We start from the raw sequence: 115,343 nt of genomic DNA on the forward strand, positions 1-115,343 counted from the left end.
CGCCCACGCTTATCGGCTGTATATTTTTAATGAACCCGGCAAAAACTCATTCGTTTTCTGCCTGACTCGCTGCGATCAGCGAAGCCTTGAATTATCGCACAGATTTTAAAGACCTGTCAAACTTGAGGGTTTCTACTGATTTTGCGCCGCTTCGAATTACTTCAAAACCACCCAACCCCAATCTAAACCCACCGCAATCAGATTAATCTCTTAACCCTTCTTGCTAACCCCGCTAAGAACTTATTAGTTATCAGCGAAGCCCTCGATTATGGCACAGATTTTGAAGTTCTGTCAAACTTTTCTGATTTATTTGCAGCCCGCTCCGAAGAACTAAAACCACCCCTAAATCACCAGCAATCAGATCAACTAATCAATCTGCCTGCCACCCCGCTGAATTGCCTATCAGTTATCAGCGAAGCCTTCGATTATTGCATGAGATTTATTAACCTTGCAACTATCGGGGTCTTTGCGCCGGCCAGCTAATCATTCGATCAACCCACCAGCCTCTCAACCCACCGCAACCCTCACCTTCCGGCTCCGCTTGCTTCGCCCCGCTTCAAACTGCGTGCAGTTATCAGCGAAGGAGCGAGACTATAACATTGTTTTTTGGGCGGTGGCAAATTGGCCGCGGAAATTATTTGTTGCGCCGACCTGTCAGACTCGGCACATCTTTTTTGCTTTCCTTAAGTCTCTATACAGATGGCCCTGCTTACCCTGCTCGACGCCCAACTTGCCTTTGGCCATGTACCGCTGCTTGACCATGCAGACTTCGCTCTGGAAGAGAACGAGCGTGTAGGCCTGATTGGCCGCAATGGCGCGGGCAAGTCTTCCTTATTGCGCATTCTGGCGGGCATGGAGCGCCCGGACGACGGCGCTTTGCAAAAGCGGCTGGATCTGCGCGTGGCTTTCGTCGCCCAGGAACCCACTCTGGATGCTGAAGCCACTGTATTTGATACCGTTGCTTCCAGCCTGGCTAATGTGCGTGCGCTCATTGATGCCTACAGCACAGGTGCCGGGGACCTGGACACCATGCAGGCGGAGATCGAGTCTCAGGACGGCTGGACGTGGGAACAACGCGTGGAAGAAACCCTGGACCGGCTGAATCTTCCCCCTGAAGGTGTGATCGGCAAGCTTTCTGGTGGAACCAAGAAGCGCGTAGCCCTGGCGCAGGCGCTGGTCAAGCGGCCAGACGTTCTTCTGCTCGATGAACCAACGAACCACCTGGACCTGGACGCCATTCAGTGGTTGGAGGAGTTGCTCAAGGACTTCAAGGGCAGCCTCGTCACTATTACGCACGACCGTGCATTCCTGGATAGTGTGGCCACACGCATCGTAGAGCTTGACCGCGGCCAACTGCGCTCCTACCCCGGCAACTTCGCCGCCTATCAAATCAGCAAGGAAGAGCAGTTGGCTCAGGAAGCGACCATCAACGCGCGGGCTGACAAGCTTCTGGCTCAGGAAGAGGTCTGGATTCGAAAGGGCGTGGAAGCACGCCGTACACGCGCGCAGGGTCGTATCAACCGGCTGCATGAGCTGCGGGCCCAGCGCTCGGCCCGTCGCGACGCTGTGGGTCGGGTGCGCATGGATGTAGATTCTGCAGGCGTGGGCGGCTACCAGGGCAAACTCGTGGCGGATCTCAGCGATGTGTGCCTGTCTTTTGGTAGCAAACAAATCGTGCGCGATCTCACCACCACGGTACTGCGCGGAGACAAGGTGGGTCTGATTGGCCCCAACGGTGCAGGCAAGACGACACTGCTCAAGCTGATCCTTGGCCAGCTGGTACCGGACAGTGGAGAAATCAAGCTCGGCGCCAACCTGCAGGTGGCCTACTTTGATCAAATGCGTGACGCTCTGGACTTGAACGCCACGCTGGCCGACTTCATCAGCCCGGGCAGCGAATGGATTGAGATCGGCGCCCGCCGGCAGCACGTGAAGAGTTACCTGTCGGATTTCCTTTTCAGCCCGGCGCGTGCAGCTTCACCTGTACGCAGCCTCTCAGGCGGAGAACGCAACCGGTTATTGCTGGCCCGCTTGTTCGCGCGTCCGGCCAACGTCCTGGTGCTGGACGAGCCGACCAACGATCTGGATATAGATACGCTGGAATTGCTGGAGGATTTGCTTCAGACCTATGACGGCACGGTGTTTCTGGTCAGCCATGACCGGGCTTTTCTGGACAACGTGGCCACCAGTACGATTGCCTGGGAAGGTCCAGGCCTGTGGCGCGAGTACGAAGGCGGCGTGCAAGACTGGTTGACGCAAAGCGCGCGGTGGCGAAATCTGCAGGCAGCAGATGGGGATCAAGCCCAAGCTGTGAGCGAGCCGGCAACTCCTGCGCAGGCACCCCAGCCCGTCAGTGCGCCGGTGAAGAAGAAGCTCTCATACAAGGATCAGCGTGAGCTGGACACCTTGCCCGCCCAGATCGAGGCGCTGGAGAAGGAACAGAACCTCCTGCGCGCGGCCCTGGCGGACGGCACGCTCTATCAAACGGACCTTCAAAAGGCCATGGCCATGCAAGCGCGCGATGCGGCCATAGATGAGGAGCTTTTGGCCGCCATGGAGCGCTGGGAAAGCCTGTCTGCTTGAGAAGCCCCGAGGCTGACTGAATTAGCCGCGCTTAGCCGGAGTATTCTGGCTAGGAGGCTGCAGACATGGCGTACGCCCAGGGCCTGAGTTTTTGGTCTGCCGCGCGAAACTCCTCGATCTCTGGCAAGCGCTGAAGCGTCAGGGCAATCTCGTCCATGCCTTCGAGCAACATCGCACGCAAGGCCTGGGGCGCTGTAAAGGACCACACCTGGCCTGTGGGCGACTCCACACACTGGCGTTCCAGGTCCACGGTGACACGGCCCAACCCCTTGCTTGACTCAACTTCCTGCGCGATCGTGCGCACATGCTCGATGGGCAACTCCACCGGCAGCATGCCGTTGCGAAAACAGTTGTTGTAGAAAATCCCCCCGAAAGATGGAGCTATGACGGCGCGAAAACCGAATTCGCGCAGGGCCTTGGGCGCTCGCTCGCGCGAAGAGCCACATCCAAAATTGCGGTCAGCCAGCAGTACCTGAGCGCGATCGTAGGGGGCCTGGTTGAGCACGAAATCCCCGTTGGGCGATCCATCTGGCAAGAAGCGCCAGTGGTGGAAGAGGTTGGCCCCGTACCCTTTGGCGTCTGTACCGCCCAGGAAAAGGGCCGGGATGATCTGATCCGTATCGATATTGATGCGCAGCAGGGGGGCGGCGATGCCGCTCACGTGGCGGAAAGCTTCCATGATCAATCTTCAGTCGATCGCCGTGAAAAGGCGGGGGTCGGCAATGCAGCCAGCGATGGCTGAAGCTGCAACGGTAGCGGGACTGGCCAGGTGGGTGCGGGTGGCAGGGCCCTGGCGGTCTTCGAAATTGCGGTTGGTGGTGCTGATGACGCGCTGATCAGCAAACCGCGCATCACCCATATTGGCGCAAAAGCCGCAAGCGGCTTCTCGCCATTCGAATCCTGCGTCCATGAACACACGGTCCAGACCTTCCGCCTCTGCGGCGTGCTTGACGGGAGTGGACCCTGGCACACACACAGCCTGGATGCCTGGCTTGACATGTCGGCCTCGAAGCAAACGTGCCGCGGCACGCAAGTCCGAAAGACGAGCATTCGTGCACGAGCCAATATAGGCCGCGTCGATCGCCGTGCCCAGAAGGGGCGTTCCCGGTGTGAGCCGCATATAACGGACGGCTCTCTCAGCCAATGCGCGGGACTCGGCATCCGGGGCATCAGCGGGGTCGGGCACAACATCTCGCACCGATAGAACCTGCTGCGGACTGACCCCCCAGGTAATCTGCGGGGTCAGGCTGCGGCAGTCAATATCCACTTCTTTGTCGAATTGGGCTCCTTCGTCGGTGCGCAGATTGCGCCAATGCGCCACAGCTTGATCCCACGCGGCCCCGCGCGGCGAGAACCGGCGACCAACCAGGTACTCGAACGTGATGTCGTCAGCCGGAACAAAGCCGTACTTGGCTGAGAACTCCACCGACATATTGCAGAGCGTGAGTCTGCCCTCTACAGGCAGACTGGCGATGGCGGAGCCGGCGTACTCCACGGCGTAGCCTATACCGCCCTGAGCCCCTAACTGGCCTATGAGTGCCAGGATAAGGTCCTTGGCATAGACGCCTTCACCTATCGTTCCGTTGAAATTCACCCGCATACGGCGCGGACGTGTCTGCGCCAGGGCCTGGGTCGCCAGTACGTGCTCAGCCTCGCTCGCACCGATGCCCCAGGCCAAGGCACCGATGCCTCCCACGGTGCTGGTGTGACTATCGCAACAAACCAGCGTGGCGCCCGGAAACACGATGCCTTGTTCAGGTGCTACGACGTGGGCGATACCTTGCAGCGGATGATCGTAGTCAAAGAATTTCAGACCCCAGTCACGCGAGGCCTGACGCGTGGTCTCGATCATGATGGGACCGCTCTTCGACGGCGATTCGACCGGCCCGCGGCCAGGGCGAGTGGAGATCAGGTGCTCGATCACAGTGAGCACCTGATCGCGCGCCATCGGGGTTCTTCCGCTTTCGCCCAATGCACGCATGACCTGGCTGCCCGAGAGTTCATGCAGTATCAACCTGTCGATCTGAAGCAAGTCTGCATCTGGTGATAGAGGAAGAATGCGGTGTTCAGCCCACACCTTGTCCAGGAAAGTTCGGGGCGGTGGCGGCGCTTTCATGCTCATGCGTACCTCTGCTCCAGCGCCTTGAAGCCGGCGCCATCCAACACTTGCTGACGCTCAGCAAACATCATGAGTTGATCTTCGGCGCCCTCTATGGACCCATGCTGATGCAAGTGCCCAAGTACACGTTCCATGGCGAGCATGGACGCCTGCAGCGCGGCATTGGCATAGCAGATGGCTGCATACCCCGCCGCAGCCAACTCCTCGCGCGGCAGCAGCGGTGTCTTGCCACCAATCACCATATTGCACATATGAATGCCCGGCACTTCCCGGGGGATGGCCAGCAGTTCCTCCCGCGTCAAGGGTGCTTCCACAAACAGGAAATCGGCCCCAGCGGCCTTATAGGCGCGTGCACGGTCCAGGGCCGCTTCGAAGCCCTCCACCGCACGTGAATCCGTGCGCGCAAGGATCATCAGCCCATCATCTTGGCGCGCATCCACTGCGGCCTTGATCTTGGAAACCATTTCCTGCGTGGACACCACGCCTTTGCCATCGAAGTGGCCGCACCGCTTGGGATAGGTCTGGTCTTCCAGCATGATGGCATTGGCCCCAGCGCGCTCCAGCAATTGGACGGTACGGCGGGTATTCAATGCGTTTCCAAAGCCAGTGTCTGCATCTGCAAGGATGGGAAGACTCACAGCCTCGCGGACCGCTGCCACGTGCTGCGCCAACTCCGTGACCGACACCAGCCCGATATCCGGCATCCCCAGGTACGAATTAGCCACGGCGGCGCCGCTGACCATGAGCGAACGAAATCCCGCACGCTCGATGAAACGCGCCGCCAGCGCGTTGCCTGCGCCCGGCATCAACATGCCTGCGCCAGCACGCAACTCAGCGCGCAGCTGCGCATGAGCGGGCTTCATGCTCATTGCACCACCACGTTGGCACGTTTGACCAGAGATTTCCAGGCACCAATCTCGTCGCGCAAGGTCTTGGCCAACACTTCTGGCGGACCACCCACAATGGCAACGCCGTCGGCTCGGAACTTGTCCTTGACAGCGTCCAGTGCCAGCACGTCGTTCATGGCCTTGTTCAATGTTTGCACCACCTGAGGCGGCATGCCGGCCGGTCCGGCAATGGCTTTCCAGTCGTAGAGTACGTAATCCGGCCACCCTTGCTCAACGAAGCTGGGCACCTGGGGTAACACCTCGGTGCGTTCCGAGCCACAGATCCCCAGAGCGTGGGCGCGCCCTGACTTGACGAAACTCGCCCCATAAGTAGAGGTGGTGAGCATCAGATCGATCGATCCTGACAAAAGGTCATTAAAGGCTTGCGATGAACCTTTGTAGGGAACGTGCTGCATCTGCACGCCCATGTGAAAAGCCAAAGCCTCCATGCCAAGGTGGGCGATGGTGCCGATTCCGGCTGAGCCATAGGTCAAACGACCTGGGTTCTGCCTGGCGGCCTGGAACAAGTCCTTGCCTGTGCGGAGCTTGGAGTTGGCATTGACCAAAATCACACCCGGATCGCGCGACACCATCAGAAGTGGCTGCACATCGCGAATTGGATCGAAGGGTACGTTCGTCGTGGCGGCCTGCATGGCATAGCTGCTTGACATGTTGAGCAAGGTGTAGCCATCCGGTGGGGAACGCAATACGTGAGCGCTGCCGATGGTGCCCCCCGCCCCAGCTTTGTTTTCCACGACGACCGCCGTCTTCAAGCGCTCGCCCAGATGCTTGGCCATCAGGCGCGCCACCATGTCTCCGCCGCCTCCTGCGGTAAACGGCACGACGAAAGTGATCGGGCGGCTGGGATATTCGTTCTGGGCGGCGGCCATGTGAGGCCAAGTGAGGCCCAAGCCGCTGCACGCCCCTGCATGCAGCCATTGGCGGCGGTTCATTTTCATTGAGGTCTCCGTTTTTTGTAGTTCAGGGTCGCAGTGTCCATAACCCGGACCTGGCACACAATAAGACCATTGGTCCTATCGCAATAAGACCAGAGCTGCAGCACCATCCCAGCCACTGCTCTTTCTTATGTCCCCTACCCTCAAATACCGCAAAGTCGAATACACCCTGGCTCAACGCATCCAGCGCGGCGACTACGCGCAAGGTTTGCCGGGCGAGCGGGCGCTGGCGACGGAATTTTCTGTGGCGCGCGTGACTGTCCGCAGCGCTCTGCGTGCGCTGGAGGATTCGGGACTGATCAAGCGCCAGCAACGCCGTGGCACCCAAGCCACGGGCGGCCCTGACATGGCGGCGCGACGTCGACTTCTGCGCGAGCATGTCGATAAATTTCTTGACCGTGGCCGCCGTGACCATCGCAAGGTGCTCTACTTTGGGCGCGTTTCAGCAAGCGCTTCCGTAGCGACCTCGCTGCAGGTGCCAGCAGGTACGGTGGTCACGCACGTCGTGCGTCTGCGATCGGACGAAACCGCCCCGCTCACCTATACCGAGACCTATCTGCCCGTGGTTATAGGGCATCCTCTCACCCGCGCTGAGCTGGAGCGCAAGGCTTTGGTGCAGATTCTGGAGTCAAGCGGTACCCGCATTGCCTCCGCCGAGCAGCGGTTCACTTGCATCCCTGCCCCCTCGGGCGCAGCGCGGCATCTGGGGATTGCCGAAGGCTCACCAGTCTGGAAGATTCACAGGGTACTTTTTGATCCCCAGGGCCAACCTATTCAATTTCTTCTAGGCTGGTACAGAGCCGACAGATTTGAAATAGGCATGCGTCTTTCACTCGAAGAAGACGCCACCAAAGTCTGGTTCGACTATCAGTAAGCCGTGGTGGCGTGGCCAGTGCCACTGGCACGGACGTCTTAAGTGCCTTTTTTGGGCCGATCCCACTGAGCCAGCGTGATCTGCTTTCCACGCGCGACGCTCAGGGCTCCTTCAGGAACATTCTTGGTAATGGTAGAGCCACCTCCGATCGTGGCACCAGCACCAAGGGTCACCGGAGCCACCAGCACGCAGTTGCTGCCCACATGGACGTCTGCTTCGATCACGGTCCGGTGCTTGTTCGCACCGTCATAGTTGGCGGTGATGCTGCCTGCACCGTAGTTCACGCGTTCGCCCACAGTGGCGTCACCCAGGTAGGCAAGGTGATTGGCTTTGGCACCGGCTGCCAGGGTGGAGTTCTTGACCTCGACGAAATTGCCAATGTGCACCTCAGCGCCCAAGCGCGCACCGGGGCGCAGGCGGGCATAGGGTCCAACCAAAGCGCCCGCCCCCACTGTGACGCCTTCGCGGCCACCGTCAATGTGTGTAAAAGGATGGATCACGGCGCCAGCTTCTATTCGGGCGTTCGCGATCACGCAGTGCGCGCCGATTCTTACTCCGTCTGCCAGGGAAACCACGCCCTCGAAAATACAACCGACGTCGATCTCGACGTCTTGTCCGCACTCCAGTTCCCCTCGCAGGTCAAACCGGGCAGGGTCCATCAGTCGCACGCCGGACTCCATCAGACCCGTGGCAGCGCGCCGTTGTACTCCGCGCTCCAATTCAGCCAACTGTACCGGGCTATTGACGCCGGCCACTTCCATTTCATCAGCGATTTTCAGCGCGACGACGGGCGTGCCATGGGCTACCGCATGCTTGACCACATCCGTCAGATAAAACTCCTTTTGCGCGTTGTCGTCACGCAGGAGCGCCAGGTACTTCTTCAACAAGGCGGTGGGTGCGGCCATGACGCCGCTGTACCACTCGGTGATCTCTCGCTGAGCAGGCGTGGCGTCGCGAGCCTCCACGATGGCTTCCACCGGGGCATCGCCTGCTCGCTGAGCGGCGCGCACGATGCGGCCATACGCCCCGGCATCTTCGCCTGTGTCTACCGTGAGCAGTGCGATCTGATGTCCACCGCACTGGGCCACCAGGCGCTGCAAAGTGGCGGGCTCCACCAAGGGAACATCTCCATTGAGAACCAAAGTGACACCATCATCGGGCAGCAACGGAGCCGCCTGTTGCACCGCATGCCCCGTGCCCAGTTGCGGCTCCTGAAGCACGAACTGAAGCGGTAGTTGAACAGTTTCACCCGGGTTCGACTTGGGAGTCGCCCCACAGAATGCTTGAACCTCAGCGGCCCCGTGGCCGACCACCAGCGTCGCTCCCCGTGCGCCAAGCCCCTCGGCTGCGCGGAGTACGTGCCCCAGCAGGGGCCGTCCAGCCAGCCGATGCAGCACCTTGGGCAGGCGACTTTTCATGCGTGTGCCCTTGCCCGCCGCCATGATGACGACGTCGACGGAATTGAAGATCGGGGATGCGATGGGTTCTGTCATGGAGACGAATTATCGGTCGCGCCAGAACACGGGGTGATGAGGCTGTGCAACGAACTGTGTGAACGCCTGCATTTCCATCGTCAGACACCCCTTGGACCCGCACCGACCCTGAGTCTCATTGTCCAGCGTGAGGTGGCTGCTTCATACAACTTCAAGGTGAAGGACTGGGTGCTCCCAGCGTCAACAAGTACCCACCAGTTTCATCAGCCTTGCGTCTATACGCAAAGCAGAAGTGCAGGCAGAGGGGCTTACAGAAAACTGACTCCAATTACTACACTGAATCGACAACAACCTGGGAGACAGTTTCATGATCAATCAAGGTGGCCCAACAGCCTCGGCATCTCGTCGACGCGTTCTTCAAGCCTTCGCCGGTGGACTCGCAGCGGTGTCTGCAGGTGTTTATGCCAACGATTTTCCCAACCGTGTGATCAAAATTGTGGTGCCCTACCCTCCAGGCGCCATCAATGACGTGCTGGCTCGGGCGATTGCCGACCAGATGACCAAATCACTCAAACAGTCGGTCATTGTGGAAAACCGGGCAGGCGGCAACACGCTCATCGGTACACAAGCCGTGGCGACAGCCAAGCCGGATGGCTACACCCTGCTGCAGATGCCGCCGGCTCACGCCATCAATGCCAGCCTGGTAGGCAACCTCCCCTACGATTCCATCAAGAGCTTCACGCCAATCACATTGGCGGCCAGCGCCCCTCTCCTATTGCTTGCACGCAAGGATGCCGCGGCGAAGAACGTCAAAGACCTTGTGCGGCTGGCCAAGGAAAAGCCAGGACAGTACACGTTCGGATCGTCCGGCACTGGAGGTACTGCGCACCTCATGGGCGAGATGCTCGAATCGGTGGCAGACATCAAAATGCTGCACGTGCCCTATAAAGGTACCGCCCCCGTCATCACAGACCTGATCGGTGGGCAACTCGACTACACCTTCAGCTCCTACTCTGGAGCAGCCTCGGCTCTGAAATCAGACCGCGTGCGCGTTCTCGCCATTACCAGCGCTGAACGATCGCCAGCATTCAAGGACTACCCCACCATTGCCGAAGCGGGTTACCCCAGCTACGCCATAGAAGCATGGTGGGCATTTGCTGCCCCGGCCAATACGCCAGCACCCATTGTTGAGCGCTTGAACAAAGCCATCGTTGAAGCGGTGAATGCCCCAGAACTGGCTCCCAAGTTGGCCTTGGAAGGCATTCGTGCGCGGGGCACCACACCCAAGGAGTTTGAAGTCTTCCTGGCTAGAGAAATAGAAACGTGGAGAAAGATCATCAAGGATCGCGGTATCAAACTGGATACCTGAAAGCGGTTGGATACCGGGATCAATCGACGAGATCTCCGGCGGACGGTCAATCGGCATGGCCACTTCACATCAGCCTTGCGCTGATACGCAAAGCAGAAGTGCGCGCAAAGGGGCTTACGCGAAGCTGACTCCTAAATAAACTGAATTCACAACAAACAAGGAGACCTGTGATCAAACGCATTTTGGGCGCCACTGCGCTTTCACTCGCTGTGGTAGCCGCACACGCGCAAACGTGGCCGACTCACGCAGTCAAGTACATCGTTCCCTTTCCACCTGGCGGAGCGACCGACCTGATGAGCAGACCGTTGGTAGAGAGATTGCAGCAACGGCTTGGTCAACCGGTTGTCATCGAGAACATCGGCGGTGCGGGTGGCTCTATCGGGGCAACCCGGATTGCACAAGCCAAAGCCGACGGCTATGTCATTGGCCTGGGTAACTCGGCCAGCCACACCATCACGCCGCATCTTCTTGCCAAACCGCCATACGATGCCTTGAAGGACTTCACACCCATTGCGATGATCAATGAATATGTGAATATTCTCGTGGTCAATCCTGCGCTTGGCGTGAAGAACATGGAGGAGTTCCTGGCGCTGGCCAAAAGCAAGCCCGGCGCACTGCGCTACGGGAGTGCGGGCAACGGTTCGAGCAATCATCTGACTGCAGAGGTTTTGGCTTCTCAGGCACGCCTGAAGTTCATTCATGTCCCTTACAAAGGTAACGGGCCAGCGCTCACCGACGTGATTGCGGGTCACATCGACTGGATGTTCGGAACGATCTCCGAAGTGTTGCCTTATCTGGAATCTGGCAAGTTGATTGCATTGGGCACATCGGGCGTCGCCAGGGATGCCCTTCTTCCCAAGGTTCCTCCTATAGCTGAGGCCGTTCCCAAGTTCGAAGTGACGGGCTTCATGGCGGTATTTGGACCAGCGAACCTTCCTGCAGCCGTCGTGCAGCGACTCAACACTGAAGTCAACGCCATCTTGAAGACGCCTGAAATTGTGGAACGTTACGCCAACGCTGGCATGAAAGCCGTCGGTAGTTCTCCGAAGGAATTGGAACAGCGCGTTCGCGCTGACCACGCCTTGTGGAAAAAAGTGATCGAGACCGCAGGAATCAAAGCTGAATAAGGAGCAACGCAAATGATCAAGAGAATTTCAATACTGACCCGCAAAGAGGGCATGTCCAAGGAAGAGTTTCTCAAGCACTGGAAAGACCATCTCCCTATTGCCCATGCGGTTCCCGAGATGCGCCGCTATGTGATTGATCACATTACTTCTCAACCACAGCGTGCAGACGTACCTGTGGTGTGGGATATGGGCGATGTCGATGGTATTGCCGAGACTTGGTGGGACGATCAAGCGAGCACGGATCGTGCCTTCGCTTCGGAAGAAGGTAAGCGTTGGCTGGCTCACGGAGCTTCTTTCATAGGCCGTCAGAAGACCTTCATCGTCAAAGAAGAAGTCGTTGTCGGATGAACGATAGAGCTTCTAAAAATCCAAAAAGATCCAGGAGATAATTTTGAGTAGATCCGTTCTTGGCCTGCTGGTGGCAGGTTTCTACGCGGTTGCTGTCACTCCCGCTGTGGCCGCATGGCCAGAAAAACCGGTACGGCTGATCGTTCCCTTTGCTCCCGGAGGCTCGGCTTCCTCCTCTGCGCGCCTGACAGCCAACAAGCTGTCTGAGGTGCTGGGTCAGCAGGTCATTGTCGAAAACATGGGCGGCGCCAACGGAAGCATTGGCGCGTCTGCCGCACTGCGTGCTCCCGCTGATGGCTACACGCTGTTCTATTCATCTGCAGGCATCATGACGGTCAATCCGTCGCTCTATCCCAACCTCTCCTATGCGGTCAAGGATTTCAAGCCCATCAGCTTGACTTCCACATTTGCGAGTCTGCTGTACGTCAAGCACGACTTCCCTGCCAAGACCATTCCCGAGCTGGTGGCGTATGCCAAGGCGAACCCTGGCAAAGTCACTTATGGCTCGGCGGGTCAGGGCAGCTCCGGCCACCTTTGGGGGGAAGTTCTGAAGGCTCAATCCCAAACCGATGTCCGCCACATTCCCTACAAGGGCACATCTCCCGCACTGACCGATGTCATGGGCGGCCAGATCACGTTTCTAGTAGACGCAGCAGTCACAGGCATACAGCAGGTCAAGGCAGGCAAACTGCGCGCGTTGGCGGCTACGTCGACTTCGCGCATTCCCGTGGCTGCAGATGTGCCGACGTTCAAAGAACAAGGTCTGTCGGGTTTTGAAACTCTTAGCTGGTATGGCATTTTTGCTCCCGCTGGAACCCCAGATGCCGTGGTCAAGACACTGCAGCAAGCGGCCGCTCGAATCACGAGCATGCCTGACTACAAGGAGCAGTTCCAGTCTCAGGGCATGAGTGCTGTTTCTTCAACCCCAGAGGAGTTGGCGCGTCAGATCCAGGAAGAAGACAGCTACTGGAAAAAAATCATCCGCGGCGCCAACATCGTCATAGAGTGAATCTACTGAAAGAACCGACGTGATCAAAAGCCTATCTCTTCTCGTTCGCAAGAGCGACATCACGCATGAACAATTCGTGGACCATTGGGTGAACGTTCATGCCCCTTTGGCTCGCTCGGTGCCTGGTTTGCGCCGCTACGTATTGACGCATATCCTCGCGGAGCGAACACGGCCTGATATGCCTTCTATCGAAGGCGAAATAGACGGCATTGCAGAGCTCTGGTATGACGATCTGGAGTCTATGAAGCGCGCCAACGAATCGCCTGAAGCCAAACGCTTGCACGCGGACGGTGCGACCTTCATCAGCAAGATCAAGATGTTCACTACGCGTGAGGACATCATCATCGGTTCCTAAGTCATCGGTCCCTAAGGATCGCTGGCTCGAGGGGGCTCAGACCGCTGAGGCCAAAGTTACCGCCACACGCATCAGGCGCGTGGTCTGCAAGCCCTGCCCCTGCGCTTGCTCTTGACGGCGCGGAGAACAAAAAAAAGGTCACGCCATGGCGTGACCTTTTCCTTGGATGACAGGGTTGCCGGATAAGGCAGCCGCAATTTACCCATCAACCGGCTCGGTGGCCTTGAGCGATGGCCGCTCGCAAATCTTGGCATGCCATTTGGCAAGACTGGGCGCCTGATCACGCCAGCCGAATTGGTCGAAGCGGTAGTCCATGTAGCCCAGGGCGCATGCTACGGTGATGCTGCCCATCGAAAATGGGGCCGCCTCCAGAGCCGGCGCTTCTGAGTCGAGCTGGCGCAGCGAAGCGCGAGACTTGAGTTCGAAGGCATCGATCAAAGCTTGCAGCGGTTGCTCGCGTTCGCGTTCGTTGCGCCAGAGGATCAAGGCATCCAGCAGGCCATCGCCAAAGGCATGCCAACGCAGCGACTGCCAGCGGGCTTCACCCTCTAACGGAAATAAGGTTCCGCCCGCGAGATCGTTCAAGTATTCACAGATCACCACCGAGTCGAACAGGACTGATCCGTCAGGGCGAACCAGGGTGGGGATCTTGGACAACGGGTTGGCCACCATGATGTCGGGATTGGGCTTGAGCATCGCAGCCACGGAGCGAATCAGCTCCAGCTTGGGCAACATATTGAGCTCATGCGCGCAGATCATCACCTTGCGCACATAAGGCGACCTGGGAGACCAATGCAGTTGCAACTTTTCGTTCATCAGATCACCTCCGAAGCGCGCAGCGCCTCAATATCAGCAGGCGCATAGCCCAATTCCGAAAGAATAGCCTCACTGTGTTCACCGAGCAGCGGCGGCGCTGAACGGATTGGCAGAGGATCTCCTTCGAAGCGCATCGGACTGGCGACCAGGGGAACATCCACGCCTGAGGGATGAGGCACATGGCGCAGCATCTGCCTTTCCTTGACTTGAGGCTCTTCAAACACTTCGGCCACACTGTTGATAGGCCCGCACGGAACGCCCACCACGTCCAGTTCAGTAATCAGCTTCTCTCTGGTCCACTGCGCGAACTCCGCGCGCAGCATTTCTGAAAGCTCACCAATATTGCGCACACGCTGGGCATTGGTGGTAAAGCGTTCGTCTGCTACCCATTCGGTTTTTCCCAGCACCTTGCACAGTCGCGCAAACTGGCCGTCATTCCCGACCACCAGGATCACATCACCATCCCCGCAGGCATAGACGTCCTGCGGCTGAATATTGGGGTGGGCATTGCCATTGCGGCGGGGAACCTTGTCACTGACCAAATAGTTCATGGCCTGATTGGCCAGCGTGGCCACCTGGACATCGAGCATGGCAATGTCGATATAGCCGCCCACCCCCGTCTCGTTGCGACGAGCCAGCGCTGCCAGCACAGAAACTGCAGTGTACATACCAGTCATCAGATCAACGATGGGCACACCGACCTTCTGCGGACCACCGCCCGGTTTGCCATCTTTCTCACCCGTCACGCTCATGAGGCCGCCCATGGCTTGAATCAGGAAGTCGTAGGCGGGTTGATCGCGGCGCGGGCCGGTCTGGCCAAAGCCCGTCACAGAGCAATAGATCAAGCGCGGATTGATTTGACGCAGGGAGGCTTCGTCCAGGCCATATCGCTCCAAGGTACCGGCCTTGTAGTTCTCAAGAACGATATCGGCTCGCTTGGCAAGCTCCTTGACGATCTGTTGACCCTCGGGCTTGTCGAGACTGACGGTGATGGACCGCTTGCCCCGGTTGACCGCGAGATAGTAGCCCGCCTCCTTGGTGGGCTTGCCTTCAGCGTCCTTGAGGAACGGAGGGCCCCAGCTTCGGGTGTCGTCGCCAGCACCGGGCCGCTCGACCTTGATGACTTCAGCGCCCAGATCGGCCAGGATCTGGCCTGCCCAAGGGGCAGCCAGAATGCGACTGAGGTCAAGTACCTTGACGTGGGACAGAGGGCCAGGTTGGGTGCTCATATGAAATGGGGAGCTTTAGAGGAATACAAAGAAAGACGCCAAAGGTGTACAGGGGCTTACTTGTCCCCTAGCAACCCCAGGGTGCCAAGAAGTTGTTGCATGGCCTGCTTGTCCTTCTGGACAAACGCGGTGGTTTCTGCGGGCGAGAGTTGCAATTGCTCTGCACCCTGTGTCGCCAATACCTTCTGCCATTCCGGATCTGCGCTAACGCTTTGCAAGGTTTTGCGCAGGATCTCGATCACTTCGGGAGGTGTTCCCTTGGGCGCGGCCAGGCTGTACCAGGTCGCCGTAGCGGTATTGCCGTAGCCAAGCTCGGCCATGGTGGGAACATTCGGAAGTTGGGGGCTTCGTTTGGCTCCACCATAGGCTATGGCCTTGATCCGACCTTCATCGATAAATGGTTTCACTGCGGCAAAGTTGAGCATACCCAGTTGCACCTGACCACCCAGAAGATCCTTCAAGGCCGGGGCTGCTCCGGAATACGGAACATGCGTCATGCGTATTTGGGCCGCCTGGGCGAACGCCTCAGCGCCGAGATGGGTCGCGCCGCCCATGCCCGCTGATGCATAGTTCAGTGTGCCAGGATGTTGCCGCGCATAGGTGATCAGACCCTGAAGATCGTTCACGGGAAGTGAGGGATGGAGCACCAGAACGTTGGGCTGGCTCACCACGATGGAGACAAAAGAGAAGTCTCCAATGCCGTCGTAGGGAATGCGCTGCATCAGCGGTGTGACCACATGGCCGGCTGATGTGCTGATCAGAAGGGTGTAACCGTCTGGCTTCGCACGCGCCACAAAGCCCGTTCCGATCGTCGCTGCCCCACCCGCCTTGGCTTCTACAATGAAAGTCTGGTTGAGGCGTTTCGACAATTGCTGGCCCAGTGCTCTGGCCATGGCATCCGCGGGGCCACCAGCCGCGTACGGGTGAACCAGCGTGACAGGCCGGCTCGGCCAGGCGCTCTGTGCGTGGGCCATGGAAACAGCAGCCACTGCTGCTGACAGCAGCAAGGCACGACGAGCAAATGACTTGACGATCGAATTGATCACGGTGTCTCCTATCTCAGTGTAGTTATGGCGTCTTCAATGCAGGTCAGGGCTAGGGCTTGCCGGCTTTGTCAGGGGTGCCACTGGGAGCCCAGCCTTCTCCGCCCGGCGGCTTCTGCAACATGGGACGGTGAAAAATCTCCCCGAGGCCAGCGTAAAAAGGCCCACCCAGCCTGGCCAACGGCCGCATGGCCTCGGAATTGACTCTGTGGCCGTCGTAGATACGGTCTGCAAGATGGAAGGCCACGACCTCGCCGATGTAGAGGGTATTGATGCCTCGCCCAAGCTTGACTATCTGATCGAGCTTGCACTCCATCTGCACAGGTGAGTTCGCTATGCGGGGGGCACGTACGTGTTTGCTGGGCAGCAGATCTATGCCCAGCGTCTCCGTCTCGCTCACCTCGGGTCCAAATTCCTGTGCCGTCCGGTGCATGACATCCATCTGGTCTTCAGTGGCGATGTTCACGACAAACTCGCGCGTGGCATCGATATTGCGGGCCGTGTCCTTGACGCTGCCGCTGCCGGGCCGTAGTGCAACGTTGACCGCAAGCATAGGTGGGCTGGTAGCCACGTAGTTGAATGAACTGAAGGGCGCTGCATTCACACGCCCTTGCTCATCGACGGTGGTAATCCAGGCAATGGGACGCGGTACGACGCATCCCACCAGCAGCCGGTAAGCTGTTTCGGTGTCCAGCGCCTCGCCGTCCACCAATTGAAAGCCACTTTTATCCAACGACGGGGTGGAATACATTTTCTCATTTGCCATGGATCAATTCTTTCGAAGCAGGAGGTTCGCAGCAAGGGGACAGCCGACATAGCAGCTTTGCGGCCTGAGAGCTATAGCGAGGCCCACTAAAGTGCCATCAGGAGTAAAGAGCCTCGGGGTTGAGATTCAACACCTGCTTGACCAGCGCATCGCTTGCGGCCCACTCCATGAACATGTCCAGCAATTTCACGGTGTCGGGCACAGGGGTAACGCGCAGATGCGGCCAGTCACTTCCCCATACCAGCCGTTCAGGATTGGCCTCGAGCATCTTCTTCTGGAACACGCGCCCCGCTTCCCAGTCCGGCTCTTGCAACAAGTTGCGGTAGGCGCATAACTTGACCCACACCCGACCAGTTTCAAGCAAATCCAGCAGCGTACGAAAGCCCGGCTCATCCGGTCCGGCTTTGACATCAAACCCACCCATGTGATCGATCACCACAGGCATTGGCAGCTTGCGAACCTCATCGGCGATCTCAGGCAGAGCCTTGCAGTCTGTCCAGAGTTCGGCATGCAAGCCTGCTTCCGTCAGGGCCGGGGTCAGGGCTTGCAAGTCAGCGAAAGAAGCGCTGCCGGCAAAATTGGTACCTGCACCACTGCGGTGACTGAAACGCGCACCGCGCACGCCGCGATCGCGCAATCCCTTCAGTGGAAGCGGACTGTCAGGTCGCACGACCACCACACCCCGAAGCGTTGGCTGCGCCGCCAGGGCATGAAGCAACAGGGAGTGATCGTCGCCATAGGCACTGGGGTGCACCAACACACCGCTGCGCAATCCCAGGCGGCGCAGAAGTGCCATGTACTGCTGCTCAAGCGCCTCCGGAGGTGTGTAGCTTCGATCCGCTGCAAGCGGGAAGCGCTCATACGGGCCGAACAGGTGGGCATGGCAATCCCACCCCCCGCCACCAAGCTCTTGCGTGGTCATGACAGCGCTCCTTGTTGTGGCAGCTGGAAAGCAGGCTCCACACCTTCAGGCAAGGGGATTTCGTGGCAGTTAAGTGTCATAGCCACCAGTGTGTAGTAGCCCACAAGCGCCGTGAGTTCCACCACTGCACGCACGCCAAACCGATCCACCACCGCCTGGTAGGTGCTGTCCGAGACAGATTTATGGCGATTCAACTCGGTCGCGTATTTCCAGATGACGGCGTCGTCCTGCGACATGCCTGGAGGCTCTTGCTGGAGCAACAGCGCTTCCAGAATGGGCGCTTCAATGCCCGCCTTCTCCGACTCAATGCGGTGCGCATACCACTCAAATGGAGAGTTGCACGCCCTGCCGGTGATCATGATGGCGAGCTCCGACAAACGCGGGGGTAGCGATGTGTCGTAGCGAAGGATGGCGCCGAGGGCCTGCCACCTTTCCGCCAGTTCGGGATTGTGCAGAGCCGCACGCAGCGGGCCCTGAATCTTCCCGCGCGGGCCAGAAATGATCTTGTCGAGCACGGCGCGCTGAGCGCTGCTCATCTCTTCGGTGGGGAAAAGCGGAATGCGAGGCATAGCAATTCGATGGTGGTGTGAAAGATCAACGGCCTGTGAACACCGGCGCGCGCTTTTCAGCAAAGGCGGTTTGAGCCTCCTTGGCATCGTCCGTCTTGGCAATTTGGGCCGTCATGTCCTGCTCGTAGCGGTAGCCGTCCCGAAGGCTCATGTCTTCGATCACGTTGAGCGTGTGCTTGAACATGCGCGTGGCAACCGGGCTCTTGGATGCAATGCTCTTCGCAATCGAATACGCCTTGGCCATCAGTTCCTCAGGAGGCACGCAGGCTTCCACAATGCCCAGACGATAGAGCTCGGCACCATCAATGCGCGTGCCCGTCAGGGCCATGAAGCGCAGACGCGAATGGCTGAACAGACGCATGGCATGGCGGCCTCCGCCGAGCAAGCCAACGTCTACTTCCGGCATGCCGAGCGTGGCTTTCTCGGAAGCCACCAGAATGTCGCTTGAAGCTGCCATCGCCAGACCAGACCCCAGGGCTGCGCCGTTGATGGCGACGATCACTGGTTTGGCACATTCGCGGATGGCGTGAAAGCATTCACGCGTCCGGCGGGAATGCGCGGGCAGGTCACCCGGGCCTTTAATCACGTCTTTGCGGCCTTTGAGATCCGCGCCGGCGCAAAATACCTTGCCGGCACCGGTGAGTACCACGGCGCGCACCTCGTCCATCTCGGAAATGCGATCCAGTGCGAGTGTGAGTTCATCATTCAACACACGTGTCAGCGCGTTGACTGGCGGTGAGTTCAGTGTCAGGGTGGCGACAAAGTCCTCTATCTGGACTTGGAGTTGGGTCAGGTCATTCATGTCTGGTGTCTCGGTTTTCTATGAAGATCCCGGGCGACCTTCTGCAAGGGGCCTCAGGCTTGAATGGCAGTCTAGAGGGAGCGATGCCGGCAAGTCATGAACCGTTCCCGCAATACTGGTATGCGTCGAAACAGCATGTAATTCAGGCGCCTTGCAGCGCCAGCACAGGCCGACCTTCGATCCACGCCAGAATATTCTCCACCACCCCTGCGTAAAAAGCAGTGAAATTTTCCAAGGTGGCATAGCCCAGGTGCGGCGTCAGGACGACGTTGTCCATTTTGAGCAGCGGGTGCGAGGCAGGAAGGGGTTCTTGCCAGAAGACATCCAGCCCCGCACCGGCGATGCGACGCTCCTGAAGCGCTTCCAGAAGCGCCTCTTCATGGACCAGTCCAGCACGTGAGGTGTTGATCAAAACGGCCTCGCGCTTCATCTGGGCGAGTCTGGCCTTCGAAACCAGTCCCGTGGTGCGCTCGCTGAGGACAAGGTGCAAGGAAAGCACGTCTGACTGCTCGAACAACTCATCGCAGCTGACTGCACGGACGCCATGCTCCGCGGCTCGGGCTGCCGTGAGGTTGGGGCTCCATGCGATGACTTCCATGCCCAGGGCCCGCCCCAGCTGCGCCATCTGCGCGCCTATGTTTCCCAAGCCCGCCAGACCCAGCACGCGACCTGCCACGCCGGAGGCCAGCACGGGCTGCCAACGCCCTTCAACCAAGGCCTGGTGAGACGGCACGAGTTGCTTGGCCAATGCGAGAATCAGCGCCAGCGCGGTCTCTGAGGTGCTGGTGCGGCCATTTCGGGCACCCCGGGCTCCACTGACCACGACACCTTGGCGCTTGCAGGCTTCGAGATCGATCGAGGCATTGCGCAATCCCGTGCTGGCGAGCAGGCGCAAGTTGGGCAGCCGTTCAATCACTCGCGCTGGGAACGCCGTGCGCTCGCGCATGGCCACGACCACCTGGAAAGGCTCCAGGCGCCGCACCAGCTCGTCCTCGTTGGCAGCTGGCGTGGAGAATGTCTGAATGCGCACGCTCGCGGGCAAGGCCTTCCAGGCTGGAAGGCCCGCCGCCAATTGCTGGTAGTCATCCAGAACCGCGATGTTCACGTTCAGGTTCCTTTGCCCGGCGGCTGAATCAGTCAAGCTTGATACCTGCTTTCTTGACCAGCGCACCCCAGCGGGCGGATTCGGATTGCATCAGCTTGCGATACTCGTCCGGCGTGGTGCTGATGGCCACCGCACCGAGGCCGGCCAGGCGGCTCTTCACGTCAGGGGTGGCGAGTGTGGTCACCAGGGCCTGGCGCATCTTCTCGAAGATGGGCGCGGGCAAGCCCTTGGGGGCGATGATGCCGTAATTGGACTCCGCCACCACTTCCGGCAAGCCGAGTTCTCCCGTACTGGGCACATCAGGAAGCAACTCAGAGCGGCGTGCGCTGGAGACAGCCAGGATTTTCACGCCGCGCGCGGTGAAAGCGCGCACCGCAGGGAGATCGGCGGCCAGCACTTGCACTTCTCCGCCCAGCAGGCCAGTCACGGCAGGCGCTGCACCTTTATAGGCGATGTGAACCATGTTGATGCCCGCTTCCTGAGCAAAAAGAGCAGCGCCCAGATGCGGTGTGGTCGCATTGCCGGCGGAACCGTAATTGAGCTTGCCAGCATCTTTTTTAGCCAGGGCAATCAGTTCCTTGAGGCTGTTGACAGGCACTTGGGGGCCCACAGTGATGACCTGAGGCACGCGAGCCACCAGCGAAACGTAGTTGATCTCGTTGATGTCGTAGGGCATTTTCTGCAAGTGAGGCAGAACCGTGATGCCGCCGGGCACGCCAAAGCCAAACGTGTAGCCATCAGGGTCGGCCTTGATCGCCGCATCCATACCGATGATGCCGCTGGCACCGGCCCGGTTATCGACCAGAATGCTCTGGCCCAGGACCTCTCCAAGGCGCTGCTGGATGGAACGCGCAATCTGATCCACGGGACCACCGGGTGGGTACGGTACGACGAGTCGAATGGGCTTGGCAGGCCAGTTGGACTGCGCCATGGTGGGCATGGCAGTGCTGGCCAGCAAGGCCGAGGCGATGATGAGCAGGGAACGCTTTTTCATTGGAAGTCTCCTGATTGACGCGAAAAATGGCAAAGGGAAAAACTCACTCGTCTTGCAAGAGCAAGATGAACTGGGCGACTACGGCGGGACGTTGCTGGCCTTCGATCTCGAATTCGCACAGCGTGGTGATGCGCGTTCCTGCGCCCGTGCGCTCGGCCGCTTGCAGGGTCTGATGCAGTCGCACACGCGAGCCTACGGGGACAGATGCCGTATAGCGCACCCGGTCCGAGCCATAGTTGAGGCCTTTGCCGCGCCGCTCCACACGGAATATCTGCCGCTGCAAACGAGGCACCAAAGCCAGAATGAACAGGCCGTGCGCGATGGTCTTGCCTTGCGGCATCTCACGAGCCGCTCGCTCCGTGTCCACATGGATCCAGAAGTCGTCTCCGGTCACGTCGGCGAAGCCGTCTATATGGCGTTGCTCGACCGTGAACCAATCACTGGTGCCCAGCTTCTGGCCCACGTGATCGAGAAAGCCCGCAGGGGTTTGCAATATCAACATGTCCAGTCCTCTCAGGCGGGAAGTTCAAGCACGGTCTTGGCCAGAATGTTGCGCTGGATCTCGTTGCTGCCGGCAAAGATCTTGGCGTTCATGGCGTTGAACAGGGGCGCCACGACGTGCAGATCAATTTCGTCCGTTTGGCAATGGTCACGGAAAGCGCCATAGTCCTGCGCAGACTCGATCAGCAATAACGCAAGCCGCTCGTATGTTTCGGTGGACCAGATCTTCAACATGGAAATGGTCGGCGGTATGGGGTCTCCACGCTTGGCAATCTCTGCAAAGCCAGCATAGGCAGCTCCCAGATCAGCCGTATCGAGTTGCAATTCGGCCAAGCGCGCTGCAAAAGCGGCGTCTTCCAACAAGCCGCGCTGGCGAGCCAGCATTTCCACTTGATGAAGCGTGTGCTGCGAGTGTTTGGGACTTCCGGTGAACAGGCGCTCGAATCCGAGCAAGGCCTTGGCCACCGTCCAGCCCTGATTCAGCTCGCCCACCAAGTTCTCCCGCGGCACGCGCACATCGTCGAAGAAGACTTCGCAGAACTCCTGCTCACCGGCGAGGTTGCGAATGGGCCGAACGGTGATGCCCGGCGATTTGAGATCGACCAGCACGAAGCTGATGCCCGCCTGCTTCTTGACGGTCTTGTCCGTGCGCACGAGCATGAACATGTGGGTGCCGTCACTGCCCCACGTGGTCCAGGTTTTCTGGCCGTTGACCACAAAATGGTCTCCATCCAGCACAGCCTCGGTTCTGACTGCGGCCAGGTCCGAGCCCGCATTCGGCTCTGAATAGCCTTGTGTCCAGACATGTTCACCGGCCAGCACCTTGGGCAGGAAGCGCTGGCGTTGCTCCTCGGTCCCGAATCGCATCAGGATGGGGCCTATCATCACCAGACCCTGATCCGGTGAACGTGCCACACCCCAGGCCTCGGTTTCTTCGATATAGGCGATCAGCTTGTCCGCAGGCAGCCCAAGTCCGCCGTACTGCCTGGGCCAGGCCGGAGCCAACCACCCGAGGTGGGAAAGCGTCATGTACCAATCCCGACTTTCGGCCCAGGTTTGCCGGTAAGGCATGTGCCTGCGGGCCTCCGGATAATGCGCGGCGAAGAGCGCTCGCACCAGGGCGCGGAACTCGGGTTCTGGCATGGCTTGCCAGTCCTGGTCCGGCGAGAAATCAGGCGTTGCTTTTGCGGTCTCCACCGGTGAGTGGGTGGCCGTGGTGACCGCCAATTTCTGCCACCGGCCCCGATGCCCAGCGGCGTTGCCCCAGCGGCTGGCCAGCGCCATGGCTCGCTTGAAGTAAAGGCCGATGTCGTATTCGTTGGTGGTACCTATGGCCCCGTGCATCTGGATCGCCATGCGCGTGACTTCGGTTGCGGCATAAGCGCAACGTGCCTTGATTCGGCTGGCAGTGGCCGCGAGATTGGCTTCCGTGAGAGCCGCCACGCCTTCGCGCAGACACGCGGTAGCCAGCTCGACCTGAATCAAGCCATCTACTGAACGGTGCTGAAGTATCTGAAAACTGCCGATGGGTTTTCCAAACTGCACGCGGGTGGTCAGGTAGTCCCGTGTCAGCTCCAGCGTGCGCCTGGCAATTCCCAGCAGCTCAGCGCTTTGGGCAATGCGCGCTATTTCATTGGCTTGGCTCAGCGCTGCAAGAGCAGACTGGCCGTCGGCAATCAGCTGCCCCTGGGCTTGGTCAAGATGCAGCGCAGCGATGGCACTTCCGTCGACGCCGCATTCGTTTTCAAGTCGCAATCCGGGTGCTTCAGCGGCTACCCAGCACAGAAGAAAGGACGCATCGGCCGTCTGGGCAGAAACCAACCAACCATCTGCTCCTGGTCCTGGACGCACAAATAGCTTGCGACCCGTGAGGGTCACCTGATCTCCCTGCATACGGGCTGTGACACGGGGATCAGCCGGCTCAAGCGCGCCCGCTGTTTCTTGCCAGGCCACGCCCGCTACCAAAGCACCGGACTGAATATCGGCAAGCAAAGTGTCACGCAAGCCACCCGACGCCAGGCGAGCCAACAAGGCTACGGGGTGCACACCTGCATCTACCAGCGGCTCGGGCAGCAGATACCGACCGGCTTCCTCGGCGATGGCGACGAGTTCGGGAACGCCAAGCCCCAGGCCACCGTCGGCCTCTGACACCAGTATCGACAGCCAGCCCAGTTCGGCGATCTCGCCCCAGCTTGCGCGGTCAAAGCCACCGCCTGCAGCTTCCAGCTCACGTACACGTTGGCGTTGATCCGTGGCACCGAGAAAACCCGCTGCGCTGTCTCGAAACATCGCAATAGATTCGTTTTCCACCATATCCATCTTCCTTGGCCGTTTGATTCGCAACCGAGGCTTGCGTCATCAAAAAATTGAAAGGCTGCATAGAGCCAGCCGGGTCCACACTGCTCGTGTTCGTCCGGACGCGTGCGGCGAACTTCAGCAACGCCGTCCTGACGCGAGTCCCCTGAGCACCCCACGCAAAGTCGATTGAGGGTTAGATAACTTTGGCTTGACGCAGTTGCGAAAGGCGCTCGTCATCAAAGCCAAGCCGCTCCTTCAAAACTTCTTCCGTATGCTCGCCGAGCAAGGGCGGCGCGCGGTCATACTGCACCGGCGTGGCAGAGAACTTGACCGGATTGGCCACTTGCGGGACGCTTCCTGCCGACGTGTGCGGCAAATCGAAACGCATCTGACGGTGCACGATTTGGGGGTCAGCAAAAACATCTTCAAAGCCGTTGATGGGACCGGCGGGCACGCCTGCGGCTTCCAGGGTTTCGTTCCAGTCCTGCACCCCTCGGGTCAGAAAGACTTCGGAGATCATCGGTATCAAGGCCTGCCTATTCCTGGCTCGCAGCGGGTTAGTGACGAAGCGCTCGTCAGTTGCCCATTCAGGATGTCCCAACTCACGGCACAGCGCTGCGAACTGCGTGTCGTTGCCGACGGCAATCACGATCTGGCCGTCTGCACAGTCGAATGATTGCCAAGGGCAGGTGATGGGCGAGACGTTGCCCAGGCGCGGTGGTTGCTGGCCAGAGACAAGGTACATCATGCCCACGTGCGAAATGGCAGCCACCTGCGAATCAAGCAATGCCAGATCGATGTACTGGCCTTCGCCCGACACCATGTCTCTATGCCGCAATGCAGCCAGAATGGCACTCACCGCATAAAAACCCGCAGTGATGTCGCCTACCGAGTAGCCAACGCGAAGCGGACCGCCGCCCGGCTCTTCGTCAGCATGCCCCGTGATGCTCATGAGCCCGCTCATGGATTGGAACAGCGGGTCATACCCCGGCAAATGGCTGTAGGGCCCCGATTGGCCAAAACCACTGATGGAGCAGTAGACCAGGCGAGGATTGACTTCTTTGAGCGACGCGTAATCCAAGCCGTAGCGAACCAGATCGCCCGCCTTGAAGTTCTCGATGACAATGTCGCTGTCCTTGGCCAGCTCACGCACCAGAGCCTGTCCGGCGGGCTGAGAAATATCCACCGTCACCGAGCGCTTGCCGCGGTTCATGGAGATGAAGGAGGAGGTTTCCCGCGTTTCGTTCCCTTGTGCGTCACGCACACGCAGGCCTTGTTGCCGCACGTCATCGCCCCGGCCAGGCCGCTCGACCTTGATCACATCGGCACCAAAGTCGGCCAGCATCTGCGCTGCCCACGGGCCGGAAAACACGCGGCTGAGATCCAGCACGCGCACGCCGTTCAAGCTACTCATGGAATGTCTGCTCCTCTTGGTTTTCCCCTAATTTAGGGAAGTCCGGCTGTTACCGCCAGCCCGCCAGCGCGCAAAGCTGCTATGCAGTGTGCCAAGGCGCGTCAACCACGACCTAAGAGCCTTGAGCAAATTGGAGAATCGCCTCTCGGTCCTGGTCCAGAACCGGTACCCGCCCAAGCCGATCCGGGTAGGCGTGGCCAGACATCAAGATAGGTGTCACTGGTGCACGCTGCCCCCCGCCGCTTTCGATCTCGGGCAGAATTCCTCTGCTGCTAACCTGGGGGTCCGCCATCATGGTGGCAATGTCGTTCAAGGGGCCTGCCGGCACGCCTGCTTCTTCCAATCTGACTAGCCAATGGTCTACGGAGGCAGAAGCCAGCGCACCTTCAATGGCCACTTTCAGCGCCGCATGGTTGACGACCCTTAACGCGCGCTGCGCGAAGAGAGGATTCTTCGGAAGGTCGGGAAGTTGAAGGACTTCGGCCAGCCTGGCAAACAGGTGATCTGAGCCGGCGGCGATGACCAAGTGCCCGTCCGCCGCGCGAAAAGCATCGAACGGTGCCGCACCCGGATGTCTGGCGCCCAAAGGCTTGGGCGACTGCCCTGTGCACCATAGCTGCGGGATGGCCCCTTCCAGCATGGCAATTTGCGCCTCGAACATGGACACGTCCACGTGTCCACCCAGCCCCGTGCGGGAGCGTCGCAGCAGGGCTGCCTGTATGCCATTGCACGCGAACAGCGCGGCCCCAAGATCACCTATGGAAGACCCGGCCCGCGTAGGATCTCCATCCGGGTGACCCGTGATGCTCATCATGCCGCTCATGGCCTGCACGACCACGTCGTAGGCCGCACGGTCGCGGTAGGGCCCTGTCTGCCCGAAGCCGGAAATGGAAGCCAGCACCAGGCCAGGGTGCTGCGTGCGAAGCTTCTCCCAGCCGTAGCCCAGCCGATCCAGAACGCCCGGGCGATAGTTCTCCACCAGGACGTCCGCACGCGCCAGCAAACGTTCGAAGACAAGCCGGTCGTCCTTGGCCTTGAGATCCAGCGCGATGGATTGCTTGCCTCGATTGATGGCGGCAAAGTAGGCAGAAGTTCCGTCCGCTGCCATGGGCAGGAAATGACGGGCCTCGTCGCCCGATCCGGGTTGCTCCACCTTGATCACCCTGGCACCCAGATCGCAAAGCATCATGGTGCAATAGGGGCCAGACAAGACTCTGCTCAAGTCCAGTACGACAAAACCATCCAGGGGGCCAGGCGCCTGATTTGAGTGCGTCACATGAAGCAGCCACCGACGAGGTGGCAGAGGTGGAGAGCCGTGTAATTGTCCACGACGTGCCAAATCAACCGCAAGGCGCCAAGCCAAATAACAGTCTTGCGTACATGCGCATGCCTGAACCCGTTGCGGCAAGATAAAGTCCGCACTAAACAGGAGACTTGATTCAATGCTACATAAACTAAGCCGTCGCACGCTCGTCACCGCTCTTGCCGCAGCGGCCGCCCTCCCCCTCCCAGCCCTGGCCGCATTTCCGGACAAACCGCTGCGCATGGTGGTTCCGTTTCCGGCCGGCGGTGCCGCCGACGTCATGGCACGCGGCCTGGCATTGCACATGGGCGAGCAGTTGGGCCAGCAGGTGGTCATCGACAACCGTGGCGGCGCAGGTGGAACTATGGGCGCTGAAATGGTGGCCCGGGCTCCCGCTGATGGCTACACGGTCTTTTTCGCCACGATGGGAACACATGCCATCAACGCGTCGCTCTATCAAAAGCTGCGGTACGACCCCGTCAAGGACTTTGCACCGGTTGCGCTCACGCACATCACGCCACGCGTGCTGGTGGTCGGCCCTTCAGTGAAAGCCCGCAACGTGGCCGAGCTGATCGCTCTGGCCAAATCCAAGCCTGGCACCATCACCTACGGTTCTGCTGGCAACGGAAGCTCCAGCCACCTCTCTGGGGCGCTCTTTGCCAGCATGGCAGGTGTCGATATGCAGCACGTTCCCTACAAGGGAAGTTCGCCGCTGCTGACCGACCTGTTGGCAGGGCGCATTGACGCCACATTCGACTCCTATACGGTGTACGAAGAGTTCATCAAAACCGGCAAGGTGCATGCGCTCGCAGTCACCTCTGCCAAGCGCATGGGAGCGCTGCCTCAGATCCCCACCCTGGATGAGGCTGGTCTCAAGGGCTACGAAGTCTCCAACTGGCTCGGCGTGCTGGCCCCGGCGGGCACACCGCGCGACGTGGTGATGCGTCTGAACGCCGCCATCGTGAAAGCCATGAGCGACGCAGGCTTGAAAAAGCAGCTTACCGGCCTGGGCATTGAACCCACTGCGTCCACGCCCGAAGAGTTCGGCGCCTTGATCCGCAGCGAGATCCCTAAATGGGAGCGCATTGTGAAGAACTCCGGCGCGCGCGTAGAGTAATCCGGTCAGGCCGCCACGACCTGCAAGGTGATGATGGTCGCGGGCGGCCAACTGCCGCGGGTCAGAACTTGCGCGGTCATTCGGCACCAGAGTGGCTATTCGGGAAATCCCGAATAGCCGGAGCGCCGTGGCCTCTCAGCCACCCCTTCGGGGCCTGGGGACTGGATAATCCCGCAAATGCAAAAGCCAAAAGCGTCCGACTTCGCCCTGGATATAACCGCTGATCTTCAGAAGTGGCGAGCCTTTGTTGCCATTGGAGAGCTTGGCAGCCTGACCCGCGCGGCGCTGTTTCTTGACAGCAGTCAATCGTTTCTGAGCAGGCAAGTGAACGGACTGGAGCGTGAATGTGGAACGCGCTTGTTCAATCGCACAGGTAGAGGCGTGGAATTGTCCGAGGCAGGGCAGCGTCTGTTCCCTCAAGTGAAAGAACTGCTGGAGCGCGCGCAGGTGCTGGAGCACGACATTCGCGCTGACCTCCATGAACCAGTGGGGACCGTGACGGTGGCGACGCTTCCGTCCATCGGCACGATTCTGATCGGCAAACTGTTTGCGGATGTCCGGGCCAAGCACCCCGGGGTCAACTTGAAGATCCTGGAGGGATCGAGCGGTCAGGTGGAAGAGTGGCTCACCGATGCTCGAACTGATCTGGCGATTCTCTACCGCTATGGACCCACGCTGCCTGAGCACGAAGAGTCTCTGGCAACCGTGGACAGCTATCTGATAGGTGCCAAAGGAAACCGGCTGACCGCTCAGTCCACGGTTAACTTCACCAGCCTGGACGGCTTACCCTTCATCTTGCCCGCCGCGCCGAACGGACTTCGCACCGCGCTGGACGCGGGCGCAAGACGACACCGGATCGTGATAACACCCGCTATTGAGGCCGATTCCCTCCCCCTTCAGCGGCAGTTGACACGGGATGAAGGCCTCTACACGGTGCTGCCGATTCACGCGGTTTGGAATGAGGTGCAGGAAGGCAAGCTTCAAGCTTCCCGGATTGTGGATCCGTCGTTTTCCCGTGTGGTTTCCCTGGCCTATTCAAAATCCAAGGGGCCAACGCGGGCGGTGACTGCTGTGGCGAGCCGGCTGATTGATATCGTGGGCCAAATTGGAAGCCAGGGCATCTGGCTGGCCAACTGAGGAGCTGACCAGCTTGTAGATGTTTACTGGCTAGATTTCCCGTGCCAAGACGAGGCGACCCTGCACTTTTCCAGTGCGAAGCCGGTCCAGGGCTTCATTGACCGCGGCAAATTCGAGGGACTCCACGGGCAAAGGAGCGATTTTGTTGGTACGCACCAGCTCAATCAACTGCTTCAGCTCAACGAGATTTCCCACATAGGAGCCTCTCACCGTGATGGCGCGCTGCACAAGCGGAGGAAGCGGCAGTGTGATGTCCCCACCAAACAAACCCACTGCGATATAGATCCCGCCTTTGCGAAGCGCTGCAATCGCAAACTCCGCTGTCGCCTTGGCGCCCACGAAATCGATAGCTCCAGCCAAGCCGCCGGCTTCTGCAAGTACGGCTGTGGCGCCAGCATCTCGCGGATCCACTACAAATGACGCGCCGTGTTTCAGTGCCAGTTCGCGCTTGGCGGCATCAATCTCAGCCACCGCGATCTTTCGATAGCCCAGGCCTTGCGCCACCTGCAGGCCGCTCATGCCCACACCGCCGAAGCCCATGAGCAGCAAGAGGTCGTTCTCTTTGTCGATATCCAGCTTGCGCAGTGCGCTGTATGCGGTCAGGCCAGAGCAGGCGTAAGTGGCCGCGATGGAGGGGTCCACCCCAGTCACATCGACAAGATACCTGGGATGCGGCACCACGCAATGGGTGGCATACCCGCCGGAACGGAATACACCGAGCGAGCCGGGCTTGGCGCACAGGTTCTCCTGACCGCGCTTGCAGACTTCGCACTCACCGCAACCAATCCACGGAAAAACCAGAAAGCTCTTGCCCACTTCGGAGTCCGCGATGGGGGCATCTGGCCCTTTGGCAGCCAGCCGACCTAGAACCTCATGGCCCATCACCAACGGTGGTTTGATGCCCCGGTCTGCAAGATTGAGGCGCTTACCCCCGCCAATGTCGTAATAGCCATCCTGCAGATGGAGGTCGGTGTGACAAACACCACAACGGCTCACTTCGACCACCACTTCCGTACCCTTGGGCTGAGGGTCTGCGCCCTCGATTTCGACCAATGGCTCGGTAAAAGAATTCACCGCATATGCCCGCATGCTAAGTCCTTTGATTTCATCCAAGTACTACATCCGATCTTCACCTCACCGGCGACGACCACTTTCCGCCAAAGATGACGGCTACTGCCTGGCTCAACAGTTGATCGGGCCGTGGCGCAACCATCCAGCGTGATGGTGCGAGCTTTCAGCGCAAATCCAGGATATTTCTCTATCGGAAAGCTCTGTGACGGACAACGCCAGCACGAGGGCACCCGAACCAACCTACCGGCCAGTCAGTAAGTATATTATCCCCGTGCGTTTATCCCTACGACTTTCATGCAGGCACGTCCCGTCACCGGGAGATCACGTCGTCAACTGGAATTTCTATCGCTTGGCAGGCTATGTGAAGCGACGGACAAAGCTGCCTTCGAGGGTTCCGTGGCCAGGCCCTGCTCGAGAATTGCAATCACTTCATCTGCGTACGCGCTGTAACTGATGGGCCCGCCCGGCCGGAGCCAGGTGAATGTCCAGTTGATCATGCCGAACAAGGTCATGGTGATCGCGGTCTGGTTCCGAGCATTCAGGCGCGTGGGATAGGCGCGGCGTAAAAACCGCCCCACTGCGGCCACCACGTCGCGCTGGCGATTGAGAATGATCTCGCGCTGCTCCATGGCCAGAAACTGAGTACTGCCCAGAAGTGCCGCGTGTCTTGTCGCCGATGTCTCATACTCGCGCAGAAAGGCGCGCACCAGCTCGTGGAGCGCGGCACGTTCGTCCATGGCCTGGCGTTCTGCCCGCGCCTCGGCTTGCCCGATGATGAGCAACAGTTTTTGCGTGTAGCGATCCAGCAGGTCAAAAAGGATGGACTCCTTGCTACCGTAATAGTGATAAAGCCGCGCCTTCGAGGTGCCACAAGCCGCAGCGATGTCGTTCATGCTGGTGGCAGGGTAGCTCTGGCGAGCGAAGCAGGCCGCCGCGACGTCCAGGATTTCGTCGCGGCGTTTGTCATGCGAAGCAGAAATGGGTCGTGCCATGAGGCGATTATCCAACCCTGGTGGGCGTCATGGCCGCAACGGCGGCTATGCGCGCTCGCCGGATAGCATCTCCGACTTGTTCGCCCACTGCGCCGCGCGCTTGCGCAGCCTGCGCCACTTCGTCAGTTGGCACGGTTTGCGCAGCAGCCAGGGCCGCTGCGAGGCGATCACGCTGCGGATAGTCAGACTCCTGCAGCCCCCCTCGCCCCCGGGCATCACATTCGCAGGCGAGCAGGATGTCTTGCATGCGTGCTGGCTTGCGAAAGCCGTCGCAGCGTTCGAGTAACCGCACAACGGCAGCCGCGTTGAGTTCACCGCTGCGGTGGATATTGCCGTGCTCTCGGGCCACCACGTCGGCCAGTGCGTGACATTCGGTAGGTACGCGCAGGCGCTGGGATAAAGAGCGGAGCAACTTGGCGCTGCGTTGCTCATGGCCAATATGGCGTGGCAAGACGTCTGCCGGTGTCGTGCCTTTTCCGAGATCGTGGGTCAGGCAGGCATAGCGCACCGGCAAGGACGCCTGCAGCCGAGCAGACATTTGCATCACCAGCATCAGGTGCACGCCGGTATCCACCTCCGGGTGGTACTCAGCACGTTGCGGTACGCCCCACAGGCGATCGACCTCGGGCAGGATGACGCGCAAAGCTCCGCACTCGCGCAGTACCTCGAACATGCGCTCTGGGTGGCTTTCCATCAATCCCCGCGAAAGTTCCTGCCAGACGCGCTCTGCCACCAGATGGTCGACTTCTCCGTCCTGGACCATGTTCTGCATCAATGCCATGGTCTCGGGCGCGACCGAGAAGTCATGAAAGCGCGCCGCAAACCGGGCGAGGCGGAGAATGCGCACTGGATCTTCGCCAAATGCCTGCGTCACGTGACGAAGCACTTTGGCGCTCAGGTCCTGCTGGCCCCCAAAGGGGTCGACCAGCTCTGGCGAGCCTTCCTGGGCAGCCATTGCATTGATGGTGAGATCCCGCCGGGCCAGATCTTCTTCCAGGGTCACGCCGGCGTCCGCGAGCACCGTGAAGCCCTTGTACCCCCGCCCACTCTTGCGTTCCGTGCGCGCCAGTGCATATTCCTCGCGTGTGTCTGGATGCAGGAACACGGGAAAGTCCTTGCCCACCGGCGTGAAGCCTTGGGCGCTCATCTGCTCTGGCGTAGTACCCACCACCACCCAGTCATGATCTTGTACCGGCAATCCGAGCAAGCGATCTCGCACTGCGCCACCAACCATATAGATTTTCATTGGTCCGATATTAGGGCAAGCTGCGCGCACGAGGCCGGCCAGCGCCTACAAACCTATTCAGCCCACCAGTGCTATTGTTGCGCCATGAATCGCACACTGACGGAAAACGCACGCGAGACCTCGGTTCTCGATGAGGTGGACGTATTGGTATTGGGCGGTGGCCCAGCCGGACTTGCAGCGGCAGCCTCGGCGGCCCAATCAGGAGCCAACACACTCCTGGTGGAGCGCTATGGCTTTTTAGGGGGCATGGGCACGGCGGCGGGCGTGACCAATTTCTGTGGTCTGCACGCCAACGTGCACGGCACACTCCGCCAGGTAGTGCACGGGGTCGCGGATGATCTGCTCTTGCGCATCGATGCTCTGGGAGGCCTCAACACACCCCACCTTCTTTTTGACGGCCGTATAGCGGCGCAAGCATACGACACCGCCGCGTTCAAGATTGCGGCAGACGAGTTGCTGGCCGCCAGTGGCGCACGCGTGCTCCTTCACGCCTGGGTGGCCGGTGTGGCCATGCGCGACCCTGCAAATCTCGAAGCCGTCTTCATAGAGACCAAATCCGGACGCTTTGCTGTACGCGCGCGCTGTTTCATTGACTGCACCGGCGATGGGGACGTTGCGGCTTTAGCGGGCGCTCCGTTTGAAAAAGGGGCGGACGGCCACGACATGATGTATCCCTCGACCATGATGAGAGTGGGCGGTGTGGATCCGGTCAGAGCCGGCCCGGCCTGGGCTAGTGTGGCCACCCTGATGGAGCAAGCTAGCGCCCGCGGCGAGCACTTCGCCCGCAAGTCACCCATCCTGAGGCCGCAGAAGAATCCCACAGAATGGCGCGCCAATGTTTCACAGCTTGCGCGCCCGGACGGTGGGCCCGTGGACGGGACAGACGCGCTGCAACTTTCAGCAGCGGAGGCCGAAGGCAGGCGCCAGGCCGCGCATTTCCTGCGTTTTCTGCGCCGTGACGTGCCGGGGTTTGAGTCGGCTTACCTGATGGACATACCACCCCAGATAGGCGTGCGAGAAACGCGACGCGTGCTTGGCGACTACCAGCTCAGCGAGCAGGACGTGCTGTCCTGCACCAGCTTCGAGGACACCATCGGAGTCAACGGTTGGATGGTAGAGGAGCATGTGGCTGGCAACGTCAGCTTCCGCTGGCCTGAAGGCACTGATACGGCGCAAGGGCGTGCAGCCAGTCGAGGCTTCAATCACCTGCCATGGCGTATGCTGCTACCGCGCGGCCTGGACAATCTGCTGGTGGCAGGACGCTGCGCTTCCATGACACACGGGGGTCAGTCAGCCGCCCGCGTCTCAGGGGGTTGCCTGGTCATGGGGCAAGCTGCCGGCACTGGGGCGGCCACGGCTTTATCTCTCAACGTGGCGCCGCGGAGCATTGACGTCACGAGTTTGCAAAATCAGCTTCTCAGGGCCGGAGCGTACCTGGGGAAAGACGGCGAAAATCTTCCCAACCCAATTCAGTAAGAGTCTATGCATCGCAGACAGTTCATGAGCCTGGCCGCAGCGGCCACTGCCATCTCCGTGCCAGCGCACGCTCTCGCGCAGAGCGAAGCCTGGCCAAGCAAACCGGTCCGCATTCTGGTGGGATTTCCTGGCGGTTCCACCCCAGATATGTCTGCGCGGGCTATTGCAGAACCCCTGGCACACGCACTTGGGCAGCCTGTGATTGTGGACAACAAGCCCGGTGCCAGCGGAAATATTGCGGCGGACGCGGTGGCCAAGGCCACTGATGATCACACGCTGGGGGTGGTCATCAACGGCAATCTGACCTCGTCCAAAACGCTCTACCCCAAGCTGGCCTACGACCCTGCGCGCGACTTCAGCTACCTCAGCCTGCTGACTACGGCGCCACTCATCCTGGTGGCTCCTGTCAATGTTCCCAGCGGGGCGGCGTTCTTCGAGGAAGCCAGACGACAGGGCGACAAGTGGAACTATGGTTCAGTGGGCGCAGGCTCCGTGGGCCATCTGGGCATGGAGCTTTTGAAAGCGCGCGTCCCGGGATTGAAAGCCATTCACGTGCCTTACAACGGCAACCCGGCTGTCGTGGGCGCCCTGATCGGAGGCCAGGTACAAATGGCCTTGATCCCGCCTGGCGTCGCCATGCCACAGATCAGAGGCGGAAAGCTTCAGGCGATTGGCCTTACGACCAGCGGACGCAGTGCGCTGGTGCCGGAACTGCCGTCCCTGGCCCAGGAAGGTGTCAAGGATTTCAATCTGGAGGTGTGGACAGCACTCATAGGCCCTGCCAACTTGAGTGCTGCAGCCAGACAGCGTGTTTCCTCGGCGCTTGCCACCATCATGAAAAGCGCCGAAGTGCGCCAACGCATGTTCCAGCAAGGCTGGCAGGCGGTGGGCACGTCGCCGGAAGGCCTGGCTCAGCGTGTCAGCCGGGAAACCACCTTGCTGGATGGCATCATCAAGTCACGCGGCATCCAGCTTGATTGACTACGGCCCTTCCCATGAAATCACTCGGAAAACGCGCTGATGGTCTCCGGCTGGAGCGCATGCGCGCTTCCCCCAGATGGGCTGAAACAGGTTTTCGCAATGTGAGGCCCATCCCTGCGGGCTTGCGTGACCCGACGGTTCCCATGCCGTCGATTCGCGAGTTCCTCAGCCGCGGAGGCCGGCGTGTGCCCGACGCACCGTTTCCCGTTCTGGACCCTCGCGCGGCCTGGCTTCGCCAACCGGACAGTGGTTTGCGCGCGACCTGGCTGGGACACTCGACTGTCTTGATAGAAATTGACGGTTACCGGGTGCTGACAGATCCAGTCTGGGGGCCGCGGGCTTCCCCTTCGGTGCTGGTCGGCCCCAAAAGGTTTCAGCCGGCACCGGTCACGCTGCGCGACATGCCCGCCGTGGACCTTGTGGTCATCTCACACGATCACTACGACCATTTGGACTACCCGACCATCAAGGTGCTGGCCAAGAGCAAGGTGCCTTTCGTGACCTCCCTGGGCGTAGGAGCTCACCTCCAGGCCTGGGGCATTCAGCCAGAGCGTATCCATGAATTGGATTGGTGGGAGGACTTCAAGCTTGCCGGCACAGGCCTTCAAATCACGGCAGCGCCATCGCAGCACTTTTCTGGCCGCGGACTCAAGGATAGAAATGCGACGCTCTGGTCGTCGATGGTCATTCGCGGTCCGCGCCATGCGGTGTTCTTCAGCGGCGATACAGGTCTGACAGGCGAATACGCCACGATTCGCGAGCGCCTGGGTCCATTCGATCTGGTCATGCTCGAAGTGGGCGCCTTCCACCCCGCCTGGGGTGACATTCACCTGGGACCAGACAATGCGCTGGAGGCGGCCGCGTTGCTGGGCAACGCCCCCTTGCTTCCAGTTCACTGGGGAACATTTGCACTGGCGATGCATTCGTGGGATCAACCTCCTGAGCGGCTTCTTGAATTGGCGCCGAAGTTCGGCACCCGCCTGGTGATGCCGCGTCTCGGCGAAGCGGTACAGCCAGTGCAGGTGGATTCGGTGACACCCTGGTGGCGCCGAGGTCACCGTGAAGAGGTCCCAAAAGAATCAACTTCCGAACCTGACCAACCTTCTACAGCCTACCCACAGGCTCCCTGGCCGCTGGACTGACGCACTTGCCTGAGAATCTGAGGTTTTTCGCTTATTCAAGCCTTGCAAGTTTCTGCGCTCCACCGTCCTGACATTGACGGCCTTCGTGCCATCGCCATTTTGGGCGTATTGGCTTTTCACGCTTTCCCCCAGGCAGTTCCAGGGGGGTTTATCGGCGTTGACGTTTTTTTCGTGATCTCCGGGTATGTCGTGAGCCTCAGTCTGATTTCCCGGACCTCGGTGCACGATGGGGCGGGTATCGCACAGTTCTACGCCCGACGAGTACGACGCTTGTTCCCGGCTTTGCTTTGCACTTTGATCGCCGTGGCGTTGGCGGGATTTTGGCTTTTACCCACCCCACAGCTGTCCCTGATGGGCAAACATATTCTGGGCAGCGCCGGGTTTGCACAGAATCTGATGCTTTGGCAGGAAGCTGGCTACTTCGATGCCGTTTCGCACGAAAAATGGCTGCTTCATCTATGGTCGCTCGGCATAGAAGAGCAGTTCTATCTGCTCCTGCCGCTGCTGTTCCTTCTGATCAACAGGGCGAAACAAGCACCCGCCACGGTTCAGCCCTCTTTGGCCACCGACGTCGGCCTAACCACCAAGCCGCGGGCCAATCCAATCCTCTTGTTGCTTGCAGGACTGGCTGCCGCTTCATTTGCGCTCAGCCTTTGGCAAAGTCGGTATTCACCAAGCGCCGGTTTCTATTGGCCCCTCGGGCGATTCTGGGAGTTTCTTCTCGGGGTCATGTTGGCAGATTGGCATTTGCGTAAGGCCGCTGAGCCCCGCAACCCCAGTGCGACGCCGTCAGGTCGGTTCGTGGCCGCATCAGCTATAGCGCTACTGCTTCTGGCGTTCCTGGTCTTCAGTGAACGCCCATGGCAGGGCTGGCATTTTCCTGGACCGCTGGCTCTCGCGCCAGCGCTGACTACCTGCGCCCTTCTTTGCACTGCGCAAAGCGGGGTCAACCAACGCCTTCTTGCTCACCCGCTGATGCGGTACGTGGGCCTGATCAGTTACCCGCTCTATCTGTGGCACTGGCCCATCATGGCTTACCTCAACAGCCTGGACCCCCAACATATTCAGCCATGGACACGGGTTCCAGGCTTGGCGCTGGCACTGGGCTTGGCTGCACTGACCTACCGTTTTGCCGAACAACCGATGCGCCGGTTGGCTTCGGACTATCCCAAGACCGTGACCGGTGGTCTCGCCACCGGCATGCTCGCCATGGCGCTGGGAGGCTACTGGATGTGGCAACACACCCCAACAAGCTGGCCGGATTTACGCAACTCAGCCGCTTCGCAAGTGGTCCTCTGGGACGAAACGCACCTTTACCGCGACAGTACCTGCTTGAGCCATGCCGCGGTGAATCCCTGGAAGCGCGATGATTTCTTTTGCCGCGGCAATCCTGATACCGCGCAGTGGGCCTTGCTGGGCGACTCCCATGGCAACGCACTGGCAGCGGGACTGATGAAAGCCATGCCGGGTCAGTGGGTGAATCTGGGCGGCGGTGGCTGCATGCCCTTCAATGGCGTGGACTCCGGGTCAGACGAGCTGGGTCTTCAATGCCCGCATGAAATACCCGAAGCATTTCTACGCCATGTGCTGCGCAGTCCACACATCAAGGGCGTATTGATCAACGTGCGGGGTGCTTTCTATGTCAATGGTACCGATAAAAAGCCCTCCGGCACCGAATCGCGCCGCTGGCTGCGTGAGGTTCCCCCTCTTTCCGGCTCCTCTCCAAAGCCACAGACCGACAATGCTTCTATATTTCGTGCGGGTGTTCGCCGTACGCTGACCGAATTGGGAAGCGCGGGCAAAAAGGTACTATGGTTGCTCAACACGCCGGAATTAGGCGCCGATGTAAATGCCTGCCTGAGGCCACGCACCGGCCAAGGCTGGCTAGGACCGGCCCCGGCTTGCGCCATCAGCGCGGCGTCCCATGATGCGCGAAATGCGCTGTACCGGGAGATCATTGAGACCGAAGTTGCTCGCTGGAACGCCCACCGCCCGACGCAGTCGGCACCCGTCCAAGTGCTCAATCCCGCTGAACCCCTGTGCACAGGGGCGCTGTGCCCATTGGTGCTGCAGGGCCAGCCGCTTTATCGCGATAGCGACCATTTGTCGATTCAAGGCTCGGATTTGGTGGCCCAGTGGCTGGTACCTCGGCTGCCCGGATTGGGAAACCCCTGATCTGCCTGTCCCGCCTGAATAAGGGGACCCCGTGTAACGGACGCCGTTTAACGGACCCCGTATAACGGAGGCCATGAACGCACGCCCCGCAGCCTTGGCGCCTTACCGGGAAAGCCTGTAGGGCTCTTCGAATGCCAGAAAATCCTGCTCGGCCAGGGCACCGTCGATCCATGCCTTGACACCAGGCAGGGCGCACACGCGGCCAAGATAGGCTTGGACGGTTGCAGGCACAGGCAGCGCATAGGTTTTGATGCGCATGACGACTGGTGCGAAATAGGCGTCAGCAATGCTGAAATCGCCATACAGGCAGGGTCCGCCATGGTTCGACAAGGCCTCATCCCATAGACTGCACAAGCGACGGAGGTCTGCCCCTACGCTTGGCTGGTCGCGTAGAACCAGGGCGCCAATATGCGGCAGGCTGGCTTCGATGTTCATCGGGCAGGCACTGCGCAGCGCTGAGAAGCCCGAATGCATTTCAGCGCAGGCGCTTCGTGCGTGGGCTCGCGCCTTGGTATCTTTTGGCCAAAGCTGCTTTTCAGGAAATGCTTCGGCCAGGTACTCCGCAATGGCCAAGGTGTCCCAGACGGCCAGTGCGCCATCCACCAGCAACGGCACCTTGCCTGTCGGGCTGAGCGCTTGCAACGCGCGCTTGAACTGCGAATCTGCTTCGAACGAATCGAAACGCACCATCTCTTCCTCAAATGGGATACCTGATTGCTTCAGCAGCACCCAGGGGCGCATGGACCAGGACGAGTAATTTTTATTGCCGATATACAGCTTGAGCAAAGGGCACCTCCATCTTGAATATTCCGTACTGCTGTCAGGGTGAGTTGAGTACTAGTTAGAGGGTCGGTCCAGCTCTGTGCTCAGATCCACCGCCCCCGTGGGCAGGGGTCCCACCGTACCCAGGCGGGCCTTGAGCGACTGGGGCCTGCCCGTCAGAATGGCAGCGTAATCCACCGTGTTGGAGAGGACTTTCTTGACGTAGTCACGGGTTTCCGAAAATGGGATGTTCTCCGCCCATAAGGCTCCTTCCAAGGTAGGATTCAAACCACCCGGTGCGCGCCATACCCTTGGCCTGCCAGGACCCGCGTTGTACGCAGCGGCTGCCATGGGCAATGAACTCTGGAAGTCGTCCAGCGCCAGCTTGAGGTAGTTGGTGCCCAGCAAGATGTTGGTGTCCTGCTGGTAGATCTGATCGGGCGTGAAGCCTGTCATGCCAATCTTGCGCGCCGTCCAGCGGGCCGTGGCTGGCATGACCTGCATCAGACCCGACGCACCAACCCCTGAACGCGCCGCAATGATGAAGCGGCTCTCCTGACGGATCAGACCATAGACATACGCAGGATCGAGGCCAATGGAGCGAGATTGATTGACGACCGCATCCCGGAAAGGCATGGGAAAGCGCTGTCCGTAATCCAGGAATGAACGGGTGCGCTCACTGGTGTTGATACAGCGGTCCCACAGTTGGTGTTGGCATGCAAGATCCGCGGCGGCTTGCAGCTCACGTTCCGGCATACCACCTGGCGTATGCAGGTTGGTGGTGTAATTCCATTCACGCACACCCTCACTGCGCAGGCCAATTGAAATGGCCAGCAAAGCGCGGTTGAGTCCCGGGTGGTTGCGCGCGGCGGTTTTCTCGGCTTGCGTGAGTGCAGGAGGGGGGGCTGGTACGCTGGTCAGACGGCCAAGCTCTTCTTGAGCCAGCTTTTCATAGAACCCCTGCACACCCGCGATGCTCTCGAGCAATTGGCGAGGCAATTCGCGGTCAACATCGCTGCGGGCTAGAGCCATCAGGGATCGGGCACGCCAGTAGACCCAGGTGGGTTCTTCTCGCGCCTGAGGTTCCATGGCTTCTATGGCGGACTTCACGGTTCGCCACTGCCCCTGACGCATCGCTGCGCGCGCCTTCCAACCCAGAGTCTCGTCGTTCAGATCTGCGTCGCGCGTGACTCTGGCGAAAATCTGTACGGCGTTGTCCTGCAGCTTGAGCGCGGACTGCCGCCCGATCACGCCCCACACCCAATTGCGCTCTTCCGGGGTGAGCTGAACACTCCATTTGGATTCCATCTGCGTCAAGGCCTGGTCGAGGTCTTGTGTGGCCAGCTTGACAAGCGCCAGTACGATCAGTTCCTGCCCCTTGCGCGTACCCACTGCTGCGCGGCCTGTGAGGTATTTGATAGCGCTGGTCTGGATCTGGGCCACAGCGGCTGCAGCGTCTGGTGCATCCAGATTGACCGCCGCGCGTGCAAGGCTCGGCCTGTTGGCCTCCATGGCCAAGCGTGCCTTCTTCCAGAGGTCTGAAAAAGGCAGTTGGCCTGCCTGGTGAAGCAATCCTGCGGCCAAGAGGCAACCGTCGTCGAGGTCGCGCTGAGCAAACCAGTCGCGGCGAACATCGGCCACGGCGTCGGGGGCTAGAGCACGCCCTTGCGCCAGTTCAAGGGCGGCTGCGTAGCAGCGGACCTCTCGGTCGTCACGCATGCGAAAGCGCGGCCACTCTGCTGCAAAACCTGCCCAGTCACGCCGTTTACCTGCCAAGAGCAGCCAATCGTTGCGCAAGCGGTCTTCCTGATAGGTGCCGGGGTATTGAGCCAGGAGTGCCTGCACCTCCGGCAAACTGACCTCCTCCAGGCGCGCCTTCATTTCCCAATAGGCCGCCCAGGGTTCCAGAGCGTGCCCGCGTGTGGCCGGCAATAGAGCGGCCATGCGGGCCTTGTCTCCGCGCCTGGCGGCCTCGCGCATGTCCAGGATGGCGCTGTCGCTAACCGCCGAAGATGCCAAAACAGGCGCGTTGCCCAGGCTGCCCTGGGCCGTCGCGTGCCCCGGCAGCAAGGCTCCGCAAGCCAGCCACACAACGGGGCCGAGGAAGGATGTCAGAATCTTTGGAAAACACATCAAGGTCATTATGGACAATTCCCACAGAAAAAAAGCACTGCGCGAGCGCCTTATTGAGCAGCGATTGCATCTGGAAGACCGGCTGGCGCGCGCTGACAGACTGCAAAGCGTCATGCGAATTTGGCTGCTCGACCGTCCCGATACCGTGATTGGTGCCTACTGGCCCATCAAGGGCGAATTCGATCCATTACCGGCTCTGCACCGCTGGAAAGAAGACGGGGAGCTGCAGGGCGAGGCACAACGCCGTCGTATCGGCTTGCCGGTGATCGACAAGGTGCACAAAACGCTCACCTTTCACGTGTGGTACCCCGGCTGCCCCATGGAAGAGGACGCCTACGGCATTCCGAAACCCAAGGATACCGAACTCATTACCCCCACGCTGCTGTTTGTGCCCTGTGTGGGCTACGGGCCGGGAGGATACCGGCTGGGCTACGGAGGGGGGTTTTATGACCGCACTCTGGCAGCTCTGGAACCACGTCCCCACACAGTGGGGCTAGGCTTTACGAATGGCTTTCTCGACGACTTTGAGCCTGAATCGCACGACCAACCGCTGGACGCGATCCTGAACGACAACGGAATTGTGTGGCCTGTGTAAAAAAATGCTCACGATGTAATCCGACCGAATAGCTGCGCTCGACTTGTGCCCGCCCGCGATGCCGTCGATTCGGACGGCGTCCGCCAGGACATGGGGTGGTGATCGAAGGCGCAGTCAATCCAAATCGTTCACGAGGTCCGGATCCTCCCCTTCCCCACTCGTAATCCGCGTCAGCGCAGCCTGAGCGGACAGCCATTGGCCAAAAGCCTGAACCTCAGGTCGTACCGCACTGCGTGAGGCCACAAGGAGCCAATAGGCCATGGGTGAATGCAAGCGAGCACCCGGCAAGACTTCGATCAGGTCTCCGTTGGCCAGATTTTCTGCCACCAGCGGTGGGCGAGCCAATACCAAGCCCTGCCCCGCCAGCGCGGCCTGCACCATCTGATAGGCATAGTTGAAGCTTAACCAGCGCTTGGGGTGGGCGTGAGCCAACTCGTTCGAGTCAAGCCATCGCCGCCAGGTGAGCCACTCAAGATGAGGCGTGTAAGCGTCCCCCGCTTCAATCAGCGTGAAACCCAGAACGTCTTTGGCCTGCCGGATGGGTGGATTGCTGTTGAGCAACCAGGGACTGGCCATAGGCGTGACCGACTCGCCAAACAGACGACGAGCCGAAGGCGGCATGTTGGCAGCCGGAGCGTAGCGAATGGCGACATCTATATCAGCCAGCTCGAGATCGAAAGCCGTGTCTGAAGCGTCAATCCGTATGTCAATGTCGGGGTTTTCTCGCTGAAAAACCTCCAGCCGCGGAATCAGCCACATGGAGGCAAATGAGGCAAAAGTAGTTACAGAGACGTGCTTTCGCCCGGCACTCTGGCGAATGTGTCTCACAGCACCGTCTATCCGTGGCAAAGCCTGGGCCACCGCTTGCAGCAGTTGCATGCCCGCAGCGGTCAGCTCCACCGCGCGGGTATGGCGCAGAAACAGAGCCACACCCACCTCATCTTCCAGGCCCTGGATCTGCCGACTGACCGCCGATTGGGTGAGCGCCATCTCCTCCGCAGCCATACGAAAGTTCAAATGTCGGGCCACGGCTTCAAAGGCGCGCAGATGGCCTGCCTGGATGGGGCGGCTTCTAAGGTGAGTTTGCGAATGGAGCACGGCGCTCGCCATTGATGTGATTCTGGAATCAATAGCGTTGCCGAAATTCATTGGACTGTCAATGACTGCAGGCGCACTATAGCGACTACCAACTCATTCTGAAACTGTCCCCTTGAGGAGCCCGCCATGATCACCAATGCTACCCATCAGCCCGCGCAGCAACATGCGAGCGGCACATGGAAATTGCAGCCGGGGCAGGCGATGACCTTGCGGCCACGTCAGAACGGCGAGCTCCTGATCGTTCATGGCGCCGTGTGGGCCACCTTGAACGGCCCGCACGAAGGCCTTGGCAGCGGTCCCTTGGGCGATTTGCACTTGCAACCGGGCGAACGCCTGCAGCTGAACGCGGGACGGCAAGTGGTGCTGGAGCCTATCGTCTCTGGACAGTTTGGCCAAGCCACCACGCCTGAGGTCAACTTCAGTTGGGAGTACACCCCAGCGTCCTGGAAAGCCTCTGTGGCTGAGCCGGCAGATGATCTGACTCGGGCGCTGCATGAAGCCCGCGTAGCGTTTGCGCGTCTGGTGCGAGGTCTGGTGGCTTGGAGCGGAGAACGTATCGCACCAGCGGCTGCACGGCCTTGATTGTGAAGTCAACCGGACTGTGGGGCGCTCGCCTGAGTCCGTGTCTTGCCTCGAAGGTTTGGGCCAGAGGTGCGAGGTCTGCTCCGCAAGTCCCCTGACCGGGCACCTTCAACGATCTGTATCAGGTGAATCCCTCCTCTGAGCGCCCAGGAACCTTGCGGTTTTTGGGTTAGGCTAAGGGGGCGGCCCCCATCCTTCTTGGAATGGAGGCTTCCCGCTGACGGCTACAAGGAGGACGACACAAGATGGCTCAACAACTTTCACCCACAGAGATGGCTCTGCGCGATGCTGCGCGCGAGTACCACCGGTCTCCCACACGAGGCAAGATCGCCGTTTCGCCCACGAAACCACTTTCCAACCAACTCGATCTATCGCTCGCCTACTCGCCCGGCGTGGCCTATCCTTGCCTGGACATTCAGGCAGATCCGTCCAAAGCGGCCGAATACACCTCGCGCGGCAACCTCGTGGGCGTGATTACCAACGGCACCGCCGTGCTGGGCCTGGGTGACATCGGGCCACTGGCCGGCAAGCCGGTGATGGAGGGCAAGGGCTGCCTGTTCAAAAAGTTCGCCGGCATTGACGTGTTCGACATCGAACTGGACGAGCGCGACCCTGACAAGCTGGTGGAGATCATCGCTGCGCTGGAGCCTACGCTGGGCGGCATCAACCTCGAAGACATCAAGGCGCCGGAGTGCTTCTATATTGAGACGAAGCTGCGTGAGCGCATGAACATTCCGGTGTTCCATGACGACCAGCACGGTACCGCCATCATCTCGTCTGCCGCTTTGCTCAACGGTCTTGAGTTGGTGGGCAAGGACATAGGCCAAGTCAAGCTGGCTGTGTCTGGCGCCGGCGCGGCCGCCATTGCATGCCTTGACGTCATGGTGGCACTGGGAGTCAACCCGAAAAATGTGTTTGCCTGCGACTCCAAGGGCGTGATTTATGAGGGCCGCCCTGGCGGCTATGACGTCTCCAAAGCAAGGTATGCGCAGAAAACAGATGCGCGCACGCTGGCAGACGCGGTCAAGGGCGCAGACGTTTTCCTTGGCTGCTCAGCGCCTGGGGTACTGACCGAAGAAATGGTCAAAACCATGGCCGATAAGCCGGTGATCCTGGCTCTGGCCAACCCAGAGCCCGAAATTCGTCCGGAACTGGCCAAAGCCGCACGGCCTGATTGCATCGTTGCCACCGGCCGATCGGACTATCCGAACCAGGTGAATAACGTCCTGTGCTTCCCGTACATCTTCCGTGGCGCACTGGACTGCGGCGCGACCAAGATCACAGAAGAGATGAAACTCGCCTGTGTGCGCGAAATCGCAGCGCTCGCCAAAGCTGAATCCAGTGCCGAAGTGGCTGCTGCCTATGCAGGCAAGGATCTCCAGTTCGGTCCAGACTACATCATCCCGACACCGTTCGACCCCCGTCTGATTCTGCGCATCGCCCCTGCCGTGGCAGAGGCGGCGGTTGCTTCCGGCGTCGCGACACGGCCCATCGAAGACATGGACGCTTACCGCGCCAGCCTGGGCCGCTTTGTCTACCAGACCGGGATGGTGATGCAACCGGTGTTTGCTGCAGCCAAGGCTGTGCCCAACGCGCAAAAGCGCGTGGCTTACGCAGAGGGTGAAGACGAACGCGTGCTGCGCGCGGCTCAGATTGCGGTGGATGACGGTTTGGCTCTGCCCATCCTCATCGGCCGCCCAGCGGTGATTGAACAGCGAATTCAGAAGGCCGGTCTTCGTATCCGCCTGGGCAAAGACGTGGAGAACGTCAACCCTGACGATGACCCACGCTTTCGGCAGTACTGGGAGACCTATCACGGCCTGATGGCACGCAATGGCGTGACCACTGAAGTGGCCAAGGCCGCCGTGCGCCGCTCCAGCACCATCATCGCTGCGCTGATGGTGCACCTGGGCGATGCCGACGCCATGCTATGCGGAACGCTAGGTCGCTTCGACCAGCATCTCGAGCACATTGAGGCCATCATTGGTGTGGAGCCCGGCGCGCCGGGTCTGGCCACATTGAACGCGCTGATGCTGGAAGACCGCACGCTGTTCATGACAGACACTTATGTCAACGAAGACCCTAGCGCTGAGCTTCTGGCTGCGATTGCAAAAATGGCAGCCAAGGAAGTCGAGAATTTTGGCCTGCCACCCAAAGTTGCGTTTCTGTCGCACTCCAACTTCGGCACATCCAAGCGTGCTTCCGCACTCAAGATGCGACGTGCGCGAGATCTATTCCGTGAATTGGCACCGGATGTCGAGTGCGATGGAGAAATGCATGGCGACACCGCCTTGTCCTCCCTATTGCGCGACCGCGCAGTGACAGAAAGCACGCTGACGGGAGAAGCCAATCTTCTGGTGTGTCCCAACCTGGATGCCGCCAACATCTTGTTCAACGTGCTCAAGATCACGGTGGGCCACGGCGTGACCATCGGGCCGATGTTGCTGGGCACCGCAGCGCCGGCACATGTCATGACGCCTTCAGCCACCGTGCGTAGGCTGGTCAATATGACGGCGCTCTCTGTGGCCGAAGCGGCTGCGCGGCGAAACGCCTGAGCGTTGCAACTGTGGAGGCCAGAGCTTCCCGGAAACAGCGCTGAATGGCCCTTATCCTCACGCCAGCAAGAACCAGTAAACCCGCATACTGCGGGACTGGCTTCCTGCTTGCGCGGGATGACGAAAAAGGGTCGGGATGGGCAAGTTAAAAACTCCGGCCACAAGAACGAATCGCAGCGACGATTTTTTACCGGCCGGCGCATTCCTGATTCGCGGCAGCAGCTCTTGCGAGATGCCACAGCCGCCACTGCATAGGCACGACTACTTCCAGATCCATGTGAATCTAGCCGGCAGCACGCAGCAAACACTCGGTGCAACCACACTGCCCATCAGACCCGGCACACTCAGCTTCATCCTGCCCATGCGCATGCACCGCATCGACCATGTGGACAACGGTGACTTCTTCCTGATCAACTACCGCCTGGGCTTTCTGCGCCCGGAGAGCTCGCTGAATTTGCTGGAACTGGAAGACCTTCCTATAGGGGATATGCCTGAGCTTGCGCCCTTCATGTATCAGGAGCACATGGACTTCGTGCTCGAAGGCACAGAACTGCACGAAGCGTCGCAGTTATGTGAGCGCATGCTGAAGGAACAACAACAGGGGGCGTTCTACGCTACTGAATTCATCCGTGCAGACCTGACTCGCCTTATTGGTTTGGTATGCCGTCGCTGGGACGCGGCATTGCAGCGACTAGCCACCCAAAATCTACTGACAGGTAGCCGACGGGCCTCACTCGCCCGAGTCAGCCGGTACATTCGCGCTCATCTGGCCGACCCGATCACTCTGAGCGATGCGGCAGCGGCGGCTTTCCTGTCTCCGAACTACCTTGCGCACCTTCTCAAACGCGAAACCGGCAATACGTTTGTAGAGATCGTCACCGCGCGCAGAATGGATCTTGCCTGCAGCCTGCTGGCCAACACTGACCGGCCGATCGCCGAAATTGCAGCGCGGGTTGGCTTTGAGGACGAAGCGTACTTTTCCCGCCGCTTCCGCCAGTTGCGTGGACTGAGCCCCAGCCTCTTCCGCCAGCAGCACGCTACCCCTGTGCGCATCGCCTGAACCAGGAACGCTTTCACGATCCGAGCGGCGAAAAGTCCAAGTTCTGCCCAATCCGCTCCATGGGGTTCGCAGGAGAAGCGTTCCTATACTGGAGCTGTTCCCGTTCTCACCAGCAGGAGTTCAGATGCTCAATTGCACGCGCCGCTCGTACCTGGCCAGCGTCTTGCTCGCCGCTTTGTTGCCTGCGTCTGGCTTCGCCACCGACTACCCCAACCGCCCTCTTCGGCTGATCGTGCCGTACAACGCGGGAGGTAGCACCGACCTATTGGGGCGCATCTTTGCACAGCGCCTCAGCACGGTCTTGGGCCAGCCAGTGGTCGTGGAGAACAACGGTGGCGCGGCCAGCATGATCGGCAGCGGGCTTGTCGCACGCGCTGCACCCGACGGCTACACCCTGGGACTGCTCGACACAGCCTTTGCGATCAACCCCAGCCTTTATACGAAGATCCCCTATAACAGCCTGCGCGACTTCGACTTCCTCTCCGTGATCGCCACCGCCAACGCGGTACTGGTGGTCAATACGCAACGCGTCAAGGCACGCAACATCACCGAACTGGTCGCGCAGGCCAAGGCTCGGCCAGATCAACTCAGCTTCGCATCCGCAGGCTCTGGCACTGTCATACACCTGCACGGCGAAACTCTCAAGAATGCGGCCGGGATCAATCTGCTGCATGTGCCTTACAAGGGCGCGGGACCCGCCATCGCAGACCTCCTCGGTGGGCAAGTCGACATGATGTTCAACCTGGCCGGGCTGGTCACCCAACAGGTGCAGTCGGGCGCCTTGGCTCCGATCGCGGTAACCGGGCACACGCGCTCAAAGCAGTTCCCCCAGACTCCCACATTCGCTGAGGCCGGGTTTTCCGGGGTGGATGCTGCATCGCTATGGGTGGTCGCGGCGCCCAAAGGCCTGCCTGCGGATGTGCATGCGCGGCTTGTGCAGGCCATAGGCAAGACGATGGAAGAACCCGGCGTGCAAGCGAAGCTGGCTGAGAACTCCTTCGAAACCACGGTGATTCCCGCCCCGCGCGCGCTCGCCTTCGTCGAGCAGCAAATGACCAAGTTTTCGGCCGCCGTCAAAACTTCCGGCGCCACGCCCAATTGAACATGCGCATCACCCGTATCGTTGAACGCTCTGTACCACTGCAGACCCGCCTCTCGAACGCCCGCTCTGATTTCAGCCAGATGACCACCAGCGTGGTCGCCGTGGTGTCGGACGTCGTGCGTAACGGCCAAGCTCTGGTGGGCTACGCCTTCAATTCCTTCGGCCGCTACGCGTGCGGCGAGCAGATTCGAGAACGCATTGCGCCGCGAATTCTGGCTGCGCCCCCGCAAAGTCTGCTGGAGCCTGACCACAGCAACTTCGACCCCTTCGCGATCGCCCGGCAAGGACAGTACCGAGAGCGTCGTGGCGGCTACGCTGAACGCTCTATCCCCATGGGTACGGTCGATGTGGCCGTGTGGGATCTCGTCGCCAAGGTTGCTGGCCAACCTCTGCACAGGCTACTGGCGGATCGGTTCAACGAAGGTGCTGTCATGACGCGAGTCCCGACCTATGTCGGCGGCGGTTGGTATTTTCCAGGCCAGACAGCGGCTGATCTGCGTGCCGAAATGCAGCGCCACCAGGATGCGGGCTATACCATGGTCAAGATGAAGATAGGGGGAATGTCCATGGACGAAGACTGCCGTCGCATTGAGGCAATCTTGAGCATCATGGGCGAAGGAAACAATCTGGCCGTCGACGCCAGTTGCAGCTTCGACCGAGTTCAGGCCCTGGCCTATGCGCATGCCATCGCCCCTTACCGGCTGCGCTGGTTCGAAGAGCCGTGCGATAGCCTCGATTACAGAACCTTCGCTGAACTTGCCGCTGTATACGATGGACCGCTAGCCACCGGAGAGAACATGGCCTGCGCGTTGGAGCTGGATCATTTTCTGTCTTATGGGGGGTTTCGCGCTGACCGCGACATCATCCAGATTGACCCTCCGCTCGCCTTTGGCATCACCGAATACCTGAAGGTATTGGAGGTCGCCGAACGCCACGGATTTTCGCGCCAATCGATGTACCCACACGGCGGCAATTTGATGTGCCTGCACCTGACCGGCGGCCTTGGACTCGGCGCTTGCGAATCCTACCCTGACACCTTCGGGATATTCAGTGGCTTCGGCAACGAAGTCACGATCGAAGCCGGCCACGCAAGCCTTCCGCAATCACCAGGCATTGGCTTCGAGCAGCAACCAGCGCTCTATTCCGTCATGCGCGAACTGGCCGCCTAAGCGGCCCATACCAGGAGTTATCAATGAAAGTAGCACGCATGGCGACTGTCGCCGGCCCGCACGTCTGCGCGGTGGAGGGCGATCAGGTGTTGGACCTCGCGCTCGCAGCCTGCGAGAACGGAATGGACTGGTTGGCTCCACTGTTTCGGGACCTGCGGCTGTTTCTGGCCGCAGATGAGGCAGCCCGCTGCGCGGCTATGCAACTGGTGCGCGCCAGCCGGAACCGGTTCGTGCCGCTGGGCTCTGTAAAACTGCTGGCCCCCATAGAACACGGCTCGCGCATCCTGGCCCACGTAGTCAACTATGACGATCATGGTGCCGAAGGCCAATTGATTCCGCCAGAGCAACCTTTCTTTTTTACCAAATTGCCCGGCACGACCGTGGCCCACGGAGACCCGATCGCCAACCACGGCTTCAGCGAAAAAGTGGACTACGAAGTCGAACTGGCGGTCGTGATTGGGCGTGGAGGCAGGGATATCGCCGAGGGCGATGCGTATCGGCACGTGGCCGGCTACACCATCTGCAACGACATCAGCTACCGAGGCTTGCAAGCGAACGAGACAGCGCGCACGCTGACGGGTCGCTACGGGCAAAACTGGGTTCAGGGCAAGAGCCTGGACAGTTCATGTCCGTTGGGGCCAGCGATCGCATTGAGCGATGAGTTGCCAGACCCCTATCCCTTGCGAATTGTCTGCCGAGTCAACGGCGAGATCCGCCAAGACGCGTCCACTGCGCAAATGATCTACAAAGTGCCCAGGTTGCTGGCCAGCATTTCGCGTGCGATGACGCTGAACCCAGGTGACATCATTTCCACGGGCACGCCAGCAGGTTGCGGCGTGGCAGATGGGCGCTACCTGCGCTCCGGCGATCTCGTGGAGTGCGAAATCGAGGGGATCGGCATCTTGTCCAATCCCGTGGTACTGCACGGCGCATGACATCGAAGACGGCTCGCACATGCGACTCATAGGCCAATGTGAGTTCGCAGCCGATTGCCCGTCTTCCTGCCCTTTCAGGGTTTTCAACCACTGTCGAACAGGCCGACCGGATAGAACTCAAATTGCACGGCAAGTTGTGGGCACGCCGATTTAACGGCTGCTTCATGTTGCACCGTTATGCTTGTGCCATGAGCATTCGCAACCTTGACTCTCTGTTCGATCCACGCTCTGTCGCCGTTATCGGCGCTTCGGAGCGGCCATTCTCGGTGGGCGGCACCCTCTGGCGCAACATGCGCTCCGAGGGTGAGACAGTGAAGGTGTACCCCGTCAACCCCAAATACCAAGCGCTCTCAGGCGAACGCTGCTACGCCCGAGTTGCCGACCTACCCGAGACACCTGAACTGGCGGTGATCTGCACGCCAGCTTCTACCGTCGTCGACCTGATTCGGCAGTTGGCGCGGCGCGGCACTCAGGCTGCGGTGGTCATCACCGCGGGACTGTCAGGCGAGCAGAAGCAGGCGATGCTGGAGGCCGCTCGACCCACCTTGCTGCGTATCCTGGGCCCTAACTGCGTTGGCTTGCTGGCGCCTCATGCAGGGCTGAACGCCAGCTTCGCCCATATTCCAGCCCGACCGGGTGAACTGGCATTCATATCGCAATCCGGGGCGCTGGTGACGGCTATGCTGGATTGGGCTGACGCACGCCGTATCGGGTTTTCGCACTTTGTTTCACTAGGTGAGCATGCAGACGTGGATTTTGGCGACATGCTGGACTACCTGGCCAGTGATGCGCGCACGCGTGCCATCCTTCTGTATATCGAATCAATTGATCAGGCGCGCAAGTTCATGTCGGCGGCGCGCGCAGCGGCGCGCAACAAGCCAGTGATCGTGGTCAAAGCCGGCCGGAGTGCGCAGGGGCAAAAGGCCGCGGCCTCCCATACGGGTGCGCTCGCTGGTGCAGATGGCGTTTACGACGCCGCCATTGCCCGCGCGGGGATGCTGCGCGTAGACAGCCTGGAAGAGCTGTTTCTCGCGGCGGAGATCCTCACCCGCTTCAAGGGGCCGATCGGAGACCGAGTGACCATTCTCACCAACGGCGGCGGCGCCGGTGTCATGGCTGCCGATGCTGCTGCTGCCAGCAACGTGCCGCTTGCTGAACTCGGAGCACCCGCGGTTGGTGATCTGGACGCGGTGCTGCCCGCCAACTGGTCGCGCGGCAACCCGGTGGACATCATTGGCGATGCGCCCGCCCAGCGCTACGTGGACGCGCTCAACGCCCTCTCCCGCCACCCCGACGATACCGGCACGATTCTGTTCATTCACGCGCCTACGGCCATTGTTCCGGCCACCGATATCGCACGCGCTATGGTGCCCGCGATCCAACCAACAGGCAAACCCGGGTTGCCTCTGATTAGCGCATGGGTGGGTGGACATGCTGTGGCCGAGGCGAGAGAGCTTTTTCTGGAGGCTGGAATTGCCTGCTACGACATGCCGGAGCAAGCCGTGCAAGCCATCGGCATGTTGCAGCGTTATGGGCACAACCAAGCGGAGCTGTCCGAAGCCCCGCCCAGCGCCCCTGTCGAAGGCCCCGTATCAGATAAAAGCCGGCCTGACACCGCAAGAGTGCAAGCCATCGTGAGCAAGGTGCTGGCCAGCGGCCGCGACCTTCTGACTGAACCCGAAGCCAAGGACGTATGTGAAGCTTATCGCATCCCCGTAGTGGCCACCCGCAGCGTAGCCGCAGATCCCGAAGCGGCAGCAAACGAAGCTGCGAGCATCGGTTTTCCGGTGGTGATGAAGATCCTGTCGGAAGACATCTCCCACAAATCGGATGTCGGCGGTGTGGTGCTGAATCTGCAAGATGCTGAGGCAGTGCGGACCGCTGCCCGCGAAATGCTCACGCGCATCACCAACAGCCACCCTGAGGCGCGGCTCGATGGGTTCACCGTGCAACAGATGGTGAAAATGCATCAGGCGCAGGAGCTGATCATCGGCGCCAGCGTGGATCCAACCTTCGGTCCCGTGATCTTGTTCGGCCAGGGCGGCACAGCGGTCGAAGTCATGAAAGACAGCGCCATGGCTTTGCCTCCGCTGAATGCGTCTCTGGCACGTGCACTGATAGAGCGCACGCGCGTCTCGAAGCTGCTGGCAGGCTACCGCGATGTGCCTCGCGTCGATATGGACGCCATTGTCGCCACGCTTCAAGCGGTTTCACAGTTGCTGGCTGATGTCCCGGAGATCGCCGAACTGGACATCAATCCGCTCATCGTGAACCACGCAGGCGCCATCGCACTTGACGCACGCGTGCGCGTCAGCGCCAAAGCACCTGCCGGCTCGGCCCACTTTGCCATCCGGCCCTATCCAGAAAAGTTGATCGAAACGATGGTCTGGCAAGGCCAGGCCTTGACGCTGCGCCCCATTCGTCCGGAGGACGAATCGCAGCATCGCGCTTTCCTGGAGAGCCTGGATCCTGACGACATCCGCATGCGCGTGTTCTACAGCCGCCGCACCATGGAGCGCAGCGAGTTGGCGCGACTCGTGCAGATTGACTACGCGCGCGAAATGGCCTTCGTCGCGACCATCACGGAAGCCGATGGAACGGAGAAAACACTGGGTGTTGCTCGCGCACAGGCAGATCCAGACAACATCGGTGCCGAGTTTGGCATCATCTTGCGCCCTGCGCTCAAGGGTACAGGCTTGGGGCGCATCCTCATGGATAAGCTGATAGGCTACCAACGTTCCGTCGGCACGCGCAGCCTCACCGCCACCATGCTCACAGAGAACCATCGCATGCGTCAGCTTGCCCAGGCACTGGGCTTCGCGGAGCAGGCCAGCGCCGACTCTGCGGGCACCTCAACCCTGACATTGGATCTTCAGACCCTCCACAACTGAAGACGCTTGCCAGCCACGCTCGCCATGTCGTGAGGTCCTCTACAAAAAACTTCCCGTAACCTGAGAAAAGGTACCAGGTCGTCCCTACTTGCACCTCTGCGCTATCATTTTTTACATGAACCGATTCGTCCGAACGACACTTTCCGCCCTCTCACTCGCTGCTTTCGTGGCCCCCGCTGCCCTGGCGCAAGACCTTCCTCCCAAACTGGATCCGGTGGAATTCAACAGCTGCTTGAATGAGTTACGAGGCACGTCTGCCTTCAAAGCCATCACGCCTGCCACGTTCACGCGGTTTACCGATGCCCTGGCGCCGGACCCGTCGGTGCTGGTATTGCTCAACCGGCAGCCGGAATTCACCATGCCCGTTTGGGACTACATGGCCGTCCTGGTAGACGATGAACGCGTGGCAGCAGGTCGCGCCGGATTTGCCAAGTGGAACGAGACCCTGCAGCAGATCGAACAGCAAACCGGTGTGGCGGCCAATGTGATCGTGGGAGTCTGGGGGGTGGAAAGCAATTTCGGCCAAAACCTCGGTGGCCGGCCACTGGTTCAGTCCCTGGCCACGCTCAGCTGCTTCGGGCGTCGCCAGGCGTATTTCCGAGGTGAATTCGCTGCGGCACTGCGCATCTTGCAGGAAGGCCATATCGTGCCCGAGAAATTGTCGGGCTCCTGGGCAGGGGCGTTTGGCCAGACTCAGTTCATGCCCAGTACGTTTTTCCGCAGTGCCGTGGATTTTGACGGCGACGGCCGCAGAGATATCGTGGACAGCGTACCGGATGCGCTAGCCTCGACCGCGAAGTTCCTGCAAAACGCAGGTTACCGACGCGGCGAGCCTTGGGGCTTTGAAGTGCGCCTGCCGACTGGTTTTGACACCAGCAGCGCTGGCCGGAAAAACAAGCAGCCCATCAGCAATTGGCGCGCTGCAGGCCTTACTTTGGCGGATGGATCCCCGCTACCGAACAGCGTGCCCAGCGCGGGCCTTTTGATTCCAGCACGTGGAGGTCCAGCCTTCCTGGTGGGGCGCAATTTCGATGCGCTGTTCAGCTACAACGCAAGCGAGAACTACGGACTGGCCATTGCACACCTGTCCGATCTTGTCGCGAAATCTGGAGAAGGCACCGATTTCGTCACGCCTTGGCCCACGGACGACCCTGGCCTCAGCCGCGCGCAGAATCGTGAACTGCAAATTCAATTGCTGGCACGCGGACACGATATCGGTAGCGCGGACGGCATGATCGGCGCGAAAACGCGTGAGGCCATCAAGGCGGAGCAGCAGAGGCTGGGCCACAAGGTGGATGGCCGTGGTGGACAGAAGTTGTTGCGGGTGCTGGAGCAAGGTGGAGAGCGCCGGTAGGTGCGCCGAAACAGGTGAGCCCGGTCAACGGAGGCCGAGCGCAGCAATGGCCCGAATGGGTACCCCACCCCCTTTGGCCGTGCCGAGGAGCGGACAGCGGGAGGCGGGCAAGGGCACTGCAAGATGCCCTTGCTCCGTGATCTAGCTTGCTGCGGATGTCTGAGCGGCGTGAACGAAGTGAACAAAGCGAGTTCCGCAGCACCGCCTCCCGATGGAGCACCGGAGGTTGCCCGTAGCGCAGTGAAGGGTCGCGGCCGGCATAGGCACGGACTTGGGGCCGCCTTTTCTTGCGCCAGGTTCTTTTGGCGGAGCACCGGAGCGCCGGCCGAAAGAAGGTGGCTGCGCTGCCGGGCGCACTCCCCGGCCTCCGACCTCAATGCAAGCGCAGGAGGCAATTAGTAACCTCAGCGCGAAATCAATCGCCGCTTGCCCTCACCCCCGCCCTCTCCCTAAAGGGAGAGGGAGTAAAGCACCCTGCCCTCTCCCTAGAGGTAAAGGGAGTAAAACGGCGCGCCTAATGCTCATTCGATTTCAGTTCGCGCACGAGACGAATACCTACCAAGGTGTAACGAGTGCTGGCGGTATTCCAATTGCGAAAGCCACAACGCGCATACACGGGCCAGGTATGCCAGGAACCGCCCCGGCGCACGCGGACGGCCCCTTCGGTGGGGCCCTGCGGATCCTGGCTGGGTGATTGCGCGTAGTAGTCGTCTGAATGCAGGTCGCTCACCCATTCCCAGACATTGCCCACCATGTCGTACAGCCCCAACGCATTGGGTGGAAAACTCCCTACCGGGGCTGTGAATGCATAGCCGTCGTCGCCCGGAGCGGCTACGGAATGCCATTGGGGCCACAAGGCTGCAGTGGACGCGTCGAAGGTGTTGGCAGTCCTTGCCAATTGCTCCGTACCGTTGCCATGTGGATAGTGACTGGTCGAACCTGCACGGCAGGCATACTCCCACTCGGCTTCAGTAGGTAATCGGTAGCGCACCCCCTCTGCGCGCGTCAGCCAGTCCGCGAGGGCTTGTGCGTCGTTCCAGGTAACGTTGGTGACCGGATGGTCTTCATTCTGAGGAAAGCCAGGGTTCTGCCACGAATAGCGTGGGTCACGGCCCTCGAACGCATCTCCACGGGCGCTGCGCGCCGGATCGTAGTCGCGCCTGTAGCCGTAGCCTCCAGTGCCATCTGCGACTGACTCAGGAACGTAGCCGGAGGATGCAAGAAAAAGTCGGAATTGCCCCACCGTCAGTTCGTGCTGAGCCATGAGAAAGGGCTTAGAAATTCGCACCAAGTGCGGGGGTCGTTCGTCAGTCTGCGTCTCCAGCCGGGCGCGTTCTATGGCTGGGAAGTCGCGTGCCATCTCATCGACCGAGAACGGGTTGCCCATCAGGAATTCCCCCGCCGGTATACGCACCATCTGCATGCCCAGCGTATTCACAAGGGCCGGGCCAGAGGTCCGAGGACTCGACATGCAGGCACTCAGCAGCAAAACCCCCGTCAGCGCCCCCATCAGGACACCCGCATGGGGAAAAAGAGCAAACGACCGCCTGTAGCGCATGGGAATGATCCGTCGGAATCGATTTCTGAAGTGAAGGCACCAGTATCATCGACAAATGTCCCTGAGCTCCGAAATACCCGCCTCTGCACCAAAGGCTCGCGCCAAGCGCGCGTCTGCGCTCGGATTCGGGACCGCGCTGGGTATCGTCTATGGTCTATGGTGCATAGGCGTGTTGTGGTTTCAACCGCGTTCCCCGCTGGCCATACTGAGTTTTCTCGCCCCTTGCGTCTTTTTTGCCTGTGCCTGGGCTTGGCGTCAGCATCGGCTTTTGGGTGCAGCGCTGACTGCCATCCTGCCAACCAGCATCTACTTCATCTATCAACATAATGCCGATCGGGCAGAACTGTTCTACGTCGCGGAGTACTTCACGGTCTATGTGACACTTTGCCTCTGGTTTGCGGTCTCGCTCCGTTCGCAACCGCTCATCACCGGAGTGGCTAGGCGTGTGCATCCACTGACGCCCACCATGGAGATCTATACCCGCAAGCTCACGCGCGCGTGGGCAGTGTATTTCCTTGTGATGGCCCTTCTTTCGGTGACGATCTATGCGCTGGCAGGGTTGAAGGCATGGGGATTCTTTACACTCGCCGTCTCCCCGGCATCGCTGCTGGGTTTTTTCGTGATTGAACATGTGCTGCGCTACCGCTGGCATCCCGAGTTCGAGCGGGCCACCATTGCCCAGGCGATCAGGAGTTGGAAAGACACTGCCAGCCAAGATCACGAACATTGATTCTGAACATGAATTCCGACGCGCCTTTTCGACTGCAGCTCTCCGGCATAACCAAACACTACCCTGGCGTAGTGGCCAACGACGACATTTCGCTTGCCGTGCGACCGGGCGAAATTCATGCCGTTCTGGGAGAAAACGGCGCCGGCAAAAGCACCCTGATGAAGATCATCTACGGCTCGGTCAAGCCTGATGCGGGCGAAGTCATGTTCGACGGCTCTGTGGTGCACATTCAAAACCCTCAGGAAGCGCGTGCCCTCGGCATTTCCATGGTGTTCCAGCACTTCAGCCTGTTCGAGACCATGAGCGTGGCTGAAAACGTCTGGCTGGGGTTGGACAAAAGCCTGACCTTGCCCGATGTAGCGCGCCGCATCACCGAAGTGGCGAGCACCTACGGATTGGAGATCGATCCACAGCGACCTGTGCACACGCTCGGCGTGGGTGAGATGCAACGGGTGGAGATCATCCGCGCATTGCTGGCACGCCCACGCCTGCTGATTCTGGATGAACCCACCTCCGTGCTGACCCCGCAGGCGGTCGACAAGCTCTTTGTCACTTTGCGACAGCTGGCTGCTGAGGGCTGCAGCATTCTCTACATCAGCCACAAGCTTCACGAGATCCGCGCTCTCTGCTCGGCCTGCACGGTCATCCGCGGAGGCAGGGTAACTGGCCTGTGCGATCCGCGGCAGGAAAGCAACGCGTCCCTCAGCCGCATGATGATTGGTGCCGAGCCTCCTGCCCTGGAACACCATGAGAGAACGCCGGGCGAAGTCGTTCTGCAAGTGCAAGGACTGAATCTCAAGCGCGAATCACCCTTTGGCGTGGATTTGGTCAATATGTCCCTGGATGTTCGGGCTGGGGAGATCGTAGGCATTGCCGGCGTGTCAGGCAACGGGCAGCGCGAATTGATGTTTGCGCTTTCAGGAGAAGATCAGCGGGCGCCCGCTCCTGCTATTTCCCTGTGCGGCCAGGCTGCGGGGAAGATGTCACCAGGCAAGCGACGCGCCTGTGGCCTGCACTTTGTGCCCGAAGAAAGACTGGGCCGCGGTGCCGTACCGGAGCTGCCCTTGGCGCAAAACCTGCTGCTGACACGCCAGGAATCGGTGGGCAAGTTCGGCTGGTTGAAAACCAGGGAACTCACGCGTCAGGCCGCTGCAATCATTGAGAGATTCAGGGTCAAGGCGGCGGGGCCGCAAGCCCCCGCTCGCTCACTCTCAGGCGGCAATCTCCAGAAATTCATCATGGGGCGCGAGATAGACGCCAAACCCCGCTTGCTTATCGTGGCCCAGCCCACCTGGGGGGTCGATGTGGGCGCCGCATCTCAGATCCGCAGCGAATTGCTCGCGTTGCGGGATGCCGGATGCGCCGTGCTGGTTGTCAGCGAGGAGCTGGAAGAACTCTTTGAAATCTGCGATCGCCTGCACGTGATTGCAAAAGGACAGCTCTCGCCCGCCATCGCGAGGCGGGACGCCACCGTGGAAAAGATCGGCCAATGGATGAGCGGACTCTGGCACGAAGAGGTGCCTCCCGGCGTGAGCAAGATGCAGCAGGAGGGCAGTCATGCTACGGCTTGAACCGCGCCCGACCCCTTCAAAGTGGTGGACCTACGGCTCGCCACTGCTCGCGCTCGCCCTCACGGTACTGCTCGGTGTTCTGCTCTTCGTGGCATTGGGCAAAGACCCGGTGAAAGGCCTGCAGGTTTTCTTTTGGGAACCGATCAAATCCGCCTATGCCTTGGGCGAGCTGAGCCTCAAGGCGACCCCCTTGTTATTGATCGCCCTCGGCCTTGCCGTCTGCTTTCGCTCCAACATTTGGAACATTGGCGCCGAGGGTCAATTCATCGTGGGCGCCATTGCAGCAGGAGGCACCGCCCTTTTGGCAGACAAAGATTCAGGACGTTGGATCTTTGTGGTCGTTTTGCTGGCCGGCACCCTGGGCGGCATGGCGTGGGCGGCCATCACGGCTTTCCTGCGCGACAAGTTCAACGCAGGAGAAATTCTCGTCAGCCTGATGTTGGTGTACGTGGCCATACAGTTGCTGGGATTTCTGGTGTATGGGCCATGGAAAGACCCTGCGGGCTACAACTTCCCACAGACGCGTACCTTTGACAGCGCCACGCTCGTACCCCGCTTGATGGCAGGCTCGCGCGCCAGCATCGGGCTTTTGATCGCACTGGTCGGTGCCGCGCTGTTATGGCTTTACCTGTTTCGTACTCGAAGCGGCTTCGCTCAGCAGGTGGGAGGTCTCGCCCCGGCGGCCGCACGCTATGCGGGTTTTTCTTCGCGCAAGGCCCTGTGGGTGGCTTTGCTGATTTCAGGCGGCACAGCCGGCCTGGCAGGAGCGCTTGAGGTGGCTGGGCCCGTCGGTCAACTCACACCACATATCCCGGCAGGGTATGGCTTTGCGGCCATCATCGTCGCCTTCGTTGGACGACTGCACCCACTGGGCATGGTCCTGTCGGCTATTTTGCTCAGCATGTTCTATATAGGTGGCGAGTTGGCGCAATCGCGTTTAGGTTTGCCAAAATCAATTTCTGGCGTCTTTCAGGGCTTGCTGCTCTTTATGCTGCTGGCTTGTGACACGATGGTCAATTACCGTATCCGTGCCGGGAGGTCCGCCTGATGGAAAGCTACGCCCTTCTCATCGCCGCTTCCCTGAATGCAGGGACTGTGCTGGCCATAGCCTCCCTGGGCCTGTTGATCAACGAAAAAGCCGGCATCGTCAATCTGGGCGCAGAAGGCATGATGCTTTGCGCCGCGATTGCCGGTTTTGCCGCTGTAGTGCACACGGGCAATGATTGGCTGGGGTTCCTGGCAGGCATGGGCGCTGGCGCACTGCTGGCTGCCATTTTGGGCGTGCTGGTGATCTGGCTCAATACCAATCAGTACGCCACAGGACTGGCGCTGAGCCTGTTCGGGGTAGGATTTTCCGCCTTCGTGGGTATCGGCTACGTGCAAGCCAAGCTGCCTGAGCGCCCGCGCTTTTCCATTCCTTTCCTGGCAGACTTGCCTTTTGTAGGGCCCGCCCTGTTCCGGCAGCACCCGCTGGTTTATGGCGCCGTGCTCCTGGCCATTGGAATGGTCTGGTTTCTCTACCGTACGCGAGCCGGCCTGGTTCTGCGTTCAGTAGGCGAATCGCCCGCCTCCGCGCACGCGCTGGGTTACCCGGTACGGCGCATCCGGCTGGCGGCAGTCGTATTTGGCGGGGCACTGTGTGGCCTCGCGGGCGCCTATCTATCGGTCATCTACACCCCCCTCTGGGTGGAAGGCATGGTCGCTGGTAAAGGGTGGATTGCGCTTGCATTGACCACCTTCGCCACCTGGCGGCCCGGCCGTGTGCTGCTGGGGGCCTACTTGTTCGGCGGCGTCACCATGCTGCAGTTTCACCTGCAAGGCCAAGGGGTGCATATCGCCAGCCAGTTCCTGACCATGTTGCCGTATGTCGCCACGATCGTGGTGCTGGCACTGATCTCTCGCAACCCCACCTGGATTCGCCTGAACATGCCCGCATCTCTGGGCAAGCCGTTCTACCCTGGCGCGTGAGCGCGAGTCCACGGACCAAAAAGTCCAGTACTTTTTTCGTACCTTTGAACCATCTGCTTATGCCCTCGTGTTCATTCACGAGGGCAAATGCTTGCCACTTTTGAAGAATTTTTGGAGCGCTTGCAGCGCACTTCTAAAATGCTCGTTTATCCACTCCCTCCAAAGCACCCGAGGAATCCATGACCGATCTAAAAAAACGCTCGCTATTCAAAGCCGTCGCTCTCTCGGCCATGGCCGCGGCTGCACTGGCTGCCTGCGGCAAGAAAGAGGAAGCCCCCACTGCGGCCGCGCCAGCCCCCGAGCCTGCGACAGCCAGTGCCCCGGCACCGGCCAAGCCTGAGCCCTTGAAAGTCGGTTTTGTCTACGTGGGTCCTGTGGGAGATGGCGGATGGACCTTCGCGCATGACAACGCACGCAAGGCGCTGGAAAAAGAATTCGGTGACCGCATCAGCACCACCTTCGTTGAAAACGTGCACGAAGGCCCTGACGCAGAGCGCGTGGTGCGTGATCTGGTGAGCCAGGGCTCCAAACTCGTCTTCACCACCAGCTTCGGCTTCATGGAGCCCACTTTGAAAGTGGCGCAAGACCATCCGGATGTGAAGTTCGAGCACGCCACGGGCTACAAAACAGCGCCGAACATGCGCACCTACGACAGCCGCACCTACGAGGGAGCGTACCTGGCTGGCGTCGTGGCGGGTGCCATGACCAAGTCAAACACGCTGGGCGTGGTGGGTTCGGTACCGATTCCCGAGGTGCTGCGCAACATCAACAGCTTTACGCTGGGCGCTCAATCCACCAACCCAAAAATCAAAACCAAGGTGGTCTGGGTCAACGACTGGAACAACCCGCCCAAGGAAACAGAAGCGGCCACCTCCCTCATCAATGGTGGTGCTGACGTCCTGTTCCAGAACACCGACTCTCCTGCCGTGCTCAAAACCGCAGAATCCATGGGCAAACGCGCCTTCGGTTGGGACAGCGACATGACTGCCTACGGCCCTAAAGCCCACCTGGGTTCAGCCATCATCAACTGGACGCCCTACTACACCAAGACCGTGTCTGAAGTCCTGGACGGGAAATGGACCACTGGCGAGACCTGGTATGGCGTGAAAGATGGCGCCATGGATCTCGTGTCGCTGGCAAGCGATGTGCCGGACAACATCAAGACCAAACTTGATGAAATCAAGGCCGGCTTGAAAGATGGCAGCTTCCAGATCTGGAAAGGCCCCATCACGGACAACACAGGCAAAGAAGTGATGGCCAAAGACCAGGTGGCTGACGACAAATTCTTGCGTGGCATCATGTTCTACGTCAAAGGCGTTGAAGGCAAGGTGCCTGGCGAGCAAAAGTAAGCCTTTTCTTAAGCCCATCCTCAAGCGCATCCCTCAGCGCAACCGGTGGCGTGCAAGCTCTTGCACGCCACCCGCAAAGGTAGCGAGCGCCGCCCCTGATAGTGGCGCCAAACGGTACCCGAGTATCTGGCGCCTGCAAGCCGCATGCTTGCGATGACAATAGCGTCTTCATCCCCGTCTTTGATAGCTCCGTGCCTTTTTCAGACCTGACCAATGCCGATCTCGTGAACCTGGCCTTCTACCAGGTCATTGCATTTGGTTTGCTGTATTTCAGCGCGCTGTATGTGGGCGGGGCTCTTCTCACCCTGGCACTCACCCAGCATGTGCTGCCCAGGCTGCGCCATGGTTCTGTACTGGACCCTCGTCCACTGCCTGCCGGTCAAAGAGTGCGCGAATGGAGGCAATCGGCCCTGTCCATCCTGATCTTTGGTACGGGCTTGGTAGCCCCGTGGCTGGTGCTTAAATGGGGTTGGTCACGGGTGGCAGAAGACCCCAGCGGCGCCCAAATCGCTGTGGAAATTCTGGTGCTGACGCTCTGGAACGAAGTGCACTTTTATCTCTGCCACCGACTGCTGCACACGGATCGGCTCAAGCGATTTCATCTGGATCACCATCGTTCCGTCATCACCACGCCCTGGGCGACTTTCAGCTTTCACCCCGTGGAGGCTGCGCTGCTGGGCAGCGTGATCGTGCCACCGATGCTGGTGCACGACTTCAGTTTCCCTGCCTTGGCCATGCTGCCAGTCATCAGCATCCTGTTCAACAACATCGGACACTCCAACTACGATTTCTTGCCCGGGGCAGCGCGCGATCGCTGGTGGCTCAATGGTGCACGCAGACACCATATGCACCACGTGCGCTACAAAGGCAATTTTGGTTTCATGCTTCCCTTCATGGATCGCTGGTTCGGCACCGATCTGCGGAATGAAACCCGTCCCTGAACTGTTGCTTCATCGCCCCCCACAAGGGGCTGTGCCCGCTGCCAGGTCAGGCCCTCAGGGACCTGCTTACGATGGCTCTCGCCCTGCAACAGCAAGGTTCTCTGCGCTTCGCCACCCTAGCGACGTGCGCACTACGGCCTATCTGCTCGCCTGGCCAGCTTTGCTCGCGCTTTTATACAGCGGTCAGTTGAACCTCTGGTGGCAAGGTCTCGCATACGCTTTGCTGATTTACTTGAGCCTGGCGCTGGTGGTGATTGAACATAACCACATGCATCTGCGCATCTGGCGCCGTCGCGCCCTCAACCGCCTCACAGATACCCTGCTGTCCATGTTCACGGGCCATGCCTGCCACGTGTTCCATGCCACGCACAACGCCAATCACCACCGGCACCACCATGGCCCCAAGGACGCCGCACGGACCTACCGCTTCCGGTTTGGCGACACGAACCACCTTGCAGGCTATTTGCTCCATCCTGCCCAGGCCCTTTATGTTCTCTGGCCGTTGATTCGCGATTGGCATGCACGCCTTCGAGTGCGCGCTCCTGCTGTGCATCGCTACTACCTGCGGCAATGGCTGTGGGTGGCCGGTTTTCACGCCCTGTTGGCCGCATTGAACCCCGTTGCGTGGTGCCTCTATGTCCTGCTGCCCCAAGCACTGGCCTTGCACTGGCTGCTGGGCGCCAACTACCTTCAACACGCCCACGCGGACGGCCACTCCCGGCTGCAGTTCGCGCGCAACTTCACAGGCGGCGTCAACCGTCTGTTCTTCAACATCGGCTACCACACCGCGCACCACCTGCATCCCAAGGCGCACTGGAAGGACTTGCCTGACTACCACCTGCACTACGCATCGCAACTGCACCCCAGCCTGATTGAAAGATCGCTGACCCGCTACACCTTGATCACGCTGACCTTAGGCATGGCTTGGCCACGCCTGGCCAGCCGCCCGCTGATGGCCGAAAAGACCAGCGCGGATACGCGATCGCCCTGACCCTCCTAGGAGCACCCTTCTTGCCCACCGCCTATCAAAGCGCCTATGTGACTGGACTTGGCCACTATCTGCCAGGAAACCCCATCAGCAATGACGAGATGGACGCCTATGTCGCGCCACTCAACCGAGCATCGCAGCGTATCAAGCAGCGCATCCTCGCCGAAAACGGTATCAAGACCCGCCACTACGCGATTGACCCCGGTGGTCATACCCGTGAAAGCCATGCGCATCTGGCTGCGCAAGCCATCCGCGACTGCCTGCGCAGCGCGGGATCAGAACTGGACGCCGTCTCCTTGCTTGCCGTAGGCTCCTCTGGTGGGGATGCACTCATGCCTGGATTTGCCAACATGATTCAAGGTGAGCTCGGCGCGCCACCCATGCAAACGCTGTCCTCCCAGGGCATCTGCGTGGCTGGCGTATCGGCCCTGGAGTTTGCCGCCCAAGCCGTGGAACTGGGTAGCCATGCTCAGGCCTTGGCTGTGGGCGTGGACATGCCCTCACGCATGTTCAAGCACTCGCGCTTCGGGCCAGCAGGCTATGACATAGACTTTGACGCGCACTTTCTGCGTTGGATGCTTTCAGACGGAGCGGGCGCCTGCTTGCTCGGCCGCACGCCGGCTGCCGTCGGCCAAAGCAATCTGTCGTTGCAACTGAAATGGACGCACCAGAAAAGCTTTTCGGGCGATTACCCAGTGTGTATGCAGCTTGGCCTTACGCATGACCGTTCCAGGTCCTTTCTGGATTTTGCGACGGCTGCCGAGGCCGAGGCAGCAGGCGCGCTGTCGTTGCGGCAAGACATCCGCTTGCTGCCCCACGTTTTTGACGTCGGCATTCATGAGTATGTGAAGCTCGCACACGAGGGCTGGATTGTTCCTGGCAAGGTGGACCACTTCCTGTGCCACTATTCGTCGGCCAAGTTTGCGCCCGTGATCGATGACCTGCTTGAAAAAGCCGGCTTGCAGATCCCCAAGGACCGCTGGTACAGCAACCTCTCCACTCGCGGAAATACCGGCGCCGCGTCTATCTTTGTCATGTTGGCGGAGTGGTTTGCCACTCGCTCGCCCAAAGTCGGAGATACCGTTCTCTGCTTCATTCCGGAGTCCGGACGCATCACGGCGGCCTTCATGTGCTTCGAAGTCGTGCCTGCACAAGGCGTGGTCAAGCAGCCTCTTGCCAAGACCGCCGTCCAAGCCCCCCAACCCCAGCTGTGGCCCGAAACCCTCGACGCACCCCACGCTCCCGACAGCGCAGGGGACGTGCTCCGTCCTGTGCTGACGTCGCTGGCCAGCGTCTGGCAGGACTATCGCTCCCGCGTTTGGCGCGCCCCCGTCATGCAGCAGCTTGTTCACGGGCGCTTCAATTCCGCCGCCTACCAGCGCTGGACTGCCAACTGGGTGCCGCAAGTGCGCGAAGGCAGCAAGTGGATGCGAGAAGGTGCGGCGTCTCTGGATATGCGCTTTCTCCCCCTGGCGGCGCTGATCGGACAACACGCGGGAGAAGAGCAAAACGACTTTCAGATTCTGTACGAAGACTACCTGGCTGCAGGCGGTCAACTACCCCTGGACCAACTCAAGCGCAACCCGGGTGGCGAAGCCTTGAACGCTTACCTGCATGGACTGGCGGCCATGCCCAATCCACTGGGTTTGCTGGGCGCCATCTACATCATTGAAGGGACGGGCCAGCGCATCGTGCCGGCCTTGCTGCCCCTATTGCGCGAGCAGGTAGACCTGCCTGCCAGCGCCTTCCGCTTCCTGGCCTACCATGGCGCCAATGACGAGCACCATTTGACTCGCTGGCTGCAGGCGGTGACGATGGTTCTTGAGATCGAGCCTGCTGCAGCCGAACAGATCGTGCAAACTGCACGGCATACGGCACAGCTTTACGCTTTGCAGTTCGAATCCATTTGACTGAAACAACACCGACATCATCGTGAGCCAAAGCCTGGACCCCAAGGACATCTTGCACGACCCCCGTGACCCCAGCCCCTGGTTGGCCAGTTATCTGGATCAGAGCACGCCACTGGAAGACGGCGTCAAACGTGCCTGGCTGGCTGATGCGGCTTCGGGGTCGCGCCAGTATCTGCTGCCGCTCATCCGGCCATTGGCGCGCACCTGTATCGTGCTGATCCAACTGCTGAAGATCCCATTGCCACGCAGTTGGTCGGCCTCGCGCATGTTGCACCGCATCCTGGCTCGCGGCATGCGCTTGACGCTGTCTCCGCAAGCCAACTGGTTGATCATGCGCCACTTCCACCTGGGTTCGCAGATCCTCGCGTTCATCGCCGCGAACTCCGGAGTCCAAGTGCAGCTGAGTCCGCTTGCCCCCACGGACATCGATGACCTGAAGGACGAGCTTTTTCTCAAGCACGACCTCAATCTCTACAACTTCATCATCAACCTGAATACCGCGCTGCGCGCCAACGGCAGCACGCTGGCCCCGGTGCCGCTGGATCAGGTGGATTTCAGCATGCTGGAGCAGCCCGAGCTGCACCTGGCGGACATGCCCAAGGGCCGGCTCAACGCTATCGACTTGCAATCGGCCATCGAGATCTTCACGCCGGTCTATCAGCTTTTTCTCACCGACAACGATTTCTGGCGCGCCGCCAATTCGCTGCAGTTGGATGAAACCATAGGCATTTACTGCGCCACCATCCTGAACAGCCCTGAGCACCTCATCTTGCTCAACAACAAGCACCCCCTGGTGCCGATGAGCACCCTGCGTGCCGGCTACCGCCTGGTGCTACACGGGCTTTCCACCGAGATGCTGCATTGCCTGCTCATGCAGATGAAAGCGGCGCAGGCAGAGCAGAAAGCAGGCGGGCTGTAGCTGGCAACTGAGAGCCCGTTCATAAACCGGGTTCGCGCCAATCAGGACTTGCGGCGTAAGCGGCTAGCGCCCAATCCTGCAGCAGAGAGGGCCAGGAGCATCAAAGTCCATTCGGAAAGCGTAGGCACTGCCGTGACAGGTGGAGGAGTCACGGGTTGCGCGCCCAAGCGAACAGCTGCAGGTCCGTCGATCGTGTAGCGGAAGCTACCTGGGAGATCTCCCCCCTCTCCGTTGGTGCCGCCATAGCTTGTCATGACCAAGGTGTAAGTTCCGGCGGCCAAAGTGAAGGTGGCGCCGTCATCCACACTTGCCACGCAGTTGGTCGCGAGAGATGTTGAACTAAAGACCCCAGAGTAGATGCCCAAGGTTCCGTCCTGAATCGTGGGCGATTCGCGTTGATCCACGAACTCGTAGTCGCCCGCCGTGGTCACCGTGATGGGCATGGTGCGGAATCGGTTGTCAGGAGTACCGCTTTCAAGATCACAAGGCTGGCCATCATAGAAGCGACCAGTCATCTGACCATCGGTGAGCGCCAGGCTATAGGTCAAGTTGGTGTTCACCTGAGCCTGCGCGCTCACGAAAGCGCACGCTAGCGCCACTGAAGCCAGGACATTTTTAACTGCGGACATGTACTCTCTCCCCAAGAAGCTTGACGGGTTCGGAGAACTTTCCAACTCGTCGGACCGCAAGATTGTAACCTTATATTTAAAAAGTAAAATATTACATCTTGTCCCAGGAAGAGCTACCGGCGGTCTAAGTCCATAATTGGTCTCAACAAGCATTGGGCGATCAAATGCTCGTACCGAGGGTGCAGCCAAAATGCGTTTCCCGGCTCTTGCACTCGCCCTTCCTACAATACCTGCCCTTCCAGCACATCAGACACACTCGCGCAATGAGCATCAAGAGCGACAAATGGATCCGCCGCATGGCAGAGCAACACGGCATGATCGAGCCCTTCGAGCCCGGTCAAGTGCGGCAATCACCCACTGGCGAGAAGATCGTCAGCTACGGTACATCGAGCTACGGCTATGACATTCGCTGCGCCCCGGAATTCAAGGTCTTTACCAACATCCATTCGACCGTGGTGGACCCCAAGAATTTCGACGAAAAAAGCTTTGTAGACATCAACGCCCCGGTCTGCATCATTCCGCCCAACAGCTTCGCGCTGGCCCGCACGGTGGAATATTTCCGCATTCCACGCAATGTGCTGACCATTTGCCTCGGCAAGAGCACCTATGCTCGCTGCGGCATCATCGTCAACGTCACGCCGTTTGAGCCAGAGTGGGAAGGCTACGTCACACTGGAGTTTTCCAACACCACCCCGCTGCCTGCCAAGATCTACGCGGGCGAGGGTTGCGCACAGGTGTTGTTTTTCGAAAGCGACCCTGACGACGTCTGCGAGACCAGCTACAAAGACCGGGGCGGAAAATACCAGGGCCAGGTGGGCGTGACCCTGCCCAAGACCTGAGCGGTCAGCTAGGGCGTGTCATCAATTAACCCCCCCACGCGCTGACTCGCCCTGAGGATGGATACGCGAAGGCAGCCTTGGCCGTAGTGATCTACGGCCAAGGCTGCCGACAAAGTAGACGCCGCAGGGCGAGCCAGCCCGAAGGGTTGCCAAGCCAGGGGGCGCCATGCGTTGTTGTGGCTCGCTTGTGTACAGTAGTACACGGCGCTCGCCACGCCTAGCCTGGCACCCCCTGGCTTGGCAACGCGTGGGGGGTTTAATTGATGACACGCCCTAGGCTCAACTCAGACTCCCGCCTTCCGCACGAATGTCCGCAACCGCCGTCAAGGCGGTATGCACGCCGATGCGCACGCCATCCACCAATTGAGCCAGGGGCAATCCTTGGCCATCAGTTTCACTCGCGGGTGGCACATGCATAAAGCCGCCTCGCACACCCTTGAATTGGCCGTCGGTGGCCACAAGGTGCATCAGCTTGAAAAACACGTGGTTGCACACGAAAGTGCCTGCAGTCTGAGAAATTTCCGCCGGAATGCCTTCGGCGTTGATTGCCGCGCTCATGGCCTTGATGGGAAGAAGGCTGAAATAAGCAGCTGGAGCGCCTAAAACTACCGGTTCATCGATGGGTTGCCTGCCGGCGTTGTCGGCAATGCGGGCATCATCGACGTTGATGGCAATACGCTCTATGCAAATGGAGCGCGTGCGCTCGGACAGACCCAGACAAATCACCAGTGCAGGATCATGCTCGCGCATGAGCGCGTGCAGCGTGGACGCTGACTGACTGAATACTGTGGGCAATTGCGCTGCAACCAACCTGTGACCCGCGATGCGGCTGCCGTGAAGTTGCTGCGCGATGAGCCAGCTGGCGTTGACCGTGTTGCCACCAAAGGAATCGAACCCGGTTACCAATACGGGCCGATCGAAGACCCGGGGAAACTGCACAACAGGTGTAGTTGGGGATACCATTACAGTAATTTAGCGCACCAGCGCATTAAGGCGAGGAGTTCACCCATGAGATGGGAAGGCAATCGGCAGTCGGACAACGTGGAAGACCGACGCTCGGGCGGCGGCGGCGGTGGCTTCGGAATTGGGGGGCGCTCGATCGGTATCGGCACCATCGTGATCGCCTTGGTCGCATGGGGGGTATTTGGTATCAATCCCCTGACCACCATAGGCGTGATCACTGGCGGCGGCCAACCGCAGGTGCAGCAGCAACAGGGCCCGGCTCAAAAGCCGCCAGCCGGCGATACTCGTGCGGCCTTTGTGTCCACCGTGCTGGCGTCTACAGAAGACGCCTGGGGCCAGATCTTCCGTGAGGGTGGCGCGCAATACAAAGCACCCAGGCTGGTGCTCTTCCGTGGGGTCACGCCCACGGCTTGCGGTACCGGCCAGTCGGCCATGGGTCCTTTTTATTGCCCGGGCGACCAAAAGGTCTACCTGGACATGGATTTCTTCGACACGCTCAGCCGTCAGCTTGGTGCGCCTGGAGAGTTTGCGCAGGCCTACGTGATCGCGCATGAAGTCGCTCACCACGTTCAAACTCTTCTCGGCGTTACGCAGAAAGTAGATGCCATGCGAGGCAGAGTCAGCCAATCGCAGCAGAACGCCCTTAGCGTCAGAGTGGAACTTCAGGCAGATTGCTTTGCAGGCATTTGGGCCAATAAATCCCAGCAAGCCAAAAACTGGCTGGAACAAGGCGATATCGAATCGGCCATGAATGCCGCCGCGCGCATCGGCGACGACGCACTGCAGCGGCAACAGTCCGGCACCGTACGGCCCGACAGCTTCACACACGGATCCAGTGCCCAACGCCAGCGGTGGTTCAACACCGGACTCAAAACCGGCAGCGTTCAGGCCTGCGACACTTTCAATACTCAAAGCCTTTAAGCGCGCTCTGCAAGCCGTTTGCCAGCACCGCTTCAGGCGGCGGCGGCAGCGGCGTTGGTGTCGGGGCCATACCGGCCTGGCCCGACACCCTTTGTCACCACTCCAGACGTTATCGAGCCGGTAATGCAGATTACCCGCGATAAGCTCGCTGCTCCGGGTGCTATCGCCACCTTTGCTGCACAAACCGACTGGAGCCCAATGACTGCCCGTAACCGCCGCTCGATTCACCGTTTTTCCGCCCTTTCGACATTCAAACTCGTGCTGATGGCGAGTGCAAGTCTTGCCTTTCTCAGCGCCTGCGGCGGGGGCGGCTCAGACTCTGGGGAAAACCAAGGTAGCGAGGTCGGGGCCGCGTTGGGCCGCTGGGCACCGTTCGCTTGTGGCGACACTGATGTCGGTGGCACAGATACACAATCTAGAGGCTACATGTTGTTCACGCGCGGCGCGAACAATGCCATCAACACGACAGGCAACAAGTTTCTCTATTCGGGATCCAATTGCAGCGGAACCCGCAGCTTCTATCAACCCGAGAGCGCATTGATCACGCAGGCCCGCCTGACACCGCAAGGTGTGGAGACTTATAGCGGTTACACCCTGCGTCGCTACCAGAACGAGAATATCAATCTACAGACAGGCCAGGTGTTCAACAGCTATCAGTTGACCTTCATGACCACGCCTGCCAACGCGATATGCCTCACGGCGCAAACCCAAGCCCTGACTGCAGCGGACATCGTTCAAATGCATGAAACCGACAACAGCCAAATTCTCAATTGTGGTTCGTGGGAAAAGCTGGGCGATGGTAATTTCCAGCTGTAATGCGCCTTTTTCTTCTACCGATTGCCAGACCCGCATTCGCCTGGGTGCGGTCATAAATAGGTGATCGAAAGAGGTCTCAGCTTCCAATAAACGCATTGCAGCGCGCCAAGGGGGATAATAGGGGGTTCATGAGCAACTCATACTCCAATCTCTCGCTGGCAGAACCCTTAAAGCGCGCCGTGGCCGAAATGGGCTACGAAAACATGACGCCTATCCAGGCCGAGGCCATTCCGGTGGTTCTCGAAGGCCGAGACGTCATGGGTGCCGCGCAAACCGGCACTGGCAAAACCGCCGCTTTCTCGCTGCCCCTGCTGCAGCGAATGCTGAAGCACGAAAACGTCAGTACGTCGCCTGCGCGCCATCCCGTACGGGCACTCGTGCTGCTGCCCACACGCGAACTGGCTGATCAGGTCGCAGGCCAGATCAAGCAATACGCCAAGTACACCCAGCTGCGCAGCGCCGTGGTGTTTGGCGGCATGGACATGAAACCGCAAACAGCGGAGCTGAAAAAAGGCGTCGAAGTCCTGATCGCCACGCCTGGCCGCCTGCTGGACCATATCGAAGCCAAGACTGCGGTGCTCAACCAGGTTGAATACGTGGTTCTGGACGAAGCCGACCGTATGCTCGACATCGGCTTTCTGCCGGATCTGCAGCGCATTCTGAGCTACCTGCCCAAAACGCGCACAACCTTGTTGTTTTCCGCGACGTTCTCTCCCGAAATCAAACGGCTTGCAGGCAGCTATTTGCAAGACCCGGTCACCATCGAGGTGGCACGGCCGAATGAAACAGCTTCCACGGTCGAGCAGCATTTCTACATGGTGTCGGACGAAGACAAACGCCGTGCACTGCGCCAGGTCCTGAAAGACCGCGCCATCAGGCAGGCTTTCGTTTTCGTCAACAGCAAGCTCGGTTGCGCCAGGCTTGCGCGCACGTTGGAGCGCGATGGTCTCAGGACGACCGCTCTACACGGCGACAAGAGCCAGGATGAACGCCTGAAGGCCCTGGCGGCCTTCAAGGCAGGTGAAGTCGATCTGCTGGTGGCCACAGATGTGGCGGCGCGCGGGTTGGACATCAAGGATGTGCCTGCGGTTTTCAACTTCGACGTTCCCTTCAACGCCGAAGACTATGTTCACCGCATTGGCCGTACCGGCCGAGCTGGCGCCTCCGGACTGGCCGTCACCATGGTCACCAGGGCCGATGGCCGATTGATGGGTGACCTGGAAAAGCTGCTCAAGAAAAAGATTGAGGTCGAACACATAGAGTTCGAAGAAGAAAAACCGCGCGGTCGCTTCAATGATGGCCGCCGTGCCTGGCAGGAAGAGTCAGAGGCTCCGCGGGACCGCCGCAGTGGCAACGAACGCCGTTCGTTCACGCCCTCCGCACCACCTGCGGACCCGTTCTTCGACCGTCCTTATGAATCGGCTAGCGCAGCGCCGGAACAGCCCGCGCCCTGGGAGTCGGCGGCCAAGCCCCAGCGTTCAGGCATTTCGGCCAACATCAAGCCCAAGCGCAAGATTGCGGCCTTGTTCAAGGCCAGCGATCCTTCCTGAGCCCCCAGATTCCGGGGGCTGCGCCTGGGCAGTGCGTGCTCATACTGGCCCCAAGAGCTGCGTCAGGGTGTGAATGATGAGCCCCACCAGGCCGCCCACCAGCGTCCCGTTGATTCGAATGAACTGGAGATCCCGCCCGATGTGCTGCTCCAGTTCCAAGGTCATTTCCTTCGCATCCCAAGCCTGAACCCGGGCAACGATATAGCGGCGGATGTCCTCACGGTAACGCTCTATCAGTTGCGGCGCCGCTGTCTGCAACTCGCCGTTGATCCAGGTGCGGATGGCGTCATCGGAGGCCAATCGCTCACCCAATGTTTGCGCAGCCTGGGTGACACGCGCGCGGATGGTTGAATCACTTCGATCCATGTCGGATTGCAGCCAGGACAGCAGTTGCGACCACAGCTGATTGACATAAGAGCCGACTGCCGGGTTGTCCAGCAACTCTGCCTTGAGCTGCTCTGCGCGCTCTGCCATGGCAGGGTCGTCTTTCAACCGCTGCACAAACCCGCTCACCATATCGTCAAAGCGCAAGCGCAGGCTGTGTTGCGGATCGTCTGCCATATCGATGATGGTCCTGGCAATGATCACCACGACTTTTCGCGTCGCCATGCGCGCAGCCATCTGATCAAGGCCCACATACTTGAGCGCCTTGATCTCTCGCGCAATCGCCTCGGTGATGGTTTCCTGAACAGCGTCTTCTCCCAGCAGTTTTGCCAACTGCAAAAGAATGCCGTCCAGCAATTCCTGATGACGACGATCCTGCGTCATGGCCTCGAACACCTGGCCCGAAACTCGTGTGATCTCTACCTGACGCAAGCCATCTCTGGCCAACTCAGCCACGAACTGACGAACGCGTTCATCATCCAGCGCCCCCACAGCCCAGCGCGCCACTTCCACCAACCGCTCACTGACACGCTCTGCATTGGCGGGCACGGAAAGCCAGGCAGCTACACGTCCAGCCGCATCAAAGTCACGCAGACGGGCCAACACCTGATCGGTTGCCAGGAAATGCTCACCCAGGAAGTTGGCCAGATTTTCTCCGATGCGATCCTTGTTCTCGGGAATGATGGCTGTGTGCGGAATCGGCACACCGAGCGGATGCCTGAAGAGCGCGACGACCGCAAACCAGTCAGCGATGGCTCCCACCATGGCAGCTTCGGCAAAGGCTGCCACATAGCCCCACGCCGAGTGATAAGGTGTCCTCCAGGTGCCAAGCACATACAGCACAGCAGCGCCTAGCAGCAAGCCTAGCGCCAGGCGCTTCATCCCCGCCGAAGCTTGGGCAGCACGCGCGTTCATGAGCGCTTACCCTGCTTGCCTGGAGCTTGGGCTTGTTCGCAATGCACCTGAATCAACTCACGGTCCTTTGCGCCGGGCCCCAGGCGCACGGCACTGAGGCAGCCGCCCCAGACGCAACCGGTATCCAGCGACAGAATGTCCGGCCGATCCAACCATCCCAATGTGGACCAATGGCCAAACGCAACCACGTGTGTTGCGGTCAAGCGGCCTGGCACGTCAAACCACGGGAGATGGCCCGGCGGGGCATCCTGGGCTCCGCCGCTCTTGGTTTCAAACTCCATTTGACCATCGGGTGTGCAATAGCGCAGCCGGGTAAGTGCATTCACGATGACCCGCAGGCGGTCTGCACCGTGCAAATCGTCATGCCATTGATCCGGCTGATTGCCATACATCTGGTGCATGAAAGCAATCCAATCGTTGCCACGCAGCACGGTCTCGACCTCACCCGCGAGCGCGAGCACTTGATCCGAGCTCCATTGCGGCAATACACCGGCGTGAACCATCAACACGCCATGCTCACGCCACGCCAGAGGACGCCATCGCAACCAGTCCAGCATCGCGTCCCGATCAGGGGATTGCAAAATATCTGCCACGGTGTCGCCCCGGTGAAGCTTGCGCACACCATGGGCCACCGCCAGCAAGTGCAGATCATGGTTGCCAAGCAGGCAGTGCGCCGCATCGCCCAGCGCCATCAAGCGCTGCAGCACGGCAAGAGAGTCCGGGCCACGGTTGACCAGGTCGCCCAGCAATACCAGGCGATCACGGCTGGGTGAGAAGTTGATTTCGTCCAACAAACGTCCAAGTGCAGTATTGCATCCCTGTACGTCTCCAATCATGTAGAGTGCCATGGTGTCAATTTCCCACCGGGGAGGATCCCGGTTTCTATGAATTTTCTGCTGATTGCTTTTCTAACGCTGCTCAACGGCGTGTTCGCCATGTCCGAGCTGGCTCTCGCCTCCAGCCGCAAGGCCCGATTGGCAGCGATGGCAGAAAGTGGCGACACGGGTGCGGCAGCAGCGCTCAAGCTTCTCGATAATCCCACGCAGTTTCTGTCGACCGTGCAAGTGGGGATCACGTCTATCGGCATGCTCAACGGGATTGTCGGCGAAGCTGCTTTCAGTGGCCCCGTCGCGGCTTGGGTAGAAACCATGGGCGTCAGCGCCTCGGCAGCGTCGGTCATCGCCACAGCCTTCGTTGTGACGATCATCACTTTCACCACCATCATATTCGGTGAATTGGTTCCCAAGCGCATTGGCCAGCTATATCCCGAAGCTGTCGCACGCTGGGTCTCTCAACCCATGCGCTGGCTTGCCACAGGCGCTAAGCCATTTGTGAAATTACTGTCAATTTGCACCCACGCCACTTTGAAACTGCTGAGAATTGACAATACGCAAGAACGCGGCATGACCACCGAAGAAATTTCAGCCAGTCTGGAAGAAGGTGTTGATGCAGGGCTGATTGAAGAGCACGAACATCAAATGGTGCGAAACGTATTTCACCTTGATGATCGACCACTGACTTCATTGATGGTGCCTAGAAGCGACATCGAATGGCTGGATGCAGCCCAAAGCGTAAATGAGGCCCTGGATTATGTGGCGGGACGCGGGGAGAAAGGTGCCCATTCATGGTACCCGGTATGTCACGACGGCCTGGATGATGTTGTGGGACTTATGAGCGTGGCTCGCCTATTGGAATTGAGCCGCCAGGACGACAATTCTCTGCTCCAAAATCATGTAGAACCTGCTGCCTTTCTGCCAGAAACTTTAAGCGTCATGGAAATGCTGGAACAACTTCGGTCTAATTCCGGACGCCTGGCATTGGTAGTTGACGAATATGGCGTGGTTCAGGGAATGATGACGCCACGCGATCTGCTGGAAGCGATTACGGGCGAATTGAAACCCGATGCCCACATGGATGCCTGGGCCATTCCAAGTGCCGACGGTTCCTGGACTTTAGACGGCCTGATGCCCGTAGGAGAGTTGAAAGCACGCCTGGACATCAAGGATTTGCCGCAGGAAGACAAGGGGCGCTACAACACCCTGGCCGGACTTTTGCTGTCTGTGGCGGGTCATTTGCCCTCCGTAAACGAACAGATCGAATGCGCAGGCTGGATATTTGAGGTGCGTGAGTTGCAGGGTCGTCGTATAGAGAAGATATTGGCTCGTCCACTGCATTCTTCTGCAGCTTGACAAACTTGTTAATTAAAAAAGTGATATATTCAGAACATCTCCATATTGAACCGTAAATCCTCATGTCTACTTACAAAGAACTTTTGCAGCAACAAGAAGCACTGGCACTTCGTATCGAAGAAGCCCGCAAAACGGAGATTTCCGATGCAGTGCAACGAGTTCGCGCATTGGTAAGCGAGTATGGACTGAGCGCTGACGATGTGTTTTCTTCAGGTCGACGCACCAACAAGCCTCGTACAACGGGCAAGGTGGCACCTAAGTACCGTGACTCAGCAACTGGCCAAACATGGACTGGCCGTGGCAAAGCCCCTAAATGGATTGAAGGCCAGGACCGCGCAAAATTCCTGATCGCTTAAATTGCGTTCAGACAATCAAAAAGGCATCTTCGGATGCCTTTTTTAGTTATTTCCCATTAGAAATCATTTGCTTGCTTGTTTGTTTTTTTGCTTTTAAATGCCCATGCCAGATCCAGGCACGGCAGGTTTTTGCAAATTTCGTTGACAGGGAAAGCGTAAGTCGTCGCTCGCGGCAAGCGGCGAGCGACGCAATACACAGTGCACTGCCCGAGATACTAGGCGGCATTTCGAATCATTCTTAACGCCGGGTGAAATAACGACGGCCCGATCTTGATTACACTTTTTCTATAAACCAGGAACAGCCTTTGACTATGTCGGCTTTCGTTCCCATTTTCGGCTCCATTTATGCAGACAGATGCTGGGCAGCACACCCGGGGCAGCATATGACTTCGTACCGCAACCAAGGTGGGCGGCCTATTGAGCGCTGTTTTGCTCCGGCGACGGGCCCATCCCGTGGACGCTGTGGAGGCTCAAGCCAGGTGAGAGTCGCCATGCTCGCTGCCAGTCTGCCGCAAAAAATGAGGGCGGCGACGCCTCTTGGCTGCTTCTACGATAATTGCACTATTGAATCCAACCAGGAGTATTGTTCATGAGCGACGACACACAGCAACGTATCGATCAATTGGTCAAGGGCCATCAGATCGTCCTGTTCATGAAGGGCAACGCAAGCTTTCCGATGTGTGGCTTTTCTGGTCGTGCCATCCAGATCTTGAAAGCCTGCGGTGTCAGCCCCCAGAGCCTGACCACATTCAACGTGCTTGAGGACGACGCAGTCCGCCAAGGCATCAAGGACTACAGCCATTGGCCCACCATTCCGCAGTTGTATGTCAATGGCGAATTCGTCGGCGGGTCAGACATCATGATGGAGATGTACGAATCGGGCGAACTGCAACAGTTGGTGGGCGCTAGCGAATAAAGTCCACGCTCCCCATAAAAAAACGGACGCTCGCGCGTCCGTTTTCATTGGGCACTCTCAAGCCTACTTGCGAACTACAACTTCCACGCGGCGAGCGGCTGAATTCGTTGAGGCGTTACCAGTAGGGTCCGCAGGCTTTTCAAGCACTGTGCGGTCTTGCGGCACCCCGGCAGCCACCAGGGCAGCCTGTACCGCCTCGGCGCGCTGTTTGGAGAGTTCAGCATTTTTCGCTGCATCACCGGTAGCATCATTAAAGCCTGAGATGACCGCTTTGGCATCTGCGTTGGCCTTCAAATAGTTCACCAGTTCCGTCGCTTTGGCTCCGAACTCGGCAGACACATCGGTCTTACCGGTTTCAAAGTAAACCTTGAGTGCCGGAGCTTCGCTGGACAGCCAGGCCAGAATGCCAGCGCCTTCAGGCTCTGTACTGGACTGAACGTCGCCACCCGGCACGCTGGCGCCGGTGGCCGGAGTAGAGGCCGGTGCGGACGCTGGTGCCGTGGCTGGACCAGGACCGAAGCCACCGATCACACCAGAAGCCCCTGTATCAGGCGCGGAAGCTGGCGCGGTGGCCGGCACCGGTTCACTGGTGCGGCTCTTGGAGCAGTAGTTCAAGCCAAACAGCGCTGCGATCGCCACGATGATCCATGGCAACCATTTCATGGCGCCACCTGCGCCCGCCGTACCCGAAGCTGCTGGCACGACCGGAGCCGCCAATTGAACCTGCCCTGCTGCGGCCAGGCTGGCAATTTCAGGAGGCAAGGTAGATGGAATGCTCCCGCCTGGGGTCAATTTGCCGACCACGGCCGGCAACAAATATCCAACGGCAGAAGTGACGCTCTCCCGGTCCACCCCCAGCCTGGAAGTCAACAGCGAAAGCAAACCGCCGCTTGCGCCAATGGCAGTCTCAAGCTGGCTATTGCTGACGGGCTGGGCAGCAGGGCCACCACCCAGCCAGGATTGCACGATGGGCCCCAGACCAGCCGCCTTGAACTTTTCAAGAAATCCGGTAAGGCCACCAGTTTCCTTGGCCGTCATGTAGGCCAGCAGCATTTGCAGAAGTGGCAACGCCTTGTCGCCCACACCAAAGCGTGTAGCCGCTTCGCGAATTAAGATGTCAAACATAATAGGCCTTTCGTTTCAGGTATCGGGTTGCATGGTAATTCCAGGAATTCAGCTTCATAAGCGTGCGTTCGGACCTGGGAACGGGGCCACTGAGTGCATCCTGAGGACGTCCATGCCCTGGGTCATTATAGGGAGCGTAATGACTCCATCATGTCATCCGGTTCCTACATAGCGCCCTGCCCTTTTGGCCCTTTTCGAACTAACAACTGAGGCATTTTCATCTGGTACTTGTCGTTAATTCACTCGCCGGAATGCAGCAAGGTCAGCCATGACAATATGGCCTCCACGCGAGCCTGAGGCTTTCTTTTTTCTTGCGCACGCATGAGCTTTACACAACAACTGCTGATCATTGCGCTGCTCATCGCCGCCAGCGCATTTTTCTCGGTGGCCGAGATTTCTCTCGCAGCTTCACGCCGCTTGCGCTTGCGTCAATTTGCCGACGACGGCGACGACAGAGCGCTCCGGGTACTGCGTATCCATGAGCAGCCTGGCTACTACTTCACCGCTGTTCAGATTGGTGTGAACGCCATCTCCATTCTTGGTGGCATTGTGGGCGAAGGGCTTCTCAGCCCTTACTTCAGTCAGTGGCTTGCTGTATGGCTTAGCCCATCCGCCGCAGGCACCGTGGCGTTCATAGGCTCGGTGATCGCCGTGACCTCTGTCTTCGTGGTGTTTGCTGATCTGGTGCCGAAACGCCTGGGCATGGCCGAGCCCGAGCGCGTGGCCATGTGGGTGGTGGGGCCGATGGAGAAGTTCCTGCTCGCGTTCAAACCCGTCGTGTGGTTCTATACAAGAGCTTCCGACCTCACTATGAAACTTTTCGGCCTGCCCACCCAGCGGGATGAACGCATCACGCCAGACGACATACTGGCCTTGGCCGAAGCAGGCACTCAGGCGGGCGTGCTGGCCAGGCCTGAGCAGCAGGTCATAGAAAATGTGTTCGAGTTGGACACGCGCGTGGTGTCCAGCGCCATGACGCCACGCGATCGCATTGCCTGGCTGAGCAGGGACGACCCCGATGAAGTGGTTCGGGCACGAATTGCCGCGGAGCCCTTTTCCACCTACCCCGTGTGCGACGGCCAACTCGATCGCCTGCTGGGCTACGTGGATGCCAAAGACTTGTTTCAGTGCGCACTCAATTCCAGGCCTATTCACCTGAACGACCCCAGCCTGCTGCACAAGGTGGTGGTAGTACCCGATCGCCTGACGCTCTCCGAAGTGCTGCTCGAGTTTCGCCGCCAGCAGGAGGATTTCGCCGTCATCGTCAATGAATATGGCACCGTGGTCGGCGTGGTCACCTTGAACGACGTGATGAGCACCGTGATGGGCGAGCTGGTGACGCCGGAAGATGAAGAGTTGATTGTCCGCAGAGACGACGGATCGTGGCTGATGGACGGACACGCGCCCATGCAGGATGTTCAGCGCGCGTTGGATCTCGCTGATCTGCCTGATCCGGAAGAATACGACACGCTTGGCGGCTTTCTCATGGTCATGCTCCGGCGCGTGCCGCGCCGCACGGACCGTGTGCATTGGGGCGGCTACCGTTTCGAGGTGATGGACGTGGACAACTACCGCATCGACCAGGTGCTGGTGACGACTCAGACTGAGGCTCTGGAAAAAAGCCCCTAGATGCAATGCTGTTCACTTAAGCACACCAATACCCGTTCGGGCTGAGCTTGTCGAAGCCGGGTGCGACGCTTCGACAGGCTCAGCGCGAACGGACTGGGTTTAACTGAACAGCATTGCCCCTAGGTGCGATCTTCGCGCCATTGGAAGTAGGTCTGCAATGCGCGTCGAACTGACTCGGCGAAATCCAGCGACTTGAAGGCTTCCAGACCGGTCAGCTCCTTTTGCTCACGCAGCTCAGGCGCTGCCAGCAGCAGTTGCGCTGTATCCGCCAGCGACTCATAAGGAGCGCCAAATACCGCGGCCCGCAAGGCCGGATGAAGCTCACTGTCGGGATAAAGTTCGCAAAGGACTGCCTTGCGTCGTCGCAACAATTGCCCCAGGCGCACCACTTCAACGATGCGGGAATCGTCATAGGCATGCACATTCAGCACCAGTTTGGCCCTGCGTAACTGCGCATCTCTAAAATCATTACTGAACCCGAAATCTCCGTCATTGCTGACCACGCGGAGACCACGCTGCCTCATTTGATCCAGCAGCTTGCGACGGCGCGGCCTCATCGCTCCATAAAAGAAAACATCGATGTCCCGCTCCGCCTGCGCAAGCCGATCGGCCAAACCCCATTCACTATCGGCACCTGCGACATAGCCATAGGGGCAATGGGCAAAATTCTCAACGCCCAGTCGCTCAAACCCGGATATGTTCGCAAGGCTGTATTCCCATACAAAATGCTGCCTCAGCAATTGGAGGTATGAACCCCGTTGCGATGAGATGAGCTGCTCAAAGTTAACCACTATGCACCGCGCCGCCATGGGCTGCGACACGGGAGGATCGACGTCCAGGCAGAACAGCATGACATTGAAGTCCACATCCTGTCGCAACTGCGCCGGCCCATAGGTCGTCTCGTGCCCCAGAAGCCTGAGGGCGCAGAGAAAAGACTGGATCACTTCCTGGAGCAACTCGTCCATCACCGCTCCGGCGAAAGACGTCAAATGGATACGCATCCTGCGCTAGCTCACTGCAAACCGAGAATGTTGCGCTTGAAGTAGTAGTCCGTGAAGGCCTTGGCGAGTTCAGTTCCGCGCCGAATATCTTCTGACGATGCCTCCAAAGCCAGACCAAAAAAATAAAGGTCGTGGCTGGTATGGTCTTCATAGAAGTGCCATGTGGAAAACCAGCTATCCAGGTTCACCAGGCCTGCAATATCGCTTTGCGTAAGATTACGGTAGTAGTCACTTCCCTGCTCATTCGTCAGCGGCGAATCCGTGGGGCTATAAGCGGTCGTGCCGTGTTGCCTGCGCCCTGTCGTGGCGCATGTCAGGACCATGAGGCCTCCGGGCCTGACTACGCGCAGCATGTTGAGAAAGGTCTTTCGCCAGGCGGGGTTGTGTTCCATCATTTCGCTGGAAATGACAACATCAAACGCATCCGCAGGCGCCCCATAGTCCTGCCCCGGGCAAACGGTGTCCACGCCTGGCCCCGCTCCCACGTCCAGTCCCTCGTAGGCGCAATCAGTAAAAAACTGCCTGACCGAGCCGTTCAGATCCAGGCTACCCACCTCCAGGACCTTCTTGCCCGCAAAGAAATCCGGCAAGAACTGCTTGACGCCGGAAACAAAGAAAAGCTGTTGGGGGTGCGACATCTGGATGTACGAGGTAAAAATGAGCTCTATCGAATGCTGGCTTTCGGATGATGGTTGCCCGGCAAGGGCAGCGCCCGCTTCCCTAGGAAGCCCTATGCCGGATCATTCCAGATCCAACGGCTTTGGGCTGCGGTCACCGCGTTGGGATACTGTGGTTTACCGCGTGAGCCGTTGTAGCGGCCCAGAGCCATGAACGTGTCTCCACGCTCCCGGTCCAGGTAATGCCGCAAGATATTGCAGCCAAAGCGCAGGTTGGTCTGCATGTGAAAGAGCTTGCCGGGGTCGCCATCGCCTATGACCCGGGTCCAGAACGGCATCACCTGCATGTAGCCACGAGCCCCTACGCTGGAGACCGCATATTTGCGAAACGCGCTCTCCACCTGGATGAGCCCCAGCACCATCGAGGTATCCAGCCGCGCACGCCGGCTTTCATACCAGACGGTTTGAAGAAATTCGATGCGCGTGGAGAAGTCTTTCTTGCGGCCAAACAGCCGGTCGCTCATCGCCGATAACCAGCGAAGATAGGCAAGTCGTGCGGCAGTAGAGCTAAAGACGGGAACGGGCGGTGCAGTATTGGCAATGGCAGAGCTGAGTGCAGTGCGCACGGAATCGATCATCGGCTCTTCGAGCTGACCTCCTGCCCAGGCAGTCTCGGGCACGACCCATGGCGCCGCGAGAACAGGTACGGACAGCAATAACCTGCGCCTGGACGGACCGTCTGCCCTTGACGTGGCCGCCACCTTGACGCCCTCGCATTCGGTGAGAGCTTGCTTGGGACGGCCCGGCGCTGCAAACTCCAAATCACCTCCGGCTTCGCCTTTGGTGAGAGCTTGCTTGGGGCGGCCCGGCGCTGCAAACTCCAAATCACCTCCGGCTTCGCCTTTGGTGAAAGCTTGCTTGGGGCGGCCCGGCGCTGCGCTCATGCCCCCAATCGACCTTTTACGAAGGCCGTGATGTCGGCAGCGGCGACTTTGGTGGGAGCGGCGTCACGGCGGTGTTGGTACTCCACCTGGCCTTCTTTCAGGCCGCGGTCGCCTATGGTCACGCGGTGAGGCACACCGATCAACTCCCAGTCAGCGAACATGGCACCGGGTCGCTCACCACGGTCATCCAGGATGACATCCACGCCGGCCGCCACCAGATCCTGGTAGAGGCTCTCGGCGCTGGCTTTCACTGCTTCGCTGCGGTCCATGCCCACAGGACAGATCACCAGGGTGAATGGCGCAATCGCGTCAGGCCAGATGATGCCGCGCTCATCGTGATTCTGTTCGATGGCTGCAGCCGGCAAGCGTGTGACACCAATACCATAGCACCCCATCTGGAAGTGCTTGGGTTTGCCGTCTTCGTCGAGGAAGGTGGCATTCATCGCCTTGCTGTACTTGGTGCCCAGGAAGAAGATATGGCCCACTTCAATGCCGCGCTGGATGGCCAATTCGCCCTGCCCGTCTGGCGAGGGATCCCCAGCCACGACATTTCGGATGTCCGCCACCAGGTCTGGCTCAGGCAGATCACGTCCCCAGTTGACGCCGGTCAAGTGAAAATCTTCTTCGTTGGCCCCGCAGACCCAATCTGCCATCACCGCCACCTCGCGGTCGGCCACAACCTTGACAGGCTTTTTCAGCTGGATGGGGCCCAGATACCCTGGCTTGGTGCCGAAATGCTCGATGATCTCTGGCACGGTGGCAAACCGGAAGCTCTCGTTCAACCCGGGCAGCTTACCGACCTTGATTTCATTCATGTCATGGTCACCGCGAAGCAGCAGGAGCCAGACCTGGGTCTTGCCGACTTCACCCTGATCATCAAGGGTGTCCGTTGCCAGCACCAGGGACTTGACCGTTGACTTCAAAGGTATGCTCAGCAGCTCGGCCACGTCCGCGCAAGTGCTTTTCCCAGGAGTGGGCGTCTTCGTCAAAGCTTGCCCTGCGCCTGGGCGCGGTGCCGCTGGCGCAGCGCTCTCTGCCTTTTCCATATTGGCGGCGTACCCACTGCCCGTGCTGTAGACGATGGCATCTTCACCCGTGGAGGCGATCACCTGGAACTCTTCGCTCAGATCGCCGCCAATGGCGCCTGAATCTGCAGCCACCGCGCGGTAGCTCAGTCCAAAACGGTCAAAGATGGCCCTGTACGCCCGGGCCATGATTTGGTAGCTGGCCTTGGCGCCTGCTTCGTCACGGTCAAAACTGTAAGCGTCTTTCATGACAAATTCGCGGCCACGCATCAGGCCAAAGCGCGGACGGCGCTCATCGCGAAACTTGGTCTGAATCTGATAAAGATTCTTGGGTAATTGCTTATAGCTGCGGAAATCCTGGCGCGCGATGTCCGTGACAGCCTCTTCGCTGGTAGGTTGAACGACAAAATCACGCTCATGCCTGTCCTGAATGCGCAGCAACTCGGGCCCCATGGTCTGAAACCGCCCTGTCTCGCGCCACAGTTCAGCCGGCTGAACCACGGGCATGGAGCACTCCACCGCCCCTGCGCGGTTCATTTCCTCACGCACGATGGCCTCCACCTTGCGGATCACGCGCAAACCCATGGGCATGTACGTGTAGACACCCGCAGAAAGGCGCTTGATCATGCCGGCGCGCGTCATCAGCTGATGGCTGACCACCTCGGCATCAGCCGGCGCTTCCTTGAGAGTGGAAATCAGGAACTGAGATGCTTTCATCGGATCCAAAAAAAGGCTGTGCGGGCCATGGGGTAAGTGCCACCCCTTCACGCCTGGTTAAGCGTGCATAATGACTGCAACTATTGAAAATTTGAGGTTCGATTATGCTCGACCGGGAAGGCTTTCGCCCGAATGTCGGCATCATCTTGCTCAACCAGCGAAATCAGGTATTTTGGGGCAAGCGCATACGCACCCATTCCTGGCAGTTTCCGCAAGGTGGCATTGATCGCGGTGAATCCCCCGAACAAGCCATGTTCCGAGAATTGCACGAGGAAGTCGGGCTCCAGCCCGAGCACGTGCGCATTGTGGCCCGAACCCGCGACTGGTTGCGTTACGAGGTGCCAGACCGGTTTATCCGCCGCGACGCGCGCGGACATTACAAAGGCCAGAAGCAGATATGGTATTTGCTTCAGCTGACTGGCTATGACTGGCAGCTCAATCTGAGAGCCACCAGCCATCCAGAGTTTGACGCTTGGCGCTGGAATGACTACTGGGTCCCGCTGGATGTGGTGGTGGAATTCAAACGCGGCGTCTACGAGATGGCATTGACCGAATTGGCACGCTATCTGCCGCGTACGGAACACCGCAACCGCTACCTGAGAGGTGGCATGCGCCCTCGCGAACAGGACAGCATGGCGAGCGACTTTCATGCACAACCGCATCTGGGTTCTGAACAGCGGCCTGCTTTCGAGCACCGCACCCTGATCGCAGGCTTTGAGTTGCCTCCCGGAGCCACCCTTGACAGCCTGCCGGACAGCGGTGGACCCAAGCGACAAAGCAGCATTTGAATTCAAGGCCCGTGTCCAGTGAACCAGAGAAATGGGCCATGCGTGTACTGCCGTCCCGGCCTTTGGTGTGGGAGCTCACGCACTGTCGATCTCTCTGTTTCAAGGGACTGAAGAGGCGTATTCACCTGCACCACCCATGTGCTGCACGTGGGACCGTGTCGATCAGGAACTCCTGCCCTGCTATCCACTCATCAGACATGAAGAAACTCTCCATTTTTTCCATACTCCCTACCGCGATAACCGCCGCCATGCTTTGCATGGCATGGCCAGTGGCCGCGCAATATGCAGATCTGGATCGCGCGCAGTGGGCGGAAGATGCCGTCCCGCCACCACCTGCTTACAGCCTCAAAGGCCTGATTGACGTAGTGGTCCCGGCGGCGTCCTCAGTCAAGATCGGCCTTGACCCGGACACGATCTCCATCAATCAAGAGACCGGTGTTGTTCGCTATGTGATCATCGCGCGAGGCCCCAGCGCGGTCAATGCCATATACGAAGGCATTCGCTGCGCCACTGGTGAATACCGCGTCTACTCACGCAAGACGCAAGACAGCGACTGGGTCGCCAGCGGTTCAAATGAATGGAAGAGCATGCGGGGCCAAGTGACCTACCCGCACCCCTACAGGCTGGCCCGTGATGGAATTTGCATTGGCACTGGTACGAACCAGACCAAGGACGCCATGGTAAGGGCCCTTAGATCGCCCAAAGGCACGCTGTACAACGACTAGGATTAACGGCGGCACCTGGTGCCGCAAAAGTGTGAGCCATGTGCGATCGCGCATTGAGGTAGCGTTGACGATCGCAGCCCCTATTTACTCGTCACTTGGGCCGGGGATTACGGCGACCACGGGGGGGGTTAACTGGTTTGACCAACGTTTCCAGATCGAACTCCAATTCCTTTGCCTTTGCTTTCAGCACGGCATGAGCCAAGTGCTCCCAATCATTGAAGGCTGCGTTGCTCAACACCGTGGCGTATTTCTCGTCCAGCGAGGAGGCGTCAAAGGCGGCTAGTTTTAGCTGCTCCTCATCGGGGAGCATGTATTTCGGCGAAGGCTTAGAAACTTCCTCAGCTTTTATAGCCCTCAAGGTTCTGATGATGATTTCACCAGAAACATCAAGCCCTTGGGCCGCCCACGTGTTCAGCACTGAGAAGTGCCCACTGTCGGCTGCCAGGGCAAGTGCGCGATCGCGATCCTCGCTCGTCCACACCGCTGTTCCACGTTGCAGTAGTGTCGACGCAACGCGCCAAAAACCGTAATCCGCGGCGCGATCCAGCATGTCAGGCCGGTATGCAACTTCGACACCGGTGGAATCGAGAGCTGTGAAAAAAACGTGGGCAAGCTTGTCGTTTCCGCACTGCTTGAGCCAGTTGATCAACGCACCAAAGTGGCCATGAAGTCCCGCTATTCGAAGGCATTCTCGATCCACAGCTGCCGGTGTATTGTTAGAGCGATTGGTCCGGATCAGGCTATCTAATAGCAGACGGACGATGTGAGAATGGCCGCGACTATGAGCCAAGCTCAGCGCAGTATCACCGTTGTCTTTGAAAATGAAACCACTTCCATTCCGCAAAGCGATGACGCTGCGTACGTCTCCCCTCTCAGCCGCCATCATCATCGCAGTGCTCCCATCACGACGTTGGCGATTCAGAAGCGACGTCCGATCCATCAATCCTGCCAGCAACTCAACGCAATGAGAATGTCCGTGTGACACAGCGAACATCAATGCGGTGGTCCCTTGCGCGTCGGCGTGGTTAAGAGCCTCTAGGTCCCCCAGCGTGTTAGCCAGAACACGGATAACGTCCAAGTGGCCGTGCTGAGCGGCCAACATAAGTGCGTTGATACCCTGCGGATCAGGCTGGTTGATCCCCCCCGACCTCTTCAGCAACTCCGCTAATATCCGGACGGATTCGGTGTGCCCGCTTCTGGCAGCCCACATCAGTGGGGTGTGACCCTGACCGTCAGTCTTATTTATTTCCGATCGCGATTCGAGCAGGTTCGCCAAGATCCGGACAGGTTCGGTGTGCCCATTTTTGGCAGCCAACATCAGTGCAGTTTGACCCTGATCATCAGCGCTATTGATTGCCGTTTTCAGCAGGTCCGCCAAGATCCTGACGGATTCGGCGTGCCCACTTCCGGCTGCCCATGCGAGTGCGTTGCGCCCCTGCACGTCAACCTGGTTGATCGCCTCTGGCGTCTTAAGCAGATCCACGAAGATCTGCACGGCTTCTGTATGCCCGCTTCCGGCGGCCAACATCAATGCGGTTCGGCCCTGGCCGTCCGCTTTATTGATCGCCTCTGGCTTCTTCAGCAGGTCCGCCAAGATTCGGACGGTTTCTGTGTGCCCGCTTCTGACGGCCCACATCAGTGCCGTGTGCCCCTGGCCGTCAGCCTGATTGATCGCCTCCGGCTTCTTTAGCTGGTGCGCCAGGATCCGGACGGTTTCAGTGTGTCCGCTTCTGACGGCCAGCATCAATGCGGTGTGACCCTGAGCGTCAGCCTGATTGATCGCCTCCGGCTTCTTCAGCAGATCCGCCAAGACTTGGACGGTTTCAGTGTGGCTGTTGACGACGGCCCACATCAGTGCCGTGTGACCCTGAGCGTCAGGCTGGTTGATCGCCTCTCGCGTTTTCAATCGACCAGCCAGCACCCTGACGATTTCGGTGTGGCCGCTCTCAGCTGCGCACATCAATGCGCTCTTTCCGCCCTCGCCCAGCTGGTTGATCAACTCCGGCGCCAGCTGAACTGCCGACCACTGGACTTGTGCGAGGTCACCATCACGTGCTGCACGGCACAAGTTCGATACCGCTTCTGCGGCCTCTTGCGCATTCAATACGGGAGTGGGAGGAAAAAAATAATGAATGACCGCGTACAGCGTTGAGACCAGGAAATTTCGCCCTTCATTCAAGCTCTGCCTGGTGTCTCCTGTACCCACACTTACCATTCGGCCATTGCTGGCCTCGTGGGAGGATGCGACCTCAACGGGTTGGGAGTAGAAACCCTGAGAAATTCGATCGATGGAGCCAGACATGCGGGCAATCTTCCATGAAACAGATGAATAACCGCTCAAATGAAGCAGGCGGTTTACTGAACTACTGAATGTGAGTAACTCCAAACAGCGTTCGGTTCCATGGCAAGTTCTTACCGCAATTTATTCTCAGGCGGAAGGTGCATCGGTGGGTAGCAGGCTCATTTCAGACGGCGCTCCGCCTATGGCGCACTCCCGGCAACTCCGAATCCGCTATTTTTTTGCCTCTTCAGCGGCTCAGCACCAGGTTGTCGCGGTGAACCATCTCCGGCTCGGCCATGTACCCCAGCAGAGCTTCGATCTGGCTAGAGGGTTTGCGGCATAGCAAACGCGCCTCTGCGCTGGAGTAATTGGCGAGCCCGCGCGCGATTTCTGCCCCAGCTTCATCGCGGATGGCCACTACGTCGCCACGGGAAAACACGCCCTCTATGGCCGTCATGCCCACGGGTAACAGGCTCTTGCCTTCGCCCCGAAGCTTGGCAGCGGCCCCAGTGTCCACACTGAGCGCTCCGCGCAGTTGCAAGTGATCGGCCATCCACTGTTTGCGCGCCTGTGTCTTCTGCGTGGGGGCCACCAGCAGCGTTCCAATGCGCTCGCCCCTGGCCAGGCGCAGAAGCGCGTCAGGCTCGCGGCCCCAGGCGATCACGGTAGAGGCACCTGAACCCGCCGCACGCCGCGCGGCCACGATCTTGGTCAGCATGCCCCCTTTGCCAATGGAAGAGCCGGCGCCACCGGCCATCAACTCCAGCGCCCTGTCTCCCGCTCGCCCTTCATGAACAAATTCCGCGTTCGGGTTCTGACGAGGATCGGCCGTGTAGAGGCCCTTTTGATCGGTGAGAATCACCAGCAGATCGGCTTCGACCAGGTTGGCCACCAGCGCCCCCAGAGTGTCGTTGTCGCCGAATTTGATTTCGTCGTTCACTACCGTGTCGTTTTCATTGATCACCGGCAGCACCTGGTGCTGCAATAGCGTGAGCAATGTGGAGCGGGCATTGAGATAGCGCTCGCGATCGGCCAGGTCGGCGTGCGTCAGCAGCACCTGCGCGCTGCGCAGGCCATGTTCGCGAAGTTTGGTCTCATACATCTGCGCCAGGCCCATTTGACCGACGGCCGCGGCGGCCTGGAGCTCATTGATCTCGCGAGGGCGCTTGGCCCATCCCAGCCGCTTCATGCCTTCTGCAACCGCGCCGCTGGACACCATGATGACCTCACGCCGCCCGTTGAGCCCCGCTTCCGGCGAACCCTCAGCCAGTTGGGCCATCTGCCTGCACCACTCTCCGATGGCCTGCTCATCCAGACCACGACCGTCATTGGTCACCAGGCTGGAGCCCACTTTCACCACGATGCGGCGTGCGTTACGCAGCACGTCTGATGTTTCTTGTTGAGTCATTTCAGTTGTCCATGGGGCTGCATGTCGCGTGCAGCGGAGAGGCGCAAACGGGTATTAGCCGTTGTTTGGTCGTTGTTACCGTGGCGGTATTGAGCGCCCTCTTGCTCTGAGCGAGGAGGTGCGCCTGCTTTACTCCCTCTCCCCCTGGGAGAGGGTGGGGGGGGCCGGCCATCCGGTGAGGGCATGCGGCGGTTGCATTCACTCCCTCTCCCTCCGAGAGAGGGTGGGGGGGCCGGCCGTCCGGTGAGGGCATACGGCGGTAATTTTAGGTGCAGTGTCTATTACTTGTCTTCTGCTCTTGCCTTGAGGTCGGAGGCCGGGGAGTGCGCCCGGCAGCGCAGCCACCTTCTTTCGGCCGGCGCTCCGGTGGTCCGCCAAAAGAACCTGGCGCAAGAAAAGGCGGCCCCACTGTCCGTGCCTATGCCGGCCGCGACCCTGCGCTTCGCTACGGGCAACCTGCGGTGCTCGGTCCAGGGGCGGTGCGGCAGAACTCGCTGCTTTCGCTTCGCTCAATACGCTCAAACAGCTGCCGCAAGCTAGTTCACGAAGCAAGAGCATCTTGCAGTGCTCTTGCCCACCCCTCGCCCTGCGCTCCTCGGCACGGCCAAAGGGGGTGAATACCCGACTCGGGCCATTGCTGCGCTCGGCCCTACACGTATCGGTCGCAAGCGACAGTCTACAACGCCCTCTCCCCCGGCCGGGAGAGGGCCCCAAATCAAAAGGCCGCGGAGCAGGCCATGCGGGGTGACCGCGGAGCGGGCTTTGCCCGGCCGCTGGTTGCGTCCCCCCAGGGGGGAAGGCGCGCAAGCGACTCAGGGGGGAGCTCATTCAGCAAATCGTGGATCTGGCGCTTCTTGTGGCTGCTCCGCCATGTGCTCGGCACGAAGATATTTGTAGATGGCGTGAATCAGCGGCTCGCAACCTTCGCGGGTCAGCGCCGAGATCTGGAATACAGGGCCCTTCCAGCGCATACGCTTGACGAAATCCTTTACACGAGCTTCGCGCTCTTCCAGCGGAACCATGTCCAGCTTGTTGAGCACCAGCCAACGCGGTTTGGCATGGAGCGCCTTGTCGTATTTTTTCAGTTCTGCAATGATGGCTTTGGCCTGTGCGACCGGGTCAGCATCATCAAAGGGAGCGAAATCCACCAGATGCAGGAGCACGCGCGTGCGCTGCAGATGGCGCAGGAACTGGTGGCCCAGACCTGCACCTTCGGATGCGCCTTCTATGAGACCGGGAATGTCGGCCACCACGAAACTCTGCTCGGGCCCCACACGCACCACGCCTAAATTAGGGTGCAATGTCGTGAAAGGGTAGTCGGCAATCTTGGGCCGTGCGTTGCTGACGGCCGCAATGAAAGTGGATTTTCCGGCGTTGGGCATGCCCAGCAAGCCGACATCAGCCAACACCTTCAATTCGAGCTTGAGGCTTTTCTTGTCACCTGGCCAGCCTGGGGTCTTCTGACGGGGCGCACGGTTGATCGCGCTCTTGAAACGCATATTGCCAAAGCCACCATCACCGCCCTTGGCGATCATAATCCGCTCGCCTGGCGTGAGAAGCTCGTACAGCACCTCACCGGTTTCAGAGTCGGTGACCAGCGTACCCACCGGCATTTTCAGCACGATGTCATCGCCGGCGGCGCCGAACATATCAGAGCCCATGCCGTGCTGACCGCGCTTGGCTTCATGCCGGCGCGAATAGCGAAAATCGACCAGGGTGTTCAGTGCGGGGTCCGCTACTGCAAAAACGTGGCCGCCGCGTCCGCCGTCACCCCCGTTGGGGCCGCCGAACTCCTTGTATTTCTCATGCCTGAACGAAACGCAGCCATTGCCACCGTCTCCTGCGGCGATTTCTATAAATGCTTCGTCTACGAACTTCATGGTGATCTCCTGGCTTCAAGCCGAGATTCTCGCCTGAAGCCCAACAAAAATAGCCCTTAGAACGTGTTCATGGTCTTTTTTGGCGCCGGGCGTCCGGGCGCCGGAGGCGCGCAGGCGCCCTTCCGGCGCCCTAAAAGACCATGAAGACGTTCTAAAACGCAAAAGCCCCGCTTGGCGGGGCTCCGGCGCATAGAGCGTCAGTGATCAGGCAGCTGGTGTTACAAACACTGTCTGCCGATTCTGAGCGCCCTTGATGGCGAATGACACATGGCCATCCACCAATGCGAAGAGCGTGTGGTCCTTGCCCAAGCCGACACCTGTGCCAGCATGGAAGCGTGTACCACGCTGACGGACGATGATAGCGCCAGCGCTGATGCTCTGACCGCCAAACACCTTCACACCCAGCATCTTGGGCTTGGAATCGCGCCCGTTTCGCGTTGAGCCGCCGCCTTTTTTCTGTGCCATGGTTCTTTACTCCTTGGACTTGCCGCCGCCGTTGATGGCGCCGATCTCGAGTTCGGTGAAGAGCTGGCGATGGCCTTGGCGCTTCTGATAATGCTTACGACGACGCATTTTGAAAATGCGCACTTTGTCGTGCTTGCCTTGGGAAACGACCGTAGCCGTTACTGTGGCGCCGGACACCAGGGGTGCCCCGATCTGCAACTCGCCGCCGCTTCCGACAGCCAGCACCTGATCAAGGGTGATTTCCTGGCCAACATCCGCAGCAATCTGTTCTACTTTAATTTTTTCGCCAGCGACAACGCGATACTGCTTGCCACCGGTTTTTATGACCGCGTACATGTGAACCTCTTCATGAATTGAAAAGCCTCTACCAGACCTATTTCTGGCAGAACCCGGTATTCTAGCAGTACTTCGGGTTTTCGCCAACTATGGGCAAGGAGCGCCAGTCAGGGTGCCCACGGACTTTCAACGGGTACGGATAGAAACTCTCTGCGGCTGGCTCGGGCAAAAGCCAGACACCATCACGTGAGAAGGCCATTTGTCATAATGCCGATCGCTGCACCTGCCGGTTGTAGCGCTCTCAAACCCAGCAGTCTCAGCCCTTGTCAGCCTCTTCCACAACCACCAATCAGGCCCTGAATCTCGTTGCGGCAGATATGCGCGAGGTAGACGCCACCATTGCCCGGCGGCTCGATTCCGGCGTGCCCTTGGTGGGCGAAGTCGCGCGCTACATCATTTCTGCGGGGGGCAAGCGTCTGCGACCCGTACTACTACTGCTGGTGTGTGGAGCCTTAGGGTGCCGCAGTGAACAGCGATTCAACCTGGCAGCAGTGGTCGAATTCATCCACACCGCCACCTTGCTGCACGACGACGTGGTCGACGAATCCACGCTTCGCCGGGGTCGCAGCACGGCCAACGAAGTATTCGGCAATCCCGCCAGCGTTCTGGTGGGCGACTTTCTCTATTCCCGCGCTTTCCAGATGATGGTGGACGCAGGCAGCATGCGCGTGATGCAGATCCTGGCAGATGCCACCAACATCATCTCTGAAGGAGAAGTGTTGCAGCTGATGAACATGCACGACGCTGCTCTCGACGAAGACGGTTATCTGCGCGTGATCCGTTCCAAGACTGCCAAGCTGTTTGAAGCCAGCGCAAGATTGGGCGCCCTGCTGGCAGGAGCGGACCCTAAGGTTGAAGCCGCTTGCGCTGAATACGGGCAATCGCTGGGAACAGCCTTCCAGGTCATCGATGATGTGCTCGACTACGATGGCGATGCCGAGGTCATGGGCAAGAACCTCGGCGACGACCTCAGAGAAGGCAAGGCCACTCTGCCGTTGATCCTGGCCATGCGCCTGGGCTCCGAAGAGCAGGCACGCCTTGTTCGCCAAGCCATTGAAACTGGCAGTACCGAGGATTTGCCAGCCATTGCGGAAATCGTACGCCAGACCGGCGCACTGGAACGCACGCGCGCGGCGGCAGCTGATCAGGCCCAAAGAGCCATAGACGCAGCTCGCATGCTCCCGTCCAATGAATACACAGACAGCCTGCTGGAGCTAGCGTCCCAGCTCTTGCTGAGACGCTCGTAATACCGCGCTCCCGAGCGTTTTCGGGCCCCTACCAATTGGTACGAAGCTGATGCGTAAGTACTCGCAGGGTGCTCCGTGAGCGATGTGGGGGACCCATGAGGAGAGCTGGATAGGGCTCGGCTCATGTCCCCCTCCTACACCTGATTGCGTGTTTCGGGCATGACCCGCACACGTTTGAAGCACGAAGATTCTGCCATCTGGAACACTGATGGAAAGAATATGAAAACCCCTGCCCTGCTTTGGTCCGCCCTGATTGGGGCAGTCGCGAGTGCACGGTCCATGACGCCGATGGCGACTTTGTCGGTCGCTCGGCTTTTGGGACATTCAACGCCAGGAAAACTCACGCTTCTGGACCGCCCCCTGTTCAAGTTCGGCGCACTGGCGATGGGAATCGGTGAGTTGGCTGGCGACAAAATGAAATCCGCACCCGACAGGACCGTCTTTCTGGGACTGCTGGCAAGGGTGTTGAGTGCCGGGATTGCAGGCGCGGCGCTGGCGCCTAGAGGACAGGAAAAACCAGGGGCCCTTACAGCGGTGGCCACCGCTGTGCCCCTCGCCTACGTCACGCTGGAGGCCAGAAAAAGCGCAATAAAGCGCATCGGCCAATCCCGCAGCGGCTTGATTGAAGACGCGTTGATTGTTGCAAGTGGCATCGCCATCGTCGCATTGGCAGTGCGCCCGGCGCGCCGCCCATCACCCTTGGAAAGCCGTCGTCGGTCCCGCTACGGCAAACGCAATTCTGGGCGTGGCGTGCTTTTCCCTTAAGGTACCGGAGATCGAGCAGGCTCAGGCACGAAAGACATGGGCGGTACTCGCTCCCCCCACAGACGGCGCCAGAGCCATGGCAATGCACGTTCCAGATCGGGGCGAGAACCGGCCAGCGACGGCTTGTGCCCGCCATGAACCCGCGAGACATCGGCGCCGAGGTCAAAGCGGAAGGTGTAGTTCGGCTCTTGCCCCATGCGCAAGTCGGTGACGAACAAATGGTCCCTCTCTGAAGAAACACTGTAGAAACCGTGCGTAAAAGCCGCCATGCGTGCCAGGTAAGGGTCGTGGCCATGCTGCGACATCAGTGCCGCGCCACGGTCATGCAGGGTCCATTCAATGTGATTATCGGCGTCGAGCAATGAGTAATACCCTTCTCGGTAAAGCGTGGGCGTTGTGGCTACCAGTCGCCACAGCACGGTGTTGAATGGGGCAGGTGTCACGAGCAGGCCCTGCGCGTCAATGCCCTGATCTTGTAGTGACGCACGCGCCACATGCGTTACGTACTGCTGCGCGCCGAAGCTCCAGGCGAGGTAGAGCGTGCTGATCACCAATCCGGCTGCGTTCCACGCCAGTCCGCGACCAGACTTCAGGCAAAGCGCCGCTATCACTCCGAACAGCAACGGGAGCGTGTAGGCCGGGTCAATGATGAAAACACTGCCGATCGCGAACGGATGATCGGTGAGCGGCTGCAGCAATTGCGTGCCGTAGACCGTCATGGTGTCGAGCAGAGGGTGCGTGATCAGCACCAGCCAAAGCGCCAACCACCATCGTTTGAACAGTGCCTGCTCTCGGTGCAAGCGCGAAACCAACCAGGCCATGGCGGGTGCCAGCAAGGTAAGCACCAATAGCGAGTGGCTCTCGGCCCGGTGCCTCGTCATATTGAGAATGGCATCACCGTGGTCAATGAAAGCATCAAGATCAGGCAAGGTCCCACCAATGGCACCCCACAGCGCGGCCTTCCAGACTGCGGTGCGGCGGCCCATGACGGCCACACCGACAGCCGAACCAAGGGTGATTTGGGTAATTGAATCCATACCGATAGCATAAGGAGCCTCTGCAAAACCCCTCACGGCGCCCGGGACCCTGGGCGCGGTAGTCAATCCAGACGGTGAAACAGCTTGAATCGCGCCAACAGCCAGCCATGTGGATGCGGCTGCAATGCAATTTGTTCACACAAACCAGGTTTCGAAGCAACCAGAGCTGAAACTTTCGCGCGCAAAGTGTTGATTCACCAATACAGTTCTCGTTTTGGCCCGGTAACTTCGTTTACAGACATTGAATGATCGGCGATGATCGAAGGGGTAACTTAGTAGTACATACTTTACGCATGGCCACTGTCGACTCCATTTCCAAGATTCAAGCTGCTGCACTTCCAGGCCTGGGGCGCGCGTTGGTCATGGCCGGCAAGCTGAGCCAGCAGGCGGCAGATGACATCTATCGCAAGGCACTGGCCAGTAGCAAGAACTTCATTGCCGAGTTGACCGAGTCGGGCACGGTGTCTGCCGCAGACCTCGCACACACGATGTCGACGGCCTTTTCTGCACCTTTGATCGACATTGAGGCGCTGGATCCGCAGCGCTTGCCAGCGGGCTTGATTGACGGCAAGCTGTCTCAGACCTACCGCCTGCTAGCACTCGGAAAGCGCAATAACCGCCTGATCATTGCCACGGCCGATCCTTCGAACCTCGAAGCGGCGGAAAAAATCAAATTCACCACGCAACTGGGCGTGGAATGGGTGATCGGGGAGTTCGACAAGCTGACGCGGCTGATTGAGGCGCAAAACCAGTCGACCACTCAGGCCATGGAAGGCATCGTTGGTTCTGACTTCGAGTTTGATGAAGCCACGCTCGACGCCAATGTCCCTGTGGAAGAGGAAGCGCCTCAGACCGATGTAGAAGATGCGCCTGTCGTCAAGTTTCTGCACAAGATGCTGATAGACGCATTCAACATGCGCGCGTCTGACCTGCATTTTGAGCCTTTTGAGCACTACTACCGCGTACGTTTTCGCGTGGACGGGGAACTGAGGGAAATTGCGACACCCCCCGTGGCCATCAAGGACAAGCTGGCCTCGCGTATCAAGGTGATTTCGCGCCTGGACATTTCCGAGAAACGGGTGCCCCAGGACGGCCGGATGAAGCTCAAGATAGGGCCAGACCGGGTGATTGACTTCCGGGTGAGCACCCTGCCCACGCTGTTTGGCGAGAAAATAGTGATCCGTATCCTGGACTCCAGCAGTGCCAAGATGGGAATCGAGGCCCTGGGCTATGAGCCAGAGGAAAAAGCCCGACTTCTCAAAGCGATCGAAAGACCCTACGGCATGATTCTGGTCACGGGCCCTACCGGTTCGGGCAAGACGGTGTCGCTCTATACATGTCTCAACCTGCTGAACAAGCCGGGAGTGAACATTGCGACTGCGGAAGACCCTTCCGAGATCAACCTGCCAGGCGTCAACCAGGTCAACGTCAATGAGAAAGCCGGGCTGACCTTCGCCACCGCCTTGAGATCTTTCCTGCGCCAGGATCCAGACATCATCATGGTCGGTGAGATCCGTGATCTGGAAACCGCCGACATCTCCATCAAGGCAGCTCAAACGGGTCACCTGGTTCTCTCGACCCTGCACACCAACGATGCCCCCACCACGCTGACACGCCTGCGCAATATGGGCATTGCGCCCTTCAATATTGCCTCCAGCGTCATCCTGATTACCGCACAGCGTCTGGCAAGGCGCCTTTGCCCCAACTGCAAGGCACCCATTGATATTCCGCGGGAAGCCCTTGTTGAAGCCGGCTTCGAGGAGTCAGAGCTGGATGGTAGCTGGACACCTTACAGGCCGGTGGGATGTGCCAGTTGCAACAACGGTTATAAGGGGCGGGTGGGTATCTATGAAGTGATGCCTATCACCGAAGAAATGCAGCGCGTCATCTTGCGAGACGGTAACGCCTTGGAAATTGCCTCACAGGCACGCACCGAGGGAGTACGCTCGCTGCGCCTATCGGGTCTGCACAAGGTCAAGTTGGGTGTAACCTCGCTGGAAGAGGTCCAGGCGGTCACGAACCTGTAAGAACAGATAACTAGAAAGAACCTCGTATGGCAACCCGAGCCGCAAGTGCCAAGCAGATCAAGGAATTTGTCTTCGAGTGGAAAGGCAAGGACCGCAATGGCAAGATCGTGCGCGGTGAGACCCGGGCAGCGGGTGAAAAGCAGGTTCAGGCCGTGCTGCGCCGTCAGGGTGTCCTGGCCACGCAGATCAAGAAGCGGCGCATGCGCTCGGGCAAGAGAATCAAGCCCAAGGACATTGCGATCTTCACCCGCCAGCTGGCCACCATGATGAAGGCGGGCGTGCCATTGCTGCAAGCGTTCGATATCGTGGGCCGCGGCAACCCCAACGCCAGCGTGACCAAACTGCTGAACGACATCCGAATGGATGTGGAAACGGGCACCTCTCTGTCAAGCGCGTTCCGCAAGTATCCGCTGTACTTCAACAGCCTCTACTGCAATCTGGTGGAAGCCGGTGAGGCCGCCGGTATTTTGGAATCCCTGCTCGACCGATTGGCTACCTACATGGAGAAAACCGAGGCGATCAAGTCCAAGATCAAATCGGCTCTCATGTACCCCATTGCGGTGCTGGTGGTGGCCTTCGTTGTGGTGACCATCATCATGATTTTTGTGATCCCATCTTTCAAGGATGTGTTCACATCGTTCGGCGCCGACCTTCCCGCGCCAACCCTGCTCGTCATCGCCATCAGCGAGTTTTTCGTCAAGTATTGGTGGCTCATCTTCGGTGCGCTGGGCGGCGGTGGCTACTTTTTCATGCAGGCCTGGAAGCGCAGCGAAAAGATGCAGAAGTTCATGGACCGTGTGCTCCTGAAGGTGCCCATCTTTGGCGCTTTGATAGAAAAAGCGGTTGTTGCTCGCTGGACGCGCACCTTGTCGACCATGTTCGCGGCCGGCGTGCCGCTGGTGGAAGCGCTGGACTCAGTAGGTGGTGCGTCCGGAAATTCGGTCTATCTCACCGCGACGGAGAGCATCCAGCAAGAGGTTTCTACCGGCACCAGCCTCACAACGGCCATGACCAACGTCAATCTGTTTCCCAGCATGGTCATCCAGATGGCTGCCATCGGCGAGGAATCTGGTTCCTTGGACCACATGCTGGGTAAAGCAGCCGATTTCTATGAAGCAGAAGTCGATGAGATGGTCGCGGGGCTTTCCAGCTTGATGGAGCCCATCATCATCGTGGTCCTGGGCACCGTCATCGGCGGCATTGTGATCTCCATGTACCTTCCAATATTCAAGCTGGGCCAGGTCGTCTGATGGAATTTCCAAGTTGGTTGCATGCCGCCGTGGGCGGCCTGTTAGGGCTGCTTGTCGGCAGCTTTCTGAATGTCGTCATTCACCGTCTGCCCAAAATGATGGAACGCAGATGGGCGGCGGATTATGCGGAGATGTCGGGCCAGGAAGTCGTGGAGCAGGAAGCGTTCAACCTGGTCGTCCCACGCTCGCGCTGCCCTGACTGCGGGCACCAGATTGGCTGGTATGAAAACATTCCCGTGCTGAGCTATCTGTTCTTGCGCGGGAAATGCTCGAATTGCAGCAAGCCCATCAGCGCCCGCTACCCCCTGGTAGAGCTTGTGACCGGCGGTTTGTTCGCCTGGTGCGTATGGAATTGGGGCTTGACGCCTACGGCAGGCGCCTGGTGCCTCTTCACAGCGGCCCTGGTAGCGCTGACGCTGATCGATTGGGACACCACCTTGCTTCCCGACGACATTACGCTGCCTTTGCTTTGGGGCGGTCTCATCGCCTCCGTCCTGGGTTGGACTGGCGTTGAAGTGACCAGCTCCGTGTGGGGAGCTGTGGCCGGATACCTGTCGCTTTGGCTGGTGTATTGGGGGTTCAAGCTCGCCACAGGCAAGGAAGGCATGGGCTACGGCGACTTCAAGCTGTTTGCAGCGCTGGGGGCCTGGTTTGGCTGGCAGGCCCTGGTGCCCATCGTCCTCATGGCTTCTGTGATTGGCGCCATCGTGGGCATAGGCATGAAGCTGAGCAGCTCGCTGCGTGAGGGCGGCGTGGTGCCGTTTGGCCCGTTTCTCGCCATGGCGGGGATTACGGCCATGTTGTTTGGGCCTCAGAGTATTTTGCGGGTCATTGGCCTGGGGTAGGAAACTGAGAGAGGAAGGGCTTGGCGCGGGATACCAATTCCCAGCGGCAATGAGCTCTCGCGAAGCATGACCGTGCCAGAACGGGGCTCACCCTCACCCTGCCCTCCCACGCGTGGGAGAGGGTTCTCAACACGCCGACCTGGAATGTCCCTGCGCTGCCTTTAGACTTGCGTGATTGGCCGCAGGGTTCATGCGGCGTTACGGACAAATGACATGAAAGAGCCTTTGCGTCTCGGCCTGACGGGCGGGATCGGTAGCGGGAAAAGCACTGTAGCCACGATGCTGGCGGAGTGCGGTGCTGCGGTCATAGATTCGGATGCCATCTCGCGCGCCACAACGGCTTCAGGCGGCGTGGCCCTGCCGGCCATCGTGGCGACTTTCGGGCCCCAGATGCTGGGTGCAGATGGCGCGCTTGATCGCGGGGCGATGCGGCAACTGGTTTTTGGCGACACCTCTGCCCGGCACAGACTCGAGAGCATTATTCACCCATTGGTCAGCCAGGAGGTGGACCGACAGGCCAAGCTGGCCACAGACAGCGGCAAGACGTGCCTGGTGTTCGATGTACCTCTTCTGGTCGAGTCTGGCGCGCGCTGGCGCGGCAAGCTTGACCGCGTGCTGGTGATTGACTGCCCGGCGGAAACGCAGATCGAACGCGTCATGGCTCGAAGCGGGATCGGCACAGAGGAAGTGCAGCGCATCATTGATGCTCAGGCGTCGCGAGAGGCCCGCCTGAGCGCGGCCGATATCGTGATCTATAACGGCGCCGGCGTGTCACTTCCTGCGTTGCGTGAAAGCGTGCAATCCCTGCTTCCCAGCTTGGGACTATGATGGTGGCAGCCCAGCCCTGCAACACACGCGTGATACTTTACGAATATCCCTTTAACGAGCGCATTCGCACCTACCTCCGGCTTGAACATTTGTTCGGACGGCTCAGCCAGCTGTTGCCCCGGGAGTCCGCGCTCGATCATCATTTCGCCTTAATCACGATCTTCGAGATCATGGATGTAAGCAGCCGTGCCGATTTGAAATCGGACGTGCTCAAGGATCTGGAGAAACTGAAAACCCACATGTCGGCGTTTCGCGGCAACCCGGCCATTTCCGAAACCTCACTTGATTTCATTCTTGGACAGATCGAGACAGCGTTTACGCAGTTCAGCCAACAGATTGGCAAACCCGGCCATGATCTGACGGACAACGAATGGCTCATGAGCATCCGCAGCCGCGCGGTCATTCCTGGTGGCACCTGCGAATTTGATTTGCCCGCCTACCATTCGTGGCAACAAGGCCCCGTTGCCAGCCGCAAAGCCGATCTTGACCAGTGGTCCAGCACCTTAGGTCCATTGGCCAGGGCTTTGACACTGCTGATGCAGGTTCTGCGAGACTCCGGGAAGCCTCAGAAGGTCATGTCGACCGCTGGACAATTTCAGCAGACGCTGCCACAGGGCCGCAGCTTTCAATTGCTTCGCTTACGCATTGACGACTCACTGGGTCTGGTGCCGGAAATCAGCGGAAATCGGCTCGTGGTTTCCGTCCGTTTGATGCGACCTGGTCCTGACGGCAAGTTGCACACGGCACGCGAAGAGGTTCCGTTTGAACTCACACTTTGCGCATGAAAAACGCTCCGCCTCCCCCTTCACAGACGGCGTCCCACGCTCGCACGGTCCGCTGCCCAGCTTGTGGTGGTCCTAGCTTGTACGCGCCGGAAAACCGCTTCAGGCCTTTTTGCAGCGAGCGTTGCAAGACGCACGACCTCGGGGCATGGGCCAGTGAGAGCTTTCGCATGGAAGTGCAGGAAGACGACGGTGCCAGCACACCGGAATCGGGCGCTCCATTGCAATAAAGGGGCCTATTGACGTTTTCGTCATTGAAGACAGCCCACCTACCGCCTTTCACGCTGAGCCTGTCGAAGCGTTGCGTGAGGCTTCGACAGGCTCAGCCCGAATAGTCTTAGGGAGTTCAAATGCCACTTTCTACTTGACCAAAACCATAGAACCTCAGCCCGAAAGGGTATTTGTCATGGTTTGTCAAAGTACCAGTAGGGGCCGGCTCACCCTGGTGAGGATTCCTCTTCCAGCCAGCGCAGAACAGGAATGGCTCCTGGCAATACAGGCTCCACTTTCACTGGCAGGCTCTCCCACACGAACGATTGGCCTTCGCGCATGGAAAGCTCGCCCTGCCATACGGTCAGCTTGCAAAAATGCAAGCGCACCAGAGCGTGAGGATAGTCCACCAGCTGTTCGCGCCAAAGGATGATGGCGCCAGGATCGACCTGAATGCCCAGCTCTTCGTGCAGTTCGCGGGCCAGTGCATGTTCAACCGTCTCGCCTGCTTCAAGCTTGCCACCAGGAAACTCCCAATAGCCTTCGTACACCTTACCCGGTGGGCGGGATGTCAGCAGAAACGAGCCGTCAGGCCTGAACAAAACGCCTACACCCACCTCCACGACAGGCCGATCTGCCCCTTCGGCACGAGGCAGGTGGGTATCCGCCTTGATCAGAGACTCTTTCACGCCGGCTGCGCACGACGCCCGATGAAATCGCGTGCGAACTGGTAGGCCACTCGCCCTGAGCGTGAACCGCGCTCAAGCGCCCAAACCAGCGCTTCCGGCCGCGCGGCGGCGATTTCTTGTGCAGAAGCGCCCAATGAAGACAGCCATTGGGCCACGATGGTGAGGTATTCATCCTGGCTGAAGGGGTAGAAGCTGACCCACAAGCCAAAACGCTCTGAGAGCGAAATCTTTTCCTCTATGACTTCACCTGGATGCACCTCACCATCCTCGGTGTGTTGGTAGCTGAGATTCTCCTTCATGTACTCTGGCAGCAGGTGTCGGCGGTTGCTGGTGGCATACACCAGCACGTTCGGTGTGTTGGCCGCAACAGAGCCATCCAGCATGGATTTCAGCGCCTTGTAAGAACCATCGCCCTCTTCAAAACTGATGTCATCGCAATAGATGATGAATTTCTCAGGAAGGCCAGCGACGACTTCCACAATGTCGGGAAGATCGATCAAATCGCCCTTGTCAACTTCGATGAGCCGCAGTCCTTGTGCGGCGTAGGTATGCAGGCAGGCTCGGATGAGAGATGACTTGCCTGTACCGCGGGCACCTGTCAAAAGGACATTGTTGGCTGGGCGCCCTTCCACGAACTGGCGCGTATTGCGCTCAATTTTTTCCTTCTGCTGATCGATTTCTTTCAGGTCAGCCAATGCCATGGCTGCCACATGGCGGACAGGCTCCAGAGACCCATGTCCCGATGAACGCTTGCGATAGCGCCATGCAATCGACTGAGACCAATCCGGTGCCGACAAGGGTTGGGGTAACACCGTCTCGATCCGAGTGATCAGGCCATCAAGACGATCAATCAACTTTGAAACCATCGAGTCCATAAGAATCCACCCCTACTTGATCGCCGACACTTCAAGCCAAAAGCGTGAGTCGGCACTCCAGGTTAGCCAAGGCGCCAACGCACGCACAAAAAAACGCAGAAATTCCTGGATAGGAGCCGCGCTACCAGTACCTCCCCCACCTCCTCACGGCGCCGAGAGGCTGGCGAGTCAACAGCCCATCAGGACCGGTAGTCGGCGTTGATGCTGACGTACTCGTGGCTGAAATCGCAAGTCCAGACCGTGTCACTTGCCGAGCCTCTTCCGAGCAGCACGCGCACCGTAATCTCAGATTGCTTCATGACACGCTGGCCGTCTTCCTCTCGGTAAGCGGGATTGCGCCCGCCCTTGACGGCGACATGCACATCGTCCAGGTACAGATCGATCAGCGTCTGATCCAGATCGCCAATGCCTGCATACCCCACTGCCGCCAGAATTCGGCCAAGATTGGGGTCGCTGGCAAAGAACGCGGTCTTGACCAGAGGCGAATGAGCAATGGAGTAGGCCACTTGGCGGCATTCAGCCGCAGTCTTGCCGCCTTCCACACGGACCGTAATGAACTTGGTGGCGCCCTCGCCATCCCGCACAATGGCTTGTGCCAGTTGGCGGGCTACTGCCAGCAGCGCCTCTTTGAGGGCACGGCCGTCTGCCGAATCCAGCGAAGTCACTGGTGCGTGATCGGCTCGATTGGTGGCTACTACGATGAAAGAGTCGTTGGTGGACGTGTCGCCGTCGATCGTGACGCGATTGAATGAACCTTCGGCGAGTTCGTACGACAACTGCTGCATGATGGCCGGGTCGACACGTGCGTCTGTGGCCATGAATCCCAGCATGGTCGCCATGTTCGGGCGAATCATGCCGGCGCCTTTGCTGATACCGGTTACGCTGATCTCGGCACCGCCCACCATCGCCTTGGCGCTGTAGGCCTTGGGCAAGGTATCGGTGGTCATGATGGCCTCAGCGGCACGTGCCCAATGATTGGCCCGCGCGTCTGCCAATGCCGCAGGCAGGCCAGCGATGATGCGATCTACCGGAAGCGGCTCCATGATGACGCCGGTGGAAAACGGCAACACTTGTTCAGGCTTGAGTTTGAGCAACTCAGCCAAGGCAGCGCAGGTCTGCCGGGCCCTTGCCAGGCCGTCCTCGCCGGTACCTGCATTGGCGTTTCCGGTGTTGACCACAATGGCACGGACGGGAGCGGTCTTCTGGCTTTCAAGATGCTCACGGCACACTTGAACTGGTGCCGCGCAAAAGCGGTTGGTGGTGAAGACGCCGCCAATGCTGGCACCTTCATCAATCAGGAACACCGTAAGGTCTTTCCTGCCAACCTTGCGTACTCCAGCTTCAGCAATGCCTATTTGCACGCCAGCGACAGGGAACAAACTGGAAGGATCAGGGGCCGTGAGATTAACAGGCATGCTTGGCTTTCTGAAGTGGGCGGTGGTTCAGCTCAAGGCGCCGTGGCACTGCTTGTATTTCTTACCGCTACCGCAAGGGCAAGGCTCGTTGCGGCCCACACGAGGTACTTCGTCTTCCAGACCCAAGGCCAGCGCAGAGGCGGGCACAGTCTGCGCTTCACCTGTTTCGGTAGGAGCGGTGTAGGTCACGTTGCTGAATTTCTCAGCTCGTTGCTCCAGGCTCTCAGCCGCTTCTTCAATCTGCTCGCCGGACTGAATCTTCACAGTCATCAGGGTGCGTGTCACTTCGTCCTTGACGATGTCCAGCATCTGTCCGAATAGCGCGAAAGCCTCTCGCTTGTACTCCTGCTTAGGCTGCTTCTGCGCATAACCGCGAAGGTGGATGCCCTGGCGCAGATAGTCCAGCGCGCTCAAATGCTCCCGCCAGTGGCTGTCGATGTTCTGCAGCAGCACAGCACGCTCAAACGGACGGAAATTCTCCACACCGACCAGCTCCAGCTTGGCTGCATAAGCTTCATCTGCCGCGTGGAGCACCTTTTCCAGGATTTCCTCATCGGTCATGGCGCTGGAGGATTCGATTTCCTTTTGCAGGGACAAATCGATGTGCCATTCGTCGGCCAGAATTCTTTCGAGACCAGGGATATCCCACTGCTCTTCGACGGATTCTGCAGGAACATACTGACGAACCAGATCTGTGAAACAACCCTGGCGCAAGGACTCGATCTGTGCATCCAGTTGGGATGAATCCAGAATCTCGTTTCGCTGCTGGTAGATGACTTTGCGCTGATCGTTCGCCACATCGTCATACTCAAGCAGCTGCTTGCGAACGTCAAAGTTGCGAGCCTCGACCTTGCGCTGAGCGCTCTCGATGCTGCGCGTGACGATGCCGGCTTCAATGGCTTCGCCTTCAGGCATCTTCAGCCTGTCCATGATGGCGCGCACGCGGTCACCCGCAAAGATGCGCATGAGCGAGTCATCCAGGCTCAGATAAAAGCGTGACGAACCGGGGTCGCCCTGGCGGCCAGAACGGCCACGCAACTGGTTGTCGATTCGGCGGCTTTCATGCCGTTCAGTGGCAATGATGCGCAGACCACCCAGCGCCTTCACGGCTTCATGGTCCGCCTGCCATTGCTCGCGCAGTTTCGCGGCCATGGTCTTGCGGCCTGCTTCGTCCAGAGACGGGTCAGCATCCAGCGCTTCAATGGCTTTTTCGATATTACCGCCCAGCACGATGTCCGTACCGCGGCCTGCCATGTTGGTGGCGATGGTGATCATCTTGGCCCGACCGGCCTGGGCCACGATGTCGGCTTCCCGTGCGTGTTGCTTGGCGTTGAGGACCTGATGGGGAAGCTTTTCCTTGTTGAGCAACTCGTCGATGATTTCCGAGTTTTCGATCGAAGTCGTGCCCACCAGGACTGGCTGTCCCCTTTCGTGGCATTCCCGGATATCGGCAATGGCCGCAGCGTATTTCTCCTGGGTGGTCTTGTAGACCCGATCCAGTTGGTCGTCACGTCGGCTGGGTTTGTTGGGAGGAATAACCACCGTTTCCAGGCCATAGATTTCCTGGAATTCGTACGCTTCGGTGTCTGCCGTGCCCGTCATCCCGGACAGCTTGGTGTACAGGCGGAAATAGTTCTGGAAGGTGATGGAGGCGAGCGTCTGGTTTTCAGCCTGAATCTGCACGCCTTCTTTGGCTTCCACGGCCTGGTGCAAGCCATCGCTCCAGCGGCGGCCGCTCATCAGACGACCAGTGAACTCATCCACAATCACGATCTCTGGCCCACGCTCGCCCTGCTGAACGACATAGTGCTGATCGCGGTGGTAGAGGTGGTTGGCCCGCAGCGCTGCATAAAGATGATGCATGAGCGAAATGTTGGATGGGTCGTAGAGGCTGGCACCCGGAGCGATCAGGCCTTGCTCAGCGAGAACACGCTCAGCGGTCTCGTGGCCTTGCTCTGTGAGGTAGACCTGATGGGCTTTTTCATCTACTGTGAAATCACCAGGTTTGGTGACGCCAAGGCCGGTGCGGGGATCAGCTTCGCCCTCCTGGCGCGTCAGGGCAGGAATGACCTTGTTGATGGACACATAGGTGGCCGTGTGGTCCTCCGCCTGTCCGCTGATGATCAAAGGCGTGCGGGCCTCGTCAATCAGGATGGAATCGACCTCATCGACAATGGCGTAGTTGAGCTTGCGCTGAACGCGTTCAACCGGCTCGTACACCATGTTGTCGCGCAGATAGTCGAAGCCGTACTCGTTATTGGTACCGTAAGTGATGTCTGCGGCGTAAGCGGCCTGCTTTTCCTCGCGGGACATTTGCGGCAAGTTCACGCCCACCGAAAGACCGACGAATGAGTAGAGTCGGCCCATCCACTGGGCATCACGGTTGGCCAGATAGTCGTTGACTGTGACCACATGCACGCCCTTGCCAGCAAGCGCATTGAGATAGACGGGCAAGGTGGCGGTGAGCGTCTTGCCCTCGCCGGTGCGCATCTCAGCGATTTTGCCCTCATGCAGCGCCATGCCGCCAATGAGCTGCGCATCGAAATGGCGCATTTTCATCACGCGCTTGGAGCCTTCGCGCACCAGGGCAAAGGCTTCAGGCAGCAGTTGATCCAGGGTTTCGCCCTTTTGGTGCCTGTCTTTGAACTCCTGCGTCTTGGCACGCAGATCGTCATCGCTCAGCTTCTCGAAATCAGGTTCGAGGGCATTGATGCGGGCCGCAGTTTTGCGGAACTGTTTGAGCAGACGGTCGTTGCGACTGCCAAAGATCTTGGTGAGGAAATTGGTGGCCATGCGTGCGCGGCCGCCATGCGCGTTAAAACGACAGGCGACCAAAACCCCTAAGACGTCAGAAATGAATACGGAAACTGAGGGCGGCCAGCTTGAATACAAGTCAGAAACGCAGATCCTGCATTGCAAGCTTGTGAAACTGGCAGCCCCTTCGCTCGCGCGAGTAACCAAACATTTTACCTGCGCAATAAGAAACCCGGCTAGGAGGATAATTCTCGTTCAATCCGTGGGCGTGAATTTAGCGCGCTAGCACAGTGTCAGCCCTGAAGAAGTACCCATGCAAACCTACCGCCGCTCCACATCCGTTTCCCTGCTTCAGGCGGTAGAGGGCGCGCCGACTCTGTCCCATCTGAGCCATTTGGCCAGTCAATCTGCCGTCCGATTGGCGCTGATCCGGCCGCTGATGCCCAAACTGCTTCAAGCCGCTGTTCAAGCCGGGGCGCTTGAGGAAGGTAGTTGGTGCTTACTTGTTCCCAATAGTGCAGCAGCGGCCAAGCTGCGCCAGATGACGCCCTCCTTGCTCGAGGTGCTGCAGGCCAGGGGTCACCCTGTGGAAAAGCTCCGAATCAAGATCATCACCACGACGGGGCAACCTGGCTTCAGGCGCTGAGGATCAAGCACCCACCGCTACGTGATAGAGCCCCCACGGGCATTTGGCAAAACGCTCGGTCACCGGCTTGGAGGCCAGCTCGGGAATTCGGTCGGCATCCAGTACGGCCCATAGGGGCCCCAAGCCGCCCAAGGCCATGGGTTTGCCATCAAGGTGGGTGGCCACGATCAATCCCAGGCTACGAGCCTCACCCAGAGAAATCTCTACGGTGTAGCCATCGATGGCCCGCATCGCCAGGCGGGTGGCGGCATCTTCTGGCGCACCGGTTGCACGAAGCACTTCGGTCAGCAGGGGGCCGCGCAAGGTATGGGGCTTGCTGTCGTATTCGAGTGTGGGGGCCATGGTACGAGCTGGAAGCTTGGTGAGGCCTGCAAAATCGAAGACATGGGCCTTGGTGAAGCTTTGCTGTTGCTTGACCATCATCTGATCGAGTGCCTTGTCGATGGGGCCGCGGTTGGTGTTGCGGATGGAGCCGGTGATGGTTAGAAGGCCTGGGCCTGGGCTGACGACAGGCTTGGGTGCTGCCGCTACGGTTCCGCTCAGGGCCGCCAGGGTGCTGGCAGCTAGAAATTGTCGTTTGTTGCTCATGTCCTCTGCTCCTTGTGTGACGCGGGATTTTTGATCGGGTGGAGGATGGGGTCAACTTTGGACTATTTATTTTTGGATTTGATTGGGGGTGGGGGGGATAGTTAGGTTCTGCTCTTGAACCTAGGTCGGAGGCCGGGGAGTGCGCCCGGCAGCGCAGCCACCTTCTTTCGGCCGGCGCTCCGGTGCTCCGCCAAAAGAACCTGGCGCAAGAAAAGGCGGCCCCAAGTCCGTGCCCCTGCGCTTCGCTCCGGGCACCCTCCGGTGCTCAATCGAGCGGCGGCGCTGCGGAACTCGCTTTGTTCACTTCGTTCACGCCGCTCAGACATCCGCAGCAAGCTAGATCTTGAAGCAAGGGCATCTTGCAGTGCCCTTGCCCGCCTCTCGCTTTGCGCTCCTCAGCACGGCCACAGGGGGTGGAAACCCACTCGGGCCATCGCTGCGCTCGGCCCTACACGCATCAGTCGCAAGCGAACGGTTTTACTCCCTCTCCCGCTTGCGGGAGAGGGAGCCAAAATCAAAAGGCCGCGGAGCAGGCCACGCGGGTGTAGCCGCGGAGCTGGCTATGCCAGGCCGCTGGCTGCGTCCCCCCCCCAGGGGGGGGAGGCGCGTCAGCGACTCAGGGGGGAGTCTACCGGGGCAGATCGCTGAATCCCATCAGGAATTCGTCCACAGAGCGCGCAGCTTGACGGCCCTCACGAATAGCCCAGACCACGAGGGACTGGCCGCGGCGGATGTCACCGGCAGCGAATACCTTGGGCACGTTGGTGGCGTAGCCGCCGTCGAAATCAGTGGTGGCCTTGGCGTTTCCACGTGCGTCTTTTTCGATACCGAAGCCCTCGAGCATCGTGGCCATCGGGTTGGTGAAACCCATGGCGAGCAGCACCAGATCAGCCGGCCATTGTTTTTCTGTTCCCGGCACTTCGCTCAATTTGCCGTCCTTGAACTCGACCTGAACCGTGGTGAGGCTCTTGACTTTGCCTTTTTCGCCGTCGAACTGTTTGGTAGAAATGGCGAATTCGCGTTGCGCGCCTTCGTCGTGGCTGGAGCTGGTACGCAGCTTGATGGGCCAGTAGGGCCAGACCAGGGGTTTGTTTTCCTGCTCAGGGGGCATGGGCATGACTTCGAACTGAGTCACGCTCTTGGCGCCATGGCGGTTGCTGGTGCCTACGCAGTCGCTGCCAGTGTCACCGCCACCAATGACGATGACATGCTTGCCATCGGCACGGATCTGGCCTTTCAGTTTGTCGCCAGCGTTGATCTTGTTTTGCTGCGGCAGGAACTCCATGGCGTAATGAATTCCATCGAGTTCACGCCCGGAGACCGGCAGGTCTCGGGAGACTTCAGACCCACCTGTGAGCAAGACGGCATCGAATTGCTCTTGCAGCTCTGCAGGGCTGATGCTTTCCTTGGCCCAGTTGGTGATCTTGCTGTCCTTGGGGACGGATCCCACAAGCACGCCTGTGCGGATAGTGACGCCTTCGGCCTGCATCTGCTCGGCGCGAAGATCAATGTGCGATTTCTCCAGCTTGAAATCTGGAATGCCATAGCGCAGCAAACCACCAATGCGGTCGTTTTTCTCGAACAAAGTGACGTCATGACCAGCACGCGCCAATTGCTGCGCAGCCGCCATGCCAGCAGGACCTGCACCGACTACCGCCACGCGCTTGCCTGTACGGATCTTCGCGGGGCGGGGAACGACCCAGCCCTCAGCCCAGGCACGGTCAATGATGGCGTGCTCGATCGACTTGATGCCGACCGGATCGTCGTTGATATTGAGTACGCAGGCGGCTTCACACGGAGCGGGGCAGATACGGCCGGTGAACTCTGGGAAGTTGTTGGTGGAATCCAGTACTGCGAACGCGTTCTTCCAGTCGCTGCGGTAAACGAGATCGTTGAAATCCGGAATGATGTTGTTGACGGGGCAGCCGTTGTTGCAAAACGGTGTGCCGCAGTCCATGCAACGCGCGGCTTGCACTTTGCCCTGCGCGTCGTCCAGGCCGATAACGAATTCCTTGTAGTGCTTGAGGCGCTCCGCGACCGGGGCATAGCCCTCATCGACGCGCTCGAACTCCATGAAGCCGGTGACTTTTCCCATGATGTGCTTTCTTGATTCTTGACTGGCTGAGAAGAGTGGCGCGGAGGAGCCGGGTTGACTAAGGCATCAACCCCGGCCCATTCGCGTCGCGACTCACTTGGCTGGTGCAGCTTCTTTCTTGGCTGGTGCTGGCGCTTTTTCCGCACTGATGGACGCTTGCTTTCTGGCGTGAATTTCGCCGAGGGCACGCTTGTACTCATTCGGAAAGACTTTCACGAACTTGCCGCGCGCTTCCGCCCAGTTGTCGAGCAATTCGCGCGCACGGCGGCTGCCGGTCCAGCGGTTGTGGTCGGCCAGCAGCGCTTTCAGCTGGTCTTCATCAGTCTGATCACGGTGCCATATGGAACGATCTGCAGTCGCACGCTGCTCGGCCGCGGGCAGCACCTTGTCCAGGCTGACCATGGCAGTGTTGCAGCGTTTGGCGAACTGGCCGTCTTCGTCATAGACGTAAGCGACACCGCCCGACATACCGGCAGCAAAGTTCCTTCCGGTCTTGCCCAGCACGGCCACCGTGCCGCCAGTCATGTACTCGCAGCCGTGGTCGCCCGTGCCTTCTACCACCGCAGTCGCACCAGACAGGCGCACTGCAAAGCGCTCACCGGCCACACCACTGAAGAACGCTTCTCCTGTTGTGGCACCGTACATCACCGTGTTGCCCACGATGATGTTCTGGTGCGCCTGTCCACGGAAATCCAGGCTGGGGCGCACCACCACACGGCCGCCTGAGAGGCCTTTGCCGGTGTAGTCGTTGGAATCGCCAATCAGGTAGAGCGTGATGCCCTTGCACAGGAAGGCGCCAAAGCTCTGGCCACCGGTGCCTTCCAGCTGGATGTGGATTGTGTCGTCTGGCAGACCCTCAGGGTGTGCCTTGGTCACCGCGCCCGAGAGCATGGCACCGACTGAACGGTTCACGTTGCGTGTGGTGTCCAGAATCTTGACACGCTCACCTGAGTCAATGGCTGGACGCGATTTTTCAATCAGGCGGTTGTCCAGTGATTTGGCCAGACCATGGTCCTGGTTGGCGACGTGGTAGCGTGGCACGTCATCAGGCACCACCGGGCGAGCCAGCAGGCGGCTGAAATCCAGGCCCTTGGCTTTCCAGTGCTCGATGCCTTCTTTCATGTCAAGAAGGTCACTGCGGCCAATCAGGTCGTCAAACTTGCGAATACCCAGTTGCGCCATGATCTGACGCACTTCTTCTGCGACGAAGAAAAAATAGTTGACCACATGCTCCGGCTTGCCGCTGAACTTGCGACGCAGCACGGGGTCTTGCGTCGCCACACCGACAGGGCAGGTGTTGAGGTGGCATTTGCGCATCATGATGCAGCCTTCGACTACCAGCGGAGCCGTGGCGAAACCGAATTCGTCTGCACCCAGCAAGGCTCCAATGGCGACGTCGCGGCCGGTCTTCATTTGACCGTCAGCTTGCACCCGAATACGCCCACGCAGACGGTTGAGGACCAGGGTCTGTTGCGTTTCGGCGAGACCGATTTCCCATGGGCTGCCCGCGTGCTTGATGCTGGACCAGGGCGATGCGCCGGTGCCACCGTCATGGCCTGCAATCACCACGTGATCGCTCTTGCATTTGGCCACGCCTGCAGCAATAGTGCCCACGCCTACTTCACTGACGAGCTTGACACTGATGCCAGCATGCGGCGCCACGTTCTTCAAGTCGTGGATCAGCTGAGCCAGATCTTCAATGGAATAGATATCGTGGTGCGGAGGTGGGCTGATGAGGCCAACGCCTGGCACGCTGTGGCGCAACTTGCCGATGTAGTCGGTGACCTTGCCGCCGGGCAGTTGACCCCCCTCGCCTGGCTTGGCGCCCTGCGCCATCTTGATCTGAACCTGGTCCGCGCTGGACAGATACTCTGCCGTGACGCCGAATCGGCCGGAGGCCACCTGTTTGATGCGCGAGCGCATGGAATCGCCCTCGTTCAAGGCGTAGTCGACTTCGAAGACATCCTGGCCCAGCAGTTCAGACATGGTCTGGCCTTGCTTGATAGGAATGCCCTTCAGTTCGTTGCGATAGCGCTTGGCATCTTCACCACCTTCACCGGTGTTGCTCTTGCCGCCAATGCGGTTCATGGCCACGGCCAGGGTGGCATGCGCCTCTGAGGAAATGGAGCCGAGAGACATCGCCCCGGTAGCAAAACGCTTGACGATTTCCTTGGCTGACTCGACTTCATCGATGGGAATCGCCTTGGCGGGATCCACCTTGAATTCGAACAGGCCACGCAGGGTCATCAAACTCCTGCTCTGGTCGTTGATGAGCTGTGCGTACTCCTTGTACGTGCTCCAGTTGTTGGATCGCGTGCTGTGTTGCAACTTGGCAATGGCGTCCGGCGACCACATATGAGCCTCGCCACGTGTGCGCCAGGCGTATTCGCCTCCGGCGTCCAGCATGTTCGCGAGCACGGGATCATCTCCGTAGGCCGCCTGTTGACGGCGCACTGCTTCTTCGGCGATCTCGAACACACCCAGGCCACCGACGCGGCTCGCAGTGCCCGTGAAGTACTTCTCCACGGTCTCTGAATTGATGCCAATGGCTTCAAACAACTGCGCGCCGCAGTAGCTCATGTAGGTGGAGACACCCATCTTGGACATGACTTTGGAGAGTCCCTTGCCCACCGCTTTGACGTAGTTGACCACTGCTTTTTCAGCGCTGAGGTCGCCCGGCAAATCCTTGTGGATGTTCGCAATGGTTTCCATGGCGAGCCAGGGATGCACCGCCTCTGCGCCATAGCCTGCCAGCACCGCGAAGTGATGCACTTCGCAGGCGCTACCGGTTTCCACTACCAGACCGGCACTGGTACGCAGGCCTTCGCGAATCAGATGCTGATGGATGCTGGAGAGCGCCAGGAGTGCCGGAATGGCCACCCGGGTGCTGGAGACCGCCTTGTCGCTGATGAGCAGAATGTTGGAGCCACCCTTGATGGCATCCACCGCCTGCGCAGACAAGGAAGCCAGGCGTGCTTCCACGCCCTCGGGGCCCCAGGCCACTGGGTAGGTGATGTCCAGCACGCTGCTGGAGAACTTGCCCTGGGTGTACTGCTTGATGTCGCGCAGCTTGGCCATGTCATAGGCGTCCAGCACCGGCTGGCTCACTTCCAGCCGCATCGGCGGGTTGACCTGGTTGATATCCAGCAGGTTAGGCTTGGGTCCGATGAAGCTCACCAGGCTCATCACGATCGCTTCGCGAATCGGATCGATGGGCGGGTTGGTCACTTGCGCAAACAACTGCTTGAAGTAGCTGTAGAGCGGTTTGTTGTGATCGGAAAGCACGGCCAGCGGGCTGTCATTGCCCATGGAGCCAATGGCCTCTTCGCCGAACGCTGCCATGGGGCTCATCAGGAACTTGATGTGCTCTTGCGTGTAGCCGAAAGCCTGCTGGCGGTCGAGCAATTCGGGTGAGGTGGTCTCTACGCCGGAAGACTGAGGTTCAGTCTCGTTGACGGGCAACTCTTCAGCGTCGAGCCCGGCAACGGGTACGGCCACATCGTCCAGACGGATACGCAGATCTTCGATCCAGCGGGTATACGGTTTGGCATTGGCCAGGCTGGCCTTGACCTCTTCGTCATCGATCATGCGGCCCTGGTCGAGATCGATCAGGAACATCTTGCCGGGCTGAAGGCGCCATTTACGGACGATTTTGTGCTCAGGCACAGGCAGGACGCCGGATTCTGAACCCATGATGACGAAGTCGTCGTCGGTGATGCAGTAGCGGCTAGGACGCAGGCCGTTGCGGTCCAGCGTGGCGCCAATCTGGCGGCCGTCGGTGAACACGATGGAGGCTGGTCCGTCCCACGGCTCCAGCATGCTGGCATGGTATTCGTAGAACGCACGGCGGCGCTCGTCCATGGTGGTGTGTTGCTCCCAGGGCTCGGGGATCATCATCATGACGGCCTGGGCAAGCGGATAGCCTGCCATGGTCAGCAGTTCCAGGCAGTTGTCGAACGTAGCCGTGTCCGACTGATGCGCAAAGCTGATGGGGTAGAGCTTCTTCAGATCGTCCTGCAACACAGGCGAGCTCATCACACCTTCGCGTGCCCGCATCCAGTTGAAGTTGCCCTTGACCGTGTTGATCTCACCGTTGTGCGCCACATAGCGGTACGGGTGAGCCAGAGGCCATTCCGGGAAGGTGTTGGTGGAAAAGCGCTGATGCACCAGACCCAGTGCCGATACGCAGCGTTCATCCTGCAGGTCCAGGTAATAAGTACCGACCTGATCGGCCAGCAGCAAGCCCTTGTAGATTACCGTGCGGCTGCTCATGCTGGGCACGTAGTACTCTTTGCTGTAGCGCAGACCCAAGGCCTGGATGTTGGCGCTGGCGGTCTTGCGGATCACATAGAGCTTGCGCTCCAGAGCATCTTGAACGATGACGTCTGCGCCGCGGCCAATGAAGATCTGGCGGATGACGGGCTCTTTCTCCCGCACAGTGGGCGACATGGGCATGTCGCGGTTGACGGGCACATCGCGCCAGCCCAGGAGCACCTGGCCTTCAACGCGAACAGCGCGTTCCAACTCTTCCTCACACGCCAATCGCGAAGCACTTTCCTTGGGTAGGAAAATCATGCCAACGCCGTATTCGCCTGGAGGCGGTAGCGTGACACCTTGCTTGGCCATTTCCTCGCGATAGAGCGCATCTGGCATCTGAATGAGAATGCCTGCACCGTCGCCCATCAGCGCATCGGCACCCACCGCACCGCGGTGATCCAGGTTTTCCAGGATCTTCAAACCCTGAGTGACGATGGCGTGGCTCTTCTCACCCTTGATGTGTGCCACGAAACCAACGCCACAGGCGTCATGTTCATTGGCTGGATCGTAAAGGCCGTTCTCTCGCAATTGCGCTTGCTCAGCAGATGTGGTCATCGTGGGCTCCATCTTCTATCTATATCGGGACTGGACCCAAGGATAGTGCGGTGCAGCAATTTCTTCAAGAATTATTTATTGGGGTCAGATACCTATTTAATAGAATTCGTTGATGAGGAAAATTAATTGGGGACACATTAAAAACAAGGGTATGGAGTTAGCGCACGCAGTACTTTCAAGGTGTTCTAAAGCTCCCGGTTTGCCGGAGCATGCGCGAACACTCTTAACTTGGCCTGGTTCGTATCGCGGCCAAGAGTCAATTCAACGCGCCCCTGCTTGCGTCAACATGCGTTCCATAGTCCTAAACCCTCTTTGCTGAGCGAGCTGCAAAGGCGTGCGACCATGGCTGTCCGCAATGTGCAAGTTTGCCCCCGCCTGAATCAGCGCACGGAGCGTCTCCTGATGACGCGCACCACCATGGCCCAGCACGATGGACTCGATAACAGCTGTCCAGTGCAAATTGTTCACATGGTCAATCGGCGCGCCAGCCAAAATAAGCTGGCGCACGGCACCATCGTGTCCCAAGTGGGCCGCAGCGATGAGCGCCGTACCGTCGTACCTGCTGGTGATCTGGCGCGCACTGGCACCTAGCGCAAGGAGGACTCTGAGGGTGTCCTCATCGTCGGCCACAGCGGCAATGGTCACGGCGTCATACCGATCTTTTTCCAGT

Annotated in this window: 98 protein-coding genes and 1 pseudogene (1 of these 99 running past the window's edge); 50 read left to right on the forward strand and 49 right to left on the reverse strand. The window is 59.4% G+C overall.

Annotation, left to right across the window (positions count from 1 at the left end; translation table 11 throughout):
• Nucleotides 1-699 precede the first annotated feature (699 nt).
• Nucleotides 700-2,583, forward strand: coding sequence for an ATP-binding cassette domain-containing protein (locus ABIE13_RS24100; protein WP_354448269.1), 1,884 nt, complete (start codon nucleotides 700-702; stop codon nucleotides 2,581-2,583).
• 49 nt (nucleotides 2,584-2,632) lie between these two features.
• Here ABIE13_RS24100 and leuD read toward each other — a convergent pair whose 3' ends face one another.
• The 4 genes from leuD to ABIE13_RS24120 are packed head-to-tail and all read right to left on the reverse strand — an operon-like array spanning nucleotide 2,633 to nucleotide 6,548.
• Nucleotides 2,633-3,262, reverse strand: coding sequence for a 3-isopropylmalate dehydratase small subunit (gene leuD / locus ABIE13_RS24105; RefSeq protein ID WP_354448271.1), 630 nt, complete (start codon nucleotides 3,260-3,262; stop codon nucleotides 2,633-2,635).
• A gap of 9 nt (nucleotides 3,263-3,271) precedes the next feature.
• Nucleotides 3,272-4,705 (reverse strand): 3-isopropylmalate dehydratase large subunit, encoded by a 1,434-nt coding sequence (locus ABIE13_RS24110; RefSeq protein WP_354448273.1) that lies wholly within the window; start codon nucleotides 4,703-4,705, stop codon nucleotides 3,272-3,274.
• Nucleotides 4,702-5,571, reverse strand: coding sequence for an isocitrate lyase/PEP mutase family protein (locus ABIE13_RS24115; protein ID WP_354448275.1), 870 nt, complete (start codon nucleotides 5,569-5,571; stop codon nucleotides 4,702-4,704). Before ABIE13_RS24115 ends, ABIE13_RS24110 begins: the two co-directional genes overlap by 4 nt.
• A complete protein-coding gene (locus ABIE13_RS24120) occupies nucleotides 5,568-6,548 on the reverse strand; it encodes a Bug family tripartite tricarboxylate transporter substrate binding protein (RefSeq protein ID WP_354448277.1) in 981 nt (326 codons plus the stop codon). Before ABIE13_RS24120 ends, ABIE13_RS24115 begins: the two co-directional genes overlap by 4 nt.
• A gap of 127 nt (nucleotides 6,549-6,675) precedes the next feature.
• On the opposite strand from ABIE13_RS24120, the gene ABIE13_RS24125 reads away from it, so the two are divergent.
• A complete protein-coding gene (locus ABIE13_RS24125) occupies nucleotides 6,676-7,419 on the forward strand; it encodes a GntR family transcriptional regulator (protein ID WP_354448279.1) in 744 nt (247 codons plus the stop codon).
• Nucleotides 7,420-7,457: 38 nt separating this feature from the next.
• Here ABIE13_RS24125 and glmU read toward each other — a convergent pair whose 3' ends face one another.
• Complete coding sequence (gene glmU, locus ABIE13_RS24130) at nucleotides 7,458-8,912, reverse strand: bifunctional UDP-N-acetylglucosamine diphosphorylase/glucosamine-1-phosphate N-acetyltransferase GlmU (RefSeq protein WP_354448281.1); 1,455 nt, start codon at nucleotides 8,910-8,912, stop codon at nucleotides 7,458-7,460.
• Nucleotides 8,913-9,219: 307 nt separating this feature from the next.
• Here glmU and ABIE13_RS24135 point away from each other — a divergent pair, with 307 nt between their 5' ends.
• From ABIE13_RS24135 to ABIE13_RS24155, 5 genes are all read left to right on the forward strand, one after another.
• Nucleotides 9,220-10,221, forward strand: coding sequence for a Bug family tripartite tricarboxylate transporter substrate binding protein (locus ABIE13_RS24135; RefSeq protein ID WP_354448283.1), 1,002 nt, complete (start codon nucleotides 9,220-9,222; stop codon nucleotides 10,219-10,221).
• Between the two features lie 167 nt (nucleotides 10,222-10,388).
• Entirely contained in the window at nucleotides 10,389-11,348 is a 960-nt protein-coding gene (locus ABIE13_RS24140; protein WP_354448285.1) for a Bug family tripartite tricarboxylate transporter substrate binding protein, read from the forward strand.
• A gap of 12 nt (nucleotides 11,349-11,360) precedes the next feature.
• Nucleotides 11,361-11,696 carry an EthD family reductase gene (locus ABIE13_RS24145; protein WP_354448287.1) on the forward strand — a complete coding sequence of 112 codons (336 nt, stop codon included), beginning with the start codon at nucleotides 11,361-11,363 and terminating at the stop codon, nucleotides 11,694-11,696.
• 43 nt (nucleotides 11,697-11,739) lie between these two features.
• Nucleotides 11,740-12,705, forward strand: a complete 966-nt coding sequence (locus ABIE13_RS24150) for a Bug family tripartite tricarboxylate transporter substrate binding protein (protein ID WP_354448289.1) — start codon at nucleotides 11,740-11,742, stop codon at nucleotides 12,703-12,705.
• A gap of 19 nt (nucleotides 12,706-12,724) precedes the next feature.
• Nucleotides 12,725-13,060 (forward strand): EthD family reductase, encoded by a 336-nt coding sequence (locus ABIE13_RS24155; protein WP_354448290.1) that lies wholly within the window; start codon nucleotides 12,725-12,727, stop codon nucleotides 13,058-13,060.
• A gap of 198 nt (nucleotides 13,061-13,258) precedes the next feature.
• Here the strand turns inward: ABIE13_RS24155 and ABIE13_RS24160 are convergent, their stop codons facing one another.
• The 13 genes from ABIE13_RS24160 to ABIE13_RS24220 form a co-directional block, all read right to left on the reverse strand.
• The gene (locus ABIE13_RS24160) at nucleotides 13,259-13,876 is read right to left on the reverse strand and encodes a glutathione S-transferase family protein (RefSeq protein ID WP_354448292.1); all 618 of its coding nucleotides are present in this window, start codon (nucleotides 13,874-13,876) and stop codon (nucleotides 13,259-13,261) included.
• A complete protein-coding gene (locus ABIE13_RS24165) occupies nucleotides 13,876-15,105 on the reverse strand; it encodes a CaiB/BaiF CoA transferase family protein (protein WP_354448294.1) in 1,230 nt (409 codons plus the stop codon). Before ABIE13_RS24165 ends, ABIE13_RS24160 begins: the two co-directional genes overlap by 1 nt.
• A 56-nt stretch (nucleotides 15,106-15,161) precedes the next feature.
• The gene (locus ABIE13_RS24170) at nucleotides 15,162-16,151 is read right to left on the reverse strand and encodes a Bug family tripartite tricarboxylate transporter substrate binding protein (protein WP_354448296.1); all 990 of its coding nucleotides are present in this window, start codon (nucleotides 16,149-16,151) and stop codon (nucleotides 15,162-15,164) included.
• Nucleotides 16,152-16,200: 49 nt separating this feature from the next.
• A complete protein-coding gene (locus tag ABIE13_RS24175) occupies nucleotides 16,201-16,914 on the reverse strand; it encodes a flavin reductase family protein (protein ID WP_354448298.1) in 714 nt (237 codons plus the stop codon).
• A 97-nt stretch (nucleotides 16,915-17,011) separates the two neighbouring features.
• Entirely contained in the window at nucleotides 17,012-17,836 is an 825-nt protein-coding gene (locus ABIE13_RS24180) for an amidohydrolase family protein (RefSeq protein ID WP_354448300.1), read from the reverse strand.
• Entirely contained in the window at nucleotides 17,833-18,405 is a 573-nt protein-coding gene (locus tag ABIE13_RS24185) for a carboxymuconolactone decarboxylase family protein (RefSeq protein ID WP_354448302.1), read from the reverse strand. Before ABIE13_RS24185 ends, ABIE13_RS24180 begins: the two co-directional genes overlap by 4 nt.
• Before the next feature lie 25 nt (nucleotides 18,406-18,430).
• On the reverse strand, nucleotides 18,431-19,207 hold the full coding sequence (locus ABIE13_RS24190; protein WP_354448304.1) for an enoyl-CoA hydratase/isomerase family protein: 777 nt from the start codon (nucleotides 19,205-19,207) through the stop codon (nucleotides 18,431-18,433).
• 142 nt (nucleotides 19,208-19,349) lie between these two features.
• Nucleotides 19,350-20,312, reverse strand: a complete 963-nt coding sequence (locus ABIE13_RS24195; RefSeq protein ID WP_354448306.1) for a D-2-hydroxyacid dehydrogenase family protein — start codon at nucleotides 20,310-20,312, stop codon at nucleotides 19,350-19,352.
• A gap of 28 nt (nucleotides 20,313-20,340) precedes the next feature.
• Nucleotides 20,341-21,306 (reverse strand): Bug family tripartite tricarboxylate transporter substrate binding protein, encoded by a 966-nt coding sequence (locus ABIE13_RS24200; RefSeq protein ID WP_354448308.1) that lies wholly within the window; start codon nucleotides 21,304-21,306, stop codon nucleotides 20,341-20,343.
• 43 nt (nucleotides 21,307-21,349) lie between these two features.
• Entirely contained in the window at nucleotides 21,350-21,808 is a 459-nt protein-coding gene (locus ABIE13_RS24205) for a MaoC family dehydratase (protein WP_354448310.1), read from the reverse strand.
• Nucleotides 21,809-21,819: 11 nt separating this feature from the next.
• Nucleotides 21,820-24,120 carry an acyl-CoA dehydrogenase gene (locus ABIE13_RS24210; protein WP_354448312.1) on the reverse strand — a complete coding sequence of 767 codons (2,301 nt, stop codon included), beginning with the start codon at nucleotides 24,118-24,120 and terminating at the stop codon, nucleotides 21,820-21,822.
• Between the two features lie 178 nt (nucleotides 24,121-24,298).
• Complete coding sequence (locus tag ABIE13_RS24215) at nucleotides 24,299-25,519, reverse strand: CaiB/BaiF CoA transferase family protein (protein ID WP_354448314.1); 1,221 nt, start codon at nucleotides 25,517-25,519, stop codon at nucleotides 24,299-24,301.
• A gap of 112 nt (nucleotides 25,520-25,631) precedes the next feature.
• Entirely contained in the window at nucleotides 25,632-26,795 is a 1,164-nt protein-coding gene (locus ABIE13_RS24220) for a CaiB/BaiF CoA transferase family protein (protein ID WP_354448316.1), read from the reverse strand.
• A gap of 166 nt (nucleotides 26,796-26,961) precedes the next feature.
• On the opposite strand from ABIE13_RS24220, the gene ABIE13_RS24225 reads away from it, so the two are divergent.
• Both ABIE13_RS24225 and ABIE13_RS24230 read left to right on the forward strand, forming a co-directional pair.
• The gene (locus ABIE13_RS24225; protein WP_354448318.1) at nucleotides 26,962-27,939 is read left to right on the forward strand and encodes a tripartite tricarboxylate transporter substrate binding protein; all 978 of its coding nucleotides are present in this window, start codon (nucleotides 26,962-26,964) and stop codon (nucleotides 27,937-27,939) included.
• 177 nt (nucleotides 27,940-28,116) lie between these two features.
• Nucleotides 28,117-29,076 (forward strand): LysR family transcriptional regulator, encoded by a 960-nt coding sequence (locus tag ABIE13_RS24230; protein ID WP_354448320.1) that lies wholly within the window; start codon nucleotides 28,117-28,119, stop codon nucleotides 29,074-29,076.
• 30 nt (nucleotides 29,077-29,106) lie between these two features.
• Here the strand turns inward: ABIE13_RS24230 and ABIE13_RS24235 are convergent, their stop codons facing one another.
• The 3 genes from ABIE13_RS24235 to ABIE13_RS24245 all read right to left on the reverse strand — a co-directional run bounded on the left by ABIE13_RS24235 (nucleotide 29,107) and on the right by ABIE13_RS24245 (nucleotide 32,385).
• Nucleotides 29,107-30,165 carry an alcohol dehydrogenase gene (locus ABIE13_RS24235; protein WP_354448322.1) on the reverse strand — a complete coding sequence of 353 codons (1,059 nt, stop codon included), beginning with the start codon at nucleotides 30,163-30,165 and terminating at the stop codon, nucleotides 29,107-29,109.
• Nucleotides 30,166-30,476: 311 nt separating this feature from the next.
• The gene (locus tag ABIE13_RS24240; protein ID WP_354448324.1) at nucleotides 30,477-31,139 is read right to left on the reverse strand and encodes a TetR/AcrR family transcriptional regulator; all 663 of its coding nucleotides are present in this window, start codon (nucleotides 31,137-31,139) and stop codon (nucleotides 30,477-30,479) included.
• 7 nt (nucleotides 31,140-31,146) lie between these two features.
• On the reverse strand, nucleotides 31,147-32,385 hold the full coding sequence (locus tag ABIE13_RS24245) for a multifunctional CCA addition/repair protein (RefSeq protein ID WP_354448326.1): 1,239 nt from the start codon (nucleotides 32,383-32,385) through the stop codon (nucleotides 31,147-31,149).
• An 84-nt stretch (nucleotides 32,386-32,469) separates the two neighbouring features.
• On the opposite strand from ABIE13_RS24245, the gene ABIE13_RS24250 reads away from it, so the two are divergent.
• The 4 genes from ABIE13_RS24250 to ABIE13_RS24265 are packed head-to-tail and all read left to right on the forward strand — an operon-like array spanning nucleotide 32,470 to nucleotide 38,159.
• A complete protein-coding gene (locus tag ABIE13_RS24250; protein WP_354448328.1) occupies nucleotides 32,470-33,861 on the forward strand; it encodes an FAD-dependent oxidoreductase in 1,392 nt (463 codons plus the stop codon).
• Between the two features lie 6 nt (nucleotides 33,862-33,867).
• Complete coding sequence (locus tag ABIE13_RS24255; protein ID WP_354448330.1) at nucleotides 33,868-34,842, forward strand: Bug family tripartite tricarboxylate transporter substrate binding protein; 975 nt, start codon at nucleotides 33,868-33,870, stop codon at nucleotides 34,840-34,842.
• A 14-nt stretch (nucleotides 34,843-34,856) separates the two neighbouring features.
• A complete protein-coding gene (locus tag ABIE13_RS24260; RefSeq protein ID WP_354448332.1) occupies nucleotides 34,857-35,984 on the forward strand; it encodes an MBL fold metallo-hydrolase in 1,128 nt (375 codons plus the stop codon).
• 42 nt (nucleotides 35,985-36,026) lie between these two features.
• Complete coding sequence (locus tag ABIE13_RS24265; protein WP_354448334.1) at nucleotides 36,027-38,159, forward strand: acyltransferase family protein; 2,133 nt, start codon at nucleotides 36,027-36,029, stop codon at nucleotides 38,157-38,159.
• Nucleotides 38,160-38,261: 102 nt separating this feature from the next.
• Here the strand turns inward: ABIE13_RS24265 and ABIE13_RS24270 are convergent, their stop codons facing one another.
• Nucleotides 38,262-38,945 carry a glutathione S-transferase family protein gene (locus tag ABIE13_RS24270; RefSeq protein WP_354448336.1) on the reverse strand — a complete coding sequence of 228 codons (684 nt, stop codon included), beginning with the start codon at nucleotides 38,943-38,945 and terminating at the stop codon, nucleotides 38,262-38,264.
• A gap of 51 nt (nucleotides 38,946-38,996) precedes the next feature.
• The gene (locus tag ABIE13_RS24275; RefSeq protein ID WP_436278477.1) at nucleotides 38,997-41,054 is read right to left on the reverse strand and encodes a transglycosylase SLT domain-containing protein; all 2,058 of its coding nucleotides are present in this window, start codon (nucleotides 41,052-41,054) and stop codon (nucleotides 38,997-38,999) included.
• Nucleotides 41,055-41,064: 10 nt separating this feature from the next.
• Here ABIE13_RS24275 and ABIE13_RS24280 point away from each other — a divergent pair, with 10 nt between their 5' ends.
• Nucleotides 41,065-41,649: a 5-formyltetrahydrofolate cyclo-ligase gene (locus ABIE13_RS24280; RefSeq protein WP_354448338.1), complete on the forward strand. Its 585-nt coding sequence runs from the start codon at nucleotides 41,065-41,067 to the stop codon at nucleotides 41,647-41,649.
• Nucleotides 41,650-41,763: 114 nt separating this feature from the next.
• On the opposite strand, the gene ABIE13_RS24285 is transcribed toward ABIE13_RS24280, so the two are convergent.
• Nucleotides 41,764-42,747 (reverse strand): LysR substrate-binding domain-containing protein, encoded by a 984-nt coding sequence (locus ABIE13_RS24285; RefSeq protein WP_354448509.1) that lies wholly within the window; start codon nucleotides 42,745-42,747, stop codon nucleotides 41,764-41,766.
• Between the two features lie 126 nt (nucleotides 42,748-42,873).
• Here ABIE13_RS24285 and ABIE13_RS24290 point away from each other — a divergent pair, with 126 nt between their 5' ends.
• From ABIE13_RS24290 to ABIE13_RS24325, 8 genes are all read left to right on the forward strand, one after another.
• The gene (locus ABIE13_RS24290) at nucleotides 42,874-43,329 is read left to right on the forward strand and encodes a DUF2917 domain-containing protein (protein WP_354448340.1); all 456 of its coding nucleotides are present in this window, start codon (nucleotides 42,874-42,876) and stop codon (nucleotides 43,327-43,329) included.
• A 245-nt stretch (nucleotides 43,330-43,574) separates the two neighbouring features.
• Nucleotides 43,575-45,884 carry an NADP-dependent malic enzyme gene (locus ABIE13_RS24295; protein WP_354448342.1) on the forward strand — a complete coding sequence of 770 codons (2,310 nt, stop codon included), beginning with the start codon at nucleotides 43,575-43,577 and terminating at the stop codon, nucleotides 45,882-45,884.
• A gap of 232 nt (nucleotides 45,885-46,116) precedes the next feature.
• Nucleotides 46,117-46,944: a helix-turn-helix transcriptional regulator gene (locus ABIE13_RS24300; RefSeq protein ID WP_354448344.1), complete on the forward strand. Its 828-nt coding sequence runs from the start codon at nucleotides 46,117-46,119 to the stop codon at nucleotides 46,942-46,944.
• A gap of 124 nt (nucleotides 46,945-47,068) precedes the next feature.
• Complete coding sequence (locus ABIE13_RS24305; protein ID WP_354448345.1) at nucleotides 47,069-48,046, forward strand: tripartite tricarboxylate transporter substrate binding protein; 978 nt, start codon at nucleotides 47,069-47,071, stop codon at nucleotides 48,044-48,046.
• A 2-nt stretch (nucleotides 48,047-48,048) separates the two neighbouring features.
• Complete coding sequence (locus ABIE13_RS24310) at nucleotides 48,049-49,215, forward strand: enolase C-terminal domain-like protein (protein ID WP_354448347.1); 1,167 nt, start codon at nucleotides 48,049-48,051, stop codon at nucleotides 49,213-49,215.
• A gap of 23 nt (nucleotides 49,216-49,238) precedes the next feature.
• Nucleotides 49,239-50,150, forward strand: coding sequence for a fumarylacetoacetate hydrolase family protein (locus ABIE13_RS24315; RefSeq protein ID WP_354448348.1), 912 nt, complete (start codon nucleotides 49,239-49,241; stop codon nucleotides 50,148-50,150).
• Nucleotides 50,151-50,338: 188 nt separating this feature from the next.
• A complete protein-coding gene (locus tag ABIE13_RS24320) occupies nucleotides 50,339-53,041 on the forward strand; it encodes a bifunctional acetate--CoA ligase family protein/GNAT family N-acetyltransferase (protein WP_354448350.1) in 2,703 nt (900 codons plus the stop codon).
• A gap of 115 nt (nucleotides 53,042-53,156) precedes the next feature.
• Complete coding sequence (locus ABIE13_RS24325; protein ID WP_354448352.1) at nucleotides 53,157-54,395, forward strand: lytic murein transglycosylase; 1,239 nt, start codon at nucleotides 53,157-53,159, stop codon at nucleotides 54,393-54,395.
• A gap of 514 nt (nucleotides 54,396-54,909) precedes the next feature.
• Here the strand turns inward: ABIE13_RS24325 and ABIE13_RS24330 are convergent.
• The gene (locus tag ABIE13_RS24330; protein ID WP_354448354.1) at nucleotides 54,910-55,866 is read right to left on the reverse strand and encodes a formylglycine-generating enzyme family protein; all 957 of its coding nucleotides are present in this window, start codon (nucleotides 55,864-55,866) and stop codon (nucleotides 54,910-54,912) included.
• A 142-nt stretch (nucleotides 55,867-56,008) separates the two neighbouring features.
• On the opposite strand from ABIE13_RS24330, the gene ABIE13_RS24335 reads away from it, so the two are divergent.
• The 9 genes from ABIE13_RS24335 to ABIE13_RS24375 all read left to right on the forward strand — a co-directional run bounded on the left by ABIE13_RS24335 (nucleotide 56,009) and on the right by ABIE13_RS24375 (nucleotide 66,329).
• Nucleotides 56,009-56,683, forward strand: a complete 675-nt coding sequence (locus tag ABIE13_RS24335) for a hypothetical protein (RefSeq protein ID WP_354448356.1) — start codon at nucleotides 56,009-56,011, stop codon at nucleotides 56,681-56,683.
• An 8-nt stretch (nucleotides 56,684-56,691) separates the two neighbouring features.
• Nucleotides 56,692-58,254 (forward strand): ABC transporter ATP-binding protein, encoded by a 1,563-nt coding sequence (locus ABIE13_RS24340; protein ID WP_354448358.1) that lies wholly within the window; start codon nucleotides 56,692-56,694, stop codon nucleotides 58,252-58,254.
• Nucleotides 58,241-59,302, forward strand: a complete 1,062-nt coding sequence (locus ABIE13_RS24345; protein ID WP_354448360.1) for an ABC transporter permease — start codon at nucleotides 58,241-58,243, stop codon at nucleotides 59,300-59,302. Before ABIE13_RS24340 ends, ABIE13_RS24345 begins: the two co-directional genes overlap by 14 nt.
• Entirely contained in the window at nucleotides 59,302-60,222 is a 921-nt protein-coding gene (locus ABIE13_RS24350; protein ID WP_354448362.1) for an ABC transporter permease, read from the forward strand. The genes ABIE13_RS24345 and ABIE13_RS24350 overlap by 1 nt, the downstream gene beginning before the upstream one ends.
• 179 nt (nucleotides 60,223-60,401) lie before the next feature.
• A complete protein-coding gene (locus ABIE13_RS24355; protein ID WP_354448364.1) occupies nucleotides 60,402-61,571 on the forward strand; it encodes a BMP family ABC transporter substrate-binding protein in 1,170 nt (389 codons plus the stop codon).
• Nucleotides 61,572-61,762: 191 nt separating this feature from the next.
• Nucleotides 61,763-62,512 (forward strand): sterol desaturase family protein, encoded by a 750-nt coding sequence (locus ABIE13_RS24360; RefSeq protein ID WP_354448366.1) that lies wholly within the window; start codon nucleotides 61,763-61,765, stop codon nucleotides 62,510-62,512.
• Complete coding sequence (locus tag ABIE13_RS24365; protein ID WP_354448367.1) at nucleotides 62,496-63,503, forward strand: fatty acid desaturase; 1,008 nt, start codon at nucleotides 62,496-62,498, stop codon at nucleotides 63,501-63,503. Before ABIE13_RS24360 ends, ABIE13_RS24365 begins: the two co-directional genes overlap by 17 nt.
• A 20-nt stretch (nucleotides 63,504-63,523) precedes the next feature.
• On the forward strand, nucleotides 63,524-65,410 hold the full coding sequence (locus ABIE13_RS24370; RefSeq protein WP_354448368.1) for an iron-containing redox enzyme family protein: 1,887 nt from the start codon (nucleotides 63,524-63,526) through the stop codon (nucleotides 65,408-65,410).
• A gap of 22 nt (nucleotides 65,411-65,432) precedes the next feature.
• Nucleotides 65,433-66,329, forward strand: a complete 897-nt coding sequence (locus ABIE13_RS24375; protein WP_354448369.1) for a DUF6999 family protein — start codon at nucleotides 65,433-65,435, stop codon at nucleotides 66,327-66,329.
• Nucleotides 66,330-66,370: 41 nt separating this feature from the next.
• On the opposite strand, the gene ABIE13_RS24380 is transcribed toward ABIE13_RS24375, so the two are convergent.
• A complete protein-coding gene (locus tag ABIE13_RS24380; RefSeq protein WP_354448370.1) occupies nucleotides 66,371-66,958 on the reverse strand; it encodes an IPTL-CTERM sorting domain-containing protein in 588 nt (195 codons plus the stop codon).
• Between the two features lie 263 nt (nucleotides 66,959-67,221).
• Between ABIE13_RS24380 and dcd the strand changes: the two genes are divergently transcribed.
• Complete coding sequence (gene dcd, locus ABIE13_RS24385) at nucleotides 67,222-67,797, forward strand: dCTP deaminase (RefSeq protein WP_354448372.1); 576 nt, start codon at nucleotides 67,222-67,224, stop codon at nucleotides 67,795-67,797.
• Nucleotides 67,798-68,076: 279 nt separating this feature from the next.
• Here the strand turns inward: dcd and pcp are convergent, their stop codons facing one another.
• Complete coding sequence (gene pcp / locus ABIE13_RS24390; protein WP_354448374.1) at nucleotides 68,077-68,760, reverse strand: pyroglutamyl-peptidase I; 684 nt, start codon at nucleotides 68,758-68,760, stop codon at nucleotides 68,077-68,079.
• Nucleotides 68,761-68,805: 45 nt separating this feature from the next.
• On the opposite strand from pcp, the gene ypfJ reads away from it, so the two are divergent.
• The 3 genes from ypfJ to ABIE13_RS24405 all read left to right on the forward strand — a co-directional run bounded on the left by ypfJ (nucleotide 68,806) and on the right by ABIE13_RS24405 (nucleotide 72,047).
• Complete coding sequence (gene ypfJ / locus ABIE13_RS24395) at nucleotides 68,806-69,681, forward strand: KPN_02809 family neutral zinc metallopeptidase (RefSeq protein WP_354448376.1); 876 nt, start codon at nucleotides 68,806-68,808, stop codon at nucleotides 69,679-69,681.
• Nucleotides 69,682-69,804: 123 nt separating this feature from the next.
• Complete coding sequence (locus ABIE13_RS24400; RefSeq protein ID WP_354448377.1) at nucleotides 69,805-70,497, forward strand: hypothetical protein; 693 nt, start codon at nucleotides 69,805-69,807, stop codon at nucleotides 70,495-70,497.
• Between the two features lie 128 nt (nucleotides 70,498-70,625).
• Entirely contained in the window at nucleotides 70,626-72,047 is a 1,422-nt protein-coding gene (locus ABIE13_RS24405) for a DEAD/DEAH box helicase (protein WP_354448379.1), read from the forward strand.
• A gap of 39 nt (nucleotides 72,048-72,086) precedes the next feature.
• On the opposite strand, the gene ABIE13_RS24410 is transcribed toward ABIE13_RS24405, so the two are convergent.
• Both ABIE13_RS24410 and ABIE13_RS24415 read right to left on the reverse strand, forming a co-directional pair.
• A complete protein-coding gene (locus tag ABIE13_RS24410) occupies nucleotides 72,087-73,346 on the reverse strand; it encodes a DUF445 domain-containing protein (RefSeq protein ID WP_354448381.1) in 1,260 nt (419 codons plus the stop codon).
• Entirely contained in the window at nucleotides 73,343-74,194 is an 852-nt protein-coding gene (locus tag ABIE13_RS24415) for a symmetrical bis(5'-nucleosyl)-tetraphosphatase (protein ID WP_354448383.1), read from the reverse strand. Before ABIE13_RS24415 ends, ABIE13_RS24410 begins: the two co-directional genes overlap by 4 nt.
• Before the next feature lie 36 nt (nucleotides 74,195-74,230).
• Between ABIE13_RS24415 and ABIE13_RS24420 the strand changes: the two genes are divergently transcribed.
• The 3 genes from ABIE13_RS24420 to grxD all read left to right on the forward strand — a co-directional run bounded on the left by ABIE13_RS24420 (nucleotide 74,231) and on the right by grxD (nucleotide 76,807).
• Nucleotides 74,231-75,535 carry a hemolysin family protein gene (locus tag ABIE13_RS24420; protein ID WP_354448385.1) on the forward strand — a complete coding sequence of 435 codons (1,305 nt, stop codon included), beginning with the start codon at nucleotides 74,231-74,233 and terminating at the stop codon, nucleotides 75,533-75,535.
• A gap of 62 nt (nucleotides 75,536-75,597) precedes the next feature.
• A complete protein-coding gene (locus ABIE13_RS24425) occupies nucleotides 75,598-75,891 on the forward strand; it encodes an H-NS histone family protein (RefSeq protein ID WP_354448387.1) in 294 nt (97 codons plus the stop codon).
• 589 nt (nucleotides 75,892-76,480) lie between these two features.
• Nucleotides 76,481-76,807, forward strand: a complete 327-nt coding sequence (gene grxD, locus ABIE13_RS24430; protein ID WP_354448389.1) for a Grx4 family monothiol glutaredoxin — start codon at nucleotides 76,481-76,483, stop codon at nucleotides 76,805-76,807.
• 63 nt (nucleotides 76,808-76,870) lie between these two features.
• Here grxD and ABIE13_RS24435 read toward each other — a convergent pair whose 3' ends face one another.
• Complete coding sequence (locus tag ABIE13_RS24435) at nucleotides 76,871-77,932, reverse strand: YidB family protein (protein WP_354448391.1); 1,062 nt, start codon at nucleotides 77,930-77,932, stop codon at nucleotides 76,871-76,873.
• Between the two features lie 321 nt (nucleotides 77,933-78,253).
• On the opposite strand from ABIE13_RS24435, the gene ABIE13_RS24440 reads away from it, so the two are divergent.
• Nucleotides 78,254-79,561: a hemolysin family protein gene (locus tag ABIE13_RS24440; protein WP_354448393.1), complete on the forward strand. Its 1,308-nt coding sequence runs from the start codon at nucleotides 78,254-78,256 to the stop codon at nucleotides 79,559-79,561.
• Nucleotides 79,562-79,680: 119 nt separating this feature from the next.
• On the opposite strand, the gene ABIE13_RS24445 is transcribed toward ABIE13_RS24440, so the two are convergent.
• The 4 genes from ABIE13_RS24445 to ABIE13_RS24460 form a co-directional block, all read right to left on the reverse strand.
• A complete protein-coding gene (locus ABIE13_RS24445) occupies nucleotides 79,681-80,526 on the reverse strand; it encodes a hypothetical protein (protein ID WP_354448395.1) in 846 nt (281 codons plus the stop codon).
• Between the two features lie 47 nt (nucleotides 80,527-80,573).
• Nucleotides 80,574-81,200 carry a class I SAM-dependent methyltransferase gene (locus ABIE13_RS24450; protein ID WP_354448397.1) on the reverse strand — a complete coding sequence of 209 codons (627 nt, stop codon included), beginning with the start codon at nucleotides 81,198-81,200 and terminating at the stop codon, nucleotides 80,574-80,576.
• Nucleotides 81,201-81,292: 92 nt separating this feature from the next.
• Nucleotides 81,293-81,940: a lytic transglycosylase domain-containing protein gene (locus ABIE13_RS24455; protein ID WP_436278478.1), complete on the reverse strand. Its 648-nt coding sequence runs from the start codon at nucleotides 81,938-81,940 to the stop codon at nucleotides 81,293-81,295.
• Nucleotides 81,941-82,119: 179 nt separating this feature from the next.
• Nucleotides 82,120-83,865, reverse strand: a complete 1,746-nt coding sequence (locus tag ABIE13_RS24460; RefSeq protein ID WP_354448398.1) for a proline--tRNA ligase — start codon at nucleotides 83,863-83,865, stop codon at nucleotides 82,120-82,122.
• 104 nt (nucleotides 83,866-83,969) lie between these two features.
• Here ABIE13_RS24460 and ABIE13_RS24465 point away from each other — a divergent pair, with 104 nt between their 5' ends.
• A complete protein-coding gene (locus ABIE13_RS24465; RefSeq protein WP_354448399.1) occupies nucleotides 83,970-84,653 on the forward strand; it encodes an RNA pyrophosphohydrolase in 684 nt (227 codons plus the stop codon).
• Between the two features lie 197 nt (nucleotides 84,654-84,850).
• Complete coding sequence (locus tag ABIE13_RS24470) at nucleotides 84,851-85,378, forward strand: CNP1-like family protein (RefSeq protein WP_354448401.1); 528 nt, start codon at nucleotides 84,851-84,853, stop codon at nucleotides 85,376-85,378.
• 91 nt (nucleotides 85,379-85,469) lie between these two features.
• Here ABIE13_RS24470 and ABIE13_RS24475 read toward each other — a convergent pair whose 3' ends face one another.
• The 6 genes and pseudogenes from ABIE13_RS24475 to rplU form a co-directional block, all read right to left on the reverse strand.
• Nucleotides 85,470-87,188 carry an ankyrin repeat domain-containing protein gene (locus tag ABIE13_RS24475; protein ID WP_436278479.1) on the reverse strand — a complete coding sequence of 573 codons (1,719 nt, stop codon included), beginning with the start codon at nucleotides 87,186-87,188 and terminating at the stop codon, nucleotides 85,470-85,472.
• 3 nt (nucleotides 87,189-87,191) lie between these two features.
• Nucleotides 87,192-87,680 (reverse strand): annotated as a pseudogene (locus tag ABIE13_RS27535) (ankyrin repeat domain-containing protein); the annotation flags it as partial.
• A 226-nt stretch (nucleotides 87,681-87,906) separates the two neighbouring features.
• Entirely contained in the window at nucleotides 87,907-89,067 is a 1,161-nt protein-coding gene (gene proB / locus ABIE13_RS24480) for a glutamate 5-kinase (protein ID WP_354448405.1), read from the reverse strand.
• Between the two features lie 824 nt (nucleotides 89,068-89,891).
• On the reverse strand, nucleotides 89,892-90,947 hold the full coding sequence (gene cgtA / locus ABIE13_RS24485; protein ID WP_354448407.1) for an Obg family GTPase CgtA: 1,056 nt from the start codon (nucleotides 90,945-90,947) through the stop codon (nucleotides 89,892-89,894).
• Between the two features lie 204 nt (nucleotides 90,948-91,151).
• A complete protein-coding gene (rpmA, locus tag ABIE13_RS24490; RefSeq protein WP_354448409.1) occupies nucleotides 91,152-91,412 on the reverse strand; it encodes a 50S ribosomal protein L27 in 261 nt (86 codons plus the stop codon).
• A 6-nt stretch (nucleotides 91,413-91,418) separates the two neighbouring features.
• Nucleotides 91,419-91,748: a 50S ribosomal protein L21 gene (gene rplU / locus ABIE13_RS24495; RefSeq protein ID WP_354448411.1), complete on the reverse strand. Its 330-nt coding sequence runs from the start codon at nucleotides 91,746-91,748 to the stop codon at nucleotides 91,419-91,421.
• A 317-nt stretch (nucleotides 91,749-92,065) separates the two neighbouring features.
• On the opposite strand from rplU, the gene ABIE13_RS24500 reads away from it, so the two are divergent.
• Together ABIE13_RS24500 and ABIE13_RS24505 are read left to right on the forward strand one after the other, a co-directional pair.
• Complete coding sequence (locus ABIE13_RS24500; protein WP_436278480.1) at nucleotides 92,066-92,995, forward strand: polyprenyl synthetase family protein; 930 nt, start codon at nucleotides 92,066-92,068, stop codon at nucleotides 92,993-92,995.
• A 219-nt stretch (nucleotides 92,996-93,214) separates the two neighbouring features.
• On the forward strand, nucleotides 93,215-93,760 hold the full coding sequence (locus ABIE13_RS24505; RefSeq protein ID WP_354448415.1) for a hypothetical protein: 546 nt from the start codon (nucleotides 93,215-93,217) through the stop codon (nucleotides 93,758-93,760).
• Here ABIE13_RS24505 and ABIE13_RS24510 read toward each other — a convergent pair.
• Nucleotides 93,757-94,797 (reverse strand): metal-dependent hydrolase, encoded by a 1,041-nt coding sequence (locus ABIE13_RS24510; RefSeq protein WP_354448417.1) that lies wholly within the window; start codon nucleotides 94,795-94,797, stop codon nucleotides 93,757-93,759. The genes ABIE13_RS24505 and ABIE13_RS24510 overlap by 4 nt on opposite strands.
• 293 nt (nucleotides 94,798-95,090) lie before the next feature.
• Between ABIE13_RS24510 and pilB the strand changes: the two genes are divergently transcribed.
• The 6 genes from pilB to ABIE13_RS24540 all read left to right on the forward strand — a co-directional run bounded on the left by pilB (nucleotide 95,091) and on the right by ABIE13_RS24540 (nucleotide 100,759).
• Complete coding sequence (gene pilB / locus ABIE13_RS24515; protein ID WP_354448419.1) at nucleotides 95,091-96,824, forward strand: type IV-A pilus assembly ATPase PilB; 1,734 nt, start codon at nucleotides 95,091-95,093, stop codon at nucleotides 96,822-96,824.
• 26 nt (nucleotides 96,825-96,850) lie between these two features.
• Nucleotides 96,851-98,074 carry a type II secretion system F family protein gene (locus ABIE13_RS24520; RefSeq protein WP_354448421.1) on the forward strand — a complete coding sequence of 408 codons (1,224 nt, stop codon included), beginning with the start codon at nucleotides 96,851-96,853 and terminating at the stop codon, nucleotides 98,072-98,074.
• Complete coding sequence (locus tag ABIE13_RS24525) at nucleotides 98,074-98,919, forward strand: prepilin peptidase (protein ID WP_354448423.1); 846 nt, start codon at nucleotides 98,074-98,076, stop codon at nucleotides 98,917-98,919. Before ABIE13_RS24520 ends, ABIE13_RS24525 begins: the two co-directional genes overlap by 1 nt.
• Before the next feature lie 213 nt (nucleotides 98,920-99,132).
• On the forward strand, nucleotides 99,133-99,747 hold the full coding sequence (gene coaE / locus ABIE13_RS24530) for a dephospho-CoA kinase (protein WP_354448425.1): 615 nt from the start codon (nucleotides 99,133-99,135) through the stop codon (nucleotides 99,745-99,747).
• A gap of 29 nt (nucleotides 99,748-99,776) precedes the next feature.
• Nucleotides 99,777-100,532, forward strand: a complete 756-nt coding sequence (gene zapD / locus ABIE13_RS24535) for a cell division protein ZapD (protein ID WP_354448427.1) — start codon at nucleotides 99,777-99,779, stop codon at nucleotides 100,530-100,532.
• A complete protein-coding gene (locus ABIE13_RS24540) occupies nucleotides 100,529-100,759 on the forward strand; it encodes a DNA gyrase inhibitor YacG (RefSeq protein ID WP_354448429.1) in 231 nt (76 codons plus the stop codon). The genes zapD and ABIE13_RS24540 overlap by 4 nt, the downstream gene beginning before the upstream one ends.
• 207 nt (nucleotides 100,760-100,966) lie before the next feature.
• On the opposite strand, the gene ABIE13_RS24545 is transcribed toward ABIE13_RS24540, so the two are convergent.
• From ABIE13_RS24545 to secA, 4 genes are all read right to left on the reverse strand, one after another.
• Nucleotides 100,967-101,428, reverse strand: coding sequence for an NUDIX domain-containing protein (locus tag ABIE13_RS24545; RefSeq protein WP_354448431.1), 462 nt, complete (start codon nucleotides 101,426-101,428; stop codon nucleotides 100,967-100,969).
• Nucleotides 101,425-102,303 (reverse strand): ATP-binding protein, encoded by an 879-nt coding sequence (locus tag ABIE13_RS24550; protein WP_354448433.1) that lies wholly within the window; start codon nucleotides 102,301-102,303, stop codon nucleotides 101,425-101,427. Before ABIE13_RS24550 ends, ABIE13_RS24545 begins: the two co-directional genes overlap by 4 nt.
• A 179-nt stretch (nucleotides 102,304-102,482) precedes the next feature.
• A complete protein-coding gene (argJ, locus tag ABIE13_RS24555; protein ID WP_354448435.1) occupies nucleotides 102,483-103,718 on the reverse strand; it encodes a bifunctional glutamate N-acetyltransferase/amino-acid acetyltransferase ArgJ in 1,236 nt (411 codons plus the stop codon).
• A gap of 27 nt (nucleotides 103,719-103,745) precedes the next feature.
• A complete protein-coding gene (gene secA / locus ABIE13_RS24560) occupies nucleotides 103,746-106,511 on the reverse strand; it encodes a preprotein translocase subunit SecA (protein WP_354448437.1) in 2,766 nt (921 codons plus the stop codon).
• Nucleotides 106,512-106,785: 274 nt separating this feature from the next.
• Between secA and ABIE13_RS24565 the strand changes: the two genes are divergently transcribed.
• Complete coding sequence (locus tag ABIE13_RS24565; RefSeq protein ID WP_354448439.1) at nucleotides 106,786-107,118, forward strand: DciA family protein; 333 nt, start codon at nucleotides 106,786-106,788, stop codon at nucleotides 107,116-107,118.
• Between the two features lie 3 nt (nucleotides 107,119-107,121).
• On the opposite strand, the gene ABIE13_RS24570 is transcribed toward ABIE13_RS24565, so the two are convergent.
• From ABIE13_RS24570 to ABIE13_RS24585, 4 genes are all read right to left on the reverse strand, one after another.
• A complete protein-coding gene (locus ABIE13_RS24570; RefSeq protein ID WP_354448441.1) occupies nucleotides 107,122-107,706 on the reverse strand; it encodes a molybdopterin-dependent oxidoreductase in 585 nt (194 codons plus the stop codon).
• Nucleotides 107,707-108,334: 628 nt separating this feature from the next.
• On the reverse strand, nucleotides 108,335-109,801 hold the full coding sequence (locus ABIE13_RS24575; RefSeq protein WP_354448443.1) for a glutamate synthase subunit beta: 1,467 nt from the start codon (nucleotides 109,799-109,801) through the stop codon (nucleotides 108,335-108,337).
• A 93-nt stretch (nucleotides 109,802-109,894) separates the two neighbouring features.
• Entirely contained in the window at nucleotides 109,895-114,673 is a 4,779-nt protein-coding gene (locus ABIE13_RS24580; protein WP_354448445.1) for a glutamate synthase-related protein, read from the reverse strand.
• A 261-nt stretch (nucleotides 114,674-114,934) separates the two neighbouring features.
• Nucleotides 114,935-115,343, reverse strand: the 3' portion of a protein-coding gene (locus ABIE13_RS24585) for an ankyrin repeat domain-containing protein (RefSeq protein WP_436278476.1). Its footprint extends 302 nt past the window's final position; the window shows 409 of its 711 coding nt (coding positions 303-711); its start codon lies off the right edge, out of view; its stop codon occupies nucleotides 114,935-114,937.

The organism is Ottowia thiooxydans, from assembly GCF_040548795.1.
In the GTDB taxonomy this organism is placed as follows: Bacteria; Pseudomonadota; Gammaproteobacteria; order Burkholderiales; family Burkholderiaceae_C; genus Ottowia; species Ottowia thiooxydans_A.

What these genes read in the sequence shown, in the direction of transcription:
- glmU (WP_354448281.1), bottom strand. Translation starts at nt 8,912, where the DNA reads ATGACAGAACCCATCGCATCCCCGATCTTCAATTCCGTCGACGTCGTC.
- ABIE13_RS24190 (WP_354448304.1), bottom strand. Translation starts at nt 19,207, where the DNA reads ATGAATGACCTGACCCAACTCCAAGTCCAGATAGAGGACTTTGTCGCC.
- ABIE13_RS24180 (WP_354448300.1), bottom strand. Translation starts at nt 17,836, where the DNA reads ATGACCACGCAAGAGCTTGGTGGCGGGGGGTGGGATTGCCATGCCCAC.
- ABIE13_RS24350 (WP_354448362.1), top strand. Translation starts at nt 59,302, where the DNA reads ATGGAAAGCTACGCCCTTCTCATCGCCGCTTCCCTGAATGCAGGGACT.
- ABIE13_RS24580 (WP_354448445.1), bottom strand. Translation starts at nt 114,673, where the DNA reads ATGACCACATCTGCTGAGCAAGCGCAATTGCGAGAGAACGGCCTTTAC.
- ABIE13_RS24425 (WP_354448387.1), top strand. Translation starts at nt 75,598, where the DNA reads ATGTCTACTTACAAAGAACTTTTGCAGCAACAAGAAGCACTGGCACTT.
- ABIE13_RS24120 (WP_354448277.1), bottom strand. Translation starts at nt 6,548, where the DNA reads ATGAAAATGAACCGCCGCCAATGGCTGCATGCAGGGGCGTGCAGCGGC.
- ABIE13_RS24230 (WP_354448320.1), top strand. Translation starts at nt 28,117, where the DNA reads ATGCAAAAGCCAAAAGCGTCCGACTTCGCCCTGGATATAACCGCTGAT.
- ABIE13_RS24310 (WP_354448347.1), top strand. Translation starts at nt 48,049, where the DNA reads ATGCGCATCACCCGTATCGTTGAACGCTCTGTACCACTGCAGACCCGC.
- ABIE13_RS24525 (WP_354448423.1), top strand. Translation starts at nt 98,074, where the DNA reads ATGGAATTTCCAAGTTGGTTGCATGCCGCCGTGGGCGGCCTGTTAGGG.
- ABIE13_RS24420 (WP_354448385.1), top strand. Translation starts at nt 74,231, where the DNA reads ATGAATTTTCTGCTGATTGCTTTTCTAACGCTGCTCAACGGCGTGTTC.
- ABIE13_RS24325 (WP_354448352.1), top strand. Translation starts at nt 53,157, where the DNA reads ATGAACCGATTCGTCCGAACGACACTTTCCGCCCTCTCACTCGCTGCT.
- rpmA (WP_354448409.1), bottom strand. Translation starts at nt 91,412, where the DNA reads ATGGCACAGAAAAAAGGCGGCGGCTCAACGCGAAACGGGCGCGATTCC.
- ABIE13_RS24355 (WP_354448364.1), top strand. Translation starts at nt 60,402, where the DNA reads ATGACCGATCTAAAAAAACGCTCGCTATTCAAAGCCGTCGCTCTCTCG.
- ABIE13_RS24295 (WP_354448342.1), top strand. Translation starts at nt 43,575, where the DNA reads ATGGCTCAACAACTTTCACCCACAGAGATGGCTCTGCGCGATGCTGCG.
- ABIE13_RS24145 (WP_354448287.1), top strand. Translation starts at nt 11,361, where the DNA reads ATGATCAAGAGAATTTCAATACTGACCCGCAAAGAGGGCATGTCCAAG.
- ABIE13_RS24110 (WP_354448273.1), bottom strand. Translation starts at nt 4,705, where the DNA reads ATGAGCATGAAAGCGCCGCCACCGCCCCGAACTTTCCTGGACAAGGTG.
- ABIE13_RS24365 (WP_354448367.1), top strand. Translation starts at nt 62,496, where the DNA reads ATGAAACCCGTCCCTGAACTGTTGCTTCATCGCCCCCCACAAGGGGCT.
- ABIE13_RS24320 (WP_354448350.1), top strand. Translation starts at nt 50,339, where the DNA reads ATGAGCATTCGCAACCTTGACTCTCTGTTCGATCCACGCTCTGTCGCC.
- ABIE13_RS24235 (WP_354448322.1), bottom strand. Translation starts at nt 30,165, where the DNA reads ATGCGGGCATATGCGGTGAATTCTTTTACCGAGCCATTGGTCGAAATC.
- ABIE13_RS24340 (WP_354448358.1), top strand. Translation starts at nt 56,692, where the DNA reads ATGAATTCCGACGCGCCTTTTCGACTGCAGCTCTCCGGCATAACCAAA.
- ABIE13_RS24225 (WP_354448318.1), top strand. Translation starts at nt 26,962, where the DNA reads ATGCTACATAAACTAAGCCGTCGCACGCTCGTCACCGCTCTTGCCGCA.
- ABIE13_RS24205 (WP_354448310.1), bottom strand. Translation starts at nt 21,808, where the DNA reads ATGTTGATATTGCAAACCCCTGCGGGCTTTCTCGATCACGTGGGCCAG.
- ABIE13_RS24245 (WP_354448326.1), bottom strand. Translation starts at nt 32,385, where the DNA reads ATGAAAATCTATATGGTTGGTGGCGCAGTGCGAGATCGCTTGCTCGGA.
- pcp (WP_354448374.1), bottom strand. Translation starts at nt 68,760, where the DNA reads ATGGTATCCCCAACTACACCTGTTGTGCAGTTTCCCCGGGTCTTCGAT.
- ABIE13_RS24315 (WP_354448348.1), top strand. Translation starts at nt 49,239, where the DNA reads ATGAAAGTAGCACGCATGGCGACTGTCGCCGGCCCGCACGTCTGCGCG.
- leuD (WP_354448271.1), bottom strand. Translation starts at nt 3,262, where the DNA reads ATGGAAGCTTTCCGCCACGTGAGCGGCATCGCCGCCCCCCTGCTGCGC.
- ABIE13_RS24445 (WP_354448395.1), bottom strand. Translation starts at nt 80,526, where the DNA reads ATGGACGAGTTGCTCCAGGAAGTGATCCAGTCTTTTCTCTGCGCCCTC.
- grxD (WP_354448389.1), top strand. Translation starts at nt 76,481, where the DNA reads ATGAGCGACGACACACAGCAACGTATCGATCAATTGGTCAAGGGCCAT.
- ABIE13_RS24100 (WP_354448269.1), top strand. Translation starts at nt 700, where the DNA reads ATGGCCCTGCTTACCCTGCTCGACGCCCAACTTGCCTTTGGCCATGTA.
- ABIE13_RS24510 (WP_354448417.1), bottom strand. Translation starts at nt 94,797, where the DNA reads ATGGATTCAATTACCCAAATCACCCTTGGTTCGGCTGTCGGTGTGGCC.
- ABIE13_RS24550 (WP_354448433.1), bottom strand. Translation starts at nt 102,303, where the DNA reads ATGGACTCGATGGTTTCAAAGTTGATTGATCGTCTTGATGGCCTGATC.
- ABIE13_RS24575 (WP_354448443.1), bottom strand. Translation starts at nt 109,801, where the DNA reads ATGGGAAAAGTCACCGGCTTCATGGAGTTCGAGCGCGTCGATGAGGGC.
- ABIE13_RS24280 (WP_354448338.1), top strand. Translation starts at nt 41,065, where the DNA reads ATGGACAATTCCCACAGAAAAAAAGCACTGCGCGAGCGCCTTATTGAG.
- ABIE13_RS24185 (WP_354448302.1), bottom strand. Translation starts at nt 18,405, where the DNA reads ATGCCTCGCATTCCGCTTTTCCCCACCGAAGAGATGAGCAGCGCTCAG.
- ABIE13_RS24465 (WP_354448399.1), top strand. Translation starts at nt 83,970, where the DNA reads ATGCTCGACCGGGAAGGCTTTCGCCCGAATGTCGGCATCATCTTGCTC.
- ABIE13_RS24165 (WP_354448294.1), bottom strand. Translation starts at nt 15,105, where the DNA reads ATGAGCACCCAACCTGGCCCTCTGTCCCACGTCAAGGTACTTGACCTC.
- ABIE13_RS24335 (WP_354448356.1), top strand. Translation starts at nt 56,009, where the DNA reads ATGTCCCTGAGCTCCGAAATACCCGCCTCTGCACCAAAGGCTCGCGCC.
- dcd (WP_354448372.1), top strand. Translation starts at nt 67,222, where the DNA reads ATGAGCATCAAGAGCGACAAATGGATCCGCCGCATGGCAGAGCAACAC.
- ABIE13_RS24135 (WP_354448283.1), top strand. Translation starts at nt 9,220, where the DNA reads ATGATCAATCAAGGTGGCCCAACAGCCTCGGCATCTCGTCGACGCGTT.
- ABIE13_RS24540 (WP_354448429.1), top strand. Translation starts at nt 100,529, where the DNA reads ATGAAAAACGCTCCGCCTCCCCCTTCACAGACGGCGTCCCACGCTCGC.
- pilB (WP_354448419.1), top strand. Translation starts at nt 95,091, where the DNA reads ATGGCCACTGTCGACTCCATTTCCAAGATTCAAGCTGCTGCACTTCCA.
- ABIE13_RS24500 (WP_436278480.1), top strand. Translation starts at nt 92,066, where the DNA reads ATGCGCGAGGTAGACGCCACCATTGCCCGGCGGCTCGATTCCGGCGTG.
- ABIE13_RS24115 (WP_354448275.1), bottom strand. Translation starts at nt 5,571, where the DNA reads ATGAGCATGAAGCCCGCTCATGCGCAGCTGCGCGCTGAGTTGCGTGCT.
- ABIE13_RS24460 (WP_354448398.1), bottom strand. Translation starts at nt 83,865, where the DNA reads ATGAAAGCATCTCAGTTCCTGATTTCCACTCTCAAGGAAGCGCCGGCT.
- secA (WP_354448437.1), bottom strand. Translation starts at nt 106,511, where the DNA reads ATGGCCACCAATTTCCTCACCAAGATCTTTGGCAGTCGCAACGACCGT.
- ABIE13_RS24200 (WP_354448308.1), bottom strand. Translation starts at nt 21,306, where the DNA reads ATGAAAAAGCGTTCCCTGCTCATCATCGCCTCGGCCTTGCTGGCCAGC.
- ABIE13_RS24255 (WP_354448330.1), top strand. Translation starts at nt 33,868, where the DNA reads ATGCATCGCAGACAGTTCATGAGCCTGGCCGCAGCGGCCACTGCCATC.
- ABIE13_RS24290 (WP_354448340.1), top strand. Translation starts at nt 42,874, where the DNA reads ATGATCACCAATGCTACCCATCAGCCCGCGCAGCAACATGCGAGCGGC.
- coaE (WP_354448425.1), top strand. Translation starts at nt 99,133, where the DNA reads ATGAAAGAGCCTTTGCGTCTCGGCCTGACGGGCGGGATCGGTAGCGGG.
- ABIE13_RS24405 (WP_354448379.1), top strand. Translation starts at nt 70,626, where the DNA reads ATGAGCAACTCATACTCCAATCTCTCGCTGGCAGAACCCTTAAAGCGC.
- cgtA (WP_354448407.1), bottom strand. Translation starts at nt 90,947, where the DNA reads ATGAAGTTCGTAGACGAAGCATTTATAGAAATCGCCGCAGGAGACGGT.
- ABIE13_RS24240 (WP_354448324.1), bottom strand. Translation starts at nt 31,139, where the DNA reads ATGGCACGACCCATTTCTGCTTCGCATGACAAACGCCGCGACGAAATC.
- ABIE13_RS24435 (WP_354448391.1), bottom strand. Translation starts at nt 77,932, where the DNA reads ATGTTTGACATCTTAATTCGCGAAGCGGCTACACGCTTTGGTGTGGGC.
- ABIE13_RS24345 (WP_354448360.1), top strand. Translation starts at nt 58,241, where the DNA reads ATGCTACGGCTTGAACCGCGCCCGACCCCTTCAAAGTGGTGGACCTAC.
- ABIE13_RS24440 (WP_354448393.1), top strand. Translation starts at nt 78,254, where the DNA reads ATGAGCTTTACACAACAACTGCTGATCATTGCGCTGCTCATCGCCGCC.
- ABIE13_RS24450 (WP_354448397.1), bottom strand. Translation starts at nt 81,200, where the DNA reads ATGTCGCACCCCCAACAGCTTTTCTTTGTTTCCGGCGTCAAGCAGTTC.
- ABIE13_RS24125 (WP_354448279.1), top strand. Translation starts at nt 6,676, where the DNA reads ATGTCCCCTACCCTCAAATACCGCAAAGTCGAATACACCCTGGCTCAA.
- ABIE13_RS24160 (WP_354448292.1), bottom strand. Translation starts at nt 13,876, where the DNA reads ATGAACGAAAAGTTGCAACTGCATTGGTCTCCCAGGTCGCCTTATGTG.
- ABIE13_RS24400 (WP_354448377.1), top strand. Translation starts at nt 69,805, where the DNA reads ATGCAGATTACCCGCGATAAGCTCGCTGCTCCGGGTGCTATCGCCACC.
- ypfJ (WP_354448376.1), top strand. Translation starts at nt 68,806, where the DNA reads ATGAGATGGGAAGGCAATCGGCAGTCGGACAACGTGGAAGACCGACGC.
- ABIE13_RS24330 (WP_354448354.1), bottom strand. Translation starts at nt 55,866, where the DNA reads ATGTCGAGTCCTCGGACCTCTGGCCCGGCCCTTGTGAATACGCTGGGC.
- ABIE13_RS24570 (WP_354448441.1), bottom strand. Translation starts at nt 107,706, where the DNA reads ATGAGCAACAAACGACAATTTCTAGCTGCCAGCACCCTGGCGGCCCTG.
- ABIE13_RS24175 (WP_354448298.1), bottom strand. Translation starts at nt 16,914, where the DNA reads ATGGCAAATGAGAAAATGTATTCCACCCCGTCGTTGGATAAAAGTGGC.
- ABIE13_RS24565 (WP_354448439.1), top strand. Translation starts at nt 106,786, where the DNA reads ATGCAAACCTACCGCCGCTCCACATCCGTTTCCCTGCTTCAGGCGGTA.
- ABIE13_RS24415 (WP_354448383.1), bottom strand. Translation starts at nt 74,194, where the DNA reads ATGGCACTCTACATGATTGGAGACGTACAGGGATGCAATACTGCACTT.
- ABIE13_RS24305 (WP_354448345.1), top strand. Translation starts at nt 47,069, where the DNA reads ATGCTCAATTGCACGCGCCGCTCGTACCTGGCCAGCGTCTTGCTCGCC.
- proB (WP_354448405.1), bottom strand. Translation starts at nt 89,067, where the DNA reads ATGACTCAACAAGAAACATCAGACGTGCTGCGTAACGCACGCCGCATC.
- ABIE13_RS24260 (WP_354448332.1), top strand. Translation starts at nt 34,857, where the DNA reads ATGAAATCACTCGGAAAACGCGCTGATGGTCTCCGGCTGGAGCGCATG.
- rplU (WP_354448411.1), bottom strand. Translation starts at nt 91,748, where the DNA reads ATGTACGCGGTCATAAAAACCGGTGGCAAGCAGTATCGCGTTGTCGCT.
- ABIE13_RS24210 (WP_354448312.1), bottom strand. Translation starts at nt 24,120, where the DNA reads ATGGTGGAAAACGAATCTATTGCGATGTTTCGAGACAGCGCAGCGGGT.
- ABIE13_RS24275 (WP_436278477.1), bottom strand. Translation starts at nt 41,054, where the DNA reads ATGTGTTTTCCAAAGATTCTGACATCCTTCCTCGGCCCCGTTGTGTGG.
- ABIE13_RS24250 (WP_354448328.1), top strand. Translation starts at nt 32,470, where the DNA reads ATGAATCGCACACTGACGGAAAACGCACGCGAGACCTCGGTTCTCGAT.
- ABIE13_RS24470 (WP_354448401.1), top strand. Translation starts at nt 84,851, where the DNA reads ATGAAGAAACTCTCCATTTTTTCCATACTCCCTACCGCGATAACCGCC.
- ABIE13_RS24520 (WP_354448421.1), top strand. Translation starts at nt 96,851, where the DNA reads ATGGCAACCCGAGCCGCAAGTGCCAAGCAGATCAAGGAATTTGTCTTC.
- ABIE13_RS24215 (WP_354448314.1), bottom strand. Translation starts at nt 25,519, where the DNA reads ATGAGTAGCTTGAACGGCGTGCGCGTGCTGGATCTCAGCCGCGTGTTT.
- ABIE13_RS24505 (WP_354448415.1), top strand. Translation starts at nt 93,215, where the DNA reads ATGAAAACCCCTGCCCTGCTTTGGTCCGCCCTGATTGGGGCAGTCGCG.
- ABIE13_RS24380 (WP_354448370.1), bottom strand. Translation starts at nt 66,958, where the DNA reads ATGTCCGCAGTTAAAAATGTCCTGGCTTCAGTGGCGCTAGCGTGCGCT.
- ABIE13_RS24300 (WP_354448344.1), top strand. Translation starts at nt 46,117, where the DNA reads ATGCCACAGCCGCCACTGCATAGGCACGACTACTTCCAGATCCATGTG.
- argJ (WP_354448435.1), bottom strand. Translation starts at nt 103,718, where the DNA reads ATGCCTGTTAATCTCACGGCCCCTGATCCTTCCAGTTTGTTCCCTGTC.
- ABIE13_RS24410 (WP_354448381.1), bottom strand. Translation starts at nt 73,346, where the DNA reads ATGAACGCGCGTGCTGCCCAAGCTTCGGCGGGGATGAAGCGCCTGGCG.